Annotated in this window: 66 protein-coding genes, 2 pseudogenes and 2 CRISPR repeat arrays; of the genes and pseudogenes, 42 read left to right on the forward strand and 26 right to left on the reverse strand. The window is 57.2% G+C overall.

The genetic code is table 11. The features are described from left to right. Positions 1–10: 10 nt before the first annotated feature. On the reverse strand, positions 11–388 hold the full coding sequence (locus DP107_RS12035) for a DUF555 domain-containing protein (protein WP_238330874.1): 378 nt from the start codon (positions 386–388) through the stop codon (positions 11–13). 239 nt (positions 389–627) lie between these two features. Next, positions 628–810 carry a TRAM domain-containing protein gene (locus tag DP107_RS20825; protein WP_238330875.1) on the reverse strand — a complete coding sequence of 61 codons (183 nt, stop codon included), beginning with the start codon at positions 808–810 and terminating at the stop codon, positions 628–630. A 1,320-nt stretch (positions 811–2,130) separates the two neighbouring features. On the opposite strand from DP107_RS20825, the gene DP107_RS12045 reads away from it, so the two are divergent. Both DP107_RS12045 and DP107_RS12050 read left to right on the forward strand, forming a co-directional pair. Then, a complete protein-coding gene (locus tag DP107_RS12045) occupies positions 2,131–3,384 on the forward strand; it encodes an RNA-guided endonuclease InsQ/TnpB family protein (protein ID WP_144262404.1) in 1,254 nt (417 codons plus the stop codon). A gap of 240 nt (positions 3,385–3,624) precedes the next feature. Beyond that, on the forward strand, positions 3,625–5,202 hold the full coding sequence (locus DP107_RS12050; RefSeq protein WP_144262405.1) for a DUF4209 domain-containing protein: 1,578 nt from the start codon (positions 3,625–3,627) through the stop codon (positions 5,200–5,202). A 272-nt stretch (positions 5,203–5,474) separates the two neighbouring features. Here the strand turns inward: DP107_RS12050 and DP107_RS12055 are convergent, their stop codons facing one another. Both DP107_RS12055 and DP107_RS12060 read right to left on the reverse strand, forming a co-directional pair. Next, complete coding sequence (locus DP107_RS12055) at positions 5,475–7,103, reverse strand: hypothetical protein (protein WP_144262406.1); 1,629 nt, start codon at positions 7,101–7,103, stop codon at positions 5,475–5,477. 271 nt (positions 7,104–7,374) lie between these two features. After that, the gene (locus tag DP107_RS12060) at positions 7,375–8,634 is read right to left on the reverse strand and encodes an RNA-guided endonuclease TnpB family protein (protein WP_144262407.1); all 1,260 of its coding nucleotides are present in this window, start codon (positions 8,632–8,634) and stop codon (positions 7,375–7,377) included. Positions 8,635–8,802: 168 nt separating this feature from the next. On the opposite strand from DP107_RS12060, the gene DP107_RS12065 reads away from it, so the two are divergent. From DP107_RS12065 to DP107_RS12090, 6 genes are all read left to right on the forward strand, one after another. Then, positions 8,803–9,381 (forward strand): DUF7437 domain-containing protein, encoded by a 579-nt coding sequence (locus DP107_RS12065; protein ID WP_144262408.1) that lies wholly within the window; start codon positions 8,803–8,805, stop codon positions 9,379–9,381. Positions 9,382–9,470: 89 nt separating this feature from the next. Further along, the gene (locus DP107_RS12070) at positions 9,471–10,184 is read left to right on the forward strand and encodes a helix-turn-helix domain-containing protein (protein WP_144262409.1); all 714 of its coding nucleotides are present in this window, start codon (positions 9,471–9,473) and stop codon (positions 10,182–10,184) included. A gap of 123 nt (positions 10,185–10,307) precedes the next feature. Then, positions 10,308–11,717 carry an ATP-binding protein gene (locus DP107_RS12075; RefSeq protein WP_144262410.1) on the forward strand — a complete coding sequence of 470 codons (1,410 nt, stop codon included), beginning with the start codon at positions 10,308–10,310 and terminating at the stop codon, positions 11,715–11,717. A 326-nt stretch (positions 11,718–12,043) separates the two neighbouring features. Further along, positions 12,044–12,367, forward strand: a complete 324-nt coding sequence (locus tag DP107_RS12080) for a hypothetical protein (protein WP_144262411.1) — start codon at positions 12,044–12,046, stop codon at positions 12,365–12,367. A gap of 93 nt (positions 12,368–12,460) precedes the next feature. After that, complete coding sequence (locus DP107_RS12085; protein WP_144262412.1) at positions 12,461–12,988, forward strand: hypothetical protein; 528 nt, start codon at positions 12,461–12,463, stop codon at positions 12,986–12,988. 44 nt (positions 12,989–13,032) lie between these two features. Continuing rightward, on the forward strand, positions 13,033–14,061 hold the full coding sequence (locus tag DP107_RS12090; protein ID WP_144262413.1) for a transcription initiation factor IIB: 1,029 nt from the start codon (positions 13,033–13,035) through the stop codon (positions 14,059–14,061). A 284-nt stretch (positions 14,062–14,345) separates the two neighbouring features. On the opposite strand, the gene DP107_RS12095 is transcribed toward DP107_RS12090, so the two are convergent. Continuing rightward, positions 14,346–14,777, reverse strand: a complete 432-nt coding sequence (locus DP107_RS12095; RefSeq protein ID WP_144262414.1) for a DUF488 family protein, N3 subclade — start codon at positions 14,775–14,777, stop codon at positions 14,346–14,348. A gap of 175 nt (positions 14,778–14,952) precedes the next feature. On the opposite strand from DP107_RS12095, the gene DP107_RS12100 reads away from it, so the two are divergent. From DP107_RS12100 to DP107_RS12120, 5 genes and pseudogenes are all read left to right on the forward strand, one after another. Further along, positions 14,953–15,873 (forward strand): DNA polymerase sliding clamp, encoded by a 921-nt coding sequence (locus DP107_RS12100; protein WP_144262415.1) that lies wholly within the window; start codon positions 14,953–14,955, stop codon positions 15,871–15,873. 25 nt (positions 15,874–15,898) lie between these two features. Continuing rightward, a pseudogene (locus DP107_RS21450) lies at positions 15,899–16,150 on the forward strand (DUF6166 domain-containing protein); the annotation flags it as partial. An 84-nt stretch (positions 16,151–16,234) separates the two neighbouring features. After that, complete coding sequence (locus tag DP107_RS12110) at positions 16,235–16,771, forward strand: hypothetical protein (RefSeq protein ID WP_144262417.1); 537 nt, start codon at positions 16,235–16,237, stop codon at positions 16,769–16,771. Between the two features lie 150 nt (positions 16,772–16,921). Further along, entirely contained in the window at positions 16,922–18,331 is a 1,410-nt protein-coding gene (locus DP107_RS12115) for a hypothetical protein (RefSeq protein WP_144262418.1), read from the forward strand. A 63-nt stretch (positions 18,332–18,394) separates the two neighbouring features. Continuing rightward, the gene (locus tag DP107_RS12120) at positions 18,395–20,005 is read left to right on the forward strand and encodes an AAA family ATPase (RefSeq protein WP_144262419.1); all 1,611 of its coding nucleotides are present in this window, start codon (positions 18,395–18,397) and stop codon (positions 20,003–20,005) included. Positions 20,006–20,071: 66 nt separating this feature from the next. Here the strand turns inward: DP107_RS12120 and DP107_RS12125 are convergent, their stop codons facing one another. Continuing rightward, positions 20,072–20,404 carry a hypothetical protein gene (locus DP107_RS12125; RefSeq protein ID WP_144262420.1) on the reverse strand — a complete coding sequence of 111 codons (333 nt, stop codon included), beginning with the start codon at positions 20,402–20,404 and terminating at the stop codon, positions 20,072–20,074. Positions 20,405–20,484: 80 nt separating this feature from the next. On the opposite strand from DP107_RS12125, the gene DP107_RS12130 reads away from it, so the two are divergent. Next, positions 20,485–21,309, forward strand: coding sequence for a transposase (locus DP107_RS12130; RefSeq protein ID WP_144262421.1), 825 nt, complete (start codon positions 20,485–20,487; stop codon positions 21,307–21,309). A gap of 228 nt (positions 21,310–21,537) precedes the next feature. On the opposite strand, the gene DP107_RS12135 is transcribed toward DP107_RS12130, so the two are convergent. From DP107_RS12135 to DP107_RS12145, 3 genes are all read right to left on the reverse strand, one after another. Beyond that, complete coding sequence (locus tag DP107_RS12135; protein WP_202877396.1) at positions 21,538–22,779, reverse strand: right-handed parallel beta-helix repeat-containing protein; 1,242 nt, start codon at positions 22,777–22,779, stop codon at positions 21,538–21,540. Between the two features lie 1,460 nt (positions 22,780–24,239). Continuing rightward, positions 24,240–24,965 (reverse strand): type IV pilin N-terminal domain-containing protein, encoded by a 726-nt coding sequence (locus DP107_RS12140; RefSeq protein WP_144262423.1) that lies wholly within the window; start codon positions 24,963–24,965, stop codon positions 24,240–24,242. Between the two features lie 238 nt (positions 24,966–25,203). Next, positions 25,204–25,605, reverse strand: coding sequence for a hypothetical protein (locus DP107_RS12145; RefSeq protein WP_144262458.1), 402 nt, complete (start codon positions 25,603–25,605; stop codon positions 25,204–25,206). Between the two features lie 430 nt (positions 25,606–26,035). On the opposite strand from DP107_RS12145, the gene DP107_RS12150 reads away from it, so the two are divergent. From DP107_RS12150 to DP107_RS21460, 5 genes are all read left to right on the forward strand, one after another. After that, positions 26,036–29,767, forward strand: coding sequence for a PAS domain S-box protein (locus DP107_RS12150; protein ID WP_144262424.1), 3,732 nt, complete (start codon positions 26,036–26,038; stop codon positions 29,765–29,767). Further along, complete coding sequence (locus DP107_RS12155; protein ID WP_144262425.1) at positions 29,764–32,478, forward strand: response regulator; 2,715 nt, start codon at positions 29,764–29,766, stop codon at positions 32,476–32,478. The genes DP107_RS12150 and DP107_RS12155 overlap by 4 nt, the downstream gene beginning before the upstream one ends. 158 nt (positions 32,479–32,636) lie before the next feature. Next, complete coding sequence (locus tag DP107_RS21455; protein WP_394348543.1) at positions 32,637–32,960, forward strand: HalOD1 output domain-containing protein; 324 nt, start codon at positions 32,637–32,639, stop codon at positions 32,958–32,960. A 10-nt stretch (positions 32,961–32,970) separates the two neighbouring features. Further along, positions 32,971–33,564 carry a response regulator gene (locus tag DP107_RS12160; RefSeq protein WP_144262426.1) on the forward strand — a complete coding sequence of 198 codons (594 nt, stop codon included), beginning with the start codon at positions 32,971–32,973 and terminating at the stop codon, positions 33,562–33,564. Between the two features lies 1 nt (position 33,565). After that, positions 33,566–33,949 (forward strand): DUF5658 family protein, encoded by a 384-nt coding sequence (locus DP107_RS21460; protein ID WP_394348544.1) that lies wholly within the window; start codon positions 33,566–33,568, stop codon positions 33,947–33,949. Positions 33,950–34,217: 268 nt separating this feature from the next. Here the strand turns inward: DP107_RS21460 and DP107_RS12165 are convergent, their stop codons facing one another. After that, positions 34,218–35,471: an RNA-guided endonuclease InsQ/TnpB family protein gene (locus tag DP107_RS12165; protein WP_144262427.1), complete on the reverse strand. Its 1,254-nt coding sequence runs from the start codon at positions 35,469–35,471 to the stop codon at positions 34,218–34,220. Positions 35,472–35,835: 364 nt separating this feature from the next. On the opposite strand from DP107_RS12165, the gene DP107_RS12170 reads away from it, so the two are divergent. Next, the gene (locus DP107_RS12170; RefSeq protein ID WP_144262428.1) at positions 35,836–37,512 is read left to right on the forward strand and encodes a transposase; all 1,677 of its coding nucleotides are present in this window, start codon (positions 35,836–35,838) and stop codon (positions 37,510–37,512) included. Between the two features lie 388 nt (positions 37,513–37,900). Here DP107_RS12170 and DP107_RS12175 read toward each other — a convergent pair. Further along, positions 37,901–39,718: pseudogene (locus DP107_RS12175) on the reverse strand (transposase). Positions 39,719–40,151: 433 nt separating this feature from the next. Here DP107_RS12175 and DP107_RS12180 point away from each other — a divergent pair. The 8 genes from DP107_RS12180 to DP107_RS12220 all read left to right on the forward strand — a co-directional run bounded on the left by DP107_RS12180 (position 40,152) and on the right by DP107_RS12220 (position 46,509). Then, a complete protein-coding gene (locus tag DP107_RS12180) occupies positions 40,152–41,846 on the forward strand; it encodes a sensor histidine kinase (protein ID WP_185977294.1) in 1,695 nt (564 codons plus the stop codon). Positions 41,847–42,275: 429 nt separating this feature from the next. Continuing rightward, positions 42,276–42,908, forward strand: a complete 633-nt coding sequence (locus tag DP107_RS12190; protein ID WP_144262430.1) for a helix-turn-helix domain-containing protein — start codon at positions 42,276–42,278, stop codon at positions 42,906–42,908. A 96-nt stretch (positions 42,909–43,004) separates the two neighbouring features. Next, positions 43,005–43,358 (forward strand): DUF7344 domain-containing protein, encoded by a 354-nt coding sequence (locus DP107_RS12195; protein ID WP_144262431.1) that lies wholly within the window; start codon positions 43,005–43,007, stop codon positions 43,356–43,358. Positions 43,359–43,434: 76 nt separating this feature from the next. Then, positions 43,435–43,926, forward strand: a complete 492-nt coding sequence (locus DP107_RS20105; protein WP_185977295.1) for a hypothetical protein — start codon at positions 43,435–43,437, stop codon at positions 43,924–43,926. Further along, complete coding sequence (locus DP107_RS20830; RefSeq protein ID WP_185977296.1) at positions 43,923–44,783, forward strand: bacterio-opsin activator domain-containing protein; 861 nt, start codon at positions 43,923–43,925, stop codon at positions 44,781–44,783. The genes DP107_RS20105 and DP107_RS20830 overlap by 4 nt, the downstream gene beginning before the upstream one ends. Positions 44,784–44,830: 47 nt before the next feature. Then, positions 44,831–45,142: a HalOD1 output domain-containing protein gene (locus tag DP107_RS12210; RefSeq protein WP_144262433.1), complete on the forward strand. Its 312-nt coding sequence runs from the start codon at positions 44,831–44,833 to the stop codon at positions 45,140–45,142. A gap of 154 nt (positions 45,143–45,296) precedes the next feature. Further along, positions 45,297–45,596, forward strand: coding sequence for a DUF7344 domain-containing protein (locus DP107_RS12215; RefSeq protein ID WP_202877398.1), 300 nt, complete (start codon positions 45,297–45,299; stop codon positions 45,594–45,596). Positions 45,597–46,182: 586 nt separating this feature from the next. Then, positions 46,183–46,509, forward strand: a complete 327-nt coding sequence (locus DP107_RS12220; protein ID WP_185977297.1) for a ribbon-helix-helix protein, CopG family — start codon at positions 46,183–46,185, stop codon at positions 46,507–46,509. A 270-nt stretch (positions 46,510–46,779) separates the two neighbouring features. Here DP107_RS12220 and DP107_RS12225 read toward each other — a convergent pair whose 3' ends face one another. The 6 genes from DP107_RS12225 to DP107_RS12245 all read right to left on the reverse strand — a co-directional run bounded on the left by DP107_RS12225 (position 46,780) and on the right by DP107_RS12245 (position 52,625). Next, the gene (locus DP107_RS12225; protein ID WP_144262435.1) at positions 46,780–47,103 is read right to left on the reverse strand and encodes a hypothetical protein; all 324 of its coding nucleotides are present in this window, start codon (positions 47,101–47,103) and stop codon (positions 46,780–46,782) included. A 194-nt stretch (positions 47,104–47,297) separates the two neighbouring features. Continuing rightward, entirely contained in the window at positions 47,298–47,426 is a 129-nt protein-coding gene (locus tag DP107_RS21130) for a hypothetical protein (RefSeq protein ID WP_272949840.1), read from the reverse strand. Further along, positions 47,423–47,626, reverse strand: coding sequence for a hypothetical protein (locus DP107_RS12230; protein ID WP_144262436.1), 204 nt, complete (start codon positions 47,624–47,626; stop codon positions 47,423–47,425). The genes DP107_RS21130 and DP107_RS12230 overlap by 4 nt, the downstream gene beginning before the upstream one ends. After that, a complete protein-coding gene (locus DP107_RS12235; protein ID WP_144262437.1) occupies positions 47,608–47,838 on the reverse strand; it encodes a hypothetical protein in 231 nt (76 codons plus the stop codon). The genes DP107_RS12230 and DP107_RS12235 overlap by 19 nt, the downstream gene beginning before the upstream one ends. A 320-nt stretch (positions 47,839–48,158) precedes the next feature. Then, the gene (locus tag DP107_RS12240; protein ID WP_144262438.1) at positions 48,159–50,651 is read right to left on the reverse strand and encodes an efflux RND transporter permease subunit; all 2,493 of its coding nucleotides are present in this window, start codon (positions 50,649–50,651) and stop codon (positions 48,159–48,161) included. Positions 50,652–50,678: 27 nt separating this feature from the next. Next, complete coding sequence (locus DP107_RS12245) at positions 50,679–52,625, reverse strand: COG1361 S-layer family protein (protein ID WP_144262439.1); 1,947 nt, start codon at positions 52,623–52,625, stop codon at positions 50,679–50,681. A 597-nt stretch (positions 52,626–53,222) separates the two neighbouring features. Here DP107_RS12245 and DP107_RS12250 point away from each other — a divergent pair. Further along, positions 53,223–53,819 carry a TetR/AcrR family transcriptional regulator gene (locus tag DP107_RS12250; RefSeq protein ID WP_144262440.1) on the forward strand — a complete coding sequence of 199 codons (597 nt, stop codon included), beginning with the start codon at positions 53,223–53,225 and terminating at the stop codon, positions 53,817–53,819. Between the two features lie 93 nt (positions 53,820–53,912). Here the strand turns inward: DP107_RS12250 and DP107_RS20110 are convergent, their stop codons facing one another. Then, positions 53,913–54,071, reverse strand: coding sequence for a hypothetical protein (locus tag DP107_RS20110; RefSeq protein WP_185977298.1), 159 nt, complete (start codon positions 54,069–54,071; stop codon positions 53,913–53,915). 698 nt (positions 54,072–54,769) lie between these two features. Here DP107_RS20110 and DP107_RS12255 point away from each other — a divergent pair. Next, positions 54,770–56,422, forward strand: a complete 1,653-nt coding sequence (locus tag DP107_RS12255; protein WP_202877399.1) for a choice-of-anchor I family protein — start codon at positions 54,770–54,772, stop codon at positions 56,420–56,422. 373 nt (positions 56,423–56,795) lie between these two features. Here the strand turns inward: DP107_RS12255 and DP107_RS12260 are convergent, their stop codons facing one another. Further along, complete coding sequence (locus DP107_RS12260; RefSeq protein WP_144262441.1) at positions 56,796–57,647, reverse strand: IS5 family transposase; 852 nt, start codon at positions 57,645–57,647, stop codon at positions 56,796–56,798. Positions 57,648–58,213: 566 nt separating this feature from the next. Here DP107_RS12260 and DP107_RS12265 point away from each other — a divergent pair. Next, the gene (locus DP107_RS12265; protein WP_144262442.1) at positions 58,214–59,107 is read left to right on the forward strand and encodes an MBL fold metallo-hydrolase; all 894 of its coding nucleotides are present in this window, start codon (positions 58,214–58,216) and stop codon (positions 59,105–59,107) included. A gap of 80 nt (positions 59,108–59,187) precedes the next feature. Here the strand turns inward: DP107_RS12265 and DP107_RS21465 are convergent, their stop codons facing one another. Then, positions 59,188–59,520, reverse strand: coding sequence for a DUF6176 family protein (locus DP107_RS21465; protein WP_394348545.1), 333 nt, complete (start codon positions 59,518–59,520; stop codon positions 59,188–59,190). 163 nt (positions 59,521–59,683) lie between these two features. Continuing rightward, positions 59,684–60,514: a hypothetical protein gene (locus DP107_RS12275; protein ID WP_202877400.1), complete on the reverse strand. Its 831-nt coding sequence runs from the start codon at positions 60,512–60,514 to the stop codon at positions 59,684–59,686. Between the two features lie 77 nt (positions 60,515–60,591). Here DP107_RS12275 and DP107_RS12280 point away from each other — a divergent pair, with 77 nt between their 5' ends. The 5 genes from DP107_RS12280 (at position 60,592) to DP107_RS12305 (ending at position 65,067) form a co-directional block, all read left to right on the forward strand. After that, a complete protein-coding gene (locus DP107_RS12280) occupies positions 60,592–61,251 on the forward strand; it encodes a helix-turn-helix domain-containing protein (RefSeq protein WP_144262443.1) in 660 nt (219 codons plus the stop codon). A 315-nt stretch (positions 61,252–61,566) separates the two neighbouring features. Continuing rightward, positions 61,567–61,842 carry a hypothetical protein gene (locus DP107_RS12285; protein WP_185977299.1) on the forward strand — a complete coding sequence of 92 codons (276 nt, stop codon included), beginning with the start codon at positions 61,567–61,569 and terminating at the stop codon, positions 61,840–61,842. Then, positions 61,839–62,267, forward strand: a complete 429-nt coding sequence (locus DP107_RS12290; protein ID WP_144262444.1) for a type II toxin-antitoxin system VapC family toxin — start codon at positions 61,839–61,841, stop codon at positions 62,265–62,267. The genes DP107_RS12285 and DP107_RS12290 overlap by 4 nt, the downstream gene beginning before the upstream one ends. Before the next feature lie 501 nt (positions 62,268–62,768). Next, positions 62,769–63,467 (forward strand): TIGR00266 family protein, encoded by a 699-nt coding sequence (locus DP107_RS12295; protein ID WP_144262445.1) that lies wholly within the window; start codon positions 62,769–62,771, stop codon positions 63,465–63,467. A gap of 1,201 nt (positions 63,468–64,668) precedes the next feature. Beyond that, positions 64,669–65,067: a hypothetical protein gene (locus DP107_RS12305; RefSeq protein WP_144262446.1), complete on the forward strand. Its 399-nt coding sequence runs from the start codon at positions 64,669–64,671 to the stop codon at positions 65,065–65,067. Between the two features lie 815 nt (positions 65,068–65,882). Further along, positions 65,883–68,065: direct repeats of the CRISPR family, unit length 30 nt; unit sequence GCTTCAACCCCTCAAAGGTGCATCTGGAAC. Between the two features lie 110 nt (positions 68,066–68,175). On the opposite strand, the gene DP107_RS12310 is transcribed toward DP107_RS12305, so the two are convergent. The 5 genes from DP107_RS12310 to cas6 are packed head-to-tail and all read right to left on the reverse strand — an operon-like array spanning position 68,176 to position 75,642. Next, positions 68,176–70,851: a CRISPR-associated endonuclease Cas3'' gene (locus DP107_RS12310; protein ID WP_185977300.1), complete on the reverse strand. Its 2,676-nt coding sequence runs from the start codon at positions 70,849–70,851 to the stop codon at positions 68,176–68,178. Positions 70,852–70,864: 13 nt separating this feature from the next. Beyond that, positions 70,865–71,650: a type I-B CRISPR-associated protein Cas5b gene (cas5b, locus tag DP107_RS12315; protein WP_144262448.1), complete on the reverse strand. Its 786-nt coding sequence runs from the start codon at positions 71,648–71,650 to the stop codon at positions 70,865–70,867. Between the two features lie 31 nt (positions 71,651–71,681). After that, entirely contained in the window at positions 71,682–72,719 is a 1,038-nt protein-coding gene (gene cas7b / locus DP107_RS12320; protein WP_144262449.1) for a type I-B CRISPR-associated protein Cas7/Csh2, read from the reverse strand. 5 nt (positions 72,720–72,724) lie between these two features. Further along, positions 72,725–74,851 (reverse strand): type I-B CRISPR-associated protein Cas8b/Csh1, encoded by a 2,127-nt coding sequence (gene cas8b / locus DP107_RS12325; protein ID WP_144262450.1) that lies wholly within the window; start codon positions 74,849–74,851, stop codon positions 72,725–72,727. After that, positions 74,848–75,642: a CRISPR-associated endoribonuclease Cas6 gene (cas6, locus tag DP107_RS12330; protein WP_144262451.1), complete on the reverse strand. Its 795-nt coding sequence runs from the start codon at positions 75,640–75,642 to the stop codon at positions 74,848–74,850. The genes cas8b and cas6 overlap by 4 nt, the downstream gene beginning before the upstream one ends. A 246-nt stretch (positions 75,643–75,888) precedes the next feature. Between cas6 and DP107_RS12335 the strand changes: the two genes are divergently transcribed. The 6 genes from DP107_RS12335 (at position 75,889) to DP107_RS12360 (ending at position 81,840) form a co-directional block, all read left to right on the forward strand. After that, a complete protein-coding gene (locus DP107_RS12335) occupies positions 75,889–76,356 on the forward strand; it encodes a CRISPR-associated protein Cas4 (RefSeq protein ID WP_238330876.1) in 468 nt (155 codons plus the stop codon). Positions 76,357–76,358: 2 nt separating this feature from the next. Next, the gene (gene cas1b / locus DP107_RS12340; RefSeq protein WP_144262462.1) at positions 76,359–77,360 is read left to right on the forward strand and encodes a type I-B CRISPR-associated endonuclease Cas1b; all 1,002 of its coding nucleotides are present in this window, start codon (positions 76,359–76,361) and stop codon (positions 77,358–77,360) included. Further along, the gene (gene cas2 / locus DP107_RS12345; RefSeq protein WP_144262453.1) at positions 77,361–77,621 is read left to right on the forward strand and encodes a CRISPR-associated endonuclease Cas2; all 261 of its coding nucleotides are present in this window, start codon (positions 77,361–77,363) and stop codon (positions 77,619–77,621) included. Between the two features lie 104 nt (positions 77,622–77,725). Then, a CRISPR array of direct repeats spans positions 77,726–78,737; the repeat unit is 30 nt; unit sequence GTTCCAGATGCACCTTTGAGGGGTTGAAGC. Between the two features lie 295 nt (positions 78,738–79,032). After that, positions 79,033–79,545: an NYN domain-containing protein gene (locus tag DP107_RS12350; RefSeq protein ID WP_144262454.1), complete on the forward strand. Its 513-nt coding sequence runs from the start codon at positions 79,033–79,035 to the stop codon at positions 79,543–79,545. Positions 79,546–80,301: 756 nt separating this feature from the next. Continuing rightward, entirely contained in the window at positions 80,302–81,135 is an 834-nt protein-coding gene (locus tag DP107_RS12355; protein ID WP_144262455.1) for a hypothetical protein, read from the forward strand. Between the two features lie 210 nt (positions 81,136–81,345). Further along, positions 81,346–81,840: a hypothetical protein gene (locus tag DP107_RS12360; protein ID WP_144262456.1), complete on the forward strand. Its 495-nt coding sequence runs from the start codon at positions 81,346–81,348 to the stop codon at positions 81,838–81,840. Positions 81,841–81,969 lie beyond the last annotated feature (129 nt).

Here is an 81,969-nt window from a genome sequence, read left to right on the forward strand (position 1 = left end):
CTCGTCGAATTCACTCCTCCTCTGGGTGGAGGTCCGCTCTGACAGTCCCGACCGGGACGAGCGGTGTGCCGTCGAATGCCGTCCCAAGTTCACGTCGGCTGGTCTGTTCGGCGTCCTCGGTTGATTGTGCTGTGACGGCACACTCGAGCGTGAGCCCAACGAGCGCTGTCTCGGCCACGACGAGCACCGCCTCCATTGGCGTCCCACAGGTCGTACAGGAGATTGTCTGGATGCTGATATCGCAGTGATCAACGTGTGTGGTATCCGCTTCGCTCACCCGTGTTCCGACCTCACTGACAGCGATGTTGATCGCGTCCTGTATCGCGTGGGCTCCTCGAACGAGCCATGGGACCGACAGTGTTACCCAGTACTGTTCGGAGCGGCTCATCGTCTGCCTCGCGCTGCTGACTGCCGATCGATCGGCGTTGTCGTCCGCTTCATCGGGTCGGTCTGGCTCGGTATCGTATATATCACTTAGAAAGCGATGCATCGGCGCCATTCGTTGCGCATCTCGTCTCAACAGAGTTACCCCACGATGGGGGGCATAATTAGCTGGCGTGGGGTAACTCGGCATCATTATGCGGCGAGCGAACGCCTCGACCCATACTGTATCCGATCCTTCAGCAGTTACTCCCCGACGACCTCGGCGAACGCGAAGTTCTCGCGCACGGTTTCGATCCGGACGAGCGGCTGCTGGCCGATCTCCGTATCGGGGATGAACACCACGTATCCAGGGCCGACCCGGGCGAGGCCGTCGCCCTGGTCGCCGACGTCCTCGATGTCGAGCTGGAGCGTTTCTCCCTCGGTCACTGGCGGCTGGTTCGACGTTTCGTCCGGAGAGCTTGCTGGGGCGCTTGTCTTAGCCCTTGGAGTGACATCCCGGGGAAGCTGTGGTCCAGCCCGTCTCTGCGTGGTCTGGACTTCTCCGTCGTCTCGATCTGTGGTCACAGAACTCTCAGGGCTCGTAGGACTTGAGGTATTCACGCCAGGGTATACCCCGATTCGATAGCTCTCTCCGGGTTCGAGGTTCCCGAGTTCGACTTCTTGTTCAGGAACCGTGACAACATACTCTCCATTCCGGGCCTCAACGCGGCCGGTGAACAGACACAGTGGGGTAGACGAGTCCATCATACTCGTTTTGAGTGGTTCGGATTAATTATGGTCGGGTTCTGGCGGAGCCGTCGTTCGTAATCAGTTACCCCACAACACCGAAGTGTGTTCTGTTCGTGGGGTAACTACTCTGCTTTTTACTCGGCGGATTTGGCATTGTTGAAATCCTCATCCGGTTATATGTTTCATCATCCGTGCGGAATACACAGCGCGAATCTGTCACGGTTGGTCGTCATTCGGGGTGAGAACGGAGTGATAGATACAGATAATAGACCAATCGTCCAGTCTAGAATCTTTCCTTTACTCTGGGGATCCCAGTGCCTCAAGAATCGGTGAGGTAAGTCCGAACACCGATAATGCTCCCCAGACTACAAGAAAGCCGAAGCCGCTGATAGCGGCGAGATACGGATTAAATCGGAGGGCACCAAATTCAAAGACTTGTTCGCTCGAACCGAGAAGAAGGTAAGTAAGGGTGAGTCCGAGGAGCCCGATCGCCATTAGCCATGCGTCTGACACAGACATATTTTGGATACGGTAGTCTACAGTATAAGCTCCGAGGTAATAATCAGTACACATACTTCTCGTGTCGGACAGTTCACCCTATCGGGTGTGAAGCAGAGAGCGCCGGATTGTTGCATGCACCCTCTTTGTACGCCACCAGTATCAACTGAGGAGGGTTTCCAATTGACCGATTTTCTTCGGAAAGAGGGGGTTCTATGGTTCTGAGTCTCGGATGGAGACTCGCTGTGCTACAGGTTGCTACTGTTCGGGGGTCACCTTCCTACCAGTCGTCATTGACACTTCAGACCGATCCTGTTCGACAGTCTCGACGTTCTCCTGCGCCAGCCACCAGTCGGGGGTCCAGTCCGTACATATGTTCGCATCTTCAGGCGCAGGTTGAGCAGTAGCCACAGTTTGGTATCCTTCATGCCTGTCGGGATACGGAATTTCAGATGGTTTAGTTTCACTCCGGATGGATGAGGTATATGGGTCGTTCTGTCGTTAGTGAGGGTACGGCCGATGCCTGTCGTCACGAAGACGCTGGAGCTGCACCTCGTCACCCCCAACACGCACAAAGAGCGCAAGCTCCGTGAGACAAAAATAGCGTACCAGCAGGCGCTACAGACTGCCTTCGACGCGAATTGTACCACCCGAACCGAAGCGAACGACGTGGTTGTTAAATATGCCCTCAGTGGCTACGTGAAGAACGCCCTCAAGCAGTACGTCCCGCAACTCTGTGGTGGCAGTTACGACGCCGACGAACTCCATGACGATCACCCGGTGAAGTTTACCAACGAGGGTATCCGACTCGACCACCAGCCACAGAATCACTACGAGTGGTACGTCAAAATCCCCCACCACGAGGACTATAACCTCTGGATGCCCGCCGCTGCGAATCCCGAACAACGCCCGTGGCTGGAAGCGTTGCACGCGGGTGACGCCGAGATGGGTGAGTGTCGGCTCCTTGAACGCGACGGCAAATGGTACCTCCACGTCACCGCGACCCGTGACGTCGAAGCTCGGTCGGTGTCCACCGACAGGACGCCGGTCGGGGTGGACATTGGGGATGCTGCCTTGGCCACGGTGTGTCACCGTGACGAGCGCGGCACCCCGACTGCTCCCGACATCTACAGCGACGACGCCTCGCAGGTACGACACCTCCGCAAAACGTATTTCACAGCGACACGCCGCCTCCAACGGCGCGATAGTGAGCGGATAGCTGAGACGTACGGCGATAGTCTGTGGGACCGTATCGACCACATCCTCCATCGCGTCTCACGGAACGTGGTCGAACGCGTTCAACAGGTTGACTCCCCCGTGCTGGTGCTGGAGAACCTCCAGTACATCCGCGAGAACATGGAATACGGCGCGTTCATGAACCGGCGATTGCACGGGTGGGCGTTCGCCAAACTCCACGCCCAGATCCAATATAAGGCTGAGGAAGCCGGGATTCCCGTCGAGACGGTGAACCCCCGGAACACGTCCAAAGAGTGCCACGTCTGCGGAGAGAAAGGAGCGCGTCCCGAGCAGGCGAGGTTTCGATGCACGAACGACGAGTGCTGGGTCGGGGAGTACCAGGCAGATGTCAACGCCGCGATCAATATCGCAGACCGCTACCGTAGCGGAGAGAGCCAGCGCCGAAGCAACCGGGATACCGGAAAGAAGGCTACTGGCGATGACTCGGCTACGGATGGGGCCTCATTGACCGGGCCACAAGACACCCAGGCAGATGCCGAATCCCGGCAAACGACGCTTGGAACGCATGCGTCTTGAAACCGACTGGCCGCTTCACATGGCCTGAAATTCCGTGGTGGGATTCCCCCCACGTCGCGGGGGGAGGAGGTCAACGGGAACATCCATCGTTCGCTCTCTCACCAGTAGGCTCTGGGATCGTGAACCCACTGTCCCGACGGATTTCGAAGATTGCCCCCTCCCGGTAACTCCTTTCGTCAGTCTTGAGCCAAAATCTATGAATCATCATTTATAACAGTTCATTGATATCCTGTGGGTAGGATGCGATTGGTAAAGGAACTGGAATCGTTACTGAAGGTGGGGCCACATGATTCGACGTTCCGCTATCAGTTTTCAACGGTGCTTCGAGAGATGCGGCAGGAGTGGGGCCGCTCGCCTAATGAGATTCGTGATGAGATCGTTGAGACCGATTGTGATCATCCGTTTCTTACTGCTGTTGTGGGGTTATCACGGTGGATCGAAGATGAAACGTATCGTGATGGGGCAGAGTTAGCACTCACGAAACTGGAGGGGGGATTTGAGATTGCCGATAGAGAAGGTTGGCCACAATTAGCAGCAACGCTGCTTGAGGAATGGTTACAGCTACTGGTGCAACTCCAGCATGATGAGGCACTTGAAGCAACGGTTGAGGAATCGATTACCTTTCTTCGGCGTGCGGATGAGTTGGCCATTGGGCCGACGTTCGATATTCTCGATTTGATTATTGAGCATCCTGAGGCTATTCCCGCTGCTGTCGTCGACAATCTGCTCATCTTCTTGGAGGAGCAGGCGGATGAAGCGCGTGAGAAGCGGGATTACGATACTTGCCGGAAGTATTGGCGGTATTATCTGGGAATTTGTCGGCCGACGGATCGAGCGGTGGAGGCGGCGAAGGACGGGATTATCGAGTCGTATCATGAACAGCTGGAGTTTCTACAAGGCAGCCAGCATGCGGTGCGCGCGTCGGTGGCTCACGAGGCTGTCCAGGAGTGTGTTGAGTGGGTCGATGAGGCGACGCGTGCAGAGTGGGAACAAGAGCATCGTGAGGCGAACCGGGCGAGTATTGATGAGATGGGTGAATTTTCGCATCAGCTGCCGGATGAGGAGATTGAGGAGCTCGATAACGCGCTTGAATCGATTATTGACCAATTTGAGGAGCTAAAAGAGGAACGGCATGCTGTTTTTGCGATTAAGTGGCTGATCAACCGAGATATATTGGTTCCTGATCCAGAGCCGGTTGATCGCGGGCCAGGAGTGTCGTTCCGCGATCTTGTGCAGTCCAGAACCATCACATCATCAGGTGGGTCGTATTCACAGGATGAATCAGGTGGTGACTGGTCAGATCTGTACTCGGTCGCAGTACAGCACAGTCACAAGGTGGTGCAAGATCTGGTCTATCGGTTAGTGAATCGGGGGCTGCTTCACGAGGGCGACTTCTTTATCCTGTTTAACAGACGCGACGCGTTGCGAGCTGACACAATCGCATTTCTGACCGACTTTGTGATTGCGTTCTTCGAAAACCGGGGGTCAGCAGCAACCCATATCGGGATGGCGCAGCTTGAGGCGGTGATCCGCAGCCAGATGGAAGAGTATGGGAAGAGCACGCTTCGGCTTGACCCTCACACCGGCGAGTTACATCCTCGATCAATGACTGGGTTATTGGGCCAGTTAGAAGGGGATGTCTCTGAATCATGGATAACCTACATGCGGTACCGATACACGGATCTCTCCGGTCAGAATGTTCGGAATAAGATCGCCCACGGCCATCTTCGGTATCACCAGGCACAGTGGGGTATGAGCTGTATCCTACTATTCGATATGCTGAGAGGCTTTCTTGAACTGGAACGCGCCTACACCTAACGCTTGTAGCTGCGAGAAAGCTGGCACCGGGGAAATGCTCTCTGTGTCAAACGCGTTTCCAATAATCTTGACAACGAGATTTCGCTCGACTTGGTCATCAAGAGCATGATGGCAAGGTCCCAGCTGCCCATGTCGAACCAATTCTCGCTACACGCTGATTAGGGGTACGCGTACCGTACCAGCCTGCTCTCACCGAGACTTATTGGATTTGGTGCTTCTGAAAGAGGGGTTACAGTTCTGAGTCCGGACTGGACTCTGGGTGCTACGATTCGCTACTGTTCGGGGGCTACCATGTCATCGCCTGCTTTCTCATCGTGACCTTTGACCTCAGACTCGTCGGTGTCGGCCCGTTCGAGGATGGTCAACGTACTGTCACGGCGCGTTTCGAACGTCGCGGTGTCGTTGTACCATCCCTTCACGACTTCCTCACAGCGCACGAGGTCGCCGACTTGCAACTCAGAGAAGCGATGTGAACGAATCAGCGTCCGGCCTCTCACGTCCGTTGGATCGGGAGTCGGTCGCGTCTCGTCCCACTCGCTCTTCTTCCAAATTGCAAACTTGATCGATCCGGTGTCGTCCTGGAGCACGCCGGCCTGCTTGATTCCGGGATGCGTGTTCTCGAAGAGGATCGCCACGCGACCCTGCGTCGAGAATCGGCCCTTCGTCTGGCGGGTCGACATGTATCGGACGTTACCGATCGTCTGGATGTTCCGGGGATCGTTCGCCTCGGCTTCGGCCTGTCTGAGGAGTGCACTCGCGGGCTCGACACCTCGGGAGACACGCTCTGCAAGCGCGATCGCGAGGGTGAGCGGTTGCTTGCGCACCTCGTGGACTTTCTCGAAGTCTTCACTCAGGAGCCGATTCGCCATCGTACAGACCTCGTCGTGAGTTTCCGAGTCCAGCTCGAGGAGTGGACGCAGACGCTCTTCGCGGGCCTGTGTGGCAGCCTCAGCGCGAGCTGCGGCGATCTCCGTCGTCGTCGGGCGTTGCGCGGCGAGTTCGTCGAACCGGTTGTTCAGCCACTTCGCGTGTCCGACCAGTTCGATCTCGTCGCTGAGTTCGCCCGGGCGACAGATTCCGTCCGTGACGCGCTGCTTCTCGGCTTCCAGTGCGAGCGAGCGCTCGATGGATTCCAGTGACGTGCCGGCGAACTGCTCGGGTTCGGCGAGCAGGTCACCGAGACGGACGTACTCACCACCGGGCGTCAGGACCTCCAGATCGGCGGTCTCGATGCCGGTCGTGGTATCGTCATCCTCGATGTCCTCCGGTCGGTCGTACGCCTGCAGGTCGTCGACAGTCGCGGGAGCGGTCGCCTCCGGTGCAGCCGTCCGGGTCGCGGATTCGTCGAGCCCACTGGCGACGCCAACGATCTGTTCGCCGGTCGGATCGACGAAGTTTGAGCTGGCGTTGCCGGGCGTCCAGGTCGCGAGGTCGCCGGCAGCATCGGGCTCTAAGAGCGCGTCTGCGGGCTGACCGTTCGCGTTGGTCCGGGCTCTCATGAGCTGGCCTCGCTCGGGAACGACAGGGTCACCGTCGGGAGTGTAGCCGTACAGTCCATCGACGGGTTCCGCGCGCGTTCCGAAGTCGGTCTTCGAGGCCGTCCGCTCCGTGAAGCGCGCTGGATCTGCGTCAGTGTCCGTCGCGACGTTCGTGTCACGGGCGGAGCTGTCTGCAGCCGCTTGGTTGACGATGGCCCAGAGCAAGCCTGCCAGTCTGGTGACCAGTGTGGTCGTCTCGGCCGTGTCGGTCGAGCGGCGGCGCTCCTGTTCCTTTCGGTAGTCCCGAAAGTAGGGGGAGCGGCGGGCGTCGGTCCGCGAGTCTGCGGTCCCATTGGGGTCTTTGTGTGTCGTCGCCTCTACCGTCGCCGGTAGGTTCTTATCTGCGGTGTTGCTACTGTTCATTGGAATTGTACCAATTCCGTTCGTGAGGCTCTAGCCAGCCTCACATTCTACACCGACTAGCGACGCATAGGTGTATCGCCGCTAGAAGCGTCAAATCGGTCGATATCGAGCGATTCCCCACATATTCCCCACAGTTGTTTCAGACGCAGTTGCTACCCGTTACTGCCTGCGCACCCATTCAGAAGGAACCGTCAGTGTCGCTGCCTCTATCGTCGCCGGCGACATCCTCCCCGCCGAAGACGAGGGGCTTCCCCTACAAGGGGAATACCAGTCAATTCCTGCTGGTAGAGGGTTCCGACTCTCGAAACGCCGTGAGTGTCATCTGCTGCGATGAGCTCTGCTCACGGGGAGTCGTGGCGGTGTCACGACCGCTCCCATCCCGCGGCGAGTCATCGCGTTCCGCCTTGTCAAGCGGGACGCTCTCTCCCCACGGATCGATCCGTCGTGCGATATTCGCTGCGGCGTTGATATCGGCCTGAAACGTCGAAACGTGGCAGTCTTCGTACGGACACCGAAACTCAGCCTGTGAGACGCGTCGGCCGATTCGATGGCACGAGTGGCACGTTTTCGAGGTGTATGCCGGATTCACGTACTCAACCGGGATGCCGGCTTCTGTCGCCTTGTCCTCGATTCGACTCTGTAACCGGGCAAACGCCCACGAGTGGAGGCGACGATTCATGTACGCCCCGTAGTCGAGTCGCTCCCGGATGTACGCCAAATCTTCCATCACCAACACCGGATTCTCGAACTGTGTGGCATACTCGACGGTCTGTCGAGATGTCTTCTCCACGATATCGGTGAGCGCGTTCTGGTAGTGCGAGAAGCGATCCTCGATCCGCCACTCGGATGCGGCACGCTCTTGGAGACGTTTCAGGGTCGTGTGCATCTCTTTACGGAGATGCTTTGCTCTGCTTCCGTCACACACGAACGGGTCAGTCGGAGAACCGTCCTTGAGGGCACAGCCCGTGATGAGGGCAGTTTCTCCGATATCTAAGCCGATGTGCGTGGGATCACCGTCTGTCGCCGGGTCTTCAACCGCGTATTGGACAGTGACGTGTAGTTCCCAGCTCGTCCGGTATCTCTGAAGGCGTATCTGGCCTGGTTTCACGTCCTCAGACACAAGGTCGTGCCAGAGGCTCTCTTGATCGGGGGTGATCCGGAGCGGAATCCAGAAGTTCGTCCCCCAGCCGGAGCGCGGGACACACCACGTATACTCGTAGTCGCGATCCTCAGAGCGATCGAAGGTCGCGGCTTGGTTCGTGAGCCGTATCGGCTGGTCCTTGTCTAGTTCGTTGGCTCCGTTCGTTTTGTGGAGCTTCGGAACGTGATTGCAGAGTGCGGCTTTGGCCTGATACGGGAGATCATACGGCGTCACGATGTCGCTCACTGCCGACATCGTGCGTGCGCCCGAATCGAATGCCTCTCTGAGAGCGTCACGGAAGACATCCAGTAAGTCGTTGAGTTTTGACTCCTTGTGCGCTGTAGGTGGTGCGAGCGTCGCTTGCAGGGTTTTCGTGATGACTGTAGACACGCAGACGAACCCACCTGTAGCGGTATGGTATTTGAATATATGTTTGCCCGATCAGTCCGAGCGGGACCCACCCCCACACTCGACTTCTCTCGGTCCCGGGCTCGTTGAGTTGCTCGCGCCCCTAATTACTTTACAGTTTATCCATAATCTGTAATCAGAACGGAACCAATGTCACGCACAGCCCGGGACGGCGATGTCGTTCGGGACCTCCTGTCGGTTGCCGGCCTCCTCGAGGAGCCTCAGCTGGCTCGATTGTACGCCTATGTCCATCGCGAAGGCCCTGCGACGGTCAAGGAGGCGATGGACGCTCTCGACTTCCCGCAGGGGACGGCCTACAGCTATGTCAACCGACTTCAGGAGGCGGATGTTCTCGATGTGGTCACCGACGAGCAACCGCGCGAGTACGAGGCTGTCGAGATCGAACTCTCCCTCTCTGCTGATCACGGCGAACGTATGTACACGGTCACGCCGATGCTGGTCGATGCCATTGGGCGGCGCGACGGAAACGAAGACATCGACGCCTACACCGATCGGCACGGGATCGCCGGCCTCGCGACGGCGCTCACCTACGCTGTCGCTCGCGAGCGCGGCGAGGTCACGCACCAGCTGATGGCGCGGGACCTGGAGATCTCGCCGCTAGAGGCCGAGGTCATCCTCGGGGCACTCCGCCCGGTCGTCCACTACCACGTTGATGTCGAAGTCGAGGGTGTCGGTGCAGAGACCGTCCAGGGGACCAACGACTCGTAGAGGACCCTCCCTCAGCGTCATATATAGGCCTCTGGTGTCTCTGCTGGGGTAAGACTTTTGAGGATTACCGGATTATTGGTAACTATTAGATGTACGAACTGTTCGATGAGACAGCGGCCCGCGTGCTGCTTGCGATTGAGTCCGGAGATTCGATCCGGCAGGTCGCCCAGCACCTCCACGCACCCTACGAGACGGTCCGGCAGGCGGTGAACCGACTCGAGGACGCGGGCTATCTCGCGTACGACGATGGTCTGTTCGTCACCGACGATCGCGTTCGCGAATCCGCACGCGATTTGCTGGCCGCGAGTGCTGGCGTGAGTCCGCCGTCCATCGAGGAGGCGTACGCCCTCCCGCAGTTCGGCGACTGGTCGTTCGCATTCGCCCGGATCGATGCGGTCTACGTCTGGACGCAGGGGGGCTACCAGGTCGGTCGCGATCCCGACGACTATCCGCTGTTTCTCGCCGTCCGCGAGCAGGATGTCGAGGCGTGGCAGCGCTTTTTCGAGCGGTTCGGACTGCCGACGGTGTTCGAGCGACAGCCGCGGGACGGACTCGATGGCCCACTCCAGATCGTCCTTGATCCGCGATCGACGCTTGAGGTCGACCACGTCGACGGCTACTCGGTCGTCCCTCGCGACGAAACCGTCGCCTACATGCGCGAGCACTACGCGCAGCTCCAGTCGGCGCTGTCGATGCTCGATCGCATGTACGACGACCTCGATCTCGACGTGGCCTACCGCGAGTCGGAACAGAGCAGTTCATCAGTTTCGGACGTGACGGATGGCATCGATGATGCTCGATGAGTCTCTCGGAGAGCGAGGATCGATGCCCTGACTAAGATAATCTGAGTTTAGTTAGGACGAACTACCTTAGCTCTAACTAAGATAGGACGAACAATTTTTGTTTCTCCCGATGGTACGCAGGATATGGCGCGATTCGTCGACAGAGAACGAGAACTCGACCGGCTGCGAGCGCTTTACGAGACAGATGACGCAGCTCTCGCAGTGGTGTACGGGCGTCGACGTATGGGGAAGACCACACTCGTTCTCGAATCAATTAAAAATCGAGATGACGCCGTCTACTACCAGGCGACCCGGGGGAGTACCGAACAACAGATCAGGTCCTTCGTGAGCGATGCCGCAGCTGTGCACCCGGGCATTACCCGGATACGCGAGGAATGGGAGGCACTTTTTGGATATCTCGCGGAGGAAGATGCGGTCGTGGTCGTCGATGAGTTCCCGTATCTCGTCGAACAGACAGAGGCGCTGCCGTCGATTCTTCAGCGGGTCTGGGACCACACGGCGTCGGAGACGGAGACGACCTTCGTCCTCACAGGGTCGGCGATCGGCATGATGTACGAGTATGCACTCGACGGTTCGGGGCCACTCTATGGGCGGGTAGCGAAAGACCCGAACGGACGACTCGATGTTGGACCGCTCCCGTTCGACGCGGCGTTGTCGTTCTTTCCGGGGTACGACCCCGGCGAGCAGGTGATGACCTACGGTATCTTCGGTGGAACGCCCGAATATCTCAGAGCAGTTCGTGACGACGAACCACTCGACCAGAACGTCACGCGGACGTTACTCCGGCGGGACGGAAGCCTCCACGAAGAGCCAGAGAATGTCCTCCACCGCGAGGTCGACGAGGTCGACCGATACTTCGCGGTGTTGAAGTCGATGGCGGAAGGGAATCGAACGCCAAACGAGATTGCCCAGGGGGCTGGCATCACCAGTGGAAGCGTCGGTTACTATCTCAGCCGATTGCGTGACCTTCGAGTCATCGAGCAGCACTATCCGGCCACCGTCGACCCGGACCGAAGTCGGAAAGGCCGATACCGGACGAGTGATCCGTTGTTCAGGTTCTGGTTCCGGTTCGTGTACGGTCGGACGGCTCGGTACGAGGTGTACGGTGACGACGCGTACGCGGATCTCGTCGAACCGGAGCTCCCCGACTTCGTCAGTGGCACCTTCGAGCAGTTGTGCCAGCAAGCGCTCCTATACGAGTACGGCGATCAGTATCGCTTCGTGGAGGAACCGATCAACTGGTGGGATGGAAGCGGTCGGGAAATCGATATCGTCGCCCCGACGGCTGGAGATACGCTCGTAGTCGGTGAAGCGAAATTCCGTCGACAACGAGTTGGATACGATGTCCTCAGCCAACTTGAGAACGAGGCGCCACTCGTGGACTGGACGCCCGAGAGTGGCGGGGAGCCGGAATATCAGTACGCACTGTTCGGTCGGAGCGGATTCAAGCAATCCGTTACGGAGGCTGCTGAAGAGCGCGATGACATCCGGCTGTTCACCGTCGATGACGTCGTTCGAACTCTCTCTAATTGAATCCGCATTCCTAAGCCGCCGGTTCGAGCAGCGGATTATCTAGGTTATCGTCATCGCTTAAATACTGAACCGAACTATTCCTTATTGCCTCACATATTGCGGATCCTATAATTCGATTTTTATCGACCCAAAGGGGGCGAGGAACGGCAATATGCATATGCTCATACGCGTACTCGTCCCTGCAGCCAACGCGACAGAGGCGGTCGGCACCGCACGATTCGCGCTCGACCGATTGATCGGGATCGGTGAGGGCGCGAATACTGCGTTCGACTACTACAAAACCCTGAACGAATCGACCGCACGGTATCGCGACCACCCTCGCTACGGTGGACTCGATCCCGCGCATCGGCTGTCGTCCGCGACTGGGGAAACAACTCCTCGACGACGCGATCGAGGCTCAAGCAACGTGGTTCGTCGAAACCGTCGCGACGCTTCGTGAGAAGCTCGACACGCTCGAACTGATCGAGGTAATGGACGATGTCGACCTCGTCCGGTACGACTGCTACCGACTCGGACAGTTCGCAGGTCCATCAGTCTGGATTTACGATGAGCACGGCGCCGGGCTCCATTCCCGGAGTGCAGTCGACCGCTACATCGAGGACCGTGGCTCCGATTCGCTCTGGGTGGTGCCCACCGATGTCCACTACTGACCGGTCAGTGATGAGTCTCGGCTCAACTAGCCGTCCTCACCCGTTCGAAGTGGACGTGGGCCTCGACACTTGCAAGGACTCGTGGAGGGGGCTGTGAGCTTCTACGCGACGGTGGCCGGCTACATCCGGTACCGAACCCTCGCGTTTCTGGAGGCCGCTGTTGGCCGACTCCAGACCGGTGGCTGGCTCGATGATCGCCAGCGCTGGCAAATCGACGGACGTGTCATCGAGCACGGTCGGATCGAGACGATCGATACCGACCAGTTGGTGCTCGTGATTCCACCGCGATTGTACCGAAACCTCGCCCGGATCACCACGCGGCTGTTCGTCGGTGCGACCGACGGTGTCGTGGTGATTAGCTCGACCGACGGCTGTTTCGACGGCTGGATCGAGCGACCGTTACCCGCAGCAGCCGCATCGACGCCACCGACGGGGGCCATCACGAGCATCGAGGCGATCGATCTCGAGGCCTTCGCCCGTGAGTCCGGACTCGGAGTGAAACGATTCGAGCAGACGCCGCCCGACGAATACGCGGCCTGGCAGGACCGGGTCTGTCTCGCTTTCCACGACACGTTCGACCCACCGTTACCACCAGATCTCGCCGACCAGCCCCGCGACTAACTGACTGACGATCAACCTTTGGCCCTCATCGGGCCGTTTCCCAGATGTCCCTCAATTCGCCCAGCTACGCGACTGTTTCGACCGACCAGTGTACCGATTCCCGTCATCACGTCGTCGCCGACGAAACGCCGGCGAACGCGTCTGGCTGCTGTCCAGAATGTGACGGTGTGCAGCTCGTCAGCGACGACACCGAGACGTACTGTCCCGACTGCGGTCTGATCGTCGAGGATGCCGGCCTGGACCACGGCCCGGAGTGGACGCCTTACGACGAAGCAGAGCGGCGCCGAGTCGGCGGGCCGGTGACCCCGATGCGTCACGATTGGGGGATCTCTGCCGAAATCGGTCGGTTCCGAGACGGCCATGGTCGTGAACTCCCGGCTGCGACCCAGGCCCGCCTGCGTCGACTCCGCCGGTGGGACCGACGGGCCCGCTTCGAGAGCAAAGCCGACCAGAACCTCGCGCACGGTTTCGGCGAGATCCGTCGGATCGGTGGGGCGCTGGGCGTGGGCGAGAGCATCCAGGCAGAGGCGGGGCAACTGTTTCGCGAGGCACAGTCGGCAGACCTGATTCGCGGTCGGTCCCTCGAATCGATGGCGAGCGCATCCGTGTACGCGGCGTGTCGCCGCCGCCAACTGCCCCGCTTTCTCGACGAGATTGCGGAGGCGGCTCGGGTCGACCGTGGGAAGATCCGGCTGGCGTACGGGGTGCTCAATCGGGAGCTGTCGCTTCGGATTCCCCCGGCGTTGCCCGCCGATTTTCTCCCGCGGCTGGCCAGTGCCGTCGACGCCTTGGAGCGGGTCCGAGAGCGAGCGGCTCACCTCTGTGACTCAGAGGCCGTTGCCGGTCTCGCGAACGGACGCAAGCCCGCCGGCGTCGCCGCTGGCTGTCTCTACTTCGCAGCTCGAGAACTGGACGGCTACGGGGCAGTTACTCAGGCGGAGCTCGCGGCGACCGCTCGAATATCCGATGTCAGTCTCCAGCACGTCTGGCAGGACCTCCAGGAGCTCGACCTGCCGGCGTGGCCCACGTGCGGGTCCAATGCCCGGACCGATACAGAACGGAGGTCCCCATGACTGCGGGAGACTCCTGTCACGAGGGAGGTACGGAGATGATGCTTGATCTGGCCGCCGCCGGATGGCAACCGGGGGACCCCTGTCCTGAATGTGGCCACTCGATCGTTCACGCCATCGTCCGGGCTGGAGTCACCTTCCGGTCGGATGGGTCGTGTGCGTTGGACGAGACACTCGGCGTGTACGAAGCGTTCTGTCCGGAGTGTGACTGGCTCCCCCCGATTTACTCTCCGTAAGACCACTGGCCGTTACACGTCTACTCATGGGGGGCGGGTCGTAAAGTCGACTCAGAGTGCATCGGCGAGTTCCTCGCGGAGGATAGTTCGATGGCAGCGTTTCGTCTCGGTGTTCTCGTAACAGACGAGCACGAGATCCTCACCCTCCAGCAACCGGGTGTGGAGGGCCTCGAAGGCCGTTTGTGCATCGTCGTCCGTGTTCAGGTGCTCACGATATCGCCTTTCGAAGTCGACATCGTCCCACGCCGTGTTGTGTGCCTCTGCATCGTCGAGTCCGTCCGCCTCGAGTTCCTCGGCCCGTCGTTTGATCTGCTCGAGCAAGGTTTGTGGCGGGCCCAGTGCGGGGTGGTTCTCGTCGACAGCCGGAGCGAACCAGGGCATTAGCGATCTAACTACTCCGACCAAAGCTGCTTGATCGGGCAGGTTTACTAGATCGTGCTGGAGCGCAGCGACGTAGGTGTCCCGCAGTGTTCCCTGGGTCATGTTTCGAGGTAGTTCGTAATCGGTCTTCAAATCAGTCGCAGTGCGGCTTCTTGCTTACCTTGGCGTATTCGCGAATTTACCGTCCCGAAGGGGGTGAGGGAGAGTCGGAGTCGACACGGTACCGCTCCAATCGACTCTTACCTCTCACTCCTAGTTGCTGCTCTTACCACTAGCCATGAGTACAGAAACACCCCCAGAGAGCGCAGATAGCGACGAACTCGACGATTCATCTGTCGATCCGTCGTCGACCAGTCCGCAAGAGGGTCCGACACCTGACCAATCGCCGGATGATGAGACGGCATCGTCGTCCGGAGAAGGTAAGTCTGACACGCCTGACGCCACCGGTCCGCCGTCGACGTTCCGGGCGGCGATTCAGTCGGAACCGCTGAAGGATATCCTGCGGGCACTCAGGGCGACCGTCGATGAGGCCCGCGTGAAAATCGACGAGATGGGCATCCGCGTCCGGGCGGTCGACCCCGCGAACGTCGCGATGGATGACCTCAATCTCTCGGCGAGCGCGTTCGAGTCCTACGACGCGACTCCCGGCGTCATCGGAGTCGATCTCGACCGACTCTGGGATCCGGTTTCGCTCGCAAACAAAGGCGATCTCGTCCAACTTCACCTCGACACGGAGAGCCGGAAGCTGGTCGTGGCCGTCGCCGGCCTCAAGTTCCAGATGGCCTGTCTGGATCCGGCGACGATTCGGTCGGAACCGACGCTTCCCGAGCTGGAGCTACCAGCGAGCGTCACCGTCGACCGCGACGCGCTCCGCCAGGGGGTGAAAGCGGCCGATCTGGTTGCTGACCACGTCGGCTTCCGAATGACCCCCGACGAGGAAGTGTTCCGGATCGATGCCGAGGGTGACACGGACAGCGTCGACTTCCGGATTGATGCCGACGACTGGGAGGCGGTCACCCTCGCGGAGGCGTCCTCGCTGTTCAGCCTGGACTACATGAAGAAGATCGTGCGGACGGTCCCCGCCGGAACTACGGTGACGATCGACTTCGGCACCGAGTTTCCGGCGATGCTCTCGTACGACATCGGCGACGGGGACGGATCGATGATCCGGATGCTCGCCCCACGAATCGAGACATGACCACCCCCCTCGGCATCCATCGCGTATGAAAACCAGCTACTCACGATCGACGCATCGCGCTCGGCGGTACCGGGGCGAGCGAACCCTCGGGGGCTGTCTCGTTTACGCCGACGACGATCTCCTCGACAAGCACCTCTCAGTCCATCCAGTGTCGCCCGGTGGTTTTGATTGGGGACCGGACGCAGCTCCTGAACGTGCTTGCCAGCTCGCCATCGCGCTGCTCGCGCCAACACTCGGACTCGAAGTCGCTGTCGACGACTACCATCTCTTCGCCGAGAACTTCGTCCGCCGGGAACTCACGGGCGATGAATGGTCGGTTCGTCTCCAGGACCTCCGCGAGTCGGGCTATCGAGAGCAGTACATGCACCGGGAGTATCCGGAGAATACCGCTCCAGAGCCTGCGGACGTCGAGATCGAGACCATCGACCTGGACACGATCACCTACGCCGAGGAACTCGCGCTGATCCGCCGGTATGACGAGGTACTCTGGAAGAAGGGAAACGTCCGCGGCAATCTGGTCAGACTCCAGGCGATCCGACGTGGCGAGCGTGACCCGGCGGCCGAGCCGTTCTCCAAGCAGTGGCTCTCGACACATGGACGGCTCACTTCGTCGGCTGCCAAACGAGCGCTTGGAGAGGAGTTCGAGACGATGGGCGAGTTCGCCGCCTGGGCTTGTTATGCGACTTCGCTCACGACGGTCGACCACGTCGGGGAATCGACGGCGACGACGATTCGGAATCTCCGACCGACGCTCGTCCGGTGGTTCGGGGGAGAAGAGTACATTCCCCGATACGACGACGAACAGGAGACGCTCGTGATTGAGGACACCGACGAGGATGACAGGAACGAGGAAACAGCCGAGGATGACTCTTCGATCGCCGCTTCTGGAAAGTCATGAACTGCACGCCCCCTGTGATTTAGCGACCCGAATCGGCTGAGGGGCGGACTAGCTACGTTCTCCATCCAACGAGAGCGGCGTTCGCCTTCGTTCATCATGTCCACACCAACACAACCAGACCCACCCACCGCTGATGGTGCGCCACGCTCGATGACGACGGCCGTTCCAGTCGCAGACCTGCTCGCCAGTGAGACGACGCTCTCCTTTGCTGGCCTCACTCCTGCTGATCCGGGCGAGTATCCTGATACGATTTCATCGGAAGCTCGGTGTCTCGATCCCGATCCCCGGTCGCTGAAGGATGTCATCGCGACGCTCCCGCAGGCGAGTTCCGGGGAGCTCTGGGCGACCAACGAGTTCGTCGGCGTGGACGGAACCGTCGATATCGAGGCAATTCGCGACGTTCACGGATTGGATGTCGACGCGCTCGAGGACGCAGCGGGGTGTTCACTCGGCGAGCTTGCGACGAGAGCGTCGTCGGATCCGTTGGTTCGTATCCGCGACCACCAGGACATCGTCGACGAGCGCCGGAAGGCGCTGTGTGCCCTCGGCTACGACGTCAAGTTCCGCTGGCAGATCGCCTCGGACCGATATTCGATCATTAACCCACAGGAGGCGTATCTCCCCATCATCAGTGCGCTCCAGCAGCGCGGTGAGACTGCCGCGTTCGGCTGGGCGAGTTACCGGGACTGGGGTGGCCTCCTCAAGATGTTCGTCGTCTGCCCGGGCCTCAAACACACCGTCTCGGGGAGTGAGGACACAGAGTTCGATGACCACACCAACGGCGTGACGAGCGTCGGTGACTCGGACGAGACCGATTTGATCGTGTACGGCGGCTTCGAGACCGGGTATGACTTCCGCGGGACGCAGACGCTGTGGGCGAAGCCCATCCTCTACTTCCCCGAGACTGGAGCTGTCGTTCCCGATACGGGGAAGCGTTACACGCGCCGGCACTACGGGCGGGCGACCGACGCCAGTCACGAGCGAGCGAACGACCGTGTTCCGATCAACGAGTGGTGGAAAGCGATCTACGACGACGTCGCCGACCGCCTCATCGACGTCGACCGGGCGATTCGCCGCACTCGGGCCATCGCGTACGACTTCGAGGTACTCCCATTCGACGCGGCTACGTGCTACCAGTACTGGGGCGTTGCCACCACGTACGCCGAGGCCGCTGCCGACCGGGCGACGACCCTCGCCTCGCCGCCGTCCCGACCGACAGTGTATAATATTCAGCTGTCGCTGCTGATCGCACTCCTCGATTCATACGAGGGCTCGCTGGCGTCGGATACGTACCAGGAGTACATCGAGGTGGCCGGTGAACTCCTCCGCAAACCGGCCATGATGATTCAGCTCGCGCTGAAGGAACACGACCGACAGGTCGAGGAATCGGACGAGCGTGTGCTCGCAGACGATCAACAGACCCTCAGCGACGCGCTGGAGGACATCGTCGACATCCCTGGTATCGAGGTCGATACGGAGGTCGATCTCTCAGACGGCGGCGCACAACAGCTCCACGACCGCGTCCAGCGACGGCTCGACGATCTCCACGACGCATCCTGACCGCCGAATTTACCGACCCACAATCGGGTGGCGGGATTCCCTCGTGGGTTCCGTCTCCTACCCATGTCCTCATCCGAGTCAGATTCAGCTGTCGACCGGCCCGAACCGCTCGTCGTCCTCTCACACCTCGTCCATCGTCTGCTCAAGCGCGAGGGAGGGAATGTCCCGCTCGAGCGCGTGACCCTCCGAGTCAGCGACTACGTCGATATCGGCGATCAGGAGGCCGCGGACCTCATCGATGCTGGTGCTGCCGAGGGGATTTTCACTCTCGACCGGGGGTCCGGGGGAAGTACGACCATCGTTGGGGTCTCGCCCCAAGGGGAGGAGCCGGCCGTGATCACGGAGGCCTTCGGTGGTCCTGCTGGCGCTACTGGGGCTGCCGATTTTCAAGCCCTTGAGGTCGTCACCGAGAGCATTGCGACTGCACTCCGTGATGCCGGCTACGCGACGTTCACCGATCTCGCGGACGCCGATGTCAGTGATCTCACCGGGTTAACCGGGACGCTAACCGAGAGTCGCGCGGAGGCGATCATCCAGGCAGCACCCCGGCACGTCCCGGTTGGCGTGTGGCTCGCCCGGAGCGCCGGCGTCCGATACGGTCGACGCGTGGATGAGACGACGGGTCGAGGGACGGCCCGGGTGGTCGATATCACTGCCGCCACCGAGCCTGTCGGCGAACCCCGCTATCGATCCGAGGGGCTTGAGCCGGACGCTGTCGAGGCCCAGTACGTCTCCGATATCGACCGGAACGAACAGGACCCGGTGCCGACAGGTCTACACGTCCTTGACGATCCTGACCACCCCGATGTCCCGAAGGCTGTGACCCATCCCGAGGCGGGTGACGATGCCCTGCCAGTCGATGTGTCTGGGGAAGTGGTTCCACCAGCGGTTCCGACGGAGCCGCGGCTCCAGCTTCCACTAGACGAGCTGCTCGCGAAGAAACTGGCCCGTGGGCTAGTTCCGGTCCGTCTGGTTGGCCCACGGGGCTCCGGGAAGAACTACCTCGTCAAGTACCTGTGTCACCGGACGAACCGTGGCTACGTCTCGGTGGACTGTGACGAGGCAACCCACACGGAGGACCTGTTCGGACCGCTCACGCCCACCGAAGACGGGTTGATCGCGCCTCGGAACGGGCCGGCCAAGCAAGCACTACTGAATGGGTCGGTGCTGGTACTCAACGAGTTCCCCGTGATGCGGGCCGGCGCTGCGATGTCGCTCCATCGCCTGCTCAACGAGGGCAAACTCCTCGTGAAAGCACACGGCGAACTGGTCGAACCTCATCCGTCGGCACGAATTGTGATTACGATGAATCCGCCGACTCGTGAGTACCGAGATTCCGAACCGATGAACTCGGCCACACGTGGTCGGTTCCGGGCGCTCGAACAGCCCTACATTCAGGAAGTCGACGAGGAGGTCGCGACGCTGGATGCACAGGTGAACGCCAGTCACGAGGTCGTGGACCGGGGAACGCTCCGGAAGATCGTCCAGTTCGCTCACCAGACCCGGCAGAACGAGAACTGGCCGACGCTCTCGACGCGGAATCTGACGATTCTCTGTGAGCACATCGAGGACGGCGCCTCCCCGAAGGCCGCGGTGAAGAACGAGGTGTGGGCAGTGGCTGAGCCGAATCAGTATCCCGAAGACACCTACGAGACGCTCAACGACTATCTGTGATTATTTCCGAAAACTGAGTCATATCGGTCGTCGTCTATGGTCAGTCTTGAACGGAATGGCGGAGCGCTACTCAGGAGGGACCCACACGTTCTGTAGAATTTCATGAGCCTCCGCCATGACTTGAGCGCGACGGCGATTATCGGCGTTCCTCGCTTCTCGAAGCATGCCCAACACCTGATCTATCTTCTCCTGACTATCCTCTGGAGCTGTACTGATCTTTTCGAGCTCCTCAATAGCGACGTGGAAGCATGAATCACGAAGTGTGAAATCAGGACCGGCGCTTCCCGGTTCATCATAGCCGGTTGTTCCATCGGCTGGAGCACTGCCCTCTCTGGTCATATCAATGGCCTCTGCAAGATGCTCGTTATTAGTGACGTTTTCTCCGTTTACGTAGTCCATCTACTGCTCTATTGAAAATGGAAGACGGCGTCGGGATTACTCCGGAACAAGTTTGATGAAATGAGGTCGAGTAGGCGATTATGGGAGTCGCGTTGCTCGATCTCGTTGAGACAGCACTACCTGTAGCCAAACAAGCGTTGGGGAATCGAGCGGGCAAGCCCGACTCGGGCGGGCTTGCCCGCGAGGCCCACATCGTCGCACACTGTATTCGCAAGGAAGAGGGCCACAGCTACGCCGAACTCGTTGACCGGATGAGTCTCATGCCGGCGGTCTGCGACCGCCTCGGCGTCCACCCGGACGCGCCACCTGATCCAACCACGTTCTACCACTCGTTCGACCGCTACGCGATGTACATCTGGCGGGCGTTGCTGCACATCTCCGCGCAGCAACACCCGCAGTCTGGTCATGTTGCACTGGACAGCACGTTCCTCGAACGCAACCAAGCCTCGCAATACTACCGCCAGCGTCGCGGACAAAACGTGAAAACGGTCAAAGCGACAACGCTGACCGATACAGAGTCGTTAGCGGTGCTGGACGTCCACTGCTGTATCGAGCGCGAACACGATACGAAGGCTGGCCCGCGGGTCGTCCGCCGGAACGCGGACGACCTGCGGGCCGTAGCTGCCGACAACGGATTCCAAGACTGGCACACTGAGTACGAGATCGCTGCACTGGACGTCGAGTACCTCGTTCACTACCGCGGTTCAACAGCGAAAGCAACCGCGAATAACGCACTCATCCGCGCAAAAGGCTACACACAGCGGTGGATGTCCGAGACATCCTACTCGACGGTCAAGCGAACGCAGGACTCCGCCCTGCATTCGCGGTCCTGGTACCGACAATTCCGTGAAATCGTCCTCTTATTCGCCCTCAACAACCTCAAGAAACTCACCAAAACGCTATGATCCTACCGCCGTACCGCATTTTCAATAGAGCAGGTTCTCGTGGATTTCACCGTCTGCTTGCTTGGTATTGGATACATCTTCAGCAAGCAGACGTCTCAACTAACCGGCTTTGTGATGTACTGATTGCTCCCTGACTGGTTCGTGGTCCATCATTCCGACACCGAGCCGGTAACTGAATTAGACCTGTCTCCCTCTCTCGCAGCCAGCAAGCCTAAGTCGCTACGCCTGTCAGCGTGTGACGTTCATACCTTCCTCAATACCACTAGTGAACTCCCCAACGATTTCCATATTCACCCCGCTACTTCGGACGGTATTCGTGGCCACTACTCCGTCCTCACCGGATCGGATTCGAATTCCGGCGTCAGAGCAATTACTGACTGTGTTGCCCGTGATCGTAAAGCTGTACGGAGCGCGCTCTTGTCGTGCCGTCTCGGGCTCCTGGTTGGGGCCGGCAACGGTACGCGAGATGACACCGACGGGACAGTTGTTCACCTGATTGCCGGTAATCGTGATGTCGTAGGATCGACCCCGCGGGGTGCCTGCGATATCCTCGGTGAGATGGGTCCGCTTGTACTCGATTTCGATACCAGCCTCGCCGCCGGGATCTGGCGCGAAGGAGTTCAGATCACGGCAGACGTTGCCAACGATAGCCCCCTGTTGGGATGGTGAACAAGCAATCAGACTGTGCCCGCCATCGAAAACGACGTTGCCGAACACGGTGAAGTTCCGCGCGTTATACGGGGCGATATTGTTGAATTTCATACCAGAGACGCGGTTGTTAGCGATGATGATATCGCTGGACTGCCGGAGATCGAGGTTGCTCCCGGCTGGAGCGGCCCGACTGGTGATACCGTACCAGTTCGGGTCGACAATCTCGTTGCCGACTACGGCTACGTCAGTGCACCGAGTGAACGAGATCGCCATCTGGAAGCCGTTGACCGTCCGGTTGTTCGTGATGACGACCCCGTCAGCGTTGTCTGCCTGGATGGCCTGATTTGCCTGTTGAGTACCGTTGCCGTCGAACTCGATCCCGGAGACGACCGTGTTATCCCCACGAATCCGAATCAGGTCGTGACCCGCTGGCACCGTCTCTCCCTGCTGTTCGGTCGGGAGGATCGACTCGGTAGTTCCTGTCTGAGAGGCGATAAAACGGGTCTTTCGCTGGCCCACGAGCATCGTGTTATCGCCCATCGTGGCAGGTCCCTCAAACTCAAAGGTATCCCCGCTCGCAATAACCGCTCCGCCCTCGCTGCCGATCTGGTCGAAAGCGTACTGGAACACGTTCTCGGCCTGACTGTCGCCTGTGATTAGGCCCCCATCGACATCCGAAGTATCAATTATCTGGTATTTGTTTTCGCTCTGTTTAGTAACGTAGTATATATCTCCAGGGTCTTCAGGGACGCCGGCGACCTGTGCAAGGCTCTCACTGCTGAACCCAGCGAGGCCGGCGGTCCCGAGAACGCCCGACATGAACGATCGACGGGATTGTGATCTGAACCCGGTGCTCCGATTAGTGCCGTCATTTGATGGCATCCCTTGCAATCTGGCTATCGCATTCTTAAAAAGATATGTAAGTCCAAACCGGAGATGTACTGTTCAGTACAAGTGGTACACACGTGTACTAAGATGTAATAAGGAATCCGTATTTTCTACAACTTGAACATGACGCGTTCGTGGTGAGCGCTGGTCGCTGCCGTCGGACTCATCAAGATGCAGATAGCATTCATCCAATAGCAGCATCTAACACGGTAAACACGAACGCAGAAACGATCGCCTCGTGCCTGTTGGTCAAGCGAACCAGAGGCAACTCCGGGTCCGTCGAAGTATCAGCGACTCCTTGCTGACAAAACAACATATAATAATCAATCGTGTAGACAGTCGGAGTAACGGCAGTTTGGAACCGCCAGCCAGCCGCTACCCACGATGGTTAGGTTAACGGGGTTCTCGGTGACGTGTTCCCACGACTCCAGTCATGGGGTTTCCTGCTCTATTGAAAATAGAAGACAGCGCGGCGATTCGCTGACTTCGGCGACGCCTGTCGACTATATTTTATTTTGAGTGATGGGAAAATTCTCGCTCAAGATTATTTCACTAATCTTGGGTAAGAGGAAGGAGACGCTCACGTTCTACTTCAGTAGAGCTCGTGATTTCTCGCTCAGAAAATCCACCAATCCTACCGCCGTACCGCATTTTCAATAGAGCAGGGCTTCTTAGACTAGCATCGTCTAGCGTCTGCCAGCTGTACTAGCCGGTACTCTGTTTGTGGTTCCTAGTGGCGGTAAGGGGACTCAGACTTGAAGAAACTATCTTTCTGCGAGGAGAGAATCCCGGTCTTCAGGCCGGGAGTGAATCCGACAACTCCTACGTAGTCCACGTTCTGACGCTAAGACGGATATTTAAGTATCATCGTACCGTAGCATGACGTGCACCGAGGCGGTCACCACCGCCCACCTAATTGCACAATATCGGGTCTCCGAGGCCCAGAACGTTCGAGACACCCATCTCGAACCGCTGTGGTGTCTCGGCCAAGATAACTCTGAGTCCCCATGCCGGGGATAGGAGTAACGGCGGTGTGGCCCCGCCATCGGCCCGTCATGCCGACGGGTCGTCAACCAGCAAATATCCCAAATCAGCGGTGCGGTGCCGTGGGAAGCCTCGCCGTGAACGGCGAGGAGGAGGTCACTCAGCAGTGTCGCATCCTCTTCTCTCGTTGCTGTCACCAACCAAGTGCTGAATATAGATAATCTTCCCGTCGGTGCTCCAAGCTCGTCTCACTGCAGGACATGCAGTCAATCAGTGCGAACAGCTATACTCCAATGACAGATGAATATGGCGTTAAGACGGCCACCGATATCGAAAAGCTGTAGACAGCATGATTCGCAAGCGAGCGACGCAACAGAGTGCATCGGTGGCGGGCCCTCGTAGACGATTCAGTTGTCGTCCGCCGGAACCGTCCTCTGGGCAAGCACCGGGCCGTCAACCGAGTTGCCACGATACACCGTGATAGTGATGTCTTCACCTTCTACTACCTGCGGGGCTCCGAGGTCAAACGTAAGTCGCTCTCCGGAGTTGGTCAGCGTTTGTGCAGTACTTGTCCTGCCAGAGGCCGTCGTGTCTGTGACCCTCACAAAGACACTTTCGGCATTGTCGAAGGTAATCGTGGCCCTGACGAGACCGTTTCCGCCTGGCGGGTCCCCCGACGCGAACACATTCTCGATGGACGCGGTCGGTCCCTCGTCGGGAACGTCATACGTGGCGAGAATCGCCGTCGACTCCCCGTCGTCGGACTGCCAGACGACCCTCAGCGTCTCGTCGGGTGTGACCGCTACCGTTGCAGAGGCCCCCGCACTCAACTCCGATCCGCTCCATTCCGTGATTCCGCCGAACGATGTCTTTTCGACCGCGGCCCCAGAGAATCGTAACTGATCACCCTCAATTGAGTCGCCTTGTGTAAAAGTGACTCGTACTTCTGTCGTGTCTGGCTGGAACTCGAAGTCGAAATCCGACTGTGGAGTCGTTTCACCACCGTCGAAGACGCCCAGCGCAAAGACTGCCACAGTCGCGCCAGCGACGATTGTGACCGCGACCATGAGAAGAGTTCCCGTGAGTTCACTCTGCGCACGATTCCTCCCCAGAATGAAGCTTGCAATGTTCATGATATCTAATCTACTTATGTGACATAAGTAGATACTGTTCACTGCCTATGGAAGCACTCCAAGCATAGTCCGTAAGCCCCGCAATCGAGTACTGACCTCTCCTTCTGATGTACTGACTTGTTCAGGCCAGAATCGATACAGTCTCGCTGTTGCATTCGCGCCCTCTATTCAGCAAGATTACTGAAACCTATCATCGATTGAGGGTTTCAACAAGGCCAACGGAGCAAATAAAACGATATCAACACCCAGGAGTTTGCGTGATGAGAATAAACGGATCGCGCTGGCGGTTGTAGTCGGCGACGTCTCCGGCGACCGCCTCGATGAGTCGGCGATGAACTTCTCTGGCTGCTCGTCCCTCGTCTGGGCTCAAGTAGTGGAGCCCGCCCAGCTCCGTCCAGAAATCACCGTCAAGCCAAAAGAGTGTCTCATCGTTCGACTGGTGGACGATGTCGCCGTTATCGGTCAGTCCCTCGGTGTCGAGTTGGCGACTCGAGAGCTGGGCGCGTGCCAGCACCGCCACAAGTTGCCGGCGTGAAATGGATGCATGAACAGCAACATCGTCGATCAAACTCCCGAAGTAGTCTTCGACAATATCAATCGTCTGGGAGAACTCATCAAGCGTAACGGAATCTAACGGTATTGTATCCCTTGGTACTTCTCGAGTTTCCCAAGATCGAGAGCCGCTAAGCAATACGTCAGATGCAAGGTTGAGTTCAATACTATCCGCCGTTCGACAGTACTGTGTTCTGTCCCTGCTCTCGTCCGCAGTGACCTCTTCTAAATACATATTCTCAGAGAGTTCCTTCACACGTCTGTAACAAGTGGCAATCGGAATATCTAGCTCTTGACTCAGCCAGCTGACTGATCGCGGTTCCCTAGCCGCCCGCAGTATATCTACGCTGTATTTCCGCCCGAGTACCGCAACTGCTTCCGTCGGCATCTTGTTACCACGATTGATTCTCAAGGTTGAATAGCTGTACCCTATATTTATCGAACCAATTCTATTGGGGCCGATATGAAATGGTTCTCCAAGCGAAAACATAATACAGCGAAACAACAAAATCGGATGTATGAGCGATGGAGACGCGTACACGGACCATACCCCCGCAGGACTTCTCGAGTTGTCTTCGGAACTGAATCAAGCTGGTTCTATCGAGGACGTCTCTGTCGTTGCGGTCCGAATGTTGGATCTCAATTTTGATGCGCCTCTTTCGGCGATCTGGGAATACGATGAGGAGGGAAACGAACTCCGCCCAATCGCCGAATCAACTGAGGCACAAGAGGTGATCGGCGATGCACCTATCCTTCCACTCGATTCTCTCGCCGGGCGTGTGTACAGACAGAATCGTCCGGAAGCGTTCGACGATGTCCACGAGGCCGCTGACACGTATAATTCAGACACCCCGATTCGGAGCGAAATTCTTGTGCCAATTTCAGATTTCGGCGTCTTGAGTGTCGGAGCCACTGAAGTGGATGCGTTTACCGAAAAAGACTCAGAACTGGCAAAACTCGTTGCTTCGAATCTTGAAGCTACAATCTCACGAATCCGACGACACGAGGAGCTACAGGCTGAACGTGATTGGACACACACGTTGTTTGAAGGCTCCAACGATGCCATTTTTATTAGTGATTCAGATGCGAATCTCGTCCAAGTAAATCAGGCTGCTTGCGAGTTAACTGGCTATGAGCGAGAGGAACTCCTCTCGATGCGTATTCCCGATCTTCACGAAGAGGTCGACTTACATGCCTATCGGGACTACCACGCCCAAATTTTAGCTGGCGAACCAGCAACCACTGACGCAAAATTGCTTCGGAGCGACGACGATAAAATTGATGTGGAGTTCTCGAACCGTCGGATCGAGCGCGATGGGACGGCCTATATGCATACCGTTGCGAGAGATGTGACGGAACAGCGGGAACGCCGACGTCGTCTGGAGTCATTTCAATCAGCTATCGAGAACGCGAGTGATGGGATTGCTATTTTGGAGAACGAGGAGTACACGTACGTTGATCAAACGCATGCCGACATATACGGGTTCGAGGACAAAAACGAGTTACTCGGGCAGACCTGGCATGAGTTGTATACCGATCCCGTCGAGGTCGAGCGCATAGAGGATGAGGCGCTTTCAGCCCTCTGGTCCGATGGAGAGTGGAGAGGTACTGTAACTGGATCTCCAGAAGGCAAGGGAGAATTTCCGACCGAACTATCGCTGACACGCTTGGAAGACGATCGAATCGTCTGTGTTGTCCGTGACGTGTCTGAAAAATATCGGCGTCAAGCGGAACTTCGGGAGAATGAGCGGCGTTTCGAGTCGGTGTTCGAAGATCCTGAGATGCTGGTCGGATTACTGGAAACCACTGGTGAAGTGATCGATGTGAATGAAACAGCCCTGGAGTACGTTTCGCACGCTAAAGATGAGCTGTTGGGCGAACCGATTTGGGAAGGAGATTGGTGGTCGCATTCCTCGGACCTACAAGCGGATCTACAGGACTGGATCGAACGAGCGGCTGCTGGCGAGTACGTCAGTTTCCAGGCGGAACACCCGGGTCGGGACGGTACTATGCGGTTCGTTATGGGCACAATCCGTCCGGTTGCAGGGGAATCAGGCGTCGAATCGCTCGTTATTTCGAGTCGGGATATCACACCCCGCGAGCAGCGCCGTCGCGAATTAGAGACGTTCCAACGGGCTGTCGAGGATGCGAAAGACGGCTTCGCTATTCTCGAGGATGGAGAATACACCTACATCGACGAGACACACGTGGATATGTATGGGTTCGATGATACTGACCAACTCATCGGGAACTCCTGGCGGATGCTCTATGACGAAGATGAGCTAGAGCGTCTCGAGTCGGAAGCCTTCCCTGTTCTCGAGTCGGAGGGACATTGGCGGGGCAAAGTAACCGGATCCCAACCGGACGGAACGACGTTCCCGGCCGAGATCTCTCTGACTACCATTGACGATGGTCCCCTCGTGTGTACTGTGCGCGATGAAACTGAAAGGCAGCAACGGATTCGGCAGATCCAACGGGAGCGGAAGCGATTCCAGATCCTTTCGGAAGGTCTCGAAGACTACGCCTTTGTCATTCTCGACGACGATGGACAGATCGACAGCTGGAACGATGGAGCAGCCCACATCTTTGGATATGACAAACAAACTGCAATCGGTATGCCAGCAGCAGAGTTACACCCTGAACAGAATCAAAAACGTGGGATCGCTGATCGGTTATTAAAACAGGCATCACTCGCAGGAGAAAGTACTCACGAAGGACAGCGAGTCCGTCAGGATGGATCGTCGTTTCCTGCAGAAGTCTCATACGTCCCGCTTCAAACTGAAGATGGAGTGTTCCTGGGATACGGGATGGTCATCAGAGATCTTACTGACGAGCGTCAACAGCAGCGTAGAACGGAGCGGTTCGTTGAGGAATCAGTCGACCTCGTGTCTATCTTAGATCGCGACGGGTGTTTCAGCTATGTTAGTGGCTCTGCTGAACGGGTTCTTGGATATGATCCAACGCAGCTAAATCAAGAGAGTGTCTTTGATATTATCCATCCTGAGGATCGGGACCGTGTAATGGAAGCGTTTTTCGCCGCCGTGGAGGATTCCGATTCAAGCGTTCAGCTAGAGTTCCAAGCAATGGATGCGGATGAGGAGTGGATTACCGTAGAGGCACGTGGACGGAATCTCTTTGAGGATGAAGCAATTGGTGGGTTTCTGATTTATATACGTGACGTCAGTGACATAAGAGAACAAACGAAAAAATTCGAATCCGTATTCAATCAAACGTTCCAATTGACGGGGCTGCTGACCCAGAGTGGTGAAATCCTCGAATTAAACGACTCACTCACAGAGTTCGGCGGCATACGTGTGGAGAAGGGCAGAGGCACACCGCTCTGGGAGTGCCCTCTGTTCGCGCATTCGCCTGAAGTACAAACTCAAATCAGGCAGGCAGTTACGCAAGCATCTTCGGGTTCATTCGTTCGGTTCGACGTGGAAGCAGAAGGCGTTGATGGACTCGCCAACTTCGACTTCTCGGTCAAGCCGATCTCAAGCCAGCACGGGGAGCTTAGCTTCCTAGTATTCGAGGCACGAGATATCACAGCTCAGGAGCAGCGTCGGCAACACGTCCAGATCTTACACCGGGTTATGCGGCACAATATCCGAAATGATCTGATGAAACTGAGAGGGTATGTCGATCTGCTTGCGTCGGACACGGAGACAGAGGCTCGTGCACAGCACGCTGTGACGATCCGAGACATTCTCGACAAGTGGGGACGCATGGCAAACAAGACCCAAAAGCTCCAGAATATACTCACGAGCGAGAGCGCTCTCGCTTCCCACCAGAGTGCTCGGCAAATAGCGGAGGATATTCAAGCCAAAAAAGAAGACGAGCATGCTAATGCGAATATCACTATCACAGCCGACCACGATCTAGAATCACAAATACCGAGTAAGCTTGAGAAGGCGATTTCTGAGCTCGTTGAGAACGCCATCACAGCGAACGATGCTGAGCAGCCATCCGTACAGATCAGTGTCTCGCAAGCCCATAAGCGGTGGGTAGAGATTTGTGTCTCCGATACTGGGCCTGGACTCCCAGATATGGAGAAAGATCTCCTCGAAACTGGCGAAGAAACACCGCTAAGTCACGGGCAGGGGCTCGGGTTGTGGATGGTGCGGGCACTGGTGACTCGTGCCGGGGGATCGATTTCAGTCGACGCCTCGGGCGATGGGAGTGAGATCAGACTGGAAGTCCCCACTCAACCGACTCGAGAGGACTCAGAAAAACCGGGCATCGTGTCATGAACTATGACTCAAAACGGAAACACAAAATCCTGGTCGTCGAGGATGACCAGAGTTTGGCTGAGCTGTATGCAGAGTGGCTCGCAGACCGCTATGTTGTCGAAACCGCGTACTCTGGCGAAGAAGCCTTAGAAGCGTTTGATGCGACTGTCGATATCGTCCTTCTGGATCGGATGATGCCCGGGTTATCCGGCGGAGAGGTTCTCACGCGACTCAGACAATATGAGTCGAACTGCCAGGTGGTTATCGTCTCTGCGGTGACACCGGACTTCGATATCGTCAAAATGGGATTCGATGCGTATCTCGAAAAGCCCGTTGAAGCTGACGGTCTCGAAGACGTTATCTCCCAGATGCTCACTCGTGCCGAGTACAACGAGGATCTGCAAGAGCTGTTCTCGCTGATAGAACGCCAATCGACCTTGGAAGCCGTCATGGAGGCAGATACCCTCGAAACGAGCCCGAAATACCAGGCACTCACAGACCAAATCACAGAACTCGAAAATAAAGTCGAACGGTACCTCCAGAACCTGCCAGATAGGGATTTTCGAGTGGCTATCGAGCGCCTGCAACGAACTGCAGCAGAGCGCAGGGAACAACAGCAGTACCAGTCCCTCACTGAAGACGTATTAGACACATCACAGGAAGGGGTCATTGTAATTGACCGTGATGGACAAGTGGTGTGGGCAAACGAAACTACCGAAGAATTACTCGGAGTTGATAGAGACGATATCCAAGGGGCTGACTACAGTCGAATTGCTTCTGAATCGTACCAGGAATATCCCTCAGGTGAGCAAACACTGTCTGACCTCGTAACTCATTCTCTAGAGAACATGAATTCCGAAGTCGAAGCCATCGTCCGTATCCGTGAGACGGCTTCGAAAGAGCAGCAGTGGTTGGAGTACTGGAGCGGGCCGATTCAAACTGGTCTCTATGCAGGCGGGCGGATTGAACACTACCACAATATTACAGAGAGGTACGCGTATGAACAACAGCTTGAGGATCTGCATGCGGTTTCCCGCGATCTAATGACAGCGGACTCGGAACGTAGCATCGGCGAGACCGTGACAACTGCCGCAGTCGGGGAACTCGGATTCGAGTTTGCCGCGATATATACACGAGAAGAGCACACGGGACGCTTGGTCCCACTAGCACACGCATCCACGGAAGATGGTACTGAAATCGACCTTCCCACTATCTCTGAAGGAGACACACCAGTCTGGACGACCTATGTGACTCGAACGGAACAGTTGGCTCCCGACGACGAAGACGTAGTAGATACTCGGTCGAGCCAGTGGTTGGCAGAGGAGTTCTCGTCGTGGCGACTCTACTCACTAGAATCAGAGGGGGTTCTGTTGGTGGGGATGACCACGACGCCAGAGATCTCCTCAAGAAAGAACAAATTGGCAAAGACGTTAGCAGCGAACGCAGCAAGCGCATTCGAACGAACAGCACAAGAGGCGGCCCTTCGGCAACGCGACCAGCGGTTAAACGAGCAAAACGAACGGCTGACACGACTGGATCGAATCAATACACTGATACGGTCGATAAGTGCCACGGTTATCAGTGCAAATACACGAGAAGAACTGGAGCAAGAGGTCTGTAATGCTTTAGCTCATCTGGATCTGATTAGCGGGGCGTGGATCGGTAAAAAAGATATTAATACGAATACGATCAAGGTCAGAGCCAAAACGGATTCGCTCCAATATCAAAAAGTGGGGGCGAACGACACTCCAGCAGATGACAATACCCAGCGGAGTAACTCTACATTGCCACCTGCTGAACGGGCATACAGGATTGAAGATTCGGTCGTGGAGAGCGACTTAATGACCGCTCGCTCCGAAACGGAGTGGGAACAAGACGCACTGAAAAATGGCACCAACTCGATTGTGGCTGTACCACTACAGAGCGAGGCTTCGATCCTTGGCGTATTAGAAGTCCACTCCAAACTACCAAACGCCTTTGCTGAAGAAGAGGTGACAGCCCTCACAGAGCTCGGTCAAATAATAGGTCACGGGATATCAGCACTCCGGCAAAAGGCGGCGCTTCTATGTGGTGGGGGCACAATTCTCGAAATTCAGTTCGAGGACGATACTGGCCTTGCAACTCTTGTTTCGGATATGGAGACGGATCTCGAAGTGTTGAATGTAGTGACTGAGAGTCCAGATCACCTCCTGTTCGCGCGAGTGACCGGTGAAAACGTGACCCCCGAGGCGTTCGAAGCTGCTGGTTTCGATCCAGAGACGGTCATTTTGAGCGACTCTCGAAATGGTATCTACTGTAAAGTCCCGGTGCGGAACAGCAGCTTTTGCGAGAAACTGACCGACCAAGGAGTTGCGATAAATCAAATCACAAACGCTTCCGAGTCCAACGAGATCGTGGTTTCAGTAACCGTGCCATTCACCGTCGACGTCGGGGAATATCTGAGTTCACTCCGGGAAGACTACAGCGATCTCACCCTGTTATCCAAACTGGATAGTGAGCGGGGAGAAACTAATACCTCTCTCTCAGTACGTCTTGATGGAGCTCTTACCGCCCGGCAAGAAGAAGTCTTGCAGACGGCGCTCTACGCAGGATATTTTAATTGGCCGCGGGATGCAGATTCGACGTTGATTGCCAAGACTCTCGATATCGCACAGTCAACGTTCAACCAGCATCTTCGAGCTGCTGAGTCTAATCTGCTGACGACTCTCTATCAGGATTCAACCGAGCTGTGACCTGCCTCAGTATCACGTTCTACAGTACTCGGGCTGTCCTGCTTATCGATATTCGGAAAACTGGCTCCAAATAGTGGGCCTTTCCATATAGGCATTATATTTGGTGGCCCGATATTACAGGGTAGAAGGCCTTTGATTGTAGAATAGATATATTCTTTATGCCCCAAAGCTCTCCGCACCGAGAGTCTGAACCTACGGGATGGAGTACAGATTCCCAAATAGTGCGTGAATTTGATAGACCTCTCCGTGTTTCGGATGCGGTCATTGAGACACTTATGGAAGCTGTCGAAGACTGGCCGGAACTCAGTAGATCACCTCCGGTGTTCGAATTTGTTGATGCAGACAAATTAGATGGCTTGTTCAAAACTCGTACAGTCGAGGAGACCAGTCATATGCCCTCTGTGGAGTTTCTCTTTCAGGACGCACTTGTGACGGTCATGTACGCATCAACGGTGCGTGTCATCGTCGAACGAGATGCGTGAGTGATAATAGATGACCCATTCCAGTACCGTTCTGATCGTCGAAGACGAAGAGAATCTCGCTGACTTGTTCGGCATTTGGCTACAGGAGCAGTTCGAGGTTCATGTAGCCTATTCCGGGGAAGATGCACTAGAAATCTTCGCTGAGGAACCGATTGATATTGTCCTTTTAGATCGTCGAATGCCGGGCCTCTCTGGCACGGAAGTGCTACAATCAATTCGTGAAGGCGGCGATGCCCAGCAGGTGATCATGGTAACAGCTGTTCAGCCAACGGAAGACCTAGCGTCCATCGATGTGGATGAATATCTTCTCAAACCAATCGACCGGACAAAGCTTCTTCGAGCTGTGGAAGCTGCAGAGCTGATTCTAACATACGAAGATTCACTCACAGAGCTTCTCTCACTCACCGCGAGGAAAGCCACGTTAGAAGCGAACCTTGACAAAACAGAGCTGGAACAGGACGATCGATACGGCGATCTCCTCCAGAGAATACGGGAGTTGGAGGAGGAAGCTGATACGACACTTCAGCGTCTCGAAACAGATTATCAGATCGATATGCTGGTCAGAGACCAGCGTATCGGATCCCAACCTGTAGAGCAATTCTGATATGGTGCGAGGAGCCGTGGCATCCACTAATTGTGCTACCAGCAGCAGTATCGAAGTACTCGCAGAAAATAAATATCCACTGCTCATCGGATTGGTCTTCGTACGAGCTATCGATGCGAGTCTCACGTACTATGGGCTAAGCATCGGACTGCGAGAAGCCAATCCGATTGTCGTACTTATTGTTGAGACTCTCGGAATCATCCCCGGCTTATTCTTTCTCTCGTCGGTGTCACTAGTGTTATTATTCTTTCTTGGTGAATACCTGCTTCCCGGAGTCGCACAATCGAGACATAATATCGATCTGTGGAGCAATGTAGCATATCTTTCAGGTTTGGTCGTATGGAGCGCTGTGTCGCTTCATAATATGGTACTCATTTGGATGTGAGATTGATTGAGTTTGTCGGTTTATTATTATATGTTTTAATTGTGTTAATTATATCATTTACTATGCTGCTTTCTCTGCTTTAATTTCCGCAATGAAGGCCCAAACCCTCATTTTATAAACGGTTTAGGGGGATGCATTATCGCAGCGGCAATTCACGGATTAAAACTGGATAGAGTATTGACACCTATTAGCAGAGGCAATCTACGAGTTACACTATACATGACATCCTCCGCGCCGTGAACGGCGCGGTTTCCCAAGCGTTGGGATCTTATGGTTCGCGGGACGCCCACTCTTGTGGGGCGACTTGCCCCGTGGATTTGTCGAACAGGCGCACCGCTGGCTGTGCCATCCAGCCGTTATCCCTATCTCCCCCGTCACAGACGAGATTCGGGAGTACCTTCTGTCGGATGTTCTCGGCTCCGTTCACGTCGGCGTTGGCGACCACCCCGCACTCGTCGCAGACGTACAGCCCACGTTCGACGCGCTGGCTGTCGTCGGTCGTCCCACAGGATGCACACGATTTGGACGTGCCGCGCTCGTCCACGAGCTCGACGCTGATGCCGCGCTCGGCGGCTTTGTATTCCAGCATCTCGATGGAGCGGTCGAACGCCCATCCGTGCAGGTCCAGATTGCCGTGGTCGCCCCAATCGGCGTCCTCGCGGATACCAGAGAGGTCGCCCACGGCAATCGTCCCGACGTTGCGGGCCGCACACTCAGCTACCACATCCTTCGAGACGGCGTCCAAGAAGTGGTCACGCCGCCCCCGGCGCTTCCGGTCTAGTCGTTGCGCTTTGTGGGAGTCGCTGTCGTCGCACGTCGCTCGCTCCTTCTGGAAGTAGTAGTCGTCCTCTTTGAGTGCGCCGCCGGGGTACAGCAGGGCCTCGTCTCCGACCGCGACGGCGGCAAAGTTGCAGATGCCGAGGTCGATACCTGCCACCCGGTCGCCGGGAGGGTCCGGGTCGCCAGTGTCGACGCGACAGACGATGTGCAACTCCCACTCCTTACCGGTCCAGACCGCCCGGACCTGCTGGACGTGCTGTACGTCCACATCCGGGTCGGTGGCGTACTCGCAGAGAACGAAGTCCGACCACGACTTTTTGAGATTCGCTCCTTTCGAGAGTCGAATCCTGTTGTGGTCGGGATCGTGTTTGAAACCGTCCTCTTTGAACGTGACCGTCGAGCGGGGATGCTCGTCGCCCTGCTTGCGGTAGCCGGGTGGGTTCGCGTCCCCGTTGCCCTTTTGACGGTGGGCGTACCACGAGTCGAACGCTTCAGCCAATTCTTCGAGAATTGCCTGACTGGATTGAGCGTTCAAATCCGCGTAGCGTTCGTGACTCTTGAGGTACGCTTTGAGCGTGCCGTGGTCTGGAATCGTGCCGGTTTCACTCCAGATACAGTCGCAGGTCCACCGGGCGACGTTCCAGAGTTTCGAGGCGGCGAACCCAAGCGAATTGAGGTCGTCGCGCACCTGCTGGTGGTTGCGAATGGACGCAACGTAGGTGCGCGTGACCAGATTCGCCATACATAGCCTGTGGCGGAGTGGCTACATAATGGCGTGCCAACCGGAGTGAAAGTGGAATATCCGGCCCGACAGACCCGCGTGGACTGTGGCACCGGGCTTACGCGATTCACGCCCGGCGTGAACGCCGGGATTCTCTCGCTGTTAGAAGATAGATAGTAAGGCCAATACTTAGACGTTGACAATATTGATCAGGTATATCTATTGGGTTCAGAATTATGTTCTTCCTCAATAATAATCGAACCGGATACCTCCCAAACTGGTATCCAGCGAAGCGTCAGAGGCACACCCACCCCGCCCCCCCCACCCACCCCCGTTTAATTAAATATAACACGCGTTTTGAGTTCGTTCTACTTTCTATAGACTGATGCCCTACACCAGTCAGTCCTGTCGGACTGTGTTTCGACGGATCGCCCAACGACAATATAGTGAGTGGCCGGCGTACAATTCGACACCACTGTACGATCGAACGTCGCTCGCTGGACTGGAACCTGATATCCGGACAGTCTCAGAGACGTGGTTCGATCACGATAGTCACGACTCTATCGAGGAGTTCGTCTGTGCACTCCCGCTAGCCTACTTTCGATTTAGCGCCCATGATCAGTATGCGGGGTCGACACGCTACCAGATGGCCACTCTCTTCCGGGTGTTCGTCCTGCAAGAATGCCACGGGTGGGAGCACGAAACCGCACTCGTTGGCTACCTCAGGAACCACCCTGAAGTCCGCGATAAACTGGGGTTCGAGACGATCCCGTACCAATCGACACTGTGGCGAAGCTGGCACGAGCGGTTCACCCCTGACCTCCGAGAGACTGTCGAGACAGCGGCTCGAACGATTCTCATCAAAGCACAGAATGCAGGTGTCGCGGTTCCGCGTGAGCCGGCACGAAAGCTCCGATACCACGGGAACGAGTCTGGTGAGTCAGACCCGAATGATCAAACTACGTTGGAGCAGGCAGAGAAGATCACCGGACACGTCAGCCGCATCGTGTTCCCGGCGTTTTCGCTGGAACGTGGCGAGGGCTGTGAGATACACGAGAACGCCTACTGGGACTTACAGACGTATCTCGGACTTCGCGAGCGGCTGGCTGCGAATGAAGGGGCTCGCAGTTTTGTCTACGAATCGACTCGGGATCGGACACCGCTGGGCCACGCCCATCGCGAGCACATCCGCGACCTCTCGGTTGACCAAGTGCGAGAGATGTACCGGCAGGCCATCACTCGGCTCCTGAACGAAGTTGCGGAGACAGAGCAGTTCTTTCGAGCGGGGATCGTCGCGATCGACATTACCGAAGCTGACCCCTTCACAGGCGATAGAACTGGCTACGAGGATGAGATCATCGGAACGAAGGAGAAGAACGACGAATACGCCTACCAGTGGGCGACGGTGCAGTTGGTCGGGAATGCCGTCCCGATTGTGCTGGACGCGCGCCCCGTCCGAAAGGGGGAGACACGACTGGAAATCGTCGAGGACTTGCTGGATTCGGCTGAGGACCTCGTTCACGTCGATAACGTGCTGATGGACCGGGAGTTCGATAGCCAGCACGTCCTAGAGATGATCAGCCAGCGCGGCCTCTCCTACGTCGTTCCCAAGCGGATGCAGACCAGCGAGAAGGCCCAAGCCAAGCGGTTGCTCCAGCGTGACCAGGGCCGATACGAGACGGATCGGAAGCTTCACCTCGGCAAGAACGAATGGCACGAGACGACGCTGATCTACCGGCGGAAAGAGGACTCCGAGTACGACGATCACCGGCAGTATTCGGTGTTCATGACGAACCGGGGGAGCGGACACCTTACGGAGTATGGCTACCGATGGGAAATCGAGAGCGGCTACAGATCGATAAAGCGGTTCATGGCGGCGACGACGTCGAAGGATTTCGGGCTACGGTTCTTCTACTTCGCATTCGCCTGCCTGTTGTACTCGATCTGGCGGGCTGTCGATCTGCTCGTGCAGGTTGAGTTGACTGGTGAGTACGAACATTCGCCGATGGTAACAGCCGACAACACGCTGACGCTGCTGAAGAAGGAGACTGGAATCGGGTAGTGAGGATCTCTCCCCGTGGTAGCGCGGTGTCTAAGTGGCTACACTACCCGCGGTCTCGGAAACACCTCGAATAAATTGGCTATCCAACAATAACGGCCGTTCAGAAAGCGATCTGAATCAGTTTCTGCTCATCGATTCGGCCGAAACCACGCATCACAGCCCCGCTAATCCCGCTGTAGTCTCAACTTCCAGCTCCGGGCTGATGTTGCGAAGATAGTTCTATAATGCATAGGTTTCGAGCCTATATGCACTGAAAGAATTATCCGGGGCTCGATGAAACTGGGCTTCTGTGAAACCTCTCGGAATCCATTCACAAATCGGCGAAGAATTCTGTGTTCAGGATAGCGCAGCCGCTCACGATCGAGTAAGCCCAGAGGAAACGAGGGGGTTAGTCGGGTGGGTCGAGGCCGTAGTTCTTCTTGGCGAACGTCAAGAACGAGTTCGCCGAGATGGCTGGCCCGTCTCCGACTTCGCTCTCCAGTTCCAGCTGGACGAGGATGTCTACGAGCCGCCAGCAGTTGTATAGCACGCAGGCGAACGCGAAATTGAAGTACCGGAACCGATGGTCCGGAGACTGCGTCTCTGCGAGGAACGTCTTCAGCTTCTTGAACCCGTTCTCGATGCCCCAGCGACGCTTGTATCGAGACATCAGCCGTCCGATCTGGTGCTTCATCTCACGCTCATCGTCGGGATCGACGTCCACCCACGGGAGATTCGTCTCGAAGGGGACCGTCGGCGCTTCGACCCGCGCCGGTTCGTCGATCTTCTCCTCTTCGGCAACGTCGTCGAGGAGGTTGCTCAGGGGAGAGTCGCTGTTGCGGTCCTCCGATAGCGGAGTCGTATCACCGACATCTTCGAAGTCCTCGATGAGTTCCTGGCGAATCGTCATGTCCGTCCCATCGTCGTCGTCCTCGTCTTCGCGTTCCCACTCGCGCTTCGGGAGGTAGATCGCCTTCCTCGTCGGCCCGCCATCGAGACGTTCCTGCTCAACGACGTCGAAGTCCTTGTCTTCCCTGGCGAGCCTGGCGATCTGGTGTTCGTGGTCGCTGCTGGACCGGACGACACCGGGGTTGAGGTAGTAGACATCGTGCTTCTCGCAGGCGTCCTTCACGCCCCCGTTGGCGAACTCCCGGTCCATCATCACGAGGTCGAGGCCGGGCACGACGTCAGTCGCACCGTCGAGGAGGTCGTCCACAAGGTCCGCCCGCTTTCGGCCTCGGTCGACCGGAACGGCGTCGAGGATCAGGGGCACGTCGTGGCCGACAATCTTGATGACTGCCCACTGGAAGAACGGCCCGTCCTCGCCTTTGTAGCCGAGCAGCCATGGTTCCTTATTTTTCCCGTTGCTGTCGCAGGTGACCTCGCCGCCCCACGGGTTGCCTTTCGTGATGTCAATGGCCGCCATCTGCTTGCGGCCCATCTTGTCCTCCGATTTCGCCCGTGCAACCAGCGTCCGCGCGGTCTCCCGGAGCATCGTCCGGAGTCGTTCGATACCCAGCGTCCGCGTCTGTAATCGGTGGGAGTCGCCCGACGGCGTCCTCCGGCGGGTGGTGTCCTCAGCGAACGACTGCGCCCCGTCGTTCGGGTGCATGTCGGTCCGCATCCCGAGGTAGGCCTGCTGTTCCCAGAACGACCCCTCCGGGATCGAGGCATTGCCGGCGCGGTCCAAGTGGAAGCAGTCCTCAACGATAGGCTTCGCGCCCTTCCACACCTCACGCGCTTTCTCGCGTGCGAGGGTGTCCTTGCTCTTCGAAGTCGTGATCGTGTCGGTCGGTTGGTTCGGGAGGAACTCGGCTTCGGGTGCGGGGATGTCGTGGTATTGAGCGATGTCCACAACGACCTCGGCAGCATCCCGGACCGCGTCGTGGACGCCTTCGAGGCGGTATTCCCACGCTCGCCAGAGTGTAGACTGGTCGGGGATGTCCTCAAAGCCGAGCTGCGTGCAGAGGAACGGGTTCTCCTTGAGGTAGCGCCAGAGTGCGGTCGCGTTCTTCTATCCCTTGACGCAACGCAGGACATGGGCGCGGAAGACGGCTTCCCACGGTTTCGGGTCGCCCTGTTCGTGGTCATACGTGTCGTAAAAGCGGAGGTAGCACGCCGGTACTTCGGCGACGAGGTCTTCCAGAGAGACGTCGCGGTCGTATCGGACCTGTTGTTTGTGGGGGTGGGTCTTGAGTACACCATCGACCATCTCGCGGAACGTCATATCGAACGACTGCGCTTCCACGAGGTCGCCGGTGTTCGTGCCGAAGAGCCCTTCTACTTCGTAATCTTTCGGCGTCGATTCGTAGCCCGCGCTGTCGAGACGCCTCGGTGGCCCGAGGCGCTCCCACCGCGACCCGGTCGGGGCCTGTCCCGCGCGTGCTGTCACTATTCAGGAATTACGCGGCTTCGTATATAAACCTCCAGAAAAGCAAGGTCTACCGGACCGATCTATTCGGCGTCTGCGAGTTAGTCTTTTTTATGACGAGATATGGGGATTAGCGGCCTTGTTGAAATCCCCAGCCACAGATGATTTCGATGACACTACTGAATAGACTTTCCTACACGGAGAGTCTGTGATGTCTTCATGTGTTTACCAACACACTCGGCATCTGGGCGACATACTTATTCTACTCCCCTTTTTTGTTTTTCCTACTGTGAGTATCGCCCCATTTGATCTGATGATATTCGGGATCCCGGCCCTCATAGCAGTGGGTGTTGCGTTGGCTGCGTGGCAATATCGATCAAATCCTGGGGGCACGCCGCTCATTATTCACGGGCTTGGGTCAGCCGTCTGGGTACTCAGCTATGGAGCGGGCACTCGACTCAACAGCCAACTGATTGCTCCGGGTATGCTGGGTCTTTCGTGGCTCGCTGCGGTTGTAGTGGCCTTCTCGGGTATGTATGTCGCCGTCGAGTACACCGAACGGGCGTGGCTCAAACACCCAACGATACTGGGCAGCATTGGTGGCTACCTTTGTTTGGAGGCACTGATGATTGGCCTCAATCCCGCCGATCTATTCTATTCCCGTGCGCCGACAGTTGTTCAAAACGGGACGCCAGTGTATGAGTTCGGCGCCTGGTGGACAGTCCATCTTATTGTGGCGTTTGCCGCAGCTGCTGCTATGCTGGGGATGTTTCTTGAAGCATATTTGAGCCACAGTGGCAGGTATCGCCGACAGGCCCGTGCAATAGTCGCTGGTATCGCAATCAGCTACATTGCACTTATTATCGAAGTGGCCGGACTTGAACCGTATCCCGACCTGCTGTATAATACAACGATGGTTGGGGATACAATCCTGTCCGTAGCTTTTCTGTGGGCCCTGTTCTACGCTGATTTTTTGCACCTGACTCCCGTTGCACGCGAGACGTTACTGGAGGAGGTAGAGGACGCCACGGTTGTAACCGATAGACAGGGCCGCCTTAGTTATTTCAACCGAACTGCTCAGGATTTGTTTGGTATTGATCCAGAGTACGCAGGTATGCCAGCAGACGATGTTTTCATTCAGGGAACGAATGAGCGCTTGGATCAGTTCACCGATACGGACAATAGTAAGACGGAAATTGTGGTGACACCTGAGGACGAGAGACGATATTTTTCAGTATCGGCATCACCGCTCAACGGTGATAGAGGCCGCGCATTCGTGTTTCATGAAATCACGGCAGAAAGGGAGTATAGACAGCGTATCGAAGAGCAGCGAGACAATCTTGAAACGCTCAATCAGGTCCTGCGACACGACATACGCAACGACCTCCAACTGGTCATAGCGTACGCTGATCTCCTTGACGATGAGTGTGAAACAGAAGACGAACAACAGTATATAGATACGATCAATGAGAGCGCTGACCACGCGGTTGAACTCACTCAAACGGCGCGGGATTTATCAGAAGTTATGCTCACAGATGAAGTTGAAGGACAGCGACTTAATTTCCAAACGATGCTTGCAGACGAAGTGGCCGAAGTACAAGCCTCATACCCCGGTGCGACTCTTGAGTTTGGAACAGAAATACCGTCGGTCACCCTCGCGGCAAGCGATATGATCTCCTCTGTCTTTCGGAACCTATTGAAGAACGCCATTCAGCACAATAACAAGGAGGTGGCTGAGGTGATTGTCTCGGCAACCGATCACGGGGATACAGTAACAGTCACAATTGCTGATAATGGTCTTGGCGTCCCTGATGATCAAAAAGAAGCAGTCTTTGGGAAAGGAGAGCGTGGACTAGACAGTACTGGCACCGGCATAGGGTTACACCTTGTTGACACGCTCGTCAACGTTCATGATGGTGAGGTATGGATTGAAGACAACGAACCTGAAGGAGCGATATTTACCGTTGAACTACCCACTGTGTAGGCAACCTCGGGCGCGGTGGTGACGCAAATCTCCGATTTGCGAAAGCCGAAAACCGCAGGTTTTCGGAAGCCCGAGGCTTTTGTAGTTCCCTCAGTTCAGGGGCGACCACTCCCTGTTCCGCAAGGGAACGGAACAAGATGGGCGGCTTACGCGCCCTGACCCGGACAGACGCACCAACCTGACTTGTGGCTGGGTTTTGTGAGTCCCGTAATCCGACTCGTCATGGTCAAGTTTCGCCTTCTCACGCCACGCGATGTTCACCGATGCATTCCGGTCAGCATGGTCTTGCACCACGTCACACTCGTTGTTCGTACAGCGGAATCGCCGCCCCTGCCGGCACCCACGCTCACCACAGCGCGTATCTCGTAACGCTTCACCGGTAGAATCGCATAGGGAGTATTCATATCACATGACACCGATACTGTGGGTATGAGCATCGTTGCCGAGTTCACTATCGATGGTGATGAGTTTCTCCTCGGTGAAGTACTAGCCTGGGACCCCGTCGCTCATATCGAGATGGAGCGCGTTGTCCCGGCGTCTCGACGGATAATGCCGTACGTCTGGGTACACGGAGACGAACTTGATCAGTTTGAGGCTTCGCTCCGCACCAGTAAGCACGTCTTAGACCTCACGCAGTTGGATCAGATAAACGGGAGTGCTCTGTACCGCATCGATTGGGAGGACAAAGCGGAGGATCTTATTGACGGAATTGCCGAAAGCAACGCGACTATTCTTGAAGCCCGTGGAAAAGGGGAATGGTTCTTTCGAATACGGTTCGACTCGCATGATAAATTTGTTCGCTTTAATGAGTTTTGCCAACAGCATAATATCTCGATTAAATTGAACCAATTGACCACGTTGACAGACAGAGAAGTCCTCCCAAGATTCGAATTGACGGACTCGCAACAGGAGACGGTCTTTCAAGCTGTCAGAGATGGATATTTCGAAGTTCCTCGTCGAACAACACTCGATGAGGTAGGGAGCAAACTCGGCATTTCTCAGCAGACCGCCTCAGAAAACCTTCGACGAGGGACCAACAAAGTTTTAAAAATCTGTTATTGAATCCGTCGTGAAGGCGTTCTCATCAAGCAGAGGTACTTATACAGACTTACATAACAGGCAAAGGGTTAGTAGAGGCTGCATCGATTTTCTGGTACAATGGCAACCGTTGACCGCGCGGAATGGAATGAGATCTATGCCGCACTGGCCCGTGACGAAAGGCGTGAGTTGCTCCGTTACCTCAAAGACGTGCAAGTGGCGCAATTCGAGGAGGTGGCACAACACCTTCTCAAGCGGGAGAATTGCTCTGCCGAGGAGAAACTCGACGCGCTGAGGATTAGACTTCACCACATGCATCTCCCGAACCTGGTGGAAACAGGACTTCTCACGTGGGACTCACATCAGAATCAGGTTACGCTGACTACACTAGGCTCACAGTTGCCAGATGAGCTGACAGATCCAAGTATGATACCGTCACCATCTGCAGGCGACAAAAAACGAGCATTAGACTGAAACTCCGGTCTAGCATGCCGACCTACGATAGTGCCATCGACGGAACCGTTATAGCGTGCCTTGTCCTAGGGCGTGTATGTCATCATCGGGTTCTTCCGGGGATATCTATGCCGAAACGCTGGCCGTCTTCGACCGGCGCGACGACCCCGCTGAGCCACTCACAACTCCAGAGGTGGCAAACTCGCTCGACGCGGCTCGACGTACCGTCTACAAACGCCTAGAAAAGTTGGCGAGCAGTGGTGAGTTGAAAACCAAAAAGGTAGGTGCCAACGCCCGGGTCTGGTGGCGATCCCATCCAGATGAAGGATCGTCAGTAAGCACGACCAATGCCCACGCGACGCCGACGCTGAGCAACGCCGAGCGCAGGGTCATCGAGAAAATCCTTGAAGTCAGTCCGATTAGCATCGTGGTGGTCGAGCCGTCCGGGGAGATTGCCTTCGCGAATCAACGGGCTGAAGAAACGCTTGAACTGGAGCGTGACGAGATCACCTCTCGAACCTACCACCACCGGAGTGGAAGATCTATCGCGACGACGGCACGCCTGTCAGCGAGGACGAACACCCCGTGACACGCGTTCTGGAGACGAAAGAACCCGATTACGGCTTCGAACACTGGATCGACCTCCCGAGCGGAACCGAACGCTGGTTGTCGAGCAATTCGGCACCTGTATTGAGTGAGGACGGAGATGTTGAATATATTGTTGTGGGATTCGAGGATACAACCCAGCTGAAAGAGCGCGAGGACAAGCTGACGAGCGATAAACGCCGGGGGCTCGGACTCTCTTCCAAGCAGTTATTCAGGCCGCTGCTCGACGTAGCTGACGGTGACATGCGCATCGAAGTTGACGAAGTCGTTCGACTCCAAGACGGGTCGGTCCTCAAGTACATCACCGGGAGGGGCATTTCGGCAAAGGAGTTGATAGACGTGTTCGATCAACTGTACGGTGTTAAAAACACACGACTGCTTCAGTCGGGCGCCGGTGAGTGCCGGGTTGAGGTCCACGTCGAGGCGCCGACCATGTCGCTAGTCTTTGCAGAGTTGGGGGGACAAGTCAAATCCCTGTTCCAGACTAACGGTGCTGCAGGCCCGCTCCTCACGGCTGAAGTGCCAGGAGATGTGGAACCGAGGACGGCCGTACAGGCCGCCCAGAAGGTGTATCCGGATATCCGATTAGAGTCACAGGAACTCCAGTACTCGCCGCGACTCCTCTACGACATCGTCGAAGACGTGCTTACCGAACGGCAGTTCACGTCACTGCGGACGGCATATTATGCCGGGTATTTCGAGAAGCCTCGGAAGAGCACCGGTGACGAACTCGCCGAGAGGCTGGGGATCACCCGTCAAACCTTCAATCAACACCTCCGGTTGGCTGAGGAGACCGTCTTAGAGCAACTGTTCGATGCGTCGGGGAAGGCTGCACGCTGACCAGTCAGTCCGACTCCTTACGGCTTCGGGGTACCTCCTTCGAAGTAATGAGTTCCAGTACCATACTGAGCACCATTGAATTCGATACGGAGAGCGAATACTTCCGAGCTACGTACGACAGTACGCGCGATTCGGCAAGTTTAGCGGTCGTTACTGTGGTTTCAACGGCTCTTGATCGAGATCCACTGAACCTGACACCACTCCAGTCTGTTATTGATACAGAATCACTTGACGAACTGGCTACGGAGACATTTAGCGGCCACGGTACCGTTGATAGCATTTCATTCTGCTACGAGGGGTTCGAGGTCACAGTGTTCGGTGACGGCAGTATCGAGGCTGACCCCACCGAGAACGCATAGGTGGCACCAATGCTTCCGTATCGCATTGTATGTGCTGACTGTGGAACGTTTCGAATCGGCCGGAAACGGATGTCCGGTGCGGATGTTATCCCGTATCAGGAAACGTGCTCGGAGTGTGGGCCCGAGTACTTTAAGATTGGAGGGACAACTGGAGATGAGTGAGCAGGCCACTTTGGATCATGAGGACTTCCGGACTGTGCTGCGGAAGCAACAGCAACGAGTGGTGGCTGCCGCAGCAGCAGAGGAGGCGATAGATGCGACGCCGATTCTTCAGGATGGGGAAGCGCTCCCCTGCGAAGAGTACGTCACGCTTGTGTATGAACTCCACCACGTCCATCTGCCCGAGTTACAGGCTGCCGGAGTGATTGAGTTTGACCGACGCGAAGAGACAGTGAGGCGAGGGCCATTTTTTGATGAGGGTCAGTCGCTGTTCAAACACGGTCACGACCGGTGAAAGCTGCCAGACTATAACCCACCGCTACGATGGCCTGGTCTCTTTCGCACTACTGTGAGAAAGACAGAAATCAGAATAGGACGTGACTCTTGCTGACTCACCCTCTGTATCGGTCACGGTATCCTCAGACAGTCAGTAATCGCACACATCGGAACATACGAGAGCCCACACTAATCTGTCTAGTATCTTCGTTACGATTCGAGCTTGACACTTCACGTCGTCGAGCGCGTCGTGCTCCTCGCCGTTCATATAGACTTCTGCGGCACAGGGGAGCGACCGAAATGTCCGCACATCGCGTTCGTCGCAGAACGCTCAGGGTTCGTCATCCCGACAGCGTCGAACGCGACGTTGAGGTGCTCGCAGTCGAGCGACAACGAATAGATTCCTCTCGTCGTTCTGAGAAAAGTCGGTAATTCACTTGTGAGTACGAAGGGGATCAACCAGTCAGGTAGGTGAGTCAACCCTACTGGACCTGTGTATTATGCCCTACCTTCGGAACACCACGCTCCGGGCGCTGCGTTCGACGCGCGACTGCCGCCTGTCTGCTAGGCATCTATGCACACCCGGTACGCACGGGAGAACACCGATGGAGAAGATTAGCGTCTCGCTGCGGCCCAACCAACTCGACCGACTGGAAACCCGCATCGAGGAAACCGACGCGGACAGCCGCTCGGCGGCGCTCCGGCAACTTCTCGACGAGTATGAAGATGTGACCGCCGAGTGTGAGGAGCTGCGCACCCGGTGCGAACGGCTGGAGCGCGAGAAGCGACTCGTGCTCGAGGAGCGCGAGGAGAAAGCCGAGCTGGCGCGGTACGCCGGGGAGCAGCGAACGCGCCAACAGCGGAAGGACGAGGCCGGGCTGGGTACCCGCGCAAAGTGGTGGCTGTTCGGGATGTCGGACAGCGAAGCCTGACTCTTCGCCCCCGCGCGTCATGGATAGAGTCGACCGGCCCCTCCCCGCCACAGGCCGGGCGACCACCCGGCTTCGGTTCCCCTCGGAAGCTTCGACAGAAGCGGGCGCTCCGGACAAGGGATACCTTCGCCGAGCGGGCCCGCTCACCAGGCATTCCTACCTGGCCAACCGGGGTCGCTCCACCCAGCCGACTCAGGCATTCGTACCCCGTGGGCCGGGCCGCATACCCGCGGCTGGCCGACCGCCGGCCTCGCGACCATCGCGACCGGCTCAGTCCGGCGGTCGAAGCCCGCCGACCGCCGACGGCGCCGGGGGCCCACTCGCTGCTGGCCCGCCGGCCGGGGCCGGTGGGCCATCACCCCTGCCGAGATCGGCGACCACCCGGACATTCCATGTATAGTATTCCTTAGACGGGGCCTGTCCGGGTGGGGTGGCGTCGACGGCCTCCTCCTGGTCAGGCAGCGACGCCTCGCCGGCGCCCGGCGCGCCAGCGGGCTCGTAGGCTTTCGCGACGCCGGGGTCGGCCCGGACGGTCCGGATGTAGCCGGCCTCGGCCAGCACGGCCAGCACCCGCCGGACCTGCCGCTTCGTCACGTCGACGGTGTCGGCGACGTCGGCGCGTTTTTCCGGCGTCCACCCTCGGGGTAGCGTTCGGCGTTCGGCTGTCTTCCGCGCCGCTCACCGGTCCGTACCTCCGGTTTCGCACTTCGGACACACGGCGCCGAAGGTGTCGTGCGTCTCGACGCGCTCGGGGCCGGGGTGAACGGGGCAGGTGTCGCGGTCGCGGGTCACGGCCACGGGGGCAGCGTCGCGCACGCCTCGCAGGTGACACCGCTCGCGAGCGCGTGGGTCGTCGCCGTCGTCGTCGCGCCGCACTCGTCGCACACCGCCGCATGCCGGTCGACGGTGTCGGTCACCGGTCGCCCTCGTCAGCGTAGCGGGCGGCCTCGCCGAGCTGGTGCGCGAACGCGCGCGCCTGCTCCAGGGCGAGCGACACCGCGACCTCTCCCGGACCGTCGACCGGGGCCGTGACGCCGGCACCGAGCTCTACATCGTCAGCGAGGGCCTGGTCGTCCAGCCCGACGACGAGAACCCGTATCAGACCGCGCTGTTCCAACTGCTCGGCGTATTTGCCGAGCTCGAAACGAAAATCGAACGCCAGAACATCAGCAAGGCATCAACGCCCGACTGGAGAACGAAGGGTATTACCACGGCCCGGCGCCGCTGGGCTTCGAGAAGACTGACGACCAACTTGTCAAGGCCACCGACTACCAGCGCGTCGTCGAGGTGCTCGACCGGGTCGCTCGCGGCGATCTCTCGCAGCGCCAAGCCACCACGGAACTGGACACCTTGCGCCGGACCGTCCAGCGCTCGATCGAGGACCGGGCCATGCTGTACGGATTGTAATCACGGCGAGGCTATACATGTCTGAGCTATTCTCTCCTCTCCGAGTAACGTGGATTCCCCTGCAGAGTCGCCACAATGTCGATGGGAGGATTTCGACCACTCAATCAAACACATGCTGAAATCCTTATCTAAACCACGTTGCCCCGCAACTCAGGCTGCTCAAACCGCACACGTTTTGTGTCAGAACTGGGGCAGGCGATTTGGACCGTAACAGGTCACGAGTATGGGTATTAGATCGCCCACTAGTTCGGACTCAATAGTGAGCGCGACGAAAGCAGTGCATCGAGCGTTGTCCGGCTATGATCCCAGATAACAATCGAGGCCGGGAGGACCAGTATGGACGCTATGAACGAATAAAGAACGCTGAGGGCGATCAGCAATCCAAACTGGCCCAGAATTGGAACAACCGCAAGGACGAGTACTCCGGTTCCGGACGTTGTGGTGACCATGCTGCCCGCTAATGCACCACCTGTTCCCTGGACGCTAATGTTGAGCGCTTCAATTACTCCGGTGTCGCCGCGGTACTCCTCGGAGAACCGGTGCACAAGGTGTGCAGAGTAATCGATACCAACCCCGATTCCGATCGATAATGTCGTCCCAGTGAGGACATTGAATGGGATATCTAAATATCGCATCGTCGCAGCCAAGGCGGCTATAGTGAGCAGTATCGGCACAAGATTCGCAACCCCCAATCCGGGACGACGTTCAAGCAACCAGTAGGCGAAAAGTAGGAACGCTGCAGACGCGAGAATTGCGAGCCCCAGGCTGACGTACGCCGATTCCGCGATTACATCCGAGACGGCTTTTAATACCACAACGCTACCAGTTGCAGTCCCCCCCATCCGGAATTCGTCCGCAACAGCTCTTGTATCGTCCGTCACTTCCTGTTGACTCGCATCAGACTCAACGGAGTACACGATGCGCGTTCGCGTGTAATCGTCAGTCATGTACGATTCCGCGCGGTCATCGTACGGCGAATCATACAGCGCGTTGTAGATAGTCAGGAGATTCTGATCGGGAACGCCGTTGCCGTTCTGGTCGTTCTGTGCGACGAGCCGACGGAACTCCGGCGAAGCACGCTCGTACCGATTAATTACAGTAAGTATACTTGTCGCGTCTGCACTCCTGCCGGCTGTAACAAAAGACCCCGGGGGATCCTGGTTCGCCCGGTGGATTTCCTCTAGCGCTGTTCCGTCCTGTAGCGATCCTTCAATATATATCGTGACTGTGTCACTCTCGCCGCTCTCGAACGTGTCTTCAAGCAGATTTATTTGTTTCGTGACTGTGTACTCACTCGGAGCGACAGCTTCTGGCAGCACCTCAACGTATCCGGGGGACTCTTCCGGAGGGAGGAACTGCTCATTGGTGAACCGGGTATCAATCCCGGTTCCATACGCCCCCATGGCCGCCGTAGCCACCAGTACGAGGGCAAAGAATATATATGGGGCTCGACGGGCGATTGTGACACCGACAGTTAGTGACTTCCCGACTGCGGAGTCCTCAGAGCCGATCGGAGCGATGCTGAATTCGGGGAGGCCGTATCGAACACGCTGCCGATCAATGAAGTGCTTGAATGACGGGAGAAAGATACCGAAAATGAGGAAGGTAAATATGATTCCGACACTAGCCACAAGCCCGAGGTCGCGAACCGGGCCGAGCTGACTGGTTCCGTTTGCGGCGAATCCCAGTACTGTGGTTCCTGTCACAATAAAGAACGCTGGGAGCAACTGGTCGGTTGCGGTCCGCATCGCAGGCGTGGGGGTGATGTCCTCAATTCGTTCCTCACGGTATCGGTTCACCGCGTGGATCCCGAAGTCAATCCCGATAGCAAGGAGCAGCGGCGGTACTGTAATCAACAGCTGGGTAAAAGGAATGCCGGCCCATCCCATGAATCCAAAGGTCCAGATGATCGCCATCGCAAGGGAGACGAGTCCAATCAGCAGATCAAACGGGTCACGGTATGAAATAATGAGGAAAAACAGTATCAGGACCACGGCAGCTGGGACAACGAGTCCCAGCGAGTCGGAGACAACACTGCTCAACTCCGCAGAAATGAGTCCACTACCGAAGACAGAAATATCACCGTCAACCGAACTGACAATGAACTCTGCCTCCTGTTGAATGGCCGTCAGTGGTGATGACCCTTCTGTCCCGGCACTGCTTGAAACACCTGAAACTTCGTGCGTAACAGTCGTCAGTGTTGCAGATGCCGACGGCTCACCTCGATTTAAATCGTTGCTGAGTAGCCCTACGACTGCCGGCTGGCGGTCAAGTGTGGTCTGGATAGCGGAGTTAATCTCCGTCTGTGAGGCTGCTTCTACGGCATCAATCTGCTCTGGGAGTGTGTTTGCGTTCGGGGCCAGCGTCTGGGCGACGGCCTGTGCGACACTTGTCGTTCCGACAACATTCTGTGATGCGCGCTGCGTGAGCCGGTTCTGTGCTCTCAGCATATCGAGAATAGCCGGCTTCGACAGGACGTTCTGGTCCTGTTGAATGAGCGTTGTAGAGCCAGTTCCTTCACCGAACGGTTGGCGCTCAAAGTTGTCGTTAACCTCGTCAAACGCTTCCTGAGCGGGAACACTCTCAGTGAACTGTGATGTCCCTGAGTCGGTCGCGGTCATACCGAAACCTGCCGACAGAAGAAGCGTTGTGATGATGAATACAGCGATGACTGTCGTGTCACGGTTGACAATCCAATCGTCCAGGATGTCAATATATTTCTGATAATCTAGCATTGTAATGTGAACACTATCCTCAGACGGTCACTGACGCCTGTACCAGACACCAACGCCAATAATCGCAAGGAGTCCAAAGCTACCGATTAGCCATAGTGGCGTTCCCCCGTCTCCGGACTGGCTTGTGACTGCAATCGGGAGACTATACGTGTCAGAAACCCGGGTTTCTCCATCAGGCGTCTCGTACTGGAAGTCTATGTTGAGCGGATACGTCTTCTCTAGCGCATCGCTACCCGCCGAAAGCTGAACAGAGACTGTTTCTGACTCACCGGGGGCCAGTTCAGTAATGAACGTTTCATCGTCACTACTGCTGAGAGGATCATTGACTGACGCCTTCCCTTCAATGCTCGTCAGCGTGTTGTTTTTTCTGTTGATTATCGTAACCGTGACTGACCGGTCTTGTCCCATGCCAAGCGTCGAATTCTGTATTTCGATGTCGAATTCGTCTCTGCTACCAACCACCTCTGAACGGACCTCAACTGTATCTGCTTCAACCCTGTCGCCGTTATCATCGCGGTAGCTCACGCCGAAGTCAAACTGCCGTGGGCCTGCCTCTGCGCTGTTGGATACATCAACGCCGAAACTGAAGTTAGCTGATTCGCCCCCATCAAGATCTCCAATAGCGTACTGTGACTCTTTTGGCGACAGTGTCGACTGCTGACTTTCCCATGCGATGACAACATTCTCAATATCACGCTCCCCAGTATTTGTGAGGGTTGCACTCAGTGATCCGTCTTCCCCGGCCTGAAGCGACGTCACGATGTTGGACACGTCGAAATTCTGTTCAGGCGCAGGACTGAGACTTAATTTCACATCGTCGTATGTGCTGGTATCGCCTTCTTGATCATCATACTGCACGTTAGCCGACAGCGCGTAGCTTCGGTCCTCGGAATCGGGGCTCGCCGTCGTGTCGACGCGGAGAGTCCGAACTTCTCCCGGGGCCCATGCTCCCACGTAAGCGGTTGTGGACGAACTCTCTCCAAATGTTATATCAGAATTATCTGAAATAAATGTGACAGAGGCATCATCAACAGTCAGCGGACCTGTATTACGGAGTTGCACCTCATAGGTACCTGTGTTACTGACCGCGACAGCACTAGTTGAGTTGACGACCAGAAACCGCTGTTCTGGATCAGGTTTGACTGCGACAGATTGGGCCACAGATTGCGTTCGGAGGCCCTCTTCGGTATCAAATGCGACAGAGAGACTAAATTCGTACGGCTCTGGTTGCGCGGTTTCGGGAGAACTCACACGGTAATTGAACGTCCGGATTTCTCCTGTCTCCCACTTATTAATGAATCGCGAAGCGGTATTACCGCCGCTCAACATGAGCTCCTGATTCTGTGATTTCAGCGTTACCGAAGCACTCCGTGCGGGGCTTTCCCCAGTATTTTCAACGCTAACTGCCACTGTGCCTGTGGATCCGACGCGTGCATTCGAATTGATATTGGTCACACTGAACGTAGCATCATCGGTAACATCAATTTCGATGGCGACCGTTTGAGTCTCTCTATTTTCGTCTCGGCTCCCTGTTATCTCGTCAATCTCATTTATATACTCGTACTCAAGCCTCAGTTGCGCGTCGTACGTTCCGGGACTAGCGTCTTCATCTACGCTGATATCGAACGGTACTGTCATTTTCGGCCCAGCCTCTAACCTACCGAGACTGCGTTTTGAGTTCTTGACAGATATAGGTGCGTCACTGGATTCGAGTGACACAGTGAGCCCTTTTGCCGTGGTTACCTCGTTATTTAATGCTGGGTTTTGAGCAGAACCGCTGTCAAGATCTCCGGTGTTGACTAATGAAATTTCTATACTCTTTTGTTCGCCCGGAGTAACTGTATTATCATCAAGCGTTGCCATGATATCGGGGCTCCCAACGACCGAAGTGGTTGGACTCCCAATGACCGTTCCACTGACAAGAGTGATTCCGATTACAACCAGAATTAGCAGCCTACTCCGTCTAGAGAACATTCGTGCTCTGACTAAATGTTCAGTCATAATAGTACTTTCGTGTCTTTGAGGTCACGCGGAATCAGTCGTCAGAGAGTTTGAAACGACAGATCCATATAATTTGCAAGGGTGAAAACTTGAGACTTACTAGATATATGACGAAACTATAGACGTTGACAACGTTAATTTATTGAAAATAGAATTGATATATCTATCTCCTGCCATGTCTATTACTCAACACAGTAATAAAATACAGCGCAGGTGACCTCCTCCCCGTCGTAAACGACGGGGCTTCCCACAAGCCGAAGCCCGCTGGGGGTGGGAATTTACATTTGCACACCGACGGGGGTGCTGGCAGGGCCACGCCGCCGTTACTCCTATCCCGCGGTGGGGTCGAGGTTCTGCCCCGCTGATTCGGAGTTATCTTGGTTGTTTTACGTCGGTTAGCACACAATACGGCCATTGAACACCTAAATCTACCGTGCGGCGATTCACGCCCGCCCTGAAGCGCGGGATTCTCTCGCCTAATGAAGATAGATTACGTGCTCTGCGTCAAGAATGGTGAAGTTATAAACCACCTGGATTGTAGTAGACAGGTGAAGCACGGTCAAAATAGATATGACTGATAGTATATCGTTCTTCCAGAATCCAGAAGATACTCGAGAGGAGATGCTTGAAGCCACATTCTACGCCTTACGTCGGCATGGATACGCAGATCTTACTATTTCAAAAATAGGTAATGAGTTGGGAAAGAGCCAGTCCGTTATATATTATCATTATGAAAACAAAGATGAGCTGTTAGTAGACCTTCTGGATTATATGCTGGAACAGGTTGAGAATCAGGTTCCGCCGCCCAGTAAGTCTCCTGAAGAGTATATTAAGATAATTATTGATGAAATATTTGGCAGTAACAGCAATAGTGTACGGGTTTCGCAGGTTGTAATTGAATTGCGAGCGCAAGCAGCACACAACGACGATTACACCCGCCTCTTTCGCAAGAGCGATAGCCTCATTCAAAGCCAGATCGCCCGTACCATCCAAGCGGGCGTTGATGAGGGCGTATTTGATGTTGACGACACATCTCAGACAGCCGCGCTGTTCCACACAGTTTTAATCGGTATTCAGGCAGAACAAATTACCAGCGATGACAAAACCATTGACCATGTAAAAGACGAGTTTCAACGATATGTCGAGCAGTGTTTATTTTCTGAGTGAGTTTATTGTCGCGTCGCGCTGCGCGATTAATTGGTATCAAGCGAGACTTGTGACCGGCCCCTGTCAAGGCGGTTGCGACCGATCCAGCAGTAGTCATTCGTCAACGATCTCCACGTGGAACGCGTTCCCAGGCTCAGTGAACCAGGCGAGTTTCTTTCCGTTGAGGTCGTTGGCGTCAGCGAGGGCCCGAGGGACAATGGTGCGATACTGGCTGTTGGTGGACTGATTGACGGTGGTTTCGTTGCCAGCCATGGATAATGGTAAGGTTAGTATTAGTTTGAGTCTCGTGGAGGGTGGCAGGGAAACCGGGGTTTCCATGACACCAACCCACACGAGTAATCGCCCGCCACACCGCAAACTCGTCCCACAGATGTCCATACCAACATACAATTCATCTGAACGCAAATCCGATTAGGCCCTCGCCGACTGACAGGACAAGCCTGCTGAATATAGAGGATGTAGTCAGCAAGTGGCTGTGACAAACGTATTCATCAAAACAGGAAACGGCATGGCTTCGACTGCAGATAGCACGCGAACCCTGTGGCGTACTCGCGCTGTGTATGCAGTACGACCGCCGAAACCTATCACCGTTTGAGGATTTCAACAAAGCCACTTCACGCATAAGATAATCAAACGTAATAAATCAGTGATCTCGTCAACTAATGCGTACAGTCCACCCAGTCCGACCGGTTTGTTACAACCGGTGCGAGCATAATCAACGTCTCAAAGCGGTCTATGCTCTCAAAATCACCTTCTAGAACTCAACAACGTACTTTTCAAGAGCAATATATACGAATTCACAGACGCCTGTTCTCAGTTATAGAGATATTATAATAGAACATGTTATGTCGCTCGGCAACTATCCTGTGACTCGAAAGGATTTCACCCCAAACCGTCGGGGTTTCGTCGGACTACTGGCTGCCGCAGGTATCCTACCCGCGTCTCAGCTAATGGGCGCACAGACGTCCGGACAGTCGTCGGGGAACGGCAGCGACGGCGGACAGCCCGAGCCAGCCCCCGAGGATGTTGAGACGATTCGGCTTGACCGGATCGGCCGGTACGCGACCGGTGAAGCGCTGGGCGGGGCCGAAATCGTCTCGTATCAAGCCGGCGATAGCCGGCTGTTCGTGGTCAACTCAAACGCAGGACAGGTCGAGGTGCTTGACCTCTCGGACCCGACCGACCCGACACAGGACTCGATACTGGAAGCCAGCGAGCTTGTTGCCTCGGAGGGAAGTGTCGTCGACTCCGTTGGCGGTACGAACAGCGTCGATGTGCGTGGGGACATTGTCGCAGCGGCTATCGAAGCCGACCCCGCAACCAACGACGGGGCCGTAGCGTTCTACGACGCCGGCTCTCTAGAGTTTCTGAACGCAGTCCAAGTCGGACCCCTGCCTGATAAAGTCACTATCAGTCCGGACGGCAGCCATGTCGCCGTCGCCAACGAGGGCGAACCGGGTGCAGAGACTGACCCTGCCGGCTCCGTGACTATCATCGATATCGAAGATGGCGTCGAATCGGTTAGTGCCTCAACGGCGACATTCACTGAGTTCGACGGCCAAGAGCAAGAACTCCGCGAAGAGGGTATCCACATCGTTTCGCAGGCCGAGGAGCCTGCGACGTTCTCCCAGTCCGTTGAACCCGAGTTCGTCACCTTTGCGACCGACTCCCAGAGCGTCTTTGTCTCCCTGCAGGAGAACAACGCTATCGCGACTATTGACGTCGACTCGGCGTCGGTGACCAACGTCGACGGCTTGGGCTTCAAGAATTTCTCGCTGCCGGGCAACGAATTAGACACCAGTGATGCTGATGGCCCGAGCCTCCAGCGCTGGCCGCTACTGGGGATGTATCAGCCAGATGCAATTGATGCTTACGAGGTCGCCGGCCAAACTTATATTCTCACAGCCAACGAAGGTGATGCAAAGGATTTCGAGGTAAGTCTTCTCGGTGACCTCGATCTTGATCCCGCAGGCTTCGAACTGTCGGAAAACCCCTACGTCGACACCGTCGAGGAACTCAAAGAACCTCAGAATCTCGGCAATATGGAAGTCAACGAGGCGGCCATGGCGGAGTTCGCTGACCCCGACGAGCAAGGCGTCTACACTGATATCTATGCCATCGGCACGCGCTCATTCTCCGTCTGGGAGCCGACCGCTGACGGGCTCCAGCGAGTGTTTGACAGTGGCAACCGATTCGAGCAGGAGTTCATCGAGCAACACCCGGACGGACACCTAAACACCGTCGAGAGCGGCCCGGAGACCGAGAGCATCGAACTGGGACAGGTCGGCGACCGAACGTTCGCCTTCGTCGGCCAAGAGAAAGGCAGCGGTATCGTCAGCTACGACGTGACGACGCCTGGCAACCCCCGCTATCTCCAACTCGCCGTCAACCGCGATTACGGCGTGAGCGAGGACGACCTCGCCGCAGCCGCTGAGGAAGACCCGGACGGGGACAACCCCGCGCGGGCCGGCGACTTCGCCCCGGAGGGCGTCAACTTCGTCCCGGCCGGTGACAGTCCCATCGACAACCCGCTGCTATGTGTTGGCTACGAGGTCAGCGGCACTGTCGGTGTTTTCGAGGTCATTCCTGAGATGGGTGCGTAGGCCGAACTGCGGCGACAGCTCTTGATCAGGGCCAAATTCACGCGCAGGTCGCGAGATCTCCGCCGGCGGACCGAGCCCGATTGCGCTTGACTGTCTGTGGTGGCTTTTGTGGGTGGTCAAAACAGCGACCGCACGGGCGTCGGTAGGAAACAATATTAATCGGTGCACTCTTGTGAATTAAATTGTTTACAACGAGAGTTCCGGCCGAAAGTCGAAGAGGCTAATTACGGCGCATTAACTGCTTCGCCGGTGCGCCCAACACGTCTTCGTAGTTATGATGTCTGTTAGGTTGAATGATTGTCCAAAGTAGAATTCACAAAAACCACCTGTGCTAAATGTACCCTCTATATTCAGCAGTCCATTCCTCTCAGCATTAGGGACATTCGCTCTCTTCACCCGAAATAGCGAGGCTTCGTTCTAAGTTGTAAACGACGCACTTGATGACGAGTTCCCGGAACTGCTTCCACCACCGGCGTGACCGCACGAAGGCACCGAATTTCTGTTTGATTACCGCATTGACTGTCTCGTTCATGTTTCTACGATGGTAGAGGTCGCTATCCAGCCGTGCATTCCACGCTTTGTGGAGTGTGGTGAACTCACGATGCTTGATGAGTGGTCGAATATTGTGATCACGGGCGAGTCGCCGGAGTTTTTGATCGTCGTAGCCCTTGTCACCGGTCAAGATCGAGATGGACTGTGCGTTCCGCTTCACTACCTGTGGCGCGATCTGCGTATCGTGCTTCCGCGTTGTCGTCACGTGAATATCGAGCACCGCGTTGGTTGCCGTATCGACCAACAACGTCGTCTTCAACTGCTGGATAGTGAGGTTCGTTCGCTTCGTGTAGTGAGATGAGGCATGGGCCCGTTCGAATCCGGACGCATCGATGCCGGTGACACCGTTCAGCGGCAAGTTCGAAAGTGAGACGTTCAGCAGAACCCGCCAGACGGCCATCTCCAAGCGGTCAAAAGCCTTGCAGAGTGTCGAGGGTGCGGGGATCGAATCGAGATCGAGGGCGTCACGAATGCGAGGCATCTCGATGAGTTCGTCAACGAGGTCGCGGTACGTGGTTGTCTTCTTCACCTTGAGACAGAGCAGAACGACGTGCTGGCGGAGCGTAAACCGCTTCCGTGAATATCGAGTCGAAAACCGTGCAACAGCACGGCGAGCCACCACCATAGCCCGTTCAACGAAACGGAGAAGACGTGACTTCGGCAGGGAATCCATCCTGTCTCAGACTACTCGTCCATCATGTTTGCCAGCAAGGGTTTCAACAAGGCCATCGATTTGAATTATAGCAGTGAATACGCCCCGCAGACCCAGAAGTGTTCGGTGGGACGAGCAGTCTGCCAGCCTGCCCCGAAGTCAGGGGCGTGGAATGCACCACTCCGACTCCCGTTTGGGAGCCACCTGAGAAAGCCCCTCGTCAGAAAGGGAGGGGCGTGAGGCTTTCCTGTGGGAGTGGGAAGTGCGGCGGTCTACCGACAAGCCACCCCTTCGGCGGTGGGTTGCTGAAAATCAGGCGCCACTGGGGCTCAATTCGTGGTACAGACGGGACATGTTTAGCTACTTTTTTCTCCGCAGGTGGCCACATCAGCGACTGTGTTGCTGAGGCATCTTGCTGAGAACCAGTTTCTATCATTAGATTGGGAGTCTTAACGAACTCTCAAAAATGAATGATTCCAAAGGCAGCTACTGAATACAGAGGATGCATACACCATCGGAACCTCCATCTCGCCCTGACCAAGGGGCCTACCCGAACGGATTTGCCGGCCGCGGCTGAAGGGCCGCCCATGACTACTTTTCAGGTCGCCGACGGCGTCCACGGTATCGACGCCGAGCTATTCGATTTGGGGTTCCTCTCAGCCTACCTATTCAACGACGCGGAACCGACGCTGGTCGACCCTGGCCACGCCGCTGGCGCCGAGACAGTCCTCGACGGCGTCCGCGACTGTGGTGTTGACCCCGCTGACATCAAGCACGTCGTCTGCTCGCACGTCCACGTCGACCACGCCGGCGCGGCGAGTACTATCCTCGATGCCGCGCCCGAGGCCGACGTGTACATTCACGAGATGACCGCCCCTCACCTCGCGGACCCCAGTGAGCTGATCGCCAGCAGCCGCGAGGCCATGGGTGAGTACTTCGACCACATGGGCGAACAAGGCCCGGTTCCCGAGGACCGCATCGAGATGGTATCGAGCGACGGGACGACGCTTGACATCGGTGCGAATACGCTCGAACTGCGCCACCTCCCCGGGCACTCACCAGACCACTTCGCAATCTGGAACGCGGAGCGGGACCTCCTGTTCGCCGCGGAGTGTCTCGGCGGCTACCTCGAACGCGCCACCAATTTCTTCCCGCCCTCGACGCTCCCGAACTTCGACGTGGCGCTCATCGAGGAGGCCATCGCTCACCTGCAGGAACTCGACCCCGAACACGTCCTGTTCCCGCACTTCGGGGCCTGGCCTGGCGACTCCGCCGCGGTCTTCGAGCACGCCGAACGCGAACTCCACCGCTACGACGAACGCATCCTCGCACTCCACGACGAGACGGGGGCAGCCGAGGAGACGAAAGCCCGCGTCCGTGCTGACCTGATGGACATTTCCCCACCCTACGACCCCGCTGTCGCTGAATTCTACACCAGCCTCGTTACCGACGGCTACCTGAAGTACCACGACCGGTTGTGAGTCGGCCGGCTGCGAGAGAGAGTCTATCCCGTGTCCTGTCCGATTAGTACAGGACAAGTCGGTCAATACAGAGAATGAGCTCACTGTGGAGAACTACGGGCGATTTGGATTTTGAATAAGGTAGAGAGGGTCGATCTTTTTTTCGGTTGGTCCTTGTCCACTATTTCGGAGAGAAACTGTTGGAATTCCCGATCGATGTCGTGTGAGGACTGCTTAGCAGTTTCATGCGCTGCTTCAAGATCGTCTGCTTTCATAAAGAAGCAAATATAATCACCGTGCTGACGCGATTCCAGGAATGCTGCTTCCGAATATGCTGCTTCATCCTGAAGTGTTTGTATTGCTTCGTTACGACGGGACTGAACAGTTTCTGTCCACCCGTATACCGCTTCCTTTTGTCGGTTTTGAGACGGTATCTAATAAACTAAATTCTGCCATCATTGAATCATTGTATCTAGCTAAAATTATTTCCAGGGGGTGCTGAGGCGGAATATGCGTGCTCAATGGGCATCTCTTGATGCGTGGCTATCCTCGAAGTCCATTGAGCAGAGGCGGAACGATAATTCCGACTCCGAGGAGTCAGGTGAACAGCGGCATGACCCCCAGTGCGAGAGTCGCTGCAAGTATCAGTACGTATCCACTGGCAACTGCAAGTACAATCCGGCGTGCCTGAGCGACCGCCTCGCCGTCGCGGCCACCAGCAGCGAGGTAGCCAGCCAGCGGCAGCACCTGCAGTGCGTGCAGACCGACGAAGTGGGTGAAGCGGAAGCCACCGATGACCCGCCAGCCGACACCCGGAACCGTCAGTCCGGTGGTAGCAAGGGTCCGGGACTGGATGGCAATCATGATACCTCCCTCGACTGCGCCGACGACGAACACGCCAATTCCCAACAGGATTCCAGTAGCAAACGCCGGATGAACGGCAAACTCACCGCGACGCGCCCGGATGGCGAGGAGTAAGATACTGCCGGTCACGATGACGATGGTCACACCCATCACGGCGCCAATCGCCGCATCAAGGGGCGTCGCACGATTGAAATGAGAGCCGACGCCGCGGGCGGCCTGGCCCCCGATGAGCGCAATCTCCATCAAGAAGCCGCCCCCGACGATTAGTGACACACGCCGACGGAATCGAGGCTGGACTGGAAGATGCATGCCCAGCCAGCTGAGGGTTGCGCTGACGAGCGCGATTGAGCCGGCGAACTTCGCGGGCTTGAGCCAGGCGGGTTCGCCATTTATTGTCGCCGGGTCAAGGACAATTCCAGCGCTAAACGCCACGAACAACACTGCGTTGACCGCTGCTACACCGGATAAAATTGGATTACGATTCCAGAGTTCCTTGGCGAGTGTGCGTGGATCCCAAGCCGCCGTCTGTCGCGCCCTCTGCGGTGTTGAGACGTCTGGTCCCATAATTTGATGTCGGTCGGCAACCGAAGTATCGATTAGCCCAACATGTTGGGATTATCCGGTCACGGAGGGCGGTGCCGGTGATTGGTGCGCGATTCCGTATCCGTCTCCCGCCGAACCTGTACATCAATGATTTATCCCAATCGTTTCCTGACGCGACCTTCCGACTCCTGTCAGGTGTCCGAACCGGTGACACTGCGAGCGAAATCGGTGAGGCCATCACTGCTGACCCCGGCGCGGCCGCGTCGGCGTTCCGAGCACACGACGCAATCTCTAGGTTCGAGGTGTTGAATCAGACAGACGACCGGCTGCTCACGACATACGAGACGACCGACATCGATCTGTACGCATTCGTCGAGGACGTGGAATTCCCACCCGAGTTCCCGATCGAAGTCCGGAGCGGTCACTATGAGTTCGACCTCACTGGCACTCGTGCGGAGTTCGACCAGTTCCGGGAGGCACTCGAGGACATCGGTATCCCCTATGAGCTCCTGTCGGAGGTGGGCGAGGAGCGCTCAGATCGCCTGCTGACACGTCGGCAGGAGGAACTGCTTGCCGCTGGTCTCAGAGAGGGCTACTTTGAGGTACCGCGTGGGTGTACGCTGGCTGACCTCGCTGATATGATGAATATCGATAAATCGACTGCAAGCGGCGTTATCCGTCGTGCACAGGCACGCCTGATTAGGTGGTATCTCACCGGTGTGGGAGGACGAACCGCACTCTCCAAGGACCACGGCTGATAGCGAATTCAAGTCCCGTGAGGAGTCGACCTGACCGAGGAGACACGGGTCGTATCCAATTGGCACTGTTTCGATCGTTCTGCAGGCGCGCACGCCGATGCTCGAGATGCTGCCCGACTGGGTTCGTCGAAACCCACGCTCGGTAATCACCCGGCAATCGTGCGATGTACACCCCCTGTATGCAGTAGCGTCTGAACAGTTATCGAACTGTTGTAAAAAACTGTCTGCTGAATATAGAGGATGGGTACAGCAGAAGGTGGCCGTATCGGCGGGGTGGTGGAAAGGTTTACCGGGTAGTAGATTCTACTAGTCAGTATGGCGACCTCGGTGAAGATGGACGACGACACGAAGTCCCGTCTCGAACGGTTACAGGCCGAGATTCGACTGGAGACGGGGCGGCGAGTGACCCAACAGGAGATCCTCGCCCGGCTCGTTGAGCGTGCCATCGAGTCGAAGGCCGACCTCATCGACTCGTTCCGCGAGGACCGGGTGCCGCTTGCTGACGCCGACCGTGAGAGATTTCACGATGGGATGGTCTCATCAGGCGTCACCACGACCGAAGACGATATCGACGACGTGCTGTACGGATGAGTGTCTTCGTCGATACCGGCGTGTTCTTCGCGCACCACGATACGGACGCGGCTCGGCATGACCACGCCGTCGATGCGTTCGATGCGGTGCTCGATGGTGAGTACGGACAGCCGTACACGAACGACTACGTCTTCGACGAAACGGTGACGCTTACGCGTACTCGGACGGGGTCGTTCGAGGCCGCAAACACCGTCGCCAGTCGCATCCTCGGTGAAGAGCCATTTCCACGCGTCTTCGAGCTTCTCCACGTCCACCCGGACGATGTTCAGGCGTCCCTGGAAGCGTTTCGTCGATACGACGACCACGACATCAGTTTCACCGACGCGTCGATCGTCGCGCTGTGTGAGTCACGTGGCATCGACGCGGTGTTGAGTTTCGACACGGATTTCGATGGACTCATCGACCGCATCGAACCGGGAAGCTGAGCGGCGTCTCGGGTGGCGTATCCAATGGTCACCAATCTGCCAGATTTCGCGTGCTGCATACAGAGGATGTAGTCAGCAAGTGGCTGTGACAAACGTATTCATCAAAACAGGAAACGGCATGGCTTCGACTGCAGATAGCACGCGAACCCTGTGGCGTACTCGCGCCCTGTATGCAGCAGTGGATCCGGAACCTCTCATTGCTTGAGAACTCCCTCGTCTCGTAATCGGGTTGTACGCAGTGCAACCACGCAATTGGCTCGCTGTCTGTTCGCTGTTGCTGGGGCTGAAACAGTGGTACACAGTATATACCCCTACACTCCAATCGACTACCTACAGATGAGATTCAATAGGAAGCAGATAGCTGGCATAACCGCTGTGGCACTCACTGTAGTGTATAGCCTTCGCCGCTGGCGTGATGACTCCGCCACTGTAGACGACTCCGAGTTCGAGCCTGAACAGACAGCTCCAATTGCGGACTGATAACCGATCGAAATACCACCAATGGACTACGAATTCTCACACCGACCGTCGTACACGCACTTGACCGTCTCACTACAACAGGGTGAATCAATCATCGCTGAACCCGGTGCGATGGTCGGTCACTCGACGAGTGTTTCTGTTGAGACTGAAACGAGCCGCGATGGGTTGCTCAGTTCAGCCAAATCGATGCTGGGCGGCGAATCGATGTTTACCAACACGTTCGTTGCCAGAGAGGGGTCAGGACAGGTTACCCTGGCACCGCCAACACCAGGAGACATGATGGCCCACGAACTCAGGAATGAAACACTGTATTCGACTGACGGGGCGTTTGTCGCCGGAACAGAAGGTATTGATATCGATTCGGAGGTCGGTGGCCTCAAATCGATGCTCAGCGGGGCTGGAATCACGCCGCTCGCACTGAAAGGCAGCGGCACAGTGTTTATTGACGCCTACGGCGGCCTTGAGAAGTTAGAGTTGGCCGCAGGCGAATCGTACGTTCTGGATAACGAGCATCTTATCGCGTGGGATGACACGATCGAGTACTCCACTCGACGGGTTGGCGATCTAAAATCAACGCTGTTGAGCGGTGAAGGGCTTGTCTTCGAGTTTACTGGCCCTGGGACAGCGTGGTACCAGACCCGTGATATGGACTCACTGGTGGAGGTCATCGCTCCGCGACTGCCGAATCAGGACTCAGGCAACGGCATTGAGTTGGAATAAATGGTTGCCTGAATGCAGTATGAACCGGTGGTGCAGCGGCGACCAAAATTTGTGGACGTAAACTACTACGCGACCTCATGCGGTAGTCCGGAGCCATCTAACCTGTTTGCTGAGCAGTTAGCAGAGAATACTAACGACCGAACGTGTCAGTAAAAGTTGAAACGGTAGTGAGTGATTACTCTCGTTCATCTAACACTGTGAGTCGTTCAGATCGAGTAATCGGACTCACTATACCCAGTCTCATCGCTATCTGATTCGATTACGGTTCCCGGTGAATCTCCTTGTCGTTCAGAACTTCCTGAGTCAGTTGTGGATGCCTCTGATGATTCTGTAGTGAGGGCAGCTCTGGGACTACGCCCGCGATATCTACCAGCATTCGGGCGTTGCAGAAACATGCAATATGTCGCACATCAAGGCGCACTACTACCGGAGCCACGAGGATTTCAATCCAACCGGATTTGTCCGAGTTGGTTCCGAGAGTGAGTGGTCGGACTCCCCCATTGAGACCAGCTCACTAACTCAAAAATCACATCGATGTAGAACCAATCCACTAAGGCTCGCGTAAGACACGCGCGATGTATTCAGCACTTGCCGTTGTAACTATGGTGTCATAGAAGAGCTGCCATGATGTTTATCTCGTGATTTTACAGCCAAATCAGCCGATAGAATATCCCTGCGTGTTTTTTTAGGTTGGTCGTATTCGAGTCCGTGGACTAAGCCGGGGTAACGCTGTAGACTCGCGTCCCAATATAATAGAACATACTGACTGTATAGCCCAATACACCGAGCGTTGCGAGTACTGCTCCGATGAAGACCGCTGAGCCCCCAAGCTGAGAATTCCACCCACAGTTAGGCCAGCCAGGGCAAATCCGAGAGCTCCACTCCCCGCAGTGAGGGCTGGTGCCCATGCTCCAATCTTCACAGCCCCGAGAGCAGTCACTCCCGCAATCCCCGCGAAGATGAGTGGCGCGTCAAGACCGAGCGGGACGACACCCATTAGAACTGCCCAGTACGCTCCGGCTGAGAGAACGAACAGTCCGAGCGGCGTGAGTATCGCTCTGAGTCTCACCTTTTCCATATACTCGACGACGAGAGTGGGTGATAAATAACCTAATGCTCTGTTTCATGTAGAACCACACGTGCATGCTCTGTACTGAGCGATTCCTGTGCATGTGTGAGAAGACTTCTATGACCCCCTCGTGTGTCTTGTAATCGTGTCGGAGGACAACTTGATGAGGATAATCCGACATGGAAGCGAGACGGAGACGCCCCCGCTCGTCGAGATCAATTCCTCCAACTACCAGGAGATGATGTCTGTCAACAAGCGCGGACGCGATTCCTTCCCGACGAGGAGATTACCGAGATATACTACCGCACGGTGCCCGGCCGCGTGCGGATCGTTGCTGGACGGCCGCCGGAAAGAGGGCAGACCTATGCGGCGCAGGACACTGGCAACGGACGCAAGATTGCCGCGGCTTACGCGCTGCGAGCGGCCGGCGTCGGTGCGGGAGAACTCGATGACCCCGACCCCCGGCCGTGTGCGCCGGTTGAGGGAACCGCTGCTATCGAGTTCTCCGTCGAGGACCTGCTCGACGACTGACCGCGCCCCCCCTTTCTCTCCCGTCGCTGTTACAGGCCACGCGCGCGCTTACGCGACCCCAACCGCGTAAATCCGCTCAGAAAGTGTAACAAGTGTAACGAGGGCCGCTACCGCCGGTTCTGAAGGGGTAGAGCGGTTCCGGCCGAAGTGTAACAAGTGTAACAGCGGGGTAGACCCCACTGAGCGGCCTGTTTCGCCTCTTACCTCTCCTTAGCGGTGTAATTTAGACATACAGACTCTCTACTTCCCACCCATGCTGTCTGAGCGGACGCGCGCTACGCGCTACAAACCGGCGGTGGGGTCGCGTAAGCGCGCGCGTGGCCTGTAACAGCGACCGCGGTCGAGGTCGAGAGCGCCGGGCTGTTTAGTTCAGTCCTCATACATCTATACGGACGCGCGGAGCATCGCGGCGGGCCTCAGCCGAAGACGTGGCGGCGACATGGCCGTGGTCGTCGCCGATCTCGGGGATAGCCTTCGCGAGGGCAGCAGCTCCTTGCGGGCGGTGAGCAGCCAGCCGCTTGCCTGCGGAAGGGAATCAAGGCCGCCGTGAGGTGGCGGTCTGCTGATCGATATCCATGTTCCGCCCGTTCGCCATCGCCGACCTGTACTGCGAGGAAGACCCCGTCCGAGGATGTCCCGTCGCTATTCGTCGCGACCGGGAGGCGCGGCCTTGCTGGCTACAGCGCATACACCGCGTACCACCCCACCGAAGACGTGTACGAGAGTCTGGCCGGGAGAACGTCATCGCTGGAGGACGCGTTGTTACAGGGTTCCTCGGGTGACACGCAACCCGGGGAAGTTCCGGATGACAACAAGCTTCAAGCCCTCAAAGGTGCATCTGGAACCGACCTGACCGCTTGCTGGGGCGGCGTTCAAAACGCGCTTCAACCCCTCAAAGGTGCATCTGGAACAAGGAAGACGGCGAGTTCGTCGTCACGGGCGTCAAGCTTCAACCCCTCAAAGGTGCATCTGGAACTATCTCCGGGCACCAATCCGGCCGGCAGACGCCGTCGCTTCAACCCCTCAAAGGTGCATCTGGAACAGTCGAGTGGTGGTGGGACGGCAATCGGGATGAAAGGCTTCAAGCCCTCAAAGGTGCATCTAGAACATTCGGGATCGCCACTTCCCGCATCGTGAACCATCCGCTTCAACCCCTCAAAGGTGCATCTGGAACTATCACAACTATGAGCCTTAGCTCCGATCTTCAGCAGCTTCAACCCCTCAAAGGTGCATCTGGAACGTTCGGGTTGCCACCGTTCGGGTTTGATAAACGGCCGCTTCAACCCCTCAAAGGTGCATCTGGAACGCGTCATGTCACTACATACTGTAACCCGCTGGCTTGCTTCAACCCCTCAAAGGTGCATCTGGAACTCGTCTCTCGGTACTGGGAGCCGGACATCATCACGCTTCAACCCCTCAAAGGTGCATCTGGAACAATCACAAGACCCAGACCAGCCAGACATCGTCTCTGGCTTCAACCCCTCAAAGGTGCATCTGGAACCACCACCGCCGTCGCGGCCATCCAGAACGACCGCGAGCTTCAACCCCTCAAAGGTGCATCTGGAACGCGTCGAGCAAGCCCCACAGCAGCGCGCTGACCGCGAGCTTCAACCCCTCAAAGGTGCATCTGGAACTCGTCGTACATGAGGGGCATAACCTCGGTATCCGTGCTTCAACCCCTCAAAGGTGCATCTGGAACACGGCGCACACGGGCAGAAAGCCATCACAGGCGGGCTTCAACCCCTCAAAGGTGCATCTGGAACTACCACGTGTCAAGTCACTAACCTATGTGCCACTGCTTCAACCCCTCAAAGGTGCATCTGGAACACTATGCTGTTATCCATGATACCCTATCCGTGGGATGCTTCAACCCCTCAAAGGTGCATCTGGAACCGGTTCGTGAACGAGGCAGTTGGGATACGGACGCTCGCTTCAACCCCTCAAAGGTGCATCTGGAACGAGCACCGGGTCGGCGCCCTCGCCCGCGAACCGCTCGCTTCAACCCCTCAAAGGTGCATCTGGAACGCGGGTTTGGACTCGGCCCCGCCGTTCTCCACGCGGCTTCAACCCCTCAAAGGTGCATCTGGAACAGCGCAGAAATCATGCCTTAGCGCCCGCGTCGGTGGCTTCAACCCCTCAAAGGTGCATCTGGAACTTCACGCGAAGCTGTTTCTCGCCGTTGTGTTCGCCGCTTCAACCCCTCAAAGGTGCATCTGGAACTCGACGGCCTTCACCGTGCCGTCGTCACTCGCAGAGCTTCAACCCCTCAAAGGTGCATCTGGAACCGCACGAGCGGCGGCTGGATGACGCCAATTTCCCGCTTCAACCCCTCAAAGGTGCATCTGGAACACCCAGACCGAGTTCGGCACGAACCCGAAGTCCTCCGCTTCAACCCCTCAAAGGTGCATCTGGAACCATCCCTGCACTGCCGAAGTTCCGCAGTGACCAACTGCTTCAACCCCTCAAAGGTGCATCTGGAACTCATCGCTAATGCGACCCGTTTCCACGTTCCACTCGCTTCAACCCCTCAAAGGTGCATCTGGAACTCAGCTGTCGTGGACTATTGAATACGACGAGAAGCTTCAACCCCTCAAAGGTGCATCTGGAACGGGACACGCCGAATTACGGGCCGCGCCCGCAAGGGGGCTTCAACCCCTCAAAGGTGCATCTGGAACGACTTTCGCCGCCCGGAGGTCGTCGCGGGTGTCGGGCTTCAACCCCTCAAAGGTGCATCTGGAACAACTCCCCATCCGAAAGTGTGCCAACTTGAGTATCTGCTTCAACCCCTCAAAGGTGCATCTGGAACTGACAGTTCGGGCCACGGTCTACGCTGGTCGGCCGCTTCAACCCCTCAAAGGTGCATCTGGAACGAGACGCATACTGTTGAACCGGACAGTTAGCCCGCTTCAACCCCTCAAAGGTGCATCTGGAACACGAGCCATTCACCGTCGGTCGTCAGCTCGCGCCGGCTTCAACCCCTCAAAGGTGCATCTGGAACCATGCCCGATTCAACGGACATATAGGGTTAGTGAGGCGGATTAGCAATGAGATTTTCCATCGACCCTCAATTCCCTGTGTCCCCCTGGGGGGTCGATGGATAGTCGGATGTTACAGAATCGTGAATCGACTTCCGATTCCTTCCTCATCCTCAACGAGCCCTGCTCCGGACAAATTGTACGCGAGCCCCGGCTGGTTGGTGTACTCGAATAACTGTACGCCCTCTGTGTCACCGCGTGAGCGCCGATCAAGACGTGGGATTTTGCCTGCAGATTCCATGACCGTCTTGGGGACCGATACCCGCAGACTCGACAGTCCCTTTACAGCCTCGTAGGCCGCTCCCGTTGGGACCGGTTGGAACTTTGCGGCCGTCTCGGAGAGCGCAGTTTCATCGCCCGGAGATACGCCGACGACCGCGTCCACCGTCTCGTAGTCACCGATGAGTGAGCGTCCAAGCAACTGTTCCCCTTCACAGGCCTCGATCTCCTCGGTGATGCCTCGGTCGCCGATCTGGTTCTCTTCAGCCAATCGGGCGAAATATCGCCGGACAGCGTGGTCCGATACTTTGCTGTCCGGGATTCCTGAGCTGGAATCCAGTTCCGACAGTGTCGCTGAGATGAGCCGGAGATGCCCGGGGACCGACTGGTCGTAGACGTACTCGGCGGGCGGCGGGTCCGCTGGATTCGCCGGCGTCTCCTCGGATGTTCCAGCGAGCGTCCAGATGATTACTTCCCCACCACGTTCACCCCATTCAAACGACCGGTTGCACCGGCCGGCTGCTTGCACGATACTATCCAACGGCGCAATATCGCGATACACGATATTGAAACTGAGATCAACACCTGCTTCGACGGCTTGTGTGGCGACGAAGACGAACGGGAGGCCCGCTGTCGAGAGGTGGTCAGCGAGGTGAATTAGAACCCGCCGGTCAAACGGACGGAACCGCGAATTGAATGTGAGCAGAAACGTCTCGTCTACTTCATGATTCGAATCCGTTTCTGCCCCTAATCCAGCATGCGCACGTACCGACCGGGCAATCGCCTCTGGATCGAGTTCAGTGGCCGGCGAAGCACGCTCCTCAAGAACATCCGCGAGAGTCTGTCCGAGGTGCGTGGTTGATGACCGTTGTTTCAGTTCCTCGGTCAGGACGCGTGAACTCTCAATCGTGTTGCACACCGAGAGAACTGAGGTCGTCTCGTCGCGAGCGCGCTCGAGTATCCGACCCGCGGCATCCGCATGGCTGACGAACTGCCTCGGGTAGTCCGGATCGTGTGCATAGGCTGATTCGTCACAGCAGTAGGTTACTCGCTCGGCCGACTCGAAGTATGATTGCGTCGTGTGTGTCTCCCGGTTTGACTCGGTATCACAATCTGAATTCGGTCGCCCCCGCTCAAGAAGATCGGCAGTTTCGAACTCTCGAAAGAGTGGTGGCTGGGTCGCCGTCATCGAGACAACACTCGCATCGTACTCTTCGGTCAATATATTGAGGATCCGGGGCATCGAGGCCCACCAATCCTTCGGGAGGGCTTGCGGTTCGTCGAGGATGATGACCGACCCCTCCAGCGCCGGAAGCTTCGTCCCCTGATTTGATGTGGGTCCCACGAGGCTCTCGAACAGTTGCACGAACGTGGTCAGAACGACCCCCGAACGCCAGCTCTCCCCGAGGAATTCTATCTCATCACGTTTCTCGGCACGATCGCCGTAGGTCACCGTCTCGGAGAGGTGGTGGTGAACGGTGAACGCAGTCCCGGTGGGGTCAGCGCCCCAGATTGCGTCGTCCTCGAACTGGGCCCGCGTCTGCTCGATGATGCTGGTGAACGGGAGTGCGTAAATGATGCTCCGGCCTGGCGTCGTCTCTGGGAGGGCTGCTTTGGCGGTGAGGGCGCCACTGATGCCGGTAAACGTCTTTCCAAGGCCTGTCGGGAGCCGGAGAGTCGCGACCGGAGACGCGGTTGTGTCCTCAATCCACCTCCGAACCCCCTCAACAACTTGCTGGCGAGCATCCTCGCGGAGTGTGTTTAGTGTCGCTTCGAGTTCTGACTCGGCCGTCCCCTGCAGCGTCTCGATATAATTGTCGAGCGGGCTGCGCGTAAGTGACTCATAGCTCAGCAGTGCGTCGGTGGTCAGCCCGCTCGCGTGTGACTTGTCGGCAAGCGTGAGCGTCCCCCAATACCGGAGAACCCGGTCGTACAACCGGACCGGGAGTGCCTCCGAATCAGGCTTTGGGGGAGAGAGCGGTGGCGCCGTCGTACTGAGTGATTCCAGCCCATCGATGAGGGTGCCGTCCTCAAACTGTGTGACGAACTCGCCCCACGAGCCCTGTTCATCCGTTGCCCGGCCAATTAGCTCGTCGGCAAGCGCGGCGTTCTCGGCAGCAACTCGCTCAACCTGCTTGTGCAGCGCATCGTGCTCGTACGCCTCAGCAAGGCGTGTCCCGACGTAAGGAGCAGCATCGGGAATCGTCCCGTGGTGCCGGGCCACTGCGAGTGCGCCAGCGAGTTGGTCCAGCGACTCTACCCCTTGCTGTCGCAGCGCGTAGAAGGTGACGTAGGCTCCGATGCGAGCATGATACCGCTCGTTGTCCGGGCCGTCGTACTCGTCGCGGATGTAGGCCTGGAACTGCGGAGTCAGTTTGCCGAAGTCGTGTAACAGTCCCATTCCCCGAAGCGATGTCACCGCCCGCTCGTGGCCGAGCGCAACAGCCCGGTTCGCCACCTCTTCGAGATGTTCCCGCAGGAGTAGTGGGTCGTCACCGAACGGATTCGTTGGATGTGAGATAACGGACATAATGGTAACTCGACTAGCGGAACACGACCGTCGCATCCCCCACGGAGGCAGCATGGATATCGTCGGCAGCGAACTGAACTGCCTCGCCTTCGTGCGGAGTGTAAACGAGATCGTCCAGGCGCGTCGTCCGGCGACCGCCGCCGTGCTGCTCCATCACCGCGGGAGACCGTTCAATTCGATACGCGACCTCCGGTTGTGGAATCGTCTCGGCCAACGGAATTGGGACGATTGAATCGACTGCCGTAGCGTCTGGTAGCCGTTCGACCTGGTGCTCGCCGAGATACTCGACAGCGGCCAGATACTCCGACAATCCCATGCTCGGCGGATAGGTACTCGTCCCCGCCTCGAGATGCTCTCGGAGTTCGGTGTAGAAGGCCTCGTCTTCGACGGCTACATCGATTCGATAGGCAGGGTCAACCAGAACCTCGTAATTGTGGATTTGTCGATGCTGTGTCGTGTCCTGGTACATAATAGACCGGGACCGACGGCTGCCAGCGCGTTGTGAGGCGGCGGCGTCCGGGTCCGTTCCGACCCCCGTTGTGGGGATATTGATACTTCGCAGGTCGTTCAGCGAAGTAATCGCGACGGCACTCTGTCCTTCAGCGAACGTCTCGTAGTAACTGTCTCGCGGTGCCCCGACGATGGCTGCGAGCAACCCCGCAACTGTCGTCCGGGGAATGATGTCGAACGTCTGCTTCGTTGCGGTCCGGCCATACTTCTTGAAATGCCCCCAGTCGGCGCGAATCTCGAGTGAAAGACAGCTGTCCGGAACGCCGTCGTCATCGACTGTCGGCATCATGAGTGGCTCTCAAGATCGGCGTGGACCCAGGTCATTCGGCTAAATCGCGTTCCTCGTACGGGTCGATGGCGTGGACCGCGTAGTCGTCGTGCTGAATCACCGACTCGATGGCATCAGCGCTGTGCTCGGTGCCATCACAGACGACCGACAGGTTACGATTCCCGATGGCGTGTACCGTGTCGATGCGGTCGCTCTCGTCGTGAAGCGCCTCGACGAGCGCCGTCAAATCGACAGTCACATTCACGACGGATCGGGGGGCATCTGCCGACCGCTCCTCGTCCAGAGTGACGAGATTCTGGAGGTCACCCATATGATAGTGCTCATCCTCATACTCCACCCGAAGGTATAGCCGCGGCGCCTGTCCGACCTTGCTTCGGGAGGTGGTCTGGTTCTTGATCGACCGCCAGCACAGCGTGTCCAGTCGCTCAACGTCGCGGGGGGAGAGATGGGTGTCTTTGGCCGACTCGCCGTCGACGAGGCCGTAGAAGGGGAAGATGCCGTAGACGATGCGCTTGTCATCGAGCCCGAAGCCACCTTGACGGTTGTCGTCTCCTGTCGAGATCACGCTCGTGAGCGAGTCGTACTCCTCGTTCTCCTCGACTGCGTTCAGCGACCGTGCCGGCAGGAACTGGACAGGCCCCTGATAATTGTTCGGGAAGGCCCCCGCGAGCGCAGTCCGGAGTTCCTCCTCCTCTTCGTCGTCGCTCGAATTGAACGAGAGCGTCGCCCCGAAGTAGCGGACGTCGGTGGCCGCATCGAGGAACGCTGCACCAACGTCCTCGATATCGTCGAGATCGTCAGCATCAGAGATGTCACCGAGTACGTCCGTGGCGAGCGTCGTCCGCCCATAGGACCGCCCACCCATCTTTTTGACGTAGATGTCGTAGCCGTCGTCGGCAAGTTGATCGCGAAGGTATCGCTTGAGCCGGACATCGGTGATGATGGCCTGCCCGGTTTCGGGGTCGCGACGAGGCCGGTCGTCGTTCATCGGATTGCCATTCGGGTTGCAGTCCTGCGCGTCGGTCAGGAACAGAATCTCGGAGCGTGGAATCTCGTTGGTCTGGCTCATGTGTGTCAGTCAGCTGCATCAGCGGTCGCTTCGCTTTCTGTACTCATATTCTCGTCTCGGACTTCGAAGGCGACGGGCATCGCCCGGCGGCCGAAAGCCTGGCCGAGTGAATAGGCGAACTGCAGGTCGCGCTTCGAGAGGCTCCAGTCCTCTGGGTCGGTCTCCAGCGCGTCAAGGAGTCGATCCACGACCTCCGGATAGAGGACATCTGACGCGTAGTCGTCCTCAGCGGCGTATATCTTGGCCTTTTCCAGGCCCGCCTGGACCGCCTGCGATAATCCGCGGACGGTGATATCGTCGGCCGGCGTCCGTATGTCGAGTGGTCGCCCAACGCCTCGCTCGTTCTCCTGGTACCAGCTGACCTGGCCGACGAGGACGCCAGCCAGGAACGCGGCTCGCCGCTCGAGATCGTCGGTCAGCAGTGGGCGATTGAGAAACGCTTCCAGTCGGTGTTCGCGAATCGTCTCGATGTCTGTAGGATCTGATTGCTCGGTCATGGTCGTCCACTCGGTCGTGGCTGCGGGCTCGACTGGTGGGATACCGTTGACGAGACCCGCCCGCGAAAGGCTCTCTAACTGTGCGAGTTGCATCCCGATCAACTGTGGGGGCACCGGGTCTGTCCCTTCGAACTCGTCGCTGAACCGCTGCATGTACTCCTCGAAGAGCGTCTCCGCACGCAACTGTTCCCCCGCGAGGAGGCGATGGTCGGCCACACGACGGAAATCGTCCCCGACCGTGTCGGCATCGCGCCGTTGGAAACCTGCATCGATGAAACTGCCTAACAGCACATCGTTCGTTGCCTGGCGTCGTCGTGCGGTCTTACCCGGACCCTCAGTATCGATGCTCAGCAGCGGCCAGTTGGTTGGGGCGCCGAAGTTGCCTCGACCGGGCTGAAACGATGGACCCTCAAGCGTCGCCAACAACGCGTCGGCGAGCTGGCGAGCGTGATACATCGTGACCGCGTTCGACTCAGCGACGACATGCTTGTCATCCCCGATCGGCATCGTCAGCAGGTAATACCGGAGTTCCTGCTCGGCCAGTTCCGGAGCCGCGTCCTCGAGATCGTACGTGACGGCGCCCATCGGCGGCTCCGTCTTGTTCTGCTCAACGTCGAGTGACTCGATGGCGCGATACAGAACGCTCGCCTTCTTCGGGGTGAGCGGGCCGGTAAAGTACGGGAGGGCGTACACTTCCATCCCGCCGCGTCTCATGACCGTCTTCTCGAGCAGTTCTTCGGCCTTCTTGAACAGCATCGCCGTCTCAGCCGAGACCGGGTAGTTCCGCCACGACTGCGTCCGGTCGAGTGAGGGCTGGTTGTCCGGGTGCTTTACCGAGAACAGTCCGAATGGACTCTGTGGTGTCCCGACTAGGGTCGCCTCGGTCCCGTTCACGGCGTCGACACCAGCCCCGCGGGACACTCTCGACCCGCCGAGGTTCTTATCGGCCATGTTCTCCCCAGCGTAGCGGCGCATGGCCTCGCTCATCACCGGCATGTCGTCCGGGTACAACCACTGCACGCCTTCTGGACCCTCGTAGTCCTCGAGGTCATCCGTATCGAGTCGCACAGCGACGGTCACCACTCGCTCTGTCGTGCCCGAGAGTAGTTCCTCCGTCACCTCCGCGATCTCATCGAGTGTCTCTTCAGTCCCGAGCACCTCCGTGACGGCCTCGACCACCCAGCCGTCGGGGTGTTCGTCGTCCTCGCTCTCGAAGACACTGCGGACGGATTCGTAGCTGCTCCAGTTCCCGAGCCGACTCACGTACGTGCCTGCAAACGAGTCAGGCGAATTGCCGGTCTTCGACCCGACCTGCGTGATGCTGTAGTCGGTCCCACGTCCGGCCGGATTCTTCGAGACGGCGAGTGATTCGACGACATCTTTGGTCAGTGTGTCGACTGTCACGTCCCACGACAATAGCGGGTCGTCGTTGGTAAGATCGATTTTCACCGTAACATACTCGCCGCCAAGGTAGTCGTCCAGTGTCGAACCCGTTCGGAACAGTCCATCATCACTGGCGCCGACCGCGAGGACGCCGTACATCGCCATGATGTCGGGCAGTTCGACAGGCGCTCGACCGTGAGCCCAGAACTCCTCGATGGCCTGTTCGAAGGCCTCCAAGTCGATATCGGTCACGCTGTCTCCCCCGTCGGTAGGGTCTTGTCTTCGATGTTGAGGAAACCCAGGCCGAGGGCGTTTCGCTCACCGATTCCTGTGTCGAGTGCGAGATTCAGATGTCGCCGGTGGTCGTCGTCGCGGACGTGGTATCCGAACCGCCACTTGCTCAACACGACCTCGCGCTGCTCTCCCTCGGAGACGGTCAGCGGAAGCGCATACGTCTTCAGCAGTTTGTACTCTTCGAATAGCTCACCGTCGGTGTCGGACGGCCCCGGGAGATAGTCGGGCTGGAAGCGATTGTGCTTCCGGTCGAGGTTGTTCATTAGCTGCGTCTGGAACGGTTCAGTCGAGTACTCCGGGCGCCAGAAGAGTGACTCCCCGTCACTCTCGTCGGCGATGCCGTACTCCTCCTGGCGCCAGGGTGGGATTCGAACGAGGACACCTGTCCCCGTCTCGATCGTTCCTGTCGATCCTGGCTCCCCAACGTCGGGCGACAGGGGAACGACCTCTTCGATGCGGAACTGCATCTCACCGACATTGAATTCCCGGTCAGCGACGAGTCCGTCAGCGACGGCTCCGAGGATGTCACGATTTGCCGCCGCAACGAGGACGTGTCGTTGGTCCCCTGTCTCGATTTCTCCCCACGGGAAAATCTGCGAATTGCAGAGCCCGGGGGGGTGCCCGCCATCGTGGAGCTTGTCGAACTCAGAGCGGTCGAGCCCTTTCCAGAGTCGTCCTCGTAGTTTGTGATGTGCCGCGTTATTATATCGGGCGTCTGCCGTCGCCCGAAGTCGTATTAGGAGACGCACTGATTACAGCCCCCCCCGTGATGTACCAATCCAATCATACAGTGCAGATAGGAATTTCATCGCTGGGATGTTAATTCTAGCCGTAGAAGGGATAATGAGTGGTAACTAGCAACAAGATTATCAGTCCAGAATCTTGTCTGTGTCAGTATGGGGTCTGTGGGGCGGGAAGATGGTGGTATCGTCCAGCGATACATCAAGCGAGAACGGGCTGCACATCGTGAACCTCGGGTCCGTGTTACTGGGTTGATGATGCAGTATCACGAGGTGTGCCCACGGGAGCTGTGGTTCTTTTCGCGAGGAATCGATATCGACAGGGAGACCTCGAACATACAGCGAGGCACACATATCGACGAGACGAGTTACGAGGGCCGTCGACGGTCATTCAGTATTAATGGCCGCATCGTAATCGACATGCTCGATTCTGGGGAGGTGATGGAGGTGAAAGCCTCCTCGGCGCTGGAGGCTCCGGCGAAGCTCCAGCTCCTCTATTATCTCTGGTATCTGGACGAGATTCTAGATGTCGAGCGCGACGGGGTCCTCGCCTATCCTGCAGAGCGGAAGCGCGAGTCGGTGGAACTCGATGCGGAGTCACGGGAGTGGGTCGATGAATCGATTCGCGGGGTGATTCAGACAGTGGAACGGGACGAGCCGCCCGAACTCGAAAAGAAACCGTACTGTGACAGTTGTCTGTATCAGGACATCTGCTGGGTGTGAGAATGACGAAGCCGAATCATCACATCTTCGCCGACGGCGATCTCAAGCGGAATGAGGGCACGCTTCGAATCGACACTCTGGATGGAGAGACAGAATACCTCCCAGTCGAAAGCGTCGACACCCTATACTTGCATGGACAGATTACGTTTAATACAAGAGCATTAGGCCTCCTGAACGAGCACGGCATCCCCGTCCACGTATTTGGCTGGAAGGATCACTACCGAGGCTCATACCTCCCGAAACGAGACCACATTTCGGGAGATACGGTTGTAGAACAGATCCGGGCGTACGACGACTCAACACGACAGCTGAGCATCGCTGAGGACATCGTAGCAGCGAGTATTCACAATATGCGGGCGAACGTACGCTATTATAATGACAAGCGAGGCGACTTTACCGGGGCGCTTGATCGGCTTGAACAGCTCAAGGATCGAGTCCGTGAGGACAGTAGGAACTCTGTCGACGAACTACGAGGGATTGAGGCAACGGCGCGAAAAGCCTACTACCGTTGTTTTGATACGATTCTTCGAGATCCATTCGAACTGACGCGGCGCGAGTACAATCCACCAACCAGTGAGGCGAACGCGCTGATTTCATTCCTCAACGGGATGGTCTACACATCCTGTGTCTCTGCCATCCGGCAGACCGCCTTGGATCCGACGGTCGGATTTCTTCACGAACCCGGGGAGAGACGATTCACTCTCTCACTTGATATCGCAGACATATTCAAACCCATTCTCGCCGATCGCGTCGCATTCCGGGTCGTGAATCGACAGCACATCAGTATCGATGACTTCGAGTCCGAGTTAGATGGGTGCCTGCTCTCCGAGGACGGCCGTCTATCAGTGCTCGAGGAGTTCGAGAAGATGTTAGACGAGACGATCGAACATCCCCGACTGAATCGGAAGGTCAGTTACAAGACACTCGTCCGCACGGACGTGTACAGTCTAAAGAAGCATCTCATCGCGGATGAGCCGTATCGCGCTACTGAGAGGTGGTGGTAAGTGCTCGTTATCGTCGTTTACGACGTTCCTGCGCAGCGGACACGGATTTACAGGAAATTGCTCCGGCAAAAACTGGAGCACATCCAGCACTCAGTGTTCTACGGCAACCTGACCGAAGGCCAACTGACGAAGCTCAAAAACCAGATTGAGGATCAACTCGTACCCGAGGACTCGGTGATGGTGTTCGAAGCCGAGACGGAGGATTACGTGGACTACACCGTGTTCGGTAGCGCCGAGAGTCCAGGAAGCCGATTCACATAGGTCGGAGTCCATCGACCCCCGGGGGGAGCCGGGAATTGAGGGTCGATGGAAATCTTGATATGAGAATACCAGTATAGAGGCCTATGCCCCGCAGTTCAGGCATGGTTCCAGATGCACCTTTGAGGGGTTGAAGCAATTGTCCGAACTACGCGGGCAGCCCGTGTACGCCGGTTCCAGATGCACCTTTGAGGGGTTGAAGCCGTCAACGGAACGGTGACGGTGCCCTTGGCCGGCGGTTCCAGATGCACCTTTGAGGGGTTGAAGCCGGCGGGTCGTCTCGACGCTGTCGGACCGGTATGATGGTTCCAGATGCACCTTTGAGGGGTTGAAGCTTTATCGACCCGACGGAGCTGCGAACCGGAGGGGGTTCCAGATGCACCTTTGAGGGGTTGAAGCGAGTGGAACGTGGAAACGGGTCGCATTAGCGATGAGTTCCAGATGCACCTTTGAGGGGTTGAAGCTCGACGTTGCCGACGCTGACGACGCGACTGCTCGCGTTCCAGATGCACCTTTGAGGGGTTGAAGCGCAGGACAACGACCTGCTACCGGAGAGCCACCCGGAGTTCCAGATGCACCTTTGAGGGGTTGAAGCGCGGGCGGGCGGCGCGCACTGGCTGACGGGCATCAGTTCCAGATGCACCTTTGAGGGGTTGAAGCCACGACGACCCGGACGGCGTGTCCGACGTGCTACACGTTCCAGATGCACCTTTGAGGGGTTGAAGCGGCGAACCCGACGCCGACGACTACCGCCTCGGAGGTGTTCCAGATGCACCTTTGAGGGGTTGAAGCACGAGTCGCTCGCAACGCCGTCGACTGGGAATCGAGGTTCCAGATGCACCTTTGAGGGGTTGAAGCACGGCGCGCGAGTATGTCGAGGAATGGCTGGACGTGTTCCAGATGCACCTTTGAGGGGTTGAAGCGGCCCTCAGTCGTCGGCTTCGATTTCTCCGCAACCGTTCCAGATGCACCTTTGAGGGGTTGAAGCGGTCGGACACGGCGGTCGCGGCCGTGATTGACTGTGTTCCAGATGCACCTTTGAGGGGTTGAAGCTGGCCCAGGTATCAGCATGAACAGTTACAGATACGTGTCCCAGATGCACCTTTGAGGGGTTGAAGTACTTTCCGACCCTTCTGGGTCGTTGACGACGGCGACAACGGGGAGGTTCTCAACGACGAGCCCGCCAGCGATGACGGCCGGCCCGGTGACTGCGACTGCGGCGACTGGAACGCCGACGGGCCGCTCCCCTGTTGGCCCTGCTACCGGGACGGCTTCGCCGAACCGGCGACTGACTCCGAGTAGCCACCCCCTCTGCCGGTACTTTGCTCAGCCCTTTCTTATCTGGGAGCGGCTCAATCCCCGGTGCCGTGGACATCGGCGACTGTAACCCCGTTTTTGATAAAGTGGCCGCAAAATGGAGAACATCATGCCGAAGCGCGATGGGATGCTATTCGTCGATCAAGAGAACCTCCGCAACGGGGCTAATAATTATAACTCTGATTATGAATACGATTTCGTTAATCTCCGGGGGGAACTCATGGAGGGCCTCTATACTGTGAGATCATACTGGTTTGCTTCATGGCACCCCGAGTACGGACGACCGAACAATTTCTACACGGCGTTAGATAGGGAGGGTTACAGGGTAGTTGATTCCCCACGGGTTGAACGAGGGAATACGTATATTGAGAAAGGGGTTGATATCACGTTGGCAACAGAGATGCTTGCCCATGCATTTCAGGACAGTTACGATACAGCGGTGTTAGTCTCGGGAGATTCTGATTATCAAAGGGTTGTTGAGCAGGTGCAAGACCGAGGCAAACGTGTCATTGTCGCCGGATGGGACGACAGTACGTCGCCAAAAATGAAAAGCCAGGCTGACCGCTTCGTGGAGCTGAATCAGATTGCTGACGCTATTAAGAAGGAGTGAATTTCAGGGTACCGGTATCACCGGGCTCGACCTCGGAGGAATAAGTTCACTCCCGTTTAGGGAATGGATTTCGAGGGTCCCTCCTCAACCGAGCGGGTATAGCCCTACCCTGGTAGGTGAAATTCAATCTTTTCTATGAGGAGGGGATATATATGTTTTATGTAGTTTGCAGAAGGGTAGCGGCACTAACGCTCCCCCTCAGCCTGCATATTTTTAAATACTCGCGTCCGCCAGCACCTGAAGCATATCAGGATGAAACAAACGGCCATTAGGACAAAAGTCAGTTAGCATATGTAAAGCAGATAGATCGTCGCACGGCGCGGGGGCAATTAACGCCGGCGACGCCGTCGAGGAGTTCGTCGCCGACCGCGATGCCCGCGTTCTTGATGCGGATGCGGAACCCAACGTCGGTTCCGGTGTGGTCCCAGCGGTCGCTGACGATTGCCCGCCTGGCGAACGGGATTGGCGGTAATCCGGTTGTAGAACCACTCACGTCCGGAGAGACGGGCGATTCTCCCTTATCATCTCGTTACCTGACAGCATCGGCGTGCGAGATACAAGAGGGTAGGTTTAGCACCGGAGACTTTACAACTCACTGATAGAGTAGTGCGTCTTTGAACCCTCTCTGAGCAGTCTTACCGAGGCCGGCCCCCCTCTCCACGGCAGGGGGGAGGCTGTCAACACGGCTCCTCGGTGGAGCCCTCATTAGGCCGTAGGGCACCGGAGTTTTTTCTGAGGCTGGACGGAGTGAGAGGTATGCGAACGGAGCGACGATTCAATCGGCCAGAAGACCCGTATCCGTGGGAGTACCGACTCGTGTTTGAGAACATCGACGCGACAGCACCGCTTGACAAGCCTGTCGAAGGGACGGTTTTTGTGACGATTCACGGCGAACCCAACTATCCCGTTGAATTACGACTTGAAGACGAGCCGGTGCGTGGTAATGCTGACTACGTCACTAGCACCGTCGATAGCATCAGCGTCCAGGGAGCGGACGACTACCCACAGCCACTCCATATCAAGGTCGGGCCTGGACAGGGGCGCGGGGCGAAGTTCATCAGTATGGCTACCGCAGATTACGATTCCGATGCAGACATCGACTCTAAAGAAGACCCTGAGGTGACCAAGCACCATCTCTCGATTCCGCCGGCTGAAACGGTGCGCCTCACTCACAAACTGGGCGGCGGGAAGCGAACTAATCAGGCGCTCAACGAACTCCACGATTACTACGACGGGGACGGACACAGAGCCGTTGAACGCTTCGCTGAAGAGCTTAAGTCACTGGTCGGGTTTGAGACCAGGGTTGACATCCTGAACTACCTGATGCAGGAACAGCCGATTTCGCGAGACAGTGCCGCAGCAGTCAATAGCGTGGCCAAGCAGCTCACTAAGCCGGCATACCAGAACCGGATTCAGTCACCTGCTGACCTCCACAGATTCATCGAAATCGTTGATACACGGCCCCATTTCGGTAATATAAATCTTGAAGCCGTTCTTGAGGAGGTGCGGAACCGAACGACACCCGAGGAGCGGGAAGCAATCTGTGACCGGCTTGGGGTCGCTGACCTGGGGCAGTTGGCGGAAACGTGAACAAGTTCGCAACAGAGCGGACTGTCGCTTCCTGATGAAGGCCACTGAACGCATTGACGGGCTTACCCATGACGGATGTGGAATCGTCACTGCCGCCGGACACCAATACGACATCGGCCCAGTACTGGAGGAGGTTATCAGTCCTACAAGTGGATCTTCAGTTTATGCAAGATGGTTTCAGTTATTCATCTCGCGTAACGTGCGCTGTGTATGCAGCAGTGCATCCGGAATCTATCAGTGCCTGAGAACTCCGCCCGTCTCGTAATCGGGGTGGAGGACTACCCGGCCGAGTACCAGATCGTCCAGCCCTCGGTGTCGCGGCTGGTCGGCGAGCTGGACGACCGAGTCCTCACCGAGCCGATTGAGCAGCTGAATGTCCGGGACCGTGGCGGCGCGGACCACGACCTCGGCCTCCTTCCTCACGCGATCGTCGAGGGACTCGGCCCTCGGTACGGCGCCGACGTGCTGGACGGCCTCCGGGAGAGCCTGGCCCGGTTCCTGGTCGACCGCGATGCGCTGGAGTCGTTCGCCCGCTGCGGGGAGGCCACACCGCGCTGGGCTCGCGAGCGGTTCCCCGACCTCAATCCTGATGTAGGCCGGGACGCGGCGCTCACGAACACGGGGCTCCCCGAGGCCGCTGTCCATGAGCCGGTCGAACGGACCGAGGACCTCGCTGCCGACCCGGGAGGACCGGCCGATGACTGAGGCCGTGAATCCGTCGCCAGCGGCGACGCCGTGGCCGTCGACCGCGCATACGCCGGTCAGCATGGCCGCCCAGACCGGCCGCGAGCGGCGCTGTCGGGCCGGCTGCGGTCGGCTGCTCGCCCTTATGAA

It is taken from the genome of Haloglomus irregulare (assembly GCF_007421925.1).
Classification (GTDB): Archaea; Halobacteriota; Halobacteria; order Halobacteriales; family Haloarculaceae; genus Haloglomus; species Haloglomus irregulare.

Excerpts from the sequence above, each read along its gene's own strand:
- DP107_RS12090 (WP_144262413.1), top strand. The coding sequence starts at position 13,033 with ATGTCCCTCAATTCGCCCAGCTACGCGACTGTTTCGACCGACCAGTGT.
- DP107_RS12045 (WP_144262404.1), top strand. The coding sequence starts at position 2,131 with ATGCCTGTCGTCACGAAGACGCTGGAGCTGCACCTCGTCACCCCCAAC.
- DP107_RS12070 (WP_144262409.1), top strand. The coding sequence starts at position 9,471 with ATGTACGAACTGTTCGATGAGACAGCGGCCCGCGTGCTGCTTGCGATT.
- DP107_RS12335 (WP_238330876.1), top strand. The coding sequence starts at position 75,889 with ATGATGCAGTATCACGAGGTGTGCCCACGGGAGCTGTGGTTCTTTTCG.
- DP107_RS12100 (WP_144262415.1), top strand. The coding sequence starts at position 14,953 with ATGAGTACAGAAACACCCCCAGAGAGCGCAGATAGCGACGAACTCGAC.
- DP107_RS12160 (WP_144262426.1), top strand. The coding sequence starts at position 32,971 with ATGACCCATTCCAGTACCGTTCTGATCGTCGAAGACGAAGAGAATCTC.
- DP107_RS12130 (WP_144262421.1), top strand. The coding sequence starts at position 20,485 with ATGGGAGTCGCGTTGCTCGATCTCGTTGAGACAGCACTACCTGTAGCC.
- DP107_RS12310 (WP_185977300.1), bottom strand. The coding sequence starts at position 70,851 with ATGTCCGTTATCTCACATCCAACGAATCCGTTCGGTGACGACCCACTA.
- DP107_RS12190 (WP_144262430.1), top strand. The coding sequence starts at position 42,276 with ATGAGCATCGTTGCCGAGTTCACTATCGATGGTGATGAGTTTCTCCTC.
- DP107_RS12355 (WP_144262455.1), top strand. The coding sequence starts at position 80,302 with ATGCGAACGGAGCGACGATTCAATCGGCCAGAAGACCCGTATCCGTGG.
- DP107_RS12055 (WP_144262406.1), bottom strand. The coding sequence starts at position 7,103 with ATGAACAGTAGCAACACCGCAGATAAGAACCTACCGGCGACGGTAGAG.
- cas1b (WP_144262462.1), top strand. The coding sequence starts at position 76,359 with ATGACGAAGCCGAATCATCACATCTTCGCCGACGGCGATCTCAAGCGG.
- DP107_RS12120 (WP_144262419.1), top strand. The coding sequence starts at position 18,395 with ATGTCCTCATCCGAGTCAGATTCAGCTGTCGACCGGCCCGAACCGCTC.
- DP107_RS12115 (WP_144262418.1), top strand. The coding sequence starts at position 16,922 with ATGACGACGGCCGTTCCAGTCGCAGACCTGCTCGCCAGTGAGACGACG.
- DP107_RS12095 (WP_144262414.1), bottom strand. The coding sequence starts at position 14,777 with ATGACCCAGGGAACACTGCGGGACACCTACGTCGCTGCGCTCCAGCAC.
- DP107_RS12135 (WP_202877396.1), bottom strand. The coding sequence starts at position 22,779 with ATGTCGGGCGTTCTCGGGACCGCCGGCCTCGCTGGGTTCAGCAGTGAG.
- DP107_RS12140 (WP_144262423.1), bottom strand. The coding sequence starts at position 24,965 with ATGAACATTGCAAGCTTCATTCTGGGGAGGAATCGTGCGCAGAGTGAA.
- DP107_RS12295 (WP_144262445.1), top strand. The coding sequence starts at position 62,769 with ATGGACTACGAATTCTCACACCGACCGTCGTACACGCACTTGACCGTC.
- DP107_RS12210 (WP_144262433.1), top strand. The coding sequence starts at position 44,831 with ATGAGTTCCAGTACCATACTGAGCACCATTGAATTCGATACGGAGAGC.
- DP107_RS12240 (WP_144262438.1), bottom strand. The coding sequence starts at position 50,651 with ATGCTAGATTATCAGAAATATATTGACATCCTGGACGATTGGATTGTC.
- DP107_RS12150 (WP_144262424.1), top strand. The coding sequence starts at position 26,036 with ATGAGCGATGGAGACGCGTACACGGACCATACCCCCGCAGGACTTCTC.
- DP107_RS12290 (WP_144262444.1), top strand. The coding sequence starts at position 61,839 with ATGAGTGTCTTCGTCGATACCGGCGTGTTCTTCGCGCACCACGATACG.
- DP107_RS12170 (WP_144262428.1), top strand. The coding sequence starts at position 35,836 with ATGCCCTACACCAGTCAGTCCTGTCGGACTGTGTTTCGACGGATCGCC.
- DP107_RS12215 (WP_202877398.1), top strand. The coding sequence starts at position 45,297 with ATGAGTGAGCAGGCCACTTTGGATCATGAGGACTTCCGGACTGTGCTG.
- DP107_RS12155 (WP_144262425.1), top strand. The coding sequence starts at position 29,764 with ATGAACTATGACTCAAAACGGAAACACAAAATCCTGGTCGTCGAGGAT.
- DP107_RS12165 (WP_144262427.1), bottom strand. The coding sequence starts at position 35,471 with ATGGCGAATCTGGTCACGCGCACCTACGTTGCGTCCATTCGCAACCAC.
- DP107_RS20110 (WP_185977298.1), bottom strand. The coding sequence starts at position 54,071 with ATGGCTGGCAACGAAACCACCGTCAATCAGTCCACCAACAGCCAGTAT.
- cas5b (WP_144262448.1), bottom strand. The coding sequence starts at position 71,650 with ATGATGCCGACAGTCGATGACGACGGCGTTCCGGACAGCTGTCTTTCA.
- DP107_RS12265 (WP_144262442.1), top strand. The coding sequence starts at position 58,214 with ATGACTACTTTTCAGGTCGCCGACGGCGTCCACGGTATCGACGCCGAG.
- DP107_RS21460 (WP_394348544.1), top strand. The coding sequence starts at position 33,566 with ATGGTGCGAGGAGCCGTGGCATCCACTAATTGTGCTACCAGCAGCAGT.
- DP107_RS12360 (WP_144262456.1), top strand. The coding sequence starts at position 81,346 with ATGCAGCAGTGCATCCGGAATCTATCAGTGCCTGAGAACTCCGCCCGT.
- DP107_RS12350 (WP_144262454.1), top strand. The coding sequence starts at position 79,033 with ATGGAGAACATCATGCCGAAGCGCGATGGGATGCTATTCGTCGATCAA.
- DP107_RS20105 (WP_185977295.1), top strand. The coding sequence starts at position 43,435 with ATGTCATCATCGGGTTCTTCCGGGGATATCTATGCCGAAACGCTGGCC.
- cas7b (WP_144262449.1), bottom strand. The coding sequence starts at position 72,719 with ATGAGCCAGACCAACGAGATTCCACGCTCCGAGATTCTGTTCCTGACC.
- DP107_RS12255 (WP_202877399.1), top strand. The coding sequence starts at position 54,770 with ATGGGCGCACAGACGTCCGGACAGTCGTCGGGGAACGGCAGCGACGGC.
- DP107_RS21455 (WP_394348543.1), top strand. The coding sequence starts at position 32,637 with ATGCCCCAAAGCTCTCCGCACCGAGAGTCTGAACCTACGGGATGGAGT.
- DP107_RS12195 (WP_144262431.1), top strand. The coding sequence starts at position 43,005 with ATGGCAACCGTTGACCGCGCGGAATGGAATGAGATCTATGCCGCACTG.
- DP107_RS12250 (WP_144262440.1), top strand. The coding sequence starts at position 53,223 with ATGACTGATAGTATATCGTTCTTCCAGAATCCAGAAGATACTCGAGAG.
- DP107_RS12125 (WP_144262420.1), bottom strand. The coding sequence starts at position 20,404 with ATGGACTACGTAAACGGAGAAAACGTCACTAATAACGAGCATCTTGCA.
- DP107_RS12245 (WP_144262439.1), bottom strand. The coding sequence starts at position 52,625 with ATGTTCTCTAGACGGAGTAGGCTGCTAATTCTGGTTGTAATCGGAATC.
- DP107_RS12220 (WP_185977297.1), top strand. The coding sequence starts at position 46,183 with ATGGAGAAGATTAGCGTCTCGCTGCGGCCCAACCAACTCGACCGACTG.
- DP107_RS12065 (WP_144262408.1), top strand. The coding sequence starts at position 8,803 with ATGTCACGCACAGCCCGGGACGGCGATGTCGTTCGGGACCTCCTGTCG.
- DP107_RS12275 (WP_202877400.1), bottom strand. The coding sequence starts at position 60,514 with ATGGGACCAGACGTCTCAACACCGCAGAGGGCGCGACAGACGGCGGCT.
- DP107_RS12075 (WP_144262410.1), top strand. The coding sequence starts at position 10,308 with ATGGCGCGATTCGTCGACAGAGAACGAGAACTCGACCGGCTGCGAGCG.
- DP107_RS12035 (WP_238330874.1), bottom strand. The coding sequence starts at position 388 with ATGAGCCGCTCCGAACAGTACTGGGTAACACTGTCGGTCCCATGGCTC.
- DP107_RS12110 (WP_144262417.1), top strand. The coding sequence starts at position 16,235 with ATGCACCGGGAGTATCCGGAGAATACCGCTCCAGAGCCTGCGGACGTC.
- DP107_RS12285 (WP_185977299.1), top strand. The coding sequence starts at position 61,567 with ATGGCGACCTCGGTGAAGATGGACGACGACACGAAGTCCCGTCTCGAA.
- DP107_RS12260 (WP_144262441.1), bottom strand. The coding sequence starts at position 57,647 with ATGGATTCCCTGCCGAAGTCACGTCTTCTCCGTTTCGTTGAACGGGCT.
- DP107_RS12050 (WP_144262405.1), top strand. The coding sequence starts at position 3,625 with ATGCGATTGGTAAAGGAACTGGAATCGTTACTGAAGGTGGGGCCACAT.